Annotated in this window: 69 protein-coding genes (1 of these 69 cut by a window edge); 44 read left to right on the top strand and 25 right to left on the bottom strand. The window is 59.8% G+C overall.

The window, feature by feature from the left end:
- Positions 1–553 precede the first annotated feature (553 nt).
- The 6 genes from U1A53_RS18245 (at position 554) to nth (ending at position 5,036) form a co-directional block, all read left to right on the top strand.
- Entirely contained in the window at positions 554–1,894 is a 1,341-nt protein-coding gene (locus tag U1A53_RS18245; protein ID WP_322283190.1) for an MFS transporter, read from the top strand.
- Positions 1,895–1,938: 44 nt separating this feature from the next.
- Positions 1,939–2,412, top strand: coding sequence for a hypothetical protein (locus tag U1A53_RS18240; protein WP_322283189.1), 474 nt, complete (start codon positions 1,939–1,941; stop codon positions 2,410–2,412).
- A 15-nt stretch (positions 2,413–2,427) separates the two neighbouring features.
- Entirely contained in the window at positions 2,428–3,126 is a 699-nt protein-coding gene (locus U1A53_RS18235; protein WP_322283187.1) for a CDP-alcohol phosphatidyltransferase family protein, read from the top strand.
- 98 nt (positions 3,127–3,224) lie between these two features.
- Positions 3,225–3,671 carry a thioredoxin family protein gene (locus U1A53_RS18230; protein ID WP_322283185.1) on the top strand — a complete coding sequence of 149 codons (447 nt, stop codon included), beginning with the start codon at positions 3,225–3,227 and terminating at the stop codon, positions 3,669–3,671.
- A 190-nt stretch (positions 3,672–3,861) separates the two neighbouring features.
- Positions 3,862–4,362, top strand: coding sequence for a 3D domain-containing protein (locus tag U1A53_RS18225; protein WP_322283184.1), 501 nt, complete (start codon positions 3,862–3,864; stop codon positions 4,360–4,362).
- 20 nt (positions 4,363–4,382) lie between these two features.
- On the top strand, positions 4,383–5,036 hold the full coding sequence (gene nth, locus U1A53_RS18220; protein ID WP_322283183.1) for an endonuclease III: 654 nt from the start codon (positions 4,383–4,385) through the stop codon (positions 5,034–5,036).
- 57 nt (positions 5,037–5,093) lie between these two features.
- On the opposite strand, the gene U1A53_RS18215 is transcribed toward nth, so the two are convergent.
- The 3 genes from U1A53_RS18215 to U1A53_RS18205 form a co-directional block, all read right to left on the bottom strand.
- Entirely contained in the window at positions 5,094–5,636 is a 543-nt protein-coding gene (locus U1A53_RS18215) for a hypothetical protein (protein ID WP_322283181.1), read from the bottom strand.
- Between the two features lie 495 nt (positions 5,637–6,131).
- The gene (locus tag U1A53_RS18210) at positions 6,132–7,136 is read right to left on the bottom strand and encodes a hypothetical protein (RefSeq protein WP_322283179.1); all 1,005 of its coding nucleotides are present in this window, start codon (positions 7,134–7,136) and stop codon (positions 6,132–6,134) included.
- A gap of 2 nt (positions 7,137–7,138) precedes the next feature.
- Positions 7,139–11,119 carry a PQQ-binding-like beta-propeller repeat protein gene (locus U1A53_RS18205; RefSeq protein ID WP_322283178.1) on the bottom strand — a complete coding sequence of 1,327 codons (3,981 nt, stop codon included), beginning with the start codon at positions 11,117–11,119 and terminating at the stop codon, positions 7,139–7,141.
- 162 nt (positions 11,120–11,281) lie between these two features.
- On the opposite strand from U1A53_RS18205, the gene U1A53_RS18200 reads away from it, so the two are divergent.
- From U1A53_RS18200 to U1A53_RS18175, 6 genes are all read left to right on the top strand, one after another.
- Positions 11,282–12,007 (top strand): hypothetical protein, encoded by a 726-nt coding sequence (locus U1A53_RS18200; protein ID WP_322283177.1) that lies wholly within the window; start codon positions 11,282–11,284, stop codon positions 12,005–12,007.
- 25 nt (positions 12,008–12,032) lie between these two features.
- Complete coding sequence (locus U1A53_RS18195) at positions 12,033–13,139, top strand: hypothetical protein (protein WP_322283175.1); 1,107 nt, start codon at positions 12,033–12,035, stop codon at positions 13,137–13,139.
- Positions 13,140–13,187: 48 nt separating this feature from the next.
- Positions 13,188–14,471 (top strand): Gfo/Idh/MocA family oxidoreductase, encoded by a 1,284-nt coding sequence (locus U1A53_RS18190; RefSeq protein WP_322283173.1) that lies wholly within the window; start codon positions 13,188–13,190, stop codon positions 14,469–14,471.
- A gap of 167 nt (positions 14,472–14,638) precedes the next feature.
- Entirely contained in the window at positions 14,639–17,794 is a 3,156-nt protein-coding gene (locus tag U1A53_RS18185; protein WP_322283171.1) for a fused MFS/spermidine synthase, read from the top strand.
- 6 nt (positions 17,795–17,800) lie between these two features.
- A complete protein-coding gene (locus U1A53_RS18180) occupies positions 17,801–18,892 on the top strand; it encodes a cytochrome-c peroxidase (protein WP_322283170.1) in 1,092 nt (363 codons plus the stop codon).
- 46 nt (positions 18,893–18,938) lie between these two features.
- Entirely contained in the window at positions 18,939–19,367 is a 429-nt protein-coding gene (locus U1A53_RS18175) for a hypothetical protein (RefSeq protein WP_322283169.1), read from the top strand.
- Between the two features lie 281 nt (positions 19,368–19,648).
- On the opposite strand, the gene U1A53_RS18170 is transcribed toward U1A53_RS18175, so the two are convergent.
- From U1A53_RS18170 to U1A53_RS18160, 3 genes are read right to left on the bottom strand one after another with little or no spacing between them, the layout of a single operon-like run.
- Positions 19,649–21,220 (bottom strand): sialate O-acetylesterase, encoded by a 1,572-nt coding sequence (locus U1A53_RS18170; RefSeq protein WP_322283167.1) that lies wholly within the window; start codon positions 21,218–21,220, stop codon positions 19,649–19,651.
- A gap of 42 nt (positions 21,221–21,262) precedes the next feature.
- Positions 21,263–22,150, bottom strand: coding sequence for a 23S rRNA (adenine(1618)-N(6))-methyltransferase RlmF (rlmF, locus tag U1A53_RS18165; protein WP_322283165.1), 888 nt, complete (start codon positions 22,148–22,150; stop codon positions 21,263–21,265).
- Positions 22,147–22,419: a Precorrin-3B methylase gene (locus U1A53_RS18160; protein WP_322283164.1), complete on the bottom strand. Its 273-nt coding sequence runs from the start codon at positions 22,417–22,419 to the stop codon at positions 22,147–22,149. Before U1A53_RS18160 ends, rlmF begins: the two co-directional genes overlap by 4 nt.
- A 92-nt stretch (positions 22,420–22,511) precedes the next feature.
- Here U1A53_RS18160 and U1A53_RS18155 point away from each other — a divergent pair, with 92 nt between their 5' ends.
- The 4 genes from U1A53_RS18155 (at position 22,512) to U1A53_RS18140 (ending at position 29,628) form a co-directional block, all read left to right on the top strand.
- Entirely contained in the window at positions 22,512–24,977 is a 2,466-nt protein-coding gene (locus U1A53_RS18155) for a hypothetical protein (RefSeq protein ID WP_322283163.1), read from the top strand.
- Between the two features lie 1,009 nt (positions 24,978–25,986).
- Positions 25,987–26,712 (top strand): hypothetical protein, encoded by a 726-nt coding sequence (locus U1A53_RS18150; protein ID WP_322283162.1) that lies wholly within the window; start codon positions 25,987–25,989, stop codon positions 26,710–26,712.
- Between the two features lie 37 nt (positions 26,713–26,749).
- A complete protein-coding gene (locus U1A53_RS18145) occupies positions 26,750–27,979 on the top strand; it encodes a hypothetical protein (RefSeq protein ID WP_322283160.1) in 1,230 nt (409 codons plus the stop codon).
- Between the two features lie 2 nt (positions 27,980–27,981).
- A complete protein-coding gene (locus U1A53_RS18140; RefSeq protein WP_322283159.1) occupies positions 27,982–29,628 on the top strand; it encodes an exonuclease domain-containing protein in 1,647 nt (548 codons plus the stop codon).
- 1 nt (position 29,629) lies between these two features.
- Here the strand turns inward: U1A53_RS18140 and U1A53_RS18135 are convergent, their stop codons facing one another.
- A complete protein-coding gene (locus U1A53_RS18135) occupies positions 29,630–29,932 on the bottom strand; it encodes a DUF6804 family protein (RefSeq protein WP_322283157.1) in 303 nt (100 codons plus the stop codon).
- 482 nt (positions 29,933–30,414) lie between these two features.
- Here U1A53_RS18135 and U1A53_RS18130 point away from each other — a divergent pair, with 482 nt between their 5' ends.
- From U1A53_RS18130 to U1A53_RS18120, 3 genes are all read left to right on the top strand, one after another.
- Positions 30,415–33,408, top strand: a complete 2,994-nt coding sequence (locus U1A53_RS18130; protein ID WP_322283156.1) for a c-type cytochrome — start codon at positions 30,415–30,417, stop codon at positions 33,406–33,408.
- Positions 33,409–33,454: 46 nt separating this feature from the next.
- On the top strand, positions 33,455–34,285 hold the full coding sequence (locus tag U1A53_RS18125) for a hypothetical protein (protein WP_322283155.1): 831 nt from the start codon (positions 33,455–33,457) through the stop codon (positions 34,283–34,285).
- A gap of 135 nt (positions 34,286–34,420) precedes the next feature.
- Positions 34,421–35,089, top strand: a complete 669-nt coding sequence (locus tag U1A53_RS18120; RefSeq protein WP_322283154.1) for a segregation/condensation protein A — start codon at positions 34,421–34,423, stop codon at positions 35,087–35,089.
- A gap of 27 nt (positions 35,090–35,116) precedes the next feature.
- Here U1A53_RS18120 and U1A53_RS18115 read toward each other — a convergent pair whose 3' ends face one another.
- Positions 35,117–36,016, bottom strand: a complete 900-nt coding sequence (locus tag U1A53_RS18115) for a hypothetical protein (RefSeq protein WP_322283152.1) — start codon at positions 36,014–36,016, stop codon at positions 35,117–35,119.
- 63 nt (positions 36,017–36,079) lie between these two features.
- Positions 36,080–36,247 carry a hypothetical protein gene (locus tag U1A53_RS18110; RefSeq protein ID WP_322283151.1) on the bottom strand — a complete coding sequence of 56 codons (168 nt, stop codon included), beginning with the start codon at positions 36,245–36,247 and terminating at the stop codon, positions 36,080–36,082.
- A 52-nt stretch (positions 36,248–36,299) separates the two neighbouring features.
- Here U1A53_RS18110 and dusB point away from each other — a divergent pair, with 52 nt between their 5' ends.
- The 3 genes from dusB (at position 36,300) to U1A53_RS18095 (ending at position 41,566) form a co-directional block, all read left to right on the top strand.
- Positions 36,300–37,322, top strand: coding sequence for a tRNA dihydrouridine synthase DusB (gene dusB / locus U1A53_RS18105; RefSeq protein WP_322283149.1), 1,023 nt, complete (start codon positions 36,300–36,302; stop codon positions 37,320–37,322).
- A complete protein-coding gene (locus U1A53_RS18100; protein WP_322283147.1) occupies positions 37,319–38,551 on the top strand; it encodes a M48 family metallopeptidase in 1,233 nt (410 codons plus the stop codon). Before dusB ends, U1A53_RS18100 begins: the two co-directional genes overlap by 4 nt.
- A gap of 87 nt (positions 38,552–38,638) precedes the next feature.
- A complete protein-coding gene (locus U1A53_RS18095) occupies positions 38,639–41,566 on the top strand; it encodes a PSD1 and planctomycete cytochrome C domain-containing protein (protein ID WP_322283145.1) in 2,928 nt (975 codons plus the stop codon).
- A 109-nt stretch (positions 41,567–41,675) separates the two neighbouring features.
- Here the strand turns inward: U1A53_RS18095 and U1A53_RS18090 are convergent, their stop codons facing one another.
- The 4 genes from U1A53_RS18090 to U1A53_RS18075 all read right to left on the bottom strand — a co-directional run bounded on the left by U1A53_RS18090 (position 41,676) and on the right by U1A53_RS18075 (position 49,536).
- The gene (locus U1A53_RS18090; RefSeq protein WP_322283144.1) at positions 41,676–43,136 is read right to left on the bottom strand and encodes a peptide MFS transporter; all 1,461 of its coding nucleotides are present in this window, start codon (positions 43,134–43,136) and stop codon (positions 41,676–41,678) included.
- Positions 43,137–43,189: 53 nt separating this feature from the next.
- The gene (gene dnaX, locus U1A53_RS18085; RefSeq protein WP_322283142.1) at positions 43,190–45,001 is read right to left on the bottom strand and encodes a DNA polymerase III subunit gamma/tau; all 1,812 of its coding nucleotides are present in this window, start codon (positions 44,999–45,001) and stop codon (positions 43,190–43,192) included.
- Positions 45,002–45,100: 99 nt separating this feature from the next.
- Complete coding sequence (locus U1A53_RS18080; RefSeq protein ID WP_322283140.1) at positions 45,101–47,692, bottom strand: hypothetical protein; 2,592 nt, start codon at positions 47,690–47,692, stop codon at positions 45,101–45,103.
- The gene (locus U1A53_RS18075; RefSeq protein WP_322283139.1) at positions 47,689–49,536 is read right to left on the bottom strand and encodes a tetratricopeptide repeat protein; all 1,848 of its coding nucleotides are present in this window, start codon (positions 49,534–49,536) and stop codon (positions 47,689–47,691) included. Before U1A53_RS18075 ends, U1A53_RS18080 begins: the two co-directional genes overlap by 4 nt.
- A 137-nt stretch (positions 49,537–49,673) precedes the next feature.
- Here U1A53_RS18075 and U1A53_RS18070 point away from each other — a divergent pair, with 137 nt between their 5' ends.
- On the top strand, positions 49,674–50,882 hold the full coding sequence (locus tag U1A53_RS18070; RefSeq protein ID WP_322283138.1) for a radical SAM/SPASM domain-containing protein: 1,209 nt from the start codon (positions 49,674–49,676) through the stop codon (positions 50,880–50,882).
- A gap of 4 nt (positions 50,883–50,886) precedes the next feature.
- Here the strand turns inward: U1A53_RS18070 and U1A53_RS18065 are convergent, their stop codons facing one another.
- Together U1A53_RS18065 and asnS are read right to left on the bottom strand one after the other, a co-directional pair.
- Positions 50,887–51,774 (bottom strand): protein-disulfide reductase DsbD domain-containing protein, encoded by an 888-nt coding sequence (locus tag U1A53_RS18065; protein ID WP_322283137.1) that lies wholly within the window; start codon positions 51,772–51,774, stop codon positions 50,887–50,889.
- A 4-nt stretch (positions 51,775–51,778) separates the two neighbouring features.
- Positions 51,779–53,143, bottom strand: a complete 1,365-nt coding sequence (gene asnS, locus U1A53_RS18060) for an asparagine--tRNA ligase (protein ID WP_322283135.1) — start codon at positions 53,141–53,143, stop codon at positions 51,779–51,781.
- Between the two features lie 100 nt (positions 53,144–53,243).
- Between asnS and U1A53_RS18055 the strand changes: the two genes are divergently transcribed.
- Positions 53,244–53,879: a hypothetical protein gene (locus U1A53_RS18055; protein WP_322283133.1), complete on the top strand. Its 636-nt coding sequence runs from the start codon at positions 53,244–53,246 to the stop codon at positions 53,877–53,879.
- A 9-nt stretch (positions 53,880–53,888) separates the two neighbouring features.
- On the opposite strand, the gene U1A53_RS18050 is transcribed toward U1A53_RS18055, so the two are convergent.
- Both U1A53_RS18050 and mnmE read right to left on the bottom strand, forming a co-directional pair.
- The gene (locus U1A53_RS18050) at positions 53,889–54,773 is read right to left on the bottom strand and encodes a TIM barrel protein (protein ID WP_322283132.1); all 885 of its coding nucleotides are present in this window, start codon (positions 54,771–54,773) and stop codon (positions 53,889–53,891) included.
- A gap of 61 nt (positions 54,774–54,834) precedes the next feature.
- The gene (mnmE, locus tag U1A53_RS18045; RefSeq protein WP_322283130.1) at positions 54,835–56,208 is read right to left on the bottom strand and encodes a tRNA uridine-5-carboxymethylaminomethyl(34) synthesis GTPase MnmE; all 1,374 of its coding nucleotides are present in this window, start codon (positions 56,206–56,208) and stop codon (positions 54,835–54,837) included.
- Positions 56,209–56,351: 143 nt separating this feature from the next.
- On the opposite strand from mnmE, the gene U1A53_RS18040 reads away from it, so the two are divergent.
- From U1A53_RS18040 to U1A53_RS18010, 7 genes are all read left to right on the top strand, one after another.
- Entirely contained in the window at positions 56,352–57,821 is a 1,470-nt protein-coding gene (locus tag U1A53_RS18040; RefSeq protein WP_322283128.1) for an MraY family glycosyltransferase, read from the top strand.
- Positions 57,818–60,343 carry an O-antigen ligase family protein gene (locus U1A53_RS18035; protein WP_322283126.1) on the top strand — a complete coding sequence of 842 codons (2,526 nt, stop codon included), beginning with the start codon at positions 57,818–57,820 and terminating at the stop codon, positions 60,341–60,343. Before U1A53_RS18040 ends, U1A53_RS18035 begins: the two co-directional genes overlap by 4 nt.
- 123 nt (positions 60,344–60,466) lie before the next feature.
- Positions 60,467–61,822 carry a sigma-54 dependent transcriptional regulator gene (locus tag U1A53_RS18030; protein WP_322283124.1) on the top strand — a complete coding sequence of 452 codons (1,356 nt, stop codon included), beginning with the start codon at positions 60,467–60,469 and terminating at the stop codon, positions 61,820–61,822.
- A gap of 76 nt (positions 61,823–61,898) precedes the next feature.
- A complete protein-coding gene (locus U1A53_RS18025; RefSeq protein ID WP_322283122.1) occupies positions 61,899–62,255 on the top strand; it encodes a hypothetical protein in 357 nt (118 codons plus the stop codon).
- A gap of 64 nt (positions 62,256–62,319) precedes the next feature.
- Positions 62,320–63,165 (top strand): ferredoxin family protein, encoded by an 846-nt coding sequence (locus U1A53_RS18020; protein WP_322283120.1) that lies wholly within the window; start codon positions 62,320–62,322, stop codon positions 63,163–63,165.
- 160 nt (positions 63,166–63,325) lie between these two features.
- Positions 63,326–63,874, top strand: a complete 549-nt coding sequence (locus U1A53_RS18015; protein WP_322283118.1) for a transposase — start codon at positions 63,326–63,328, stop codon at positions 63,872–63,874.
- A gap of 109 nt (positions 63,875–63,983) precedes the next feature.
- Positions 63,984–64,412: a transposase gene (locus U1A53_RS18010; RefSeq protein WP_322283116.1), complete on the top strand. Its 429-nt coding sequence runs from the start codon at positions 63,984–63,986 to the stop codon at positions 64,410–64,412.
- A gap of 353 nt (positions 64,413–64,765) precedes the next feature.
- Here the strand turns inward: U1A53_RS18010 and U1A53_RS18005 are convergent, their stop codons facing one another.
- Together U1A53_RS18005 and U1A53_RS18000 are read right to left on the bottom strand one after the other, a co-directional pair.
- Complete coding sequence (locus U1A53_RS18005) at positions 64,766–64,948, bottom strand: hypothetical protein (RefSeq protein WP_322283114.1); 183 nt, start codon at positions 64,946–64,948, stop codon at positions 64,766–64,768.
- Positions 64,949–64,954: 6 nt separating this feature from the next.
- Positions 64,955–67,441, bottom strand: a complete 2,487-nt coding sequence (locus tag U1A53_RS18000; protein WP_322283112.1) for a DUF3516 domain-containing protein — start codon at positions 67,439–67,441, stop codon at positions 64,955–64,957.
- A 229-nt stretch (positions 67,442–67,670) separates the two neighbouring features.
- On the opposite strand from U1A53_RS18000, the gene U1A53_RS17995 reads away from it, so the two are divergent.
- Together U1A53_RS17995 and U1A53_RS17990 are read left to right on the top strand one after the other, a co-directional pair.
- Positions 67,671–68,921, top strand: coding sequence for a toll/interleukin-1 receptor domain-containing protein (locus U1A53_RS17995; RefSeq protein WP_322283109.1), 1,251 nt, complete (start codon positions 67,671–67,673; stop codon positions 68,919–68,921).
- 3 nt (positions 68,922–68,924) lie between these two features.
- Complete coding sequence (locus U1A53_RS17990; protein WP_322283108.1) at positions 68,925–69,233, top strand: toll/interleukin-1 receptor domain-containing protein; 309 nt, start codon at positions 68,925–68,927, stop codon at positions 69,231–69,233.
- A 160-nt stretch (positions 69,234–69,393) separates the two neighbouring features.
- Here the strand turns inward: U1A53_RS17990 and glgA are convergent, their stop codons facing one another.
- Together glgA and U1A53_RS17980 are read right to left on the bottom strand one after the other, a co-directional pair.
- Entirely contained in the window at positions 69,394–70,596 is a 1,203-nt protein-coding gene (gene glgA / locus U1A53_RS17985; RefSeq protein ID WP_322283106.1) for a glycogen synthase, read from the bottom strand.
- A 22-nt stretch (positions 70,597–70,618) separates the two neighbouring features.
- Positions 70,619–71,761, bottom strand: a complete 1,143-nt coding sequence (locus U1A53_RS17980; RefSeq protein WP_322283105.1) for a hypothetical protein — start codon at positions 71,759–71,761, stop codon at positions 70,619–70,621.
- 80 nt (positions 71,762–71,841) lie between these two features.
- On the opposite strand from U1A53_RS17980, the gene U1A53_RS17975 reads away from it, so the two are divergent.
- A complete protein-coding gene (locus tag U1A53_RS17975) occupies positions 71,842–73,626 on the top strand; it encodes an exosortase/archaeosortase family protein (protein ID WP_322283104.1) in 1,785 nt (594 codons plus the stop codon).
- On the opposite strand, the gene U1A53_RS17970 is transcribed toward U1A53_RS17975, so the two are convergent.
- Genes U1A53_RS17970 through mrdA form a run of 3 tightly spaced genes read right to left on the bottom strand, consistent with a single transcriptional unit; the run spans position 73,592 to position 76,578 of the window.
- On the bottom strand, positions 73,592–74,071 hold the full coding sequence (locus tag U1A53_RS17970) for a hypothetical protein (protein ID WP_322283102.1): 480 nt from the start codon (positions 74,069–74,071) through the stop codon (positions 73,592–73,594). The two genes, U1A53_RS17975 and U1A53_RS17970, sit on opposite strands and share 35 nt — an antisense overlap.
- 6 nt (positions 74,072–74,077) lie before the next feature.
- Positions 74,078–74,503, bottom strand: a complete 426-nt coding sequence (locus U1A53_RS17965; protein WP_322283101.1) for a hypothetical protein — start codon at positions 74,501–74,503, stop codon at positions 74,078–74,080.
- 14 nt (positions 74,504–74,517) lie between these two features.
- Positions 74,518–76,578 carry a penicillin-binding protein 2 gene (gene mrdA / locus U1A53_RS17960; RefSeq protein WP_322283099.1) on the bottom strand — a complete coding sequence of 687 codons (2,061 nt, stop codon included), beginning with the start codon at positions 76,576–76,578 and terminating at the stop codon, positions 74,518–74,520.
- A gap of 185 nt (positions 76,579–76,763) precedes the next feature.
- On the opposite strand from mrdA, the gene U1A53_RS17955 reads away from it, so the two are divergent.
- The 3 genes from U1A53_RS17955 (at position 76,764) to U1A53_RS17945 (ending at position 80,443) form a co-directional block, all read left to right on the top strand.
- Complete coding sequence (locus tag U1A53_RS17955; RefSeq protein WP_322283097.1) at positions 76,764–78,308, top strand: MFS transporter; 1,545 nt, start codon at positions 76,764–76,766, stop codon at positions 78,306–78,308.
- A 226-nt stretch (positions 78,309–78,534) separates the two neighbouring features.
- The gene (locus tag U1A53_RS17950; protein WP_322283096.1) at positions 78,535–80,094 is read left to right on the top strand and encodes an MFS transporter; all 1,560 of its coding nucleotides are present in this window, start codon (positions 78,535–78,537) and stop codon (positions 80,092–80,094) included.
- Between the two features lie 127 nt (positions 80,095–80,221).
- Complete coding sequence (locus tag U1A53_RS17945; RefSeq protein ID WP_322283094.1) at positions 80,222–80,443, top strand: zinc ribbon domain-containing protein; 222 nt, start codon at positions 80,222–80,224, stop codon at positions 80,441–80,443.
- A gap of 75 nt (positions 80,444–80,518) precedes the next feature.
- Here U1A53_RS17945 and U1A53_RS17940 read toward each other — a convergent pair whose 3' ends face one another.
- Positions 80,519–81,829, bottom strand: coding sequence for an RNA methyltransferase (locus U1A53_RS17940; RefSeq protein WP_322283093.1), 1,311 nt, complete (start codon positions 81,827–81,829; stop codon positions 80,519–80,521).
- Between the two features lie 925 nt (positions 81,830–82,754).
- Here U1A53_RS17940 and U1A53_RS17935 point away from each other — a divergent pair.
- The 7 genes from U1A53_RS17935 to U1A53_RS17905 form a co-directional block, all read left to right on the top strand.
- Positions 82,755–83,159: a hypothetical protein gene (locus tag U1A53_RS17935; RefSeq protein ID WP_322283092.1), complete on the top strand. Its 405-nt coding sequence runs from the start codon at positions 82,755–82,757 to the stop codon at positions 83,157–83,159.
- A 71-nt stretch (positions 83,160–83,230) separates the two neighbouring features.
- Entirely contained in the window at positions 83,231–84,148 is a 918-nt protein-coding gene (locus tag U1A53_RS17930; protein ID WP_322283090.1) for a hypothetical protein, read from the top strand.
- A 100-nt stretch (positions 84,149–84,248) separates the two neighbouring features.
- Complete coding sequence (locus U1A53_RS17925) at positions 84,249–84,791, top strand: hypothetical protein (RefSeq protein WP_322283089.1); 543 nt, start codon at positions 84,249–84,251, stop codon at positions 84,789–84,791.
- Between the two features lie 189 nt (positions 84,792–84,980).
- Positions 84,981–85,508, top strand: a complete 528-nt coding sequence (locus U1A53_RS17920) for a hypothetical protein (RefSeq protein ID WP_322283087.1) — start codon at positions 84,981–84,983, stop codon at positions 85,506–85,508.
- 23 nt (positions 85,509–85,531) lie between these two features.
- Positions 85,532–86,470, top strand: coding sequence for a LysM peptidoglycan-binding domain-containing protein (locus U1A53_RS17915; protein WP_322283086.1), 939 nt, complete (start codon positions 85,532–85,534; stop codon positions 86,468–86,470).
- Between the two features lie 28 nt (positions 86,471–86,498).
- Positions 86,499–87,458: an acetyl-CoA carboxylase carboxyltransferase subunit alpha gene (locus tag U1A53_RS17910; protein WP_322283084.1), complete on the top strand. Its 960-nt coding sequence runs from the start codon at positions 86,499–86,501 to the stop codon at positions 87,456–87,458.
- 147 nt (positions 87,459–87,605) lie between these two features.
- A protein-coding gene (locus U1A53_RS17905; protein WP_322283082.1) for a TonB-dependent receptor crosses the window boundary here: on the top strand, positions 87,606–87,746 show its beginning. 1,947 nt of this gene lie beyond the right edge of the window; 141 of the gene's 2,088 nt are visible here — the first part of the coding sequence; the start codon lies at positions 87,606–87,608; its stop codon lies off the right edge, out of view.

The following is an 87,746-nucleotide window of genomic DNA, read 5'->3' as shown; positions in this document are numbered from 1 at the left end:
CTTCTATAGCTCCGCCAGCACTCAGAAGCTCCGCACCGCACTCCACACGCCCTTTCGAGGACGAGTTCGAGCCGAGGCGACTGGTGGAGCCGAGACAACCGACCGGAGGGAGATAGCCTGCCAAAGGCAGCCCGAAGGGTGACAAACGCGGAAGGATTGGACGCGTTTGAGACAACCGGAACGGTTGGGCAAGGCCCAAAAAAGCGGGGAGCTTTTGAGTCAACCTGTGAGGCAAACAATGCGCAGCATTGGGCGCAGCCCGAGATAACCGGAACGAAGTGGAGATAGACTGCCTGAAAGCAGCCCGAAGGGTGAGCGAAGCGAGTCAACCGTGAGGCGCGAACGAGTCAATAGGAGCACGATTTCCAGACAGGCACGACTCTTGACCACACCTTGACCGTTGACCGCTTGACCATGCCATGCCTCCAATCATCGAGCAGTGGCGGCTGGGGACCAGCCGCCCTACCCCGAGAACGAGGACGACATTTGACTCTCTTGACAACGCTTGACGACTCCTTGACCCCGTCCCACCCCTCGTCACTAGAGAAAGAGCATGTCCGAGCACTCCAACGCGCGCCTGTTTGTCTGGTTCCGCATCCTGTTCAACTGCCGGTTCTACTATCCGGTGTTCACGATCCTGTTTCTCGATCTCGGATTGAGCATCGGGGAGTTTGCGGCGCTGAATGTGGTGTGGGCGCTGACGAGCGTGGTGCTGGAGGTGCCGTCGGGGGCGCTGGCGGACCGCTTTGGCCGGAGGCTGCTGGTGATTGCCGCAGGCGTGCTGATGGTGCTGGAGATGGCGGTGCTGTGTGCGATGCCGGTGGGCCGGCATGACATCGTGCTGTGGCTGTTTGTGCTGAACCGCGTGCTGAGCGGCGCGGCGGAGGCCTGCGCGAGCGGGGCGGACGAGGCGCTGGCGTATGATTCGCTGCCGGAGGCGGAACGCACGACGCTGTGGCCGCAGGTGATGGCGAAGCTGAGCCGGGGGATGGCGCTGGGCTTTGTGGTGTCATCGATCACGGGCTCGGTGCTGTATGATCATCACACGCTGACGGGCGCGCTGCATTTCCTCGGCTTCGAGGGGGAGGTGGCGAAGGAGGTCTCGATGAAGCTGCCGCTGCTGCTGGGCCTGGGGACGGCGCTGACCTGCCTGCTGGTGACGCTGCGGATGACGGAGCAGCGCGCCCCTGCCCCGAAGGCTTCGATTATGCAGAGTGTGCGTGAGACGTGGCTGTCGATTCTGAAAACGGGCGGCTGGATCTGGCGCACGCGGGCGGCGTTTGCGCTGATCGTGTTCGGGCTGGTGTTTGACAGCGTGATCCGGCTGTTCCTGACGGTGGCGAGTAATTTCTATCGTCTGGTGGGCATCGAGGAAGGCTGGTATGGCGTGATCGGCACGGGTGTGTCGCTGCTGGGGCTGGTGACGGCGGGCTGGATGGAGACGAGCACGAAAGTGATGAGCGCGCGGCAGAATTTTCTGTGGCTGGGCCTGGTGGTGTTCGGGGGCCTGATGGCGGCGGCGCATCCGCAGCCGGGCTGGACGGGGATCGTGCTGGTGGTGCCGCTGTTCCTGAGCATGCGCTTCCTGCAATTCTTCCTCTCGCATTACCTCAATGAGATCGTGGATTCGGCGCAGCGGGCGACGGCGCTGAGCTTTCGCGGGCTGACGATCAACCTGGCCTACGGAGCGCTGACGCTGCTGTTTGGCTGGCAGACGGGCTGGGTGGGATCGAACCTGGGACTGAAGGCGGATGATCCGCGGGTGTTTGCGGCAGCCCTGACGGTGTGGCCGTGGTGGTTTGTGGGAACCGTGGTGCTGGCGGGTGCGTGGCTGTGGCTGCGGCGCTTTTCCATGCCCAAGGATGAACGAAGCGGCTCCGGCGCACGTCATTAGCAGCGCTCGACATTTCAACGCTGCCGGGCGTATTCTTCATCACCATGAAACTCCACCTCTTCCTCCGCTCCTGCCTGGGCCTGACCGCCGCCCTGCTGCTGTCCCAGTGCGCCTCGACACCGCAAACGCGTATCGAAAGAAACCCGCAGCTCTTCGCGGCACTGAGCACCCGTGACCGTCAGCTCGTGATCAGCGGTGTGATCCGCGAGGGCATGACGCGCGATGCGGTTTTCCTCGCCTGGGGACGCCCGGATCGTGTGTCTGTGGGGACCAACCGAGGCAAGGAAGTGGAAGCCTGGACTTATCTGGGTGAGCGGCCGGTGCGGACGTTCAGCATCGGCATGGGCTTTGGTTACGGCGGCTTCGGTTACGGCGGATGGGGACCGTATGGCTATGGCGGCGGCTACGGCTTCCCCTACATGGGCGGCGGCCCCTCGGTGATGTATGTGCCGTACACCGCCGGTGTGGTGGAATTCAGCCGAGGTCGCGTCACCCGCTGGATGGCCACGCCGCGCTAACCTCAGGAATATTTCATGAGCGTGCCTGAAGAGCCTCTGGCCTCGCGCCGCGTGCTGAAATCCCGCGACACGCGCTGGGCGCATGCGCTGGCAGGAACGCTCGCGCGATCTGGACTGACGCCGAACGCGATCTCGGTGCTCAGCGTGGTGTTTGCAGGCGGAGCGATGGCCTGCTTTCTGGTGGCCGGGGATCAAACTGGCACGGCGGGCATCCTCGCCGCATGGCTTGGGGCCCTCGTGTGCATCCAACTGCGGCTCGTGTGCAATCTGATGGACGGCATGGTGGCGGTGGAAGGCGGCCAAGGATCTCCCATCGGGGCGGTTTACAACGATGCGCCGGATCGCGTGGCGGATGTGCTGATTCTCGTGGGGGCTGGGTACAGCGGTGCCGGTGAACCGGGGGTGGTGAAGCTGTTTGAGGTGATTCCGCTGGGCTGGTGCTGCGCGGTGGTGGCGGTGTGGACGGCCTACGTCCGCGTGCTGGGTGCGTCGCTGACCGGGAAACATGATTATCGCGGGCCGATGGCGAAGCAGCATCGCATGGCGGTGGTCTGCGGCGGGGTTTTGATCGAGATGATCCAGCATCTCATGGGCCGCGAACGTGTGGGCATCCTGATCGCGCTGACCTTGATCTTCTTCGGCGGCTTGTGGACCTGCTGGCGGCGGATGGCCGTGCTGGCCAAGGAACTTCGCGCCGGCCGGGGCAAGCCTTGAACGACAAATTTGGAGCGCCTTGGAATATCTTTTGGAATGGTGCGTCTTATGACCGCTCACGGAGCGTTTTTTTGCGTTCCTGATTCACCCACCACTCCATGAAAACAGCCCTCGCCTTCCTCGCCGCCGCATCCCTGGCGGTTTGTCTCCACGCCGCCGATTTTCCCGCAGGCAGTCCCAAGTTCACCACCCAAGCCGATGCGGTGCTGAAAGCCACCAAGGAGAACGGCAAGCCCACGATCCTCGTGTTCTCCGCCTCGTGGTGCGGTCCCTGTCAGGAGATGAAGAAGGACGTTTATCCGAGCGCAGCGGTGAAGCCGTTCCACAACCAGTTCAACTGGGCCTACCTCGACATTGATGTGGAGGCCAACAGCAAGTTGTTTGAGAGCCACAAGCTGGAGTCGGTACCGTACCTCCTGTTTCTGGACCCTGCGGGCAAGACCATCGACCAGCAGGAAGGCGGCTCATCGCCCGATGAGTTTGCCCAAAAGCTGGCCAAGGTGCTGAAGAAAACTGAGACAGCCAAGACGGCGAGCACGAATTGATCCGCGCAACCCAGCAACGTTCAGCCACTGACTTTTCGAACCCCGGTTTCCTGTAGGGACCGGGGTTTTTCTTGGTGTATTAGCATGCCTGGAAAAGGCGGCTTGAAATCTATGATTGCTTTCGGCGGGTGTTTACCCCAGAATAAGTGGTCTAAAAGGAAAGTTAATAATCAGCATATTGTTGATAACAATGCGCCATCTCACCCTCCTCCTTCTTCTCGGCTTTGCCGCCTGCCAGCTTGTTTCCTGCTCCTCCTCAGGGGTGTTCGGCGCGAGCAAGCTCAACAAGAATGCCTCGCGCATCACGTCCGTACGCACCACCGCCTACACCCATGGGGAGTCGGATCACATCATTTATGGTGCCAAGACAGCGGTCGGAACCCAGCTCAAGTATGGCAACGTACGCAGCGCCGCCGCCGACTGGTCGGTGTATCCGGTGGGAACGATTTTCCAGATCGAAGGACTGCCCTACGTCTATCAAGTCGATGACTACGGTTCTGCGCTGGTCGGCACCAACACGATCGATCTCTACAAACCGGACAAGGCCACGATGAGGGCTTGGGGAGTCCGCAATGTGAACATTCGCGTGCTGAAGTGGGGTTCGTTTTCCAAGAGCCTGTCCATCATGAAAGATCGCACCGGCTATTCGCACATCCGCCGCATGGTATCGCGCATCCAGGGCAGTTCCTAGTTCCGCAGAGACTTGCCACGGTGACCCGACAGGAGCGTGCTGACCATGTTTTACAACGGCTGGGGCAGCTGTATCCCCAACCAGCGATTCCCCTTGATCATGAGGACGCGTTTACCCTGCTGGTAGCGGTTCTGCTTTCGGCGCAATGCACCGATGTCCGGGTCAATCAGGTAACCCCTGCGCTATTCCAACTTGGACGCACACCGGCCGCTTTGGCAGCCGCTCCCTTGGACAAAATCGCGGCGATTATCCGTCCATGTGGCTTGGGACCCCAGAAAGCCAAAGCTATCAAAGAGCTGTCAGGCATCCTGCTGGCGGAACATCATGGTCAGGTTCCTGCCTCGCTGGAGGCATTGGAGCGGCTGCCTGGAGTCGGCCATAAAACGGCCCAAGTGGTGATGGCGCAGGCCTTTGGCGTGCCTTCGTTCCCAGTGGATACTCACATCCACCGGCTGGCTCAGCGCTGGGGCCTGACCACCGGCAAATCCGTGCTGCAAACCGAACGCGACCTGAAACGTCTGTTCCCAAAGGAATCCTGGAACCGGCTGCACCTCCAGATCATCTACTATGGTCGTGAACACTGCACCGCACGCGGCTGTGACGGTACTGCCTGCGAAATCTGCCGCACCTGCTTTCCGAAGCGCCACAAACCCACACGCACATGGAAGGCATAAAAAAGCACCCTGTCGGGAGACAGGGTGCTCGGGTCATTGAGCTTGGAAGAATCTGAACTACCAACGCAGACGCAGAGCGGTGCGGAAGGCTCGTGTGGTGTCGCCAAAATCAGCTCCGATGCCAATGTCGAACATGGGCAGGAGACGGAAGTAGGTGGAAATATCCAGCACCTTGCTGTCATACTTGTCGGCGCTGCTTACCGTCACCCCCCCTTGCACTTCCAACCAATCGAGCGGTGTGAAGCGCAAAGCCGGGCGGATGTAAATCGAACCATCGCTGAAACTCAGAGAGGAATCCGTCGCACGCAGGCTGGTATAGTTTATACCCGCCTCGGCCACAAAGGTGAGCTTGTTATGGATGAGCGGCGTGTGAAAACCCGCACCAGCCTGAATGCTGGCAAAATCATAGTTGGCATTTGCGGCTCCGCCCACGGTGCCCGTACCGCCTGAACCACTGCCCCAAGACGCTCCGATCTTCAGGTAAAGGGGATTGAACAACGCCACCGTGAGCGCACCGCCGATGGTGTGAGCACCATCCAGATTCTTGTCCTTCGGGTCCACGTAGCGGTAGAACACTTCCAGATTGTTAAAATTGACCATGTCAGGTCCAGGTTTGGCACCGTAGGTTGCAGCGCCCGGAGGCGCGCTGTAATTGCTAACACCCTGAGGAGCATAAGATGACATCTGTCCGGGCGGTGGGGCCGAGGCATACGGATCAGCATACGGGGGCGGTGCCGTCACTCCTGGAGTGATGGACGGCGGCGGCAGAGAATTGGGGTAGGCAGGGACAGACGGCGGCGGCGCACCGTATGCACCATAACCAGGAGGCGGAACCCCCATGACTCCATAACCAGCGGGAGGAGCTCCTTGTCCAAAGGCACTCTGGCAGCAGGCGACACTGACGATCAGGGCGCTAAATAAGATCCTTTTCATGGCAAGCAGGGGAACTATTGATTATTCAGATAAGTTAAATAATCTCTCAAATCAATAGATTCGGCAAATCATTTTTGCGATTTTGAGATTTTCAGTCCCCGCAGTCGCTACAGGTCCAAAGGCTCGCCCCTGTTTTCCGACTTAATTCGTCAATCGGGCCATTCAGGCCTTTCTGAGCCGATACAGGGTCACCACGATCAAGACGAGCCCGAAAAGGATGCCAGCCATCGGCACACCACCCCATTTCGACGTTCCTTCCTGTTTCACATCTTCCCCTGAAATGGTCATGACCTCGGGAGCTGCCTTTGGTTGGGCTACAGCCAAGGCCGGTGGCGAATGGGTGCCCCGTGATACCGAAGCAGCCTCTGGAAGCGCCGTTTCCCAGTCCAGATTGAGCAGGAGATCCCACCCTGGGTTTTCGTTTTTGATGCGACAACCGCAACGGCCCACGAGGAACAGGCTGGCCTCTTCCAGCGTGGCATCGTCAAGCAAGGCCAGCGGCCAGGCTCCGAGCACCCTGCCCTTCCCAAACACCGGGGCCGCAAAGCTCGTGCTCGCAGGATCGAGTTCGCCTTTGGGTCCGGCGAGCATCTTTAAGAGCACCTTTTCCGCAGGATCGTCACGACGCAGACGCAGCGTGGTGAATTTCAGTTTCAATGGCGGCCCGGGACCAAGCTGGCTGTCCGGGTCGTTCGGATCTTGGAGCGGCAGCGAGGCCACTTGCTCCAGAAACTTCAGCCGTTTTTCGATGCGCTCCACCTCCGCAGCATCCTGGGGCGATCCATTGTCCGCAATGACCCAGATGAAGGAATCCCCGGCCAAAATGCTCTCGACGATCTTTTTCCGCGCTGGCGAGTCCAGCAAGGCGGCAAGCGATGTTTTGTCCAGCTCACCCGACCAGACAATCTGGCTGCTCTCACGCGAATTGCGCAATTCCGCCTTCGTCACCGCAGCATCACGCGAAGTTGTGATGTCCATGTTCGCCTTCCCATTCGCACGAAGAGGCCGCAGCACATCCTGCAATGCGGTGTCTTGCGCCGCCGATGCAGGCAGCACGAGATGAAATTTGTCCGCCTCCCAACGGTCCAGGGCATAACGAAACACCGGGATCGTGCAGGCGCAGGCTCCACTGGCACAAACAAGGCTGAGGATGGCGGCAAAACGCATGATCATTTCCCGAAGCACTGCACCTTGCCGTCCATGGTGCTGACATACACGCGGCCTTGGGCGACGGTGATGCCGTCCCAGACGGGCGGGGAGGTGAGTTCGAGGCCGGTGCTTTGCTCGCCGGTTTCGGTGTTCACGGCCCACATTTTGGCTCCGCGACGGCCTTCGAGGGCTTCGTTTTGCTCTTCGAGTTCCTTGAGGATGGCGGGGTCTTTGGCGGCGAGGCGTTCGAAGGCGTATTCTTCGTCGATGGTATCAGGAGCACCGCTGACGAGGACGGTTTTGCCAGCCAAAGCCATGCTGCGGGCGACGATGGGGACGAAGCGGTCCCAGGTGTGCTTCACGAAGCTACCGGCTCCAGCAGCGCCGCCTTTGCCGCCAGCGGCTCCGGGTTTGAACCACAAGGCGGCTCCGACTTTACCTTTGCCGGTTTCGACTCCGGCACCGATGCCGTGGAGGTTGTTGCCGGAGTTGTCGCGTGAGTCGCCGTTGTCGAAGTTGATGAAGACGATGGCATCAGCGGGCTTGGAATCAGGGGCTTCAAAGCGATGCTGCACTTCGGCGGGCGTGAGTACCTTGTGATAGAGCGCGAATTGGTCGAGCAGGCCGCTGAAACCCCCGGCGCTACCTTCGGCTGCACCTTCGCCGTTGCCGAGATACATTGGGCGGGCGGGTTTGCCGGCGAGAAGTTCGCTCGTGCCTTCGGCGACGAGTTTGCCATCGAGATAAAGACTCATTTTTTTGTCAGCGGCCAGGGTGCCGACGAGATGATGCCAGCCTTCGGTCAAAGCCTCGGCGGAGACGATGGTGCTGAGTTTGCCGCCGCTGCGGATGTGGAACTGCGGCTTCTTTTCGCGAATGTCGAGCGCAAGGCCTTGCAGCGGCCCGCCGTGATGCAGGACGGTGCCATTCGCTTTGTCGGGCAAGACCCAGGCTTCGACGCTGATCGCGGTTTGCGCGGGATTCAACGCATCGGCATTGGGAAGGAGCACAGAGCCTGCAATCGGCGCGTTGGCGGCTGCGGGCGCTGCGGCTTTGCCTTTGCCCTTCTTTTTGCCATCGCCCTTTTTCGCGGCCTTGCCTTCTTTGACGAGCTTCGGCGGCTGAACGGCGAGCGGCTGGCCGTCGGGGCCGAGCGTGAGACTGTTGCCTTTGCGCTCGGTGGTGGCTCCCTCGGTGGTGAAGGCTTGCTCCGGTGGCGTTTTCGGCGTGGAGAAGAGCGTGTACTCCATCGTGGTGGTCCACTTGTAGTACTGCGCCTCGCGGCCATACGAGTAAACGTTCTTGTCATCGTGGACGAGGATGCGGCCCGCTGGCGCATACTTGCCAGCCTGGAAGTAACCGCTGTGACCTCCGGCGAAGCTCTTGCCATAGACCCAGTAGCTGCGGTGGAAGTTCGAGTCGTCGAGGAAGCCCATGGGGGCGAAAAGATGATCGCCTTCGCCTTTGTGAGCGCCGCCTTGTTTGTCGGCATCACCACTCACGGGGCCGACTTCGACGCGTTTGCCATCGGCGACGATTTTTTGCGTGCGGAGGTAGGTCCACTTGCCGTCACTGCTGAGGATGTCGTTGAGCGCGACGGGCATTTGCAGTGTCTTGTGGCGGTCATTGAGATCGCCCCCGGTGTCGGGGTCTTTGTCGTCGTAATTTTGCTTCACGCGCATCTCGCCCGTTTTCGCATCAAGCCGATAAAACCACAGGCCGCCATCGAGGAAGCAGGAATGACCAGCGATGCAGCTCACCAGGCCGTTTTCGACCAAGACACTGCCATGCACCGGCCAGACGCTTTCCATCATTTCCCAGGCACCATGGCTGAGCATGACCGGAGCCGCCTGAAACTTCCAAACAAGCGCGCCGTCCTTCGCACGCAGACAATAGACATGCCCGTCTTTGCCGCCAAAGAACACGCGGCCCTTCCAATACGTCGGCGGTGAATCAATGCGGCCACCGGCGATGAAACGCCACGCGGGCTTGCCTGTGGCGGAGTCAAAGGCGTGCAGCGTGTGCTTATCGACCTCGCTGACAAAGGTGAGGCCAGCGGCGGTGGTGGTGGTGCTTAGCGGAGGCGTGAGCTTCACTTCCCAGGCCATGCCGAGGTCTTTTTTGAGATCGCTCTTCGCCGCACCACTGCGGGCGTTGTCGCTGCGATAGGTCGGCCAGTCTTGGATGTCAGCTTCCTTTTCTTCGATGGCATCGGCATACGCGGGGCCTTTGACGAGGCGCTGATCGTCGGGCGTGTTTGGAGGCATCGGGTAACGCGGCTCGGAGGCCATGACGGCCATGCCATCAAGTTTCGCTTCAGGATAGCAGGCGCAGTTGTGCGGCCCGGCATAAGTGAGGCCATTTGCAGGCATCACGCCATAGAGACAGGCTCCACGCACCCAGTGATTCAGATCCCAGTGCTGCTTCTCCATATCCACATACTCTATGCCGGTGCGGCTGGGGATGATGTACTTCTCCGTCGCCTTGCCCATGTAGCAGCGATGATGGAACCAGTAAGTGCCCTCCGGCACGTCGGGGAAGAAGCTCTTCTTCTTCTCGCCGGTGATCGGATCAAAGCCGCGATACTCACCGCTCTGCGTGCCCTGAAGATTGCCCGAATTCCACACCAGCCCTTGCGCCACGACGACATCTTCCAGACTGCGATAGCCGCTCTTTTCATGCGGCGCGGTCCACATGTCTTTGCCCGTGTCCGCGTTCACACCCTTCATCGCGCCATCGCCACCGGCGTAGATGATCACGTCGTTATGCATGACGATGCGGGGCGCAAAGTTGAACTCATACAAAGCGCGACGCTTCGTGGGATCGGTGGTGAATTTCACTTTTCCTGTCTTCACATCACGCGCGGCGATGCCATCGCCGTTGTAATAGACCACCTGCTTGTCATCGAGCGCGAGCGTCACGGGGGCGATGCGGTCTTCCTGCTCCCACAAGGTCTTGCCGCTCTCCGCATCGACAGCGACGAGGTGCTTCGGCTTGCCATCCCAGTTGAACTCCGTGGTCACGCGCTGCTGATCGCTCTGCGCCTTCACGGCGAACTCCTGGTTCAGCCGCCACGCTTCCTTGTTCACCAGCGCGTAGATCGTGCCGTTGCGCATGATGATTTCTTCCGTGCCCTTCGTCTGCGGATACTCGCGGATGAGTGCGCCCGTGGCTCCGTCAAAGCAGGTAACAGGGGCCGTGATGCCCATCGTGGCATACACCTTGTCACCCATCGCCACGAGGCGACGTGTGAGCTGCGTGGGGCCTGATTTCAGCGGCCAAAGATGCGTGCTCCACTCCGGGATCGGCTTTTTCCACAGCACCGTGCCATTGAAGGCATCGCGAGCGATGAGCATCCACTTCGCAGGCATCAGGATGGAGATGCGGCTGCCTTCATCAATGATGTAAAACGTGCGTCCGCCTGCCGAAACCTGCGCGCTCACCGACGACATGCGATCATGATGCCGACTCCAGCGAGGATTCCCAATCCACTGCATCCGCGATGGCGGCCCGACGAGCATGTCCTTCGAGGTCGGGTTGCCTTTGCTATCGTAGGCGTAGTGCGTCCACTCATCCATGTCCTTCGGCCAAGCCTTGGTGATCTTTTCCCATGCGCCATTCTTCTTCACCATTGCCACGCCCAGCGGCGTGAGCACACGGTCGATCTCCTCTTTAGAAACAGTAGCATCCTCCACCACGAGCAGGTTCACATAATTCTCGATGTAAGGCAGGTGCTTGCCATTCCACTCGGAGACCGCCACCGCGCCACTCACTCCGGCTTTATAAATCGACTCCCGTATCGTCGGAATCTGCGCCGCATCCTGCGTGAGTCCTTGGACCTGATACGCTTCATTGACCCGCAATTTTTGCGTCGTGGAGGCATCCCCGCAGCCGACATGGACGACGATGCCGCCTTTGACGCCAGACTTGGCGAGGATGTCCGCCGCCTCATCGGCAAACAGAGGGGCACTGACGAGGAGGGAGAGTAGAAATCGTTTCATGGCTGGATGAAGGCGCGTAACGCAGCCCACACCTGCGATGTTTCCACGCAATTTCGTTTCCTGCGCCCGTTTCATTCCTCCCAGACTCGCTCACTGAATGAAATGGTGGATTTGCATGGCGGGATGTGAGATCAAATCACCGCTTCTTCCCCCAACCCTGCCATGCTGCGCTTCACCCTCTTCGGTTTCCCGGTTCTCATTCATTGGATGTTCTGGCTGAATGCCGCGCTCATGGGCGGCGCTTTAAGTGCAAGCTCGCCGGAGCAGTTGCGCGGATTGATCGGCTGGATGGTGGCCGTGTTCCTCTCCATCCTCATTCATGAACTCGGCCACGCGTTCACCATGCGAAACTGCGGCGACCGGCGCGTGGGCATCGTGCTGTATGCCTTTGGCGGCCTGGCGCAGGGCAGCAATCATCTGACACGCAAAGAAGACCTGCTCGTCAGTGCCGCCGGACCGGGCTTGCAGATTCTCTTTGGTCTCGCCGTGGGCTGGTCGATCACCTTGTGGCGCGTGCCATCACCGTGGCTGCTGGCCATGCTCGACAGCTTCACGATCATCAGTCTCTTCTGGGCGCTGCTGAATCTGGTGCCCGTCGTGCCGCTCGACGGCGGCAGGCTCTGCCAGGCCTGGCTCGGTGCTGGTAAACAGCGGCTGGCACTCACGATCAGCCTCGTGTGCTCGGTGGCCCTCGCCCTGCTGTCGTTTCAAAACCAGCTCTGGAAAGGACTCCAAAACAGCGTTCTGGATTTCCTCGATATTCGTGTCGATCCCAACATGCGTGTTGGCGGCGGTGTGTTCACCCTCATTCTCTTCGGCATGCTGGCATGGAATAGCTGGAAGCAATTACGGCACGAGCCGCAAATCCCCTGGATGAACGCACGTTGAGATTGAATCGAACCCTTTGACCCGCATGCGCCTCCCTCTGCCCCTTTTCATTCTTCTCGCCTCGACCAGTCTTGCTGCAGCGCAGACACCAAAGCCTGAGTTGATCTCGCCCCAAGTCAAAGCAGCCGTGGACAAGGCCGTCGGCTGGCTGATTCGACAGCAGAAGTCCGCCGGTCACATCGTGGATGAAAAATCCGATGCGAAGCCACGACGCGGCGATTTGCCATCGCACAGCGCCGCGATGACCTCGCTCGCGCTCATGGGCCTCGCCTCCGTCGGCCACATGCCGGATGATCCCACGCCCGAAGGCCAGGCCTGTGGCAAAGCCCTGCGCTACGTCGTAGAAGGCGTGGAGCCGGATGAAAACGGCTACCTGGGTCGCAGCGACCGCTCACGCATGTATGGCCATGGCATCATTTCACTGATGCTCGGCGAGATGGTCGGCCACTCACCAGATGAAGCGACTGACAAACGGCTGCGCAAGCAGTTGGAAGGCGCGATCCAGTTGATCATCCGCTCCCAGCAGGTGCCGAAGAGCGAGGCCAACCGCGGCGGCTGGCGCTATGAGCCTAGTTCCAGTGACAGCGACATCTCCGTGAGCGTTTGGCAGGTCATGGCGCTGCGCGCGGCCAAGAACGCCGGTTTTGAAGTTCCCAAGGGTGCCATCGACAACGCCGTGGCCTACATCAAGCGCAGCTACCGCGTAGAGCGTGATTCCAACGGCAATCCCAAGAGTGACGCCGCCGCGTTCAGCTACGAGCCTTATGGCGGACGCCAGACCTTCTCCACCACCGCGGCCGGATTGCTCTCTCTCCAAGTCTGCGGCCAGTATGAAGCGCCGGAAGTGCTCGGCTCCGCCAACTGGCTGCTCAAATCACCGCCTGAAATCAACGAGCCCTGGTTCTTCTACGGCTGCTACTACTACGCCCAAGGCATGTATCAACGCGGTGGCGACCACGCCGCCACCGCCCGTCAAAAAACCGAGCAAACGCTCATCGCCTCACAGTCACCCGACGGCAGTTGGTATCCGCGCAACGGCAATGAAAAAAGCGCCGGTGCCGTCTATGCCACCTCGCTCGCCCTGCTCAGCCTCTCCGTGCATCACCACTTCCTGCCGATCTACCAGAAGTAGCACGGGCTTTCGCATGGAGTGTCGGATTTGATCCGTATGAGCGTTACCATGAACACGCTCACCCGTCGCCAGTTCGCCCTCGCCACGCTTGCCGCGCCCGCTTTTCTCAAAGCCGCCGGAGCCGCAGATAAAATCAATCTCGCCTTCATCGGCCCCGGCGGGATGGGCACCAATCACGTCAAGACGATGTGCAAACGCGACGACGTGATCTTCTCGTGGGTTTGCGATGCGGACTCGAAGCGTGCCGAGACAGCCGCAAAGACGATTCAGGAACTCACTGGCCAGACACCGAAGATCGCCCGCGACATGCGGCAGGTGTTTGATGACAAAGCCGTACTGGCCGTCGTGATGGCCACGCCGGACCACTGGCATGCACCGGGCGCGATCCTCGCGGCGAACTCGGGCAAGCATGTGTATGTGGAGAAGCCTTGCTCGCACAATTTGCGCGAAGGTCGGCTCATGATCGAGGCGGGAGCTAAAAACAAGGTCGTGATGCAGGTCGGCACGCAGAGCCGCAGCACGGCGCACATCATGGGCATTGTCGAAAAACTGCGCAGCGGCGTGATTGGCGAGGTTTTGGTCGCCAAAGCCTGGAACAGCCAGCTCCGTGCGAATCATGGCCACAAACCGGCCACCGAACCACCCGCCGAGCTCGATTACGAACTCTGGCTCGGCCCCGTGCCGAAGGTGCCATTCAAGAGCACCTATCATCCGGCGCACTGGCGCTGGTTTCATCATTTCGGTGCTGGTGATTTCGGCAACGACGGCGTGCATGACATCGACATCGCCCGCTGGGGCCTTGGCGTCGAGCAGCACCCGGATCGCATCATCGGCCAGGGCAGCAAGCTGTTCTTCGACGACGATCAGGAGTGGCCTGACACGCTCTACTGCGGTTTTGAATACGACATCGCCGGTAAAACCAAACAGCTCATCTACGAGCAGCGCGATTGGTCGCCGTATGTGCAAGAGGGCCACGAAAACGGCTGCGCCTGGTATGGCACGGAAGGCATGATCATCGGTGGCAAGGCGAAGGGCTGGCAGATCTTTGGCAAACGAAACAAACTCATCGAAGACATCCGGCCGACGTCCGGCCCAGATCTCGCCGCACATCACGCCAACTTCCTCGATGCCATCCGCACAGGTGCGAAACTGAACGCCGACATCACCATCAATCACCTCTCCACCGCCCTCTGCCATCTCGGCAACATCGCCGCCCGCACACGGCGTGCGCTCGTGTTTGACCCGGCCAAAGAACAGTTCATCGGCGATGCCGACACCTCGAAGCTGCTCAAACGCGAGTATCGCGAGCATTGGGCCACGCCGGTCGGCTAAGTGCGCTTGAGGTTCGCTCTTTTTGCCGCAGAGGTGCGAAGGAGCAGAGCAGCAGAGATTTTATTTCAACCTTTGGCTCCTCTGCCTCTCTGCCCCTTTGCGGCAAATCCGATCTGCGAGTTTCGCGGCTGGACACTTCAATCTTCATGCGTCTTGATGAGACGACCATGACTCTCCCTTCAGCTTCACGCCTGCCCTTCCTCGCCACGCTGCTGGCTTTGTCAGGTGCATGCGCTCTTGTCTATCAAATGGCGTGGTTGCGAGAGTTTCGTCTGGTCTTCGGTGGTGCCACGCCTGCCACCGCTGCGGTGCTGGCAATCTTCATGGGAGCCATGGGTGCAGGCAGCGCCTTGTTTGGGCGCAAAGCCGAAGCGTCAGAAAATCCCCTGCGTCTCTATGCGTTCATTGAACTCGGCGTTGGCATCGCGGCCCTGCTGACACCGTTGCTGCTCTGGTTGGTGCGTTCGCTGTATCTCAGCACGGGAGGCATTGCCGCGCTGGGACAAGTCACCGCAACACTGCTGCAGCTCCTGCTCGCCACCCTCGTGCTGGCACCGCCGTGCCTGCTCATGGGCGGCAGTCTGCCAGCAGCCTTCAAATGGGTGGAGACGGATCAGGATCAGCAACGCGGCAGCCTTGGCGTGCTGTATGGCGTGAACACACTCGGCGCACTGGCAGGCGTGCTGCTGAGTACGTTCTGGCTGCTGGAGCACTGGGGCATTCGCATCACCGTCATGACTGCCGCTGGGGTGAATCTTCTCATCGGTGCCGCCGCGTGGTGGGTGGCACGTGATGCGACGCCGGTGGAGCCAGTGAAACCAACGCTATCGCAGTCAGCGGCATTGAGCAACGTGACAACGCGATTCATCTACCTCGCCGCCGGCATCACCGGCTTTACGTTTTTCCTCAGCGAACTCGTCTGGTTTCGCCTCCTCGCTCCGTTGCTCGGCAGTTCCGTGTATGGCTTCGGTTTGATCCTGGCACTCGCCCTCACAGGCATCGGACTCGGCGGATTGCTGTATCGCATGCTCTGGGCGTCACGCGCAGGTGCCGTCACACTCGCCGCGCTGGCGCGAGTCGCAGCATGGCAGGCGCTGTTCCTGGCAGTGCCATGGGCGCTGGGAGATCGCATTGCGGTCTTCGCCATTGATGTGAATCAACTGCGCTCCCTCGGTTTGTCCGGTCAAGTCGTTGGCTGGACGTTGATCTCCAGCCTGCTTGTGCTTGGGCCGTCCATTCTCGCAGGAGTGCAGTTCCCATTGCTCGTCGGCCTGCTGGGAAGTGGGAATCGTGATGCGGGTCGTCATGTCGGTTACGCGTATGCCGCGAACACCCTTGGAGCCATCACGGGATCATTGGCCGGAGGCTTTCTCCTGCTTCCCTGGCTCACCGCACCCGGCGCGTGGCGGTTGGTGATGTTGCTGACACTCCTGCTCAGTCTGGGCGCTGCGGTGCTTGGTGCAAAATCAAGCACACGTCGTGTCTGGCCTGTCATCATCCTGTTATGGCTCAGCGCTGGCTATCTAATCTTCATGCCAGCAGGCCCCACCGCCGCATGGCGGCACAAACCCATCGGCTATGGCCGTGTCGAAGCTCTGCCGACTTCCATCAATGGTCTGCGCGGCTGGCTGAATGCCAGCCGCTGGAAAATCGCGCATGAATTTGAAGGACGCGAAGCCAGCGTGGCCGCAGTCGCCAGCGATGACGGCTACTGCCTTTATGTGAACGGCAAATCCGACGGTTCAGCCTTTGGCGATGCCGACACGCAGGTGATGCAGGGCTTGGTGCCCGCGATGTTGCATCCAGCGCCGCACAACGCTTTCATCGTCGGCCTCGGCACCGGAACCACCGCCGGCTGGGTCGCGGATGTGCCAGGCATGGAGCGGGTGGATGTGGTGGAACTGGAGACCGGCATGTCCATCCTTGCCCGCGATCACTTCGCACCCGTGAACCGGAATGTGATGACCAAGGCGAACGTGCATCTCATCGCAGGCGATGCGCGTGAGGCCTTGCTCGCCGCCGGAAACAGCTATGACCTAATCATATCTGAGCCTTCCAATCCCTATCGTGCCGGTGTCTCCACCTTGTTCACGCAGGAGTTCTATGCCGCAGCCAAAGCGCGGCTCAAAGAGAGCGGTATGTTCGCTCAATGGGTGCAAGGCTACGAAGTCGATGCACATGCCATCCGGCAGGTCTATGCCACGCTCACCGCCGTGTTTCCCCATGTGGAAACCTGGATCTCCGGCCCCAATGATCTCCTATTCATCGGTCATCTGACACCACCCGCTTACACGCTGGAGCAACTACGCACGCGCATCACTCAACCGCCGTATGCCGAAGCGCTGAAGCGAGTCTGGCTCACAAGTTCCGTCGAAGGCGTGCTCGCGCATCATCTCGCCTCGCCTGCCTTTGCCCGCAGTCTGCTGCAAGCAACGCCTGCCCACATCAACACCGATGATCGCAACCTGCTGGAGTACGGCTTTGCCCGCGCCCTCTCCAAAGACAATCAATTTGAGACCACCCAGGTGCTCTCCATGGCAATCGCCGCAGAGGCCGATGTCCCTGCACATCTTGCTGCTCAGTTAGATCGAACTCGACTCACCTATGAGCGTCTGCGCATGCTGGCCGCTGATGGCTCCACCTTTTCGATTCCATCCGATCTCGAAGGCGATGACCAACGTCGTGCCGAAGCACTCGTGGCGTTTGCCAGAGGCAATCATGAAGGCGTCCTTGCTTCATGGGTTGGTGCTCCGTCCAGTCCGTTTGAGCAATTGATGCTGCTGGAATCGACGGCTCAGGCTGGCACAGCAGAAGCAATGCCGCCGCTGCTCGAAGCCGTCCGCGCCGACTGGCCCGCAGATGCCCAGTTCGCCGCCGCAATGTCCGCCTTCCGGCAGGAATCCTACGACGATGCCACAGCTCATCTGCTCGACGGCTTCAAAGCACTGCGTCAGCAGGTATGGGTGCGCCTGCCCTCGGTTCAAATGGCCCTGTCGCTCGTTCCGCCTCTTGTCGCTGCCAATCGTGACCTCGCTGCACCATTCATGGAACTCCTGCGCCAACCCTTTCCCGGAGGACTGGCCGATCCGACCCGCATGAACACGCTGGTCGAGATCATCCCACTGCTTTCGCCCGAGCATCAACTCGAAGTGCTGGCCATGTTTGAACCCAACCCACCATGGCAGCGCGAGTTCCTGGAGTTTCGTCTCAAAACTTACCGCGCATCCACTCATCCACGCACGCAGCAAGCCGAACGCGATCTGCATGAATTTCTGCGCCACGCTGACCGCCGCTTGGATGATCCCGCCGCCAACGTTCGTTGAAGTCGCATGCTCACCACCTTTGTCGTGATCCTGGCTGCTGCGGCGGCTGAACCGTTGCCGAACACGAAGATCGAAGCGCTGCCTCGTTCCGCCGCGCTTCCCAACGACACGCCCGCGAAGGTCGAACTCGGTCGCCTGCTGTTCTTCGATCCCATTCTCTCCGCCACACGCGATGTCGCCTGCGCCACCTGCCATCATCCCCTGCATGACTGGGGCGATGCACGGCCCACACCGCTCGGCGTGCATGCCAGTGGCATCGGCCCAGCACGCAAACTCGTCAAAGGTGCCGCATTCCTGCCACTGACACGCAACACTCCATCCATTCTCAACGCCGCCTTCAACGGCATCGAATCCGACAAGCCACACGATCCGTTGCAGGTGCCGATGTTCTGGGACAATCGCGTGCAAAGTCTCGAAGCGCAGGCGCTGGTGCCGATTCGTCATCGCGAGGAGATGCGCGGCGAGGGTTCCACCGAGTCAGAAGCGATCCCGGCGATGGTGAAACGTTTGCAAGCCATCCCGGAGTATCAGCAGCTCTTCCGTGCGGTGTTTGAGACCGAGATCACCCCCGAGCACGTCGCGCAGGCCATCGCAACGTATGAACGCACACTCATCACACCCGATTCACCGTTCGACCGCTTCATGCGCGGCGACAAGACCGCGATGACGCCGCTCCAGCAACGCGGCATGGAAGTGTTTCAAAAAGCCGGCTGCGCCCTCTGCCACAACGGCCCCATGCTCTCCGATTTCAAACTCCACGCCATCGGCCTCACCGACTCCGCCACACAACGCCACGAGTTCCGCACGCCCACGCTGCGCAATTTGAAGCACACCGCGCCCTACATGCACCATGGCGGCACGCTCACGCTCGATGAGGTGCTGCTCTTCTACGACCGCCTCATGGATCAAGCCGCCGAAACCTTCGAAGGCGGTGACACTTCCCTCCCGCCGCTCGATCCGCTGCTGCGGAAGATGAACATGCTTCCCGAAGACCATGAACCGCTCGCAGCTTTCCTCGAAACCCTGAACAGCGACGACTACGACAAGTCCGTGCCGAAACGTGTTCCCAGTGGCCTGCCAGTGGCTGGCAGGCCTTGAACAAAAGGTCTCGCATTCATCTGCGGCTTTCGATTTAATTCGCACCATGAATGCAGCCACTCCCACTCTCGGTCGTCCGCATCTTCAGTCCATGCTGCTCAAGGCCGCAGGAGCCATCTCCCTCGTGACGATCAGCGCGGTGTTCGCACCGGACTACGTGCTGGGGAAACTGAACTGGTTTCTCGGCATGGGCAAGCTGCCCGACTCCGTGCTGCTGCGCTATCTCGGCGCCGGGGGATCGTTCGTGTATGTCGTGACAGGCATTCTGATGTGGATGATGGCGGGCGATGTCGTGCGCTACCGGCCCATGATTGTTTTGTCCGCGTGGATCTGCGTGGCGGCAGGACCGATCTACTGGTACATCAACACGCATACCGGCATGCCCGGCTGGTGGATGGCAATGGATGCGATGTCGTGTCTCGCGTTTGGACTGGTGCTGCTCTGGGCCTGCCATGCCAGACCGCGAAGCGCTTGAGATCACCAGACGAAAACAGCACAGCCGGACAGGCTGTGCTGTTGAATCCAATGGCCGGATGGACCGGCCATCAAAGCGGGTGCGGCCTAGCGCTTGGCCTTCTTCTCCTGCTTCGCGAGCTTCTTTTCCTTCATGGTCTTCTGCGGCGTTTTCTTTTTCTCTTTCTTGGCGTCTTGGGCTTTCATAGTCAGATGGTGTTGTTGGTTCCGCCGTCGGCAGATGACGGCATGCGCTGGTTTTAGCGTCGGATTGAAAAATGGGCAATCGCAATGATGCGCCTCCTACCACGCATCCGTGCGGAAAGGCTGCGCAGGCAACCCATCTTGATTGAACAAATTCGCCCACTGGAAGGCACTGCTCCACGCATAGCGCACGGCGGCAGGCTGCGGCACGTCCTTGCTGGAAACCACGACGCTGTTGCCTTCGATGCTGGCATCGGCCCAGACGAATTTTTTGTCCGCCCCGGCGATCATGAAGCCCTGGAGCTTGTCGCCGTTCTTGAAGGCGAGGCCTTTGCCCGTGTGCTTGAACTTCAGCGTCACCTTGCCACCGGCGGTGCTGTGGGAGGCAAGCTGCGGGCCGAGGTATTCGTTGCCTTTGTCATACGCCACCGCCTGCGCCACCTGCACGGCACGCGCGCCGTAGCCGGACTTGTTCGGCGGATGGATGCCGTTGCCGAGGTCGCTGCTGATGACCATGTGCGTGTTCGGATACTTCATGATCTGCTCAAAGGCGACGTGCGAGTATTCGCGGTCGGGATTGTTCGGGATCGTCTTCGGCAATACCGCGAACTTCTCCGCCAGACGGTTCATCGGCTGCGAGTAATCAAAGGCGCAGCCGCCACCGCTGGGCTTCTGCACATAGAGAAAAGGGAAATCGCCCTGGGTCCAAGCCTTGCGCCAGCCACCGATCAGCGCGCCCATGAGCGTCACTTGATCCACACCCACGATGTTCGTGCGGCTCTCGCCCTGATCCCACAGCACGCCTTTGATGCCATAGCCGACGTAGGGGCGAACGTACAGCTCAAAGAGCTGCCCGACCTTGCCGCCGTTCGTCTCGCCGGGTTTCCCGGGAAGCTGCGGAGCACGCGGACCGCGGGGCGCGGGTTTGCCCTCCTTCTTCGCGGCTTCGGCCAGCGGTTTCCATGCGGCGAGATCAGCTTCGTACTTGGCCTTGTCGGTTTCATACTTCGCCAGCAGCGCGGCGTGGTCATAGGTCGGGGCGAACTTCTTCACCGCCTCGGCGCACGCGGCATCGCTGCGATACATCTCCTCGCTCAACCAGAAGCCAGAAGGCGTGCCACCGACCGCGCCGACCATCAAACCGACCGGCACGTCGATCTCCTTCTGCAACGCGAAACCAAACGAGAACAGCAGCGCGCTGAACTTCGGATTCGTCTCCGGTGTGGCCTGTTCCCACGTCGCGTTGGCGTCTTTGCGCAGCAGGCGGAGGTGCGGATAGGATTGCTTCGAGGCGGCGTCGAGCACGGGATCGTCCTTGGTGTAGCTCGCCACGACCATGTCCATGTTCGACTGCCCGGAGCCGACCCACACATCCCCCACGAGCACATCGTCGATCTTCTGACTGCCAATCGTCAACGTGCGCGGCTCGGTGCTGGCCTTGAGCGCATCCAGTTTCACACGCCATGCGCCCTTGTCATCAGCCGTGGCCGATTTCGTCTGTCCGGCGAAGGAAACCTCCACCTTCTCTCCTGGAGCCGCCGTTCCCCACACCGGCACGGCCATGCCACGTTGCAGCACCATGTGCGGCGTGAATACTTTGGACAATTTCACCTCGGCATGCAGCGCGGAGGTCAGCAGAAGGAGTGAGAGGAGAGTGAGAGACGATTTCATGAGGGAAGCCATTACGAGCGCCTTCACCCGATCTTCCCATCATCAAACACCCACGCCAAATCTCCACGCCAGGATGCGGCTCTTCTTCTGGCCCTGTGCCATGTCGATGATCTTCACCTCACTCGCTTTGACCTGCCGCAGCGTCTTTTCGAGGCGCGGCAGATGCTCGCTTTTGGAAACCAGCGTCGTGAACCACCCACAGCTCTGCGCAAAGACCACGCTCTCCTCGATCATGCGGCGGATAAAGGCCACTTCGCCGCCCTCGCACCACAACTCGCCTGCTTTGCCGCCAAAATTAAGCACCTCCTTCTTCCCGCCAAGGTTGCGCAGCTTGCGCTGGGTTCCTGCTGCCGCTTCCGCTGCCGAGGCATGAAACGGCGGATTGCACATCGTCAGGTCAAAGCGCTCTCCTTCTTGGAAGATGCCGTGAAAGCACTGCATCGCGGACTTTTGCAGCCGGCACTCGATCAAGTCCGCAACGCTGGGATTGCTGGCAACGATCTTCTTCGCCCAACGCAGTGCCACTGCATCCATCTCCGCACCGACAAAGCTCCAGCCATACTCACTGGCCCCGATCAGCGGGTAGATGCAGTTCGCGCCCGTGCCGATGTCGAGCACGCGCACTTCGGAGCCACGCTGCAGAAAAATCAGATCCGCCAGATAATGCAGGTAGTCGCTGCGACCCGGAATCGGCGGACAGAGATAACCGGGTGGGATGTCCCAATGCTGCAAACCATACGCATGCTTCAACAATGCCTGATTCAGCGCCTTCACCGCCTGCGAATCGGCGTAATCAATGCTGTCATCGCCATGCGCGTTCGGTTTCACAAAAGCGGCCAGTGCTGGACTGCACGCGATGAGCTGTGGGAAGTCGTAGCGCGTGCGGAATCGGTTTCGCGGGTGCAGTCCACTCTTCGTGTCTGCGCTCATCGTTTCCCACCTCCTGGCGGCGTGCGGTCATCGCCGAAGTATTTCTCGCTTCGGTAGCGCAGCCACACCCGCAGCTCCTGCGGCACCTTCTCGCGTTCCACCTCGCTCAATGACTCGTAGAGCGCCATCGCCTTCTCACGCTCGCCCCGGCAGGCGCGGTTGTTGTGCGCGTCCCAGTAGCTCCGCGCCACGCGGATACGACGGCACACCTCTTTGATGAGAGCGGCACCGGTGAGCGGCTTGGCGTTGGCTTTCTTCTTCGCGGGCATGGATGCGCTCAGATAAACGAAAAGGCTCGGAAAAGCGAGGGCGGTGGCGATTCACATTGCCGTGCGACCTGTGGCTCGGGTAAACAAGCAGCATGCACACGCGCTTGTTGGTTGGGATCATGTTCTTCGTCAGCGTCGGCTTTTGGCCGGGAGCCAGGGCGCAGGATGCCGCGAACAAGGTTGTCGTGACGATCACGACCGTGAAGGAAAGCGACTGGCAGCGCGAAATGACCAACGTCACGAGCAAGACGGCGCTGCGCGAGCGCTTGCAGGCACGGACGCTGGTGGAATTGACCGGTGAGTTGAAGAACAGCGGGGAAACCGTCCTGCGTGCCGGCCAGGAGCGCGGCATCGTCACGCAATGGGACTTTGCGGAGGACAGCAATGATGTTGTTGCCGAGAAAACAATCCAGGAACTCATCGGCACTGAAGTGCGCCTGAAGAAAGTGCCGCCCACGGCAGATGCCAACGAACCACGGCTGGGCATCGCCTTGACGCATGATCTCCAGCCGCCGCAGTTGCAGTCGATGACTTATGCCACCGCGGCCACGGGTGCGGAGCGTGACAAGCTCAGCGTGACGGCACCCCGTTTCGACCGCTTGCGCTGGCAGGGCGAGGTGCTGCCGTCGAAGGACGAGCGCCTGCTCACCAGCTTCCTGCCTGCTGGCGATGCGGATACGCGGATCGCCGTGTTTATTCAAGGCGGCGGCGACAGCAGTCGGTCGGCGGCGCTGGAAATTCAGCAGACGATTTATCGCGTGCCTGAGATGGACATGATCGAGTGGCTAATGGATGGCACGCCGAGCGATGCGGTGTTGGTGAAGCGAATGCAGGATGCCGTGACAACCGGACGCGCCAGCGTTGTCTCGCGCCTCACCAGTTCAGCAGTGCATGGCATTCGCACCCAGGCACAAGCCGGTTCCGAATGGTGGCTGCCGTCGGAGATGTGCCCGAACTATGACCTGCTATACCAACTGCCCGCCAGCTTTGAAACAGCCCTGTCTGGCACCCGGCTGGAGTTTCAGGTCGCCGCTGCCGAGATCATGTTTAAAAGCAGCTTTGCGCAGCGTGCTCCGCTGGCCGTGAAGTGGCCCACCTCGTGGCTGCATGTGTATGATCGCAAGACCTCCAAGCCCACCGGCAAGGCGATTCACGGCTGGATGGACTGGCATGACCGTTTTGAGCAGGAGATCATCGCGGAGGTCGCGTTCCGCGATGATTCACCGCATCTCGTCGCCATGCTGCCGCCGGCGGATCAGACCTGGGGCGCGGAGCGCACAGGACGCTGGCTGGACGTCACCGTGCTGCAGCAGATGCAGGGCGAGACCAAGCCTGCACCCCGGTCGCAGCCATCTCCAGATCTCTTGGCTCCTGCGGACCCCTTTGCCCCGCCGGGTCCCTTTTCCCCGTCGGCACGGTCGCCTCTCCAGCCGCCGCTGCTGGTGCTTGGCATCGCCTTGGACCATGACCAAGCGCAGGCCCTGCTGGCCACCCGCCAGCCGGAGAAAGATGAAACGCTGCTGCGTGAATTGGTGGCACGGGTGCGGCGTGGCGAAGCCCATGTGGTGACATGCGTGCTGTCGGCCCATGAAAAAGGCGGAGTCCGAAGGCGGCTGGTCAGCGCACGCCAGCATGTTTACCCCACGGAGATGCCCAGCATTCCCTCCGCGTGGGCGATGATGCCGGTCGGCACCCGTGTGGAGCTGGACGGCGCAGGCATGGATCTCAGGCAGGACTTGGCACCACCCGCCCGCACGGAGTGGAAACTCGCGCGGGATGTGCCGCAGGCCATCATGTGGGAGCCGCGCTTTCGGACGCTCTCCATCCGCAGCGCCGCTGCTGGTTACGCCTCCCCCGGCACCCATCTGTGCGCAGTCACCGACATTCCCGCCGTCATGTCCGGTGGCGATCTGCCGGAGCATGAAACCGTGTTCTTGTTCACGCATCGGCCTGCCGACGGCACCACGGCCGCGAAGAAAGCCATTCCATCCGATTTCGAGGTCGAAGCCCTGATCTTCGAGATCCCGGCGAGTGACGCCGAGGACTGGCAGGCGGTGACGACCGATGAATTCGCCGCCTTCACCCAGCAGCGCCTCAAGCAAGGCACCGCCAAACTTCAGTCGCACAGCCTGCTGCGCGTGCAGGCCGGAATCCGTGGCACCCTGCAAGTGGCGGAGGAGTACATGACCGCCACCGAGTTCGATCCGCCAGAACCCCAGGCCCCCTTCCGCATGCGGCCCACCGCGCTGGAGACACTCCACGTCGGACTGCAATTCGAGGTCGAGGTGGCCGAGGAATCCGGCCACAGCGCCAGTCTGAGCATCCACCTCAAGCACTCCACCGCCAAACCCATCGAGCCCGGCCTGGAGCAGACCCTCAAAATCGCCGCCAGCGGCCATGAACGCTATCCCGGCGCGAAACACGAGTTCGAAGAATGGCGCGGCGACGCCCTCCGCTCCCCTCCCGGCACCGTCCACTGCCTCGGCCTCTCCGTGCCACCCGGCGGCGGCGTGGTCAGCACGCGCATCGCCTTTGTCCGCGTGCGTCCGGCTCAGTAGGATGGTCTTTGGACAGAATGCGGCTGTTGCGTGGCATGAAATGCCCAGAGATTATTTGTCGATTATTTGCACCCTGACCGCGGCTTCCACTCACTCCGCATCTTCCTGCGGGGGTGAAGCGATGGCCTGCTCCGCCACTGCGCGCGTGACAATCGAATACCTCCAACTGTAATGGGAATACAAAAACGAAGTGCCGCCATCCCGATTCGTCAGTGTGGACAAAATTCGGAAAATGGTCCCGATCGGATGTTTCTCCCTCATCGTGGACGAGCACTCCACATTCATATCTGTCGAGAATCCCTGTCCTGCCAGCGGGCGCGCCCTGACGGAATGACATGAGCCGCTGCCAGAGAATGGGTATGTCTCAATGAATACCGTGCGGTAAGAAGTGGTGCTCATCTCAGGATTCAGTATGCTCCGCGAGTAAAATTAACGCTTCGATTTGGCGGCGAGGCTTCATTTCTGATCGAAGGACCGATCCCAAGGCGCGCCTGTCCAGACGCTGCTGTGTGGCAACTCCTGGTGCTGTGTCTTCGGGTGCCTGACTGTGACAGGACACTGGCCTAACTTTTTGATGCAGTAGTTCTCTGCATCCATGTGTGTCGCGAACGTCTTCAAGCATTCTCCGTTAACTATGACCACCCAGCGTATTTGCTTGCGGTCAAACCGAAGTGTCAGCCGGTGCAGGGGAGGATCTGGCTGCTGTGATTTATGTTTCATATGAAAGCGCAACACCGGATTTTCAGCATTCTTACCTGATATGGTTCTGAAACGGAAGGATTTTCTGACCACCAAGTTTCCTCCTCACTTTTCTTTATCCTTTGCACCGGCTCATCATCGCGCCTCAACGCCTGAATGTTGCGTTTGAACCGAAAATCGGTGAGTGGTGACTCAGCACAGCCACCTTCTGACAATGCGCAGCGGATATTCACTCATTAACCACAGGCCATCGGCAGTGCCCCTCTACCGAGACCTTGGTGACGCTTTGGACTCCGTTGGAACGGGGACGTTGATCCAATACCAAGATGAACATTTGATGATCTCTTGCGCTCACTGCTTTGATAAGGAGGGCGCGCACAATCTGTTTGTGGGTGGTAATCAGGTGTTTCACATCGACCGATCAGTTCTTACAACCCAACTTCCACCTGGAGTCGACCGCGTGAATGATCCGGTGGATTTTGCGGTCGTTTTGCTCCAGCCAAACGAGGTCGCAAACCTCTCTGCGCGGACATTATTTATTCCAGAAGGTGCCATCGAAGGTCCGATGGCAGAAGATTTGTCCGATGATTTTGGAGTGTTTGGGTTTCTAGGACATCATAATGAGGTGGACACGGTTAACGGAACCCTTGAAGCAAATGCGGTAGAATTTCCCGCAAAGAAGACCCACAAGTTTCAAACTCGGCAAACTCGGGCGCATCCGACCTGGTATTTGCCATTGATGTTTGAGCCGGGAGAAATCAAAAAGAGCCTGCCACCAAACTTTGATATTAGACGACTAGGGGGTATGAGTGGCGGCCCGATTTTTCGATACTCGAATGATGGTTTGCGTTCGCTGGCAGGGATTGCCATCGAACACCATCCCAGTCGGAAGCGACAAGTACTGCTTGGACTGAGGTCTTGTGTAATTCGCAATCTCTTGACTCGTTGGTGGCCGAAGATCGGCCAGTCAGCATCTTCAAACGCCTCAACTTTGCCGCAAGGGTCGAATATTCACTCAACCAGCAGTTCCGCTTGATGCATGCACCTGCCCACTTCTAAATCAGCTCCCATTCATGCCCGACGAAAAGCTGCCACTCATACTCCATCCTGGCAGCGGCCTTGCGCTTGCGCGGCCACAGGGCGGACGGATTGTGGCGGAGATGGTGAGCGGGGCGTTGGCTTTGTCACGAACCGCCGAGAATGCGAGCGCGGCACTGGTTGCCCGATTCAGGATCGGCGAACATGAATTATGCGAGCCCGATTATCGGCAGATTTTGCTTTGGGCGACAGCTCTTGAATTGGAGCCTGAGACGGTGATGGATCGGCTTATTCCAAAACCAAACACACAATTGGATCGGCTTATTCCGAAACCAATCACACAATTTGCGAACGGGCGTATCTTACGGCTTGGCTGGGATATGCTTTTGATGCCGCTGAAGTCCTTTGAATGGGTGAATGGGCTTGTGATTCAATCCATCAAATTCCATGTGGAGTGGGGATATATGCCGGTGGCACAACACTTGTTTCTTCCGCTGCCGGATCTTCAAGATCTGTCATGTGACACCATGGGCCTATTCAGCCTGGATCTCTCAACCGTTCCACAGCTAAACTACCTATCATGTACCAGCAACTATCTCACGAAACTGGATCTCTCATCCGTTCCGATGCTCAAGCAACTATACTGCTTTACAAACAGACTGACTTCGCTCGATCTTTCTGTGGTTCCTCAGCTCTTGGAGCTGGGGTGCGGTCACAATGAACTGCGTTCGCTTGAACTCGCCGCCGTTCCGTTGCTCACGGAGCTGTGGTGCGATTTCAATCAACTGCGTTCGCTTGACCTCTCTGTCGTTCCGTTGCTCACGAGGTTGTCGTGCAGCAGCAATCAACTGCGTTCGCTTGATCTCTCTGCTGTTCCTCAGCTCACATCGCTGTGTTACAGCAATAGTCCCCAACTCACCGAACTAGACTTCGCAGATGTTCCTCTACTCACAGAACTTGAATGCGATAGAAACCAACTCACTTTGCTTGATCTGTCCGCACTTCCATTGCTCACGGAGTTGTCGTGCGGCCACAATCAACTGCGCTCGCTTGATCTTTCTGTCGTTCCCTTGCTCACGAGGCTGTCGTGCAGCCACAATCACCTGCGTACTCTTGATCTCTCCCCTGTTCCGCTGCTCTCAAACCTATTCTGTGAAAACAACCAATTCACCGAATTGGACATCCGTCCGTTGGGTAAATTGGAAAATCTCTCTTACGACAAGGACAAAACCCGCCTGATCCAACGCCCCGACCAGCACTTCTGATCATGCAGCACACCGACTGGATCATCCTCGACACCGAAACGACCGGTTTTGCCGCACCGATTCACGTCGTGGAGCTGGCAGCGCAACGGATGCGGGGCTGGGAACCCATCGGTGAGCCGTTCCGCAAGCTGCTCAACCAAAACGTGGACATCCCGCCGGACGCCGCGCGCGTGCATGGCTACACCCGCGAAATCCTGGAACGCGACGGTGAGCCTGCGGCTGCGGTCCATGCCGCCTTTGCTGACTATGTGAACGGCCTCCCCCTCGTCGCCTACAACCTCGACTACGACCTGGAGCAGGTGCTCAAGCCGGAGTGGGCACGTTTGAAGATCGCGCCCATCGGCAGTGCTGGCTTTTGCGCGCTGCGTCTGGCTCATCGTCTGCTTGATCCGGTGCCTGCGGGCAACTGCAAGCTGGAAACCCTGCGGCAGTATTACCATCTGCCAGAGCGCGGCGCGCACAGTGCTTTGGGTGATGTACTAACGGTGGCAGATTTATTTACGCAGGTTCTCTGCCTCATCGCCAAACAGCGCGGATTGGATACCTGGGAGAAGCTGGCCGACTACGCACATGAGGAATGGTATCCCTCGCGTCTGACCTTCGGGAAGCACAAGGGCAAGTCCATCCACGATGCGCGCAAGAATCCCGAACTGCGCGAGTGGCTGGAATGGCTGGCGGGTTCCACCAATGCGAAAAGCGCGGGCATGGGCCGCTGGTATCTGCGCGAACTTGAAAAAGGGCCGCGCGATGCGGACGAGGCGCTATTTGTTGCCACCGAGGACGATGAAGCCAGCCCGGATGCCGAGACGCACGCCGAAGGGATCATCATCTACGTTCACCCCAGCTTGCAGCGGCTGCGTGGCCTGATCGCCACCTCTCGCGCCCGTCTTGCAGAGTTGGAAGCCGCCTACACGTCTGAGAAGAACCACGTCACCGCGCTGCACGCCAGGGTGTTCCAGCGCTTGCGGCGACATTTTGAAGAACGCGATCGACTGCGGCTGGTGGTGAGCTATCGCCGCACCTTTCTCAACACCCTGCTCAGTGAGGGCGAGGAAGAAGCGGAACGGGTGCGTGATGAATACAATGAGGCCGATGCCCGCACCCAGCAGGAATACAAGGACACAGAAGCCGAAATGGAATCCAAGCGGCGGCTGTCCGACGAGGAGGAATCCGAGGTGAAGATCCTGTGGCGCAAGCTGGTGAAGCTGTTTCACCCGGACCGCTTCGCGGATGATCCTGAGAAGCAGACGACCTACACTAAGCTGACGGAAGCCATCAACACGGCCAAAGACAGCGGCGATCTGGAGACGCTGCGACAGATTGCCGATGATCCCGCCGGCTACATCCTGCGCCAGGGCTGGACGGCGATTGATCTCGGTGACACGGACGAACTCGACCAACTGCAAAAGCTCCTCCACAGCCTGGAGGCCGAAATTATTGCCGTCATCGAAGCCACCGCTGCGCTCAAAGAAAGCACCAGCTACGAGTTGTATCAGATCATCGAACAGGAGCCGGAAGCGTTTGACCAGATCATTGCGAAGCAGGCTGAAGGCATCTCCCAGGAAGTAGAACAGCTCAAGGCGGAGGCGGAACGGCTGAAGGAGGAGATCATCGAACTAAGCGGTGATGAGGCATCAGTGCCTGGATGATCTATTCCCGCTGTTTCGTAGCGCCTCGATTCCAATACCATAGAAGCGCCGCACCTGTGGCAACGTCCATGCATGCCCAGACCGCTTTGGTGAAATGCATGGGGCGAATGGGATTAAACAGCAGAGCCATCCCAATCAAGAGCCACCGCATAACGCCCTTTTCCGTCTTCCACGATTCTACCAGCGCCCAGACAGCCCAGGAACAGACCACGACCCGCAAGAACTGATAGTAGCCGTAAGGCAACGATGCTGCACCGATGAAAGCAGCCACGGCTACCAAAGGGGCAAGGCGATGAGGTTGCATGGTGTTCGTTGGGTTACTCCAAACGGAAGTGCCCAGCAAGCGGCTGGCCCTGAAATCTCAACAACCCCGCCTCCAGTCGCAACAAGGGGTGGATTCAGCCTCCTTTTCTCAAAGATGAGCTCATGTTTGCCGAATATGACCTCATATCTTGGTCAGTATGACCCCATATCGCGGGCAATATGACCCCATATCGCGGGCAACATGACCCCATATCGCGGGCAACATGACCCCATATCGTGGGCAACATGACCCCATATCGTGGGCAACATGACCCCATATCGTGGGCAACATGACCCCATGTCGAGGGCAACATGACCCCATGTCGAGGGCAACATGACCCCATATCGTGGGCAACATGACCCCATGTCGTGGGCAATATGACCTCACATCATGGGCAACATAACCTCACATCGTGGCCAGAGTGTTCAGGAGAGACGATAGAGACCAGGGAAGGCCGCCACGACTGGGTGCGTAGTTTCGTCATGCCGCTCCGCTCGTTTCTGCTCGTTGTCCTGCTCACCCAACCAGTCCTCGCACAAACCGGCACGGTTCCCGCCGATCGTCCGCGATCACGTCCCCCATCGGCGCTGACCGGCTGGGCAGACTGGGAGAAGGGCGAGGCATTGCTGAAGCGCATCCAGGTGCCGCCTGCGCCGGTGCTTTCGGCAGAAGACGAAGCGAAGACGTTCAAGCTGGCACCGGGCTACCGCGCGGAGCTGGTGGCGTGTGAGCCGATGGTGCAGTGCCCGATCTTCTTTGAGTTTGATCCCGCGGGGCGCATCTGGGTGGTCGAATACCAAGGCTACATGCGCGATGTGCAGGGCAGCGGCGAGGGCGATCCGATCTGCCGCGTGGTGGTGCTGGAGGACACGGATGGTGATGGCAAGGCGGACAAGAGCACGGTGTTTCTCGACAAGCTGGTGATGCCGCGCAGTTTTGCCTTCGTGAAGGGCGGCATCCTGCTCCAGGAGCCACCGAAGCTGTGGTTCTGCGAGGACAAAGATGGCGATCTGCGCTGCGACCAGCGCACCGAAGTCGGCACGATGGGCGTGGGTGGGAATCCGCAGCACACGGCGAATGGCTTGCGCCGAGGCATCGACAACTGGCTGCACTGCGCGGACTGGCCGCATCGCTATCAATGGCAGGACGGCAAACTCATCGACGAGCCGACGCTGCATCGCGGACAATTCGGCGTGAGCTTTGATGAAACGGGTCGCTTCATCTCCTGCTACGAAAACAGCGCCATGCACATGGACCTGCTCCCGGCGGAGGTGATCCTGCGGCATCCGAATCTGGCGAAGCTGGCTCAGCGTGGCGGTCGTGGCAGCTTCGGCGTGAATGTGAACGTGGCAAAGGACGCGGCGGAGTGCTTTCCCATCCGCGTGACACCGGCGGTGACGCTCGGGGCCCTGGAGCTGCGCGATGATGGCCGCCTGCGCACCTACACCATCGTGTCCGGCACCTGCTACTACGATGGGGATCAGTTTCCACCAGAGATGCACGGCAACGTGTTCGTGCCGGACTCGGCGGGACATTTGGTCGGCACGTTGAAGCTCACGAAGGGCATCGCTCCACAAGCGACGCGCTTCTTTCCGCCTGAACAGGAGTTGATCGCCAGCACCGACGAGCGTTTCCGCCCGGTGAATGCCCGCGTCGGTCCCGATGGCGCGCTTTATCTTGCCGACATGTATCACGGCATCATCGAGCACGTTATTTTCATCGTGCCGTGGCTGACGAAGCAGATCGAGCAGCGCAAACTCTACGAAGGCAATGATCACGGGCGCATCTGGCGGATCGTGAGTGACACGCCGAGGGCGGAGGGCAAAGAGCGGAGAGTCGGAATGGAGAAATGGAGTGATGGAGAGTTGGTGGAAGCGCTCGGACATCCGAATGGGTGGCAGCGGAACACGGCGCAGCGGCTGCTGGTGGAGCGCGGAGATGCAGCGGCGGTGCCGCTGCTGGAGAAGGTGATTCAAAAGGTGAATCCACCGGCCATGCAGATGTTGCATGCGCTTTGGACACTGGATGGTCTGAAGGCCTTGAAAGAGGAGCACCTCGTCATGGCCGTCATTCATGAGGATGTGCGAGTGCGGGCTGCGGTAGCCCGCTTCAGCAGAGGACGGCTCTATTCCTTGTTGAACCCAGATGAAGATCCTCTCGTGAAGCTCCACGCCGCCTTGGCGATCAGCGCGAAGGGGGATCGCAAGACGCTGCCGCTCCTTGCTGAGCATCTGACGCATCATGAGGATGACTTGAACCGCATCGCGGTGATGACGGGGCTGCATGGCGCGGAGACGGCGATGCTGGATCTGCTGCTGAAACGTGAGGATTGGCAGAAGGAGTCGGCACATCGGCGCGAGACGCTGCGATTGCTCACCCAACTCATCTGCATGGACGATCAGCATGGTGCGGTAGTCACTCGCATCGAGCGAGTGGCGAACTGGCAGCGCGAGGCGCTGGTGGATGGCCTTCTGGCGACACAACCGAATGATCCACGCCAGATCAAGCCGGTGACGCTGACGGAGAAACCGAAGTTTCTCGATGAACTGGCCACGAATCGCGAGATTGCTGCGCGTGAACGGCTCCAGCGTCTGCGCATGTGCCTGACGTGGCCGGGTGCGGAGAACGTGGTGACTTTGAACCGCAAGCAACCGCTGAGCGCTGCCGCGCAGAAGCAGATCGAGCGTGGTGCGCTGGTGTATCAAAGCGTGTGCGGTCTTTGTCATCAACCGACCGGCTACGGCATCCCCAACGTGGCACCGCCGTTGGCGGAGAGCGAGTGGGCCACGGGCGAGCCGGAGCGGCTCATCCGCATCGCTTTGCATGGCTTGTATGGTGAGATCGAGGTGAACCGGCAGAAGTGGAACCTTGCCATGCCCGGCCAGGGCGCGAATCCGGCGCTGGATGACTCGAAGCTGGCCGATGTGCTCAGCTATGTGCGCAATGCCTGGGGCAATGAAGCGAGTGTCATTGAATTCGCTCAAGTGGCGGCGGTGCGTGAGCAGACCAAGACACGCAAGATGCCCTGGACGGCGGACACGCTCATGCAGGTGGATGTGAAAGACGGCAACGCGATCCAGGCCGATGCGGATGGCGTTTTGCTGCTTCCTGCCAGCGCGGCGAAGACCTACGGCCAGAAACTGGCCTATCGTCCCTCGCTGAATGTGCTCGCGCCCTGGCGCATCGACACGGACATGGCGGAGTGGTTGATCCGAGTGCCGACAGAGGGGGACTACGAGGTGCTGGTGACCTTGGCGGCAGATGAAGCCTCCGCTGGCGACGCGTATGTCGTCGAGGCCGAAAACGCGAGTGTGAAAGGTGTGGTGCAGGCCACGGGCGGCTATGAGAGCTTCAAAGAGCAGTCAGCGGGCACGATCAAGCTCAAGGCGGGTGTGCAATCCCTGCTGATGCGGCCGGAAGGAGCGTTGAAGCAGGAACTGGCGGATGTGCGGGCAGTGAGGCTGAGGCGGAAATGATGAACAGGCTTTACAGAGATGGGGTGGCCAGATCAAAATGGCTGACATGAAAAGAGTCCGATTGATGCTTTTGGCCGTCGCGTGGATTGCCAGCCCGGAGGCCGTTGATGCGCAAGTGGAGCAGCCTGCCGCCGCCACAGGAAACAAGCCGGCGATCCGCGTGCTGCTGGAGACGATGCACCATGAGGCCACCCTGAAGGACCTGCGCTTCAATTTCAGCCAGCTCATTCTGAAGACCGTGCTGGGCGAGGAGGGGGCGCTGGTGGAGGACTCCGCGACGGTGTTTGGCAGCCCCGAGAACCTGAGCAAGGAGGGACTGAAGCCCTATGATCTGATCATTCTGAATGGCAGGCTGAGCGGCAACATGACCCCGCAGGCCTTCTCACCCGAGATGCTCAAGCTGCTGGAGGACCATGTGTTTCGCGGTGGTTTCTTGTTGGTGATCGCCGGCAGTGCCGAACTTGGAAAAGGAGAAGCCCTGCCCTTTTACAATCCGCTGCTGACGCAGTTCGGCATGACCTTCAATGACCGGCCGGCGACGGTGCCAGGGACACAAATCCGCCCGTCCCAGTTGGAGCAGGATCGCGAGCATCCGCTGCTGCATGAGCTGGAAATGCTTTACCCATGTCATGGGACGACCTTGAAGCTGACGAATCGCAAAGCGCTCGCGCTGGCCTTCCTCGGCGACGAGCCCTGTCTGGCCGTGGTGCCGCATGGGTTTGGCTGGGTGATCGCGCTGGGTGGCGGCAGCGGCTGGATGAATCAGGGCATGGACCCCCAGAGACGGCCCAAAGCAAACTTCGCCGAGGCGAACCAGCAATTCGTTCGCAATCTGGTGCTGCTGGTGGGCGCGGTGCGGAAAGGTGTCAGGCGCTAAGGCCGGAAACACCCGCCGGGCAGAATACTCGTCCTCCCGGGTTGCCTTGGCCGGTTCTCCGGTCTATCTCGGCGCGTGGAAGATACCGACTACAAAGTCAGACTTGAGATTTTCGAAGGCCCTCTGGACCTCCTTTTGTACCTGATCAAAAAGGAGGAGATCGACATTTATAACGTGTCGCTGGAGCGCATCACGCGGCAGTACCTCGATTACATCGACACGTTCAAAGCGCTGAACATCGAGCTGGCGAGCGAGTTCATCGTGATGGCGGCCAATTTGATGTACATCAAGAGCCGCGAACTGCTGCCGCAGGACGTGCAGCCGCCGGAAGAAGACGCCGAGGAGGATGATCCGCGCTGGGAGCTGATCCGGCAGCTCATGGAGTACAAGAAATTCAAGGAGGCCGCCCAGTTCCTCGGCGTGCAGGAGGTGAAGGGCGATGAATTGTTCGTCACGACGCCAGAACTGCCCGATCTCGACGCCCCGGTGGAGACGCTGGGCCAGGTGGGCATCTTTGACCTGATCCGCGCCTTCCAGCGCATCCTGAAGCGCTTCGAGAACGCGAGCGACTTCCGCGAGATCGTCAATGACCGCTACACGGTGGCCGACAAGATCGAGTACCTGCTCAACATCATGCCGGTGGGCGGCAAGATGAAGTTTGAGGAGCTGTTCACCGATGCCGCCAGCCGTGGAGAGGTGATCGTGACTTTCCTGGCGATGCTGGAGCTGATCAAACTCAACCACCTGCAAGTGGAGCAGGAGCAGTTGCTGGGCGAGATCGTCGTGGTGCGGCCTGCGGTGTAGGATTCAGGGTTGGAATCAGTCTTGGACTCAATTATCGACCGGACGCCTCGGCATGTTGTCGAAAACAGTGCTGACATCATCCTGAATGATCCAGCGGATGCTGTCATCCACGTTGGAAACCGTGAAGTTCCAGCTCTCTCTCCTGTCCACCAACTTCCCGTCCTCAGCGGGAGGATTGAAAGTCCAGCTCTCCACAGCCTGGATTGCGGCCTTCACCGCATGCATTCTCCAGTCACTAGCTTCGTACTGACCTCCTTTCAATTCCCTGGTCCAGTGCTTCTCCACGGACGCTTTGCCTTCCGGGGATATGGTAAAATCCAGACGAAACTTAGCCTGTTTGCCTTGCCATTGAAAATCTTGGGGAAGTTGAGGACTGACGAACATTTTCACCTCGCCTCCAGACCAGACAGGCGTGACCTCCGGGGTTTTCCCGCCATCAACGAGCAGAAATGGCCAAAATCGTTTCATGCTGCCGCTCTCAAAAGCCCCGCCACGGTCGCCCATCACGAACCCGTCTCCGTCTTTATGCGCATACAGCCTCATTTTCCCGAGTTCGTTCGAAAACCTCATATCCGGCCACTTGGCAACATACCCCTTTAGAGCAATCGAAACACTTCCATCCTTGGCCACCTGATAAGTTCCCCGGTAGCCTGCAATGCCGACTCCATACTCTCCCAGCACGACCTTTCCATCCGGCTCGAAGCTGATGACTGAGTCCGAATCCATACCATACATTTTGCCGTCGCGTGAGACAAACACCACTGTCTTTCCAGCATCATGTCTTTGGGAAATGAAATTCACAACCTCGCTCCTTTGCAGAAATTTGGGAGGCGCAGAACGCTGCTGGGCAGCGCATGGCAGGGCAATGGCGAAGATCAAAAGGAGGTGTTTGTACATGGCATACTTTTGCTGGATGAGCTGCAGCATGCCTAGCATGCTTGCATCCTGAGCTTATTTCACCCCATACGGGTGTGGCGTGTAAAGTTAAACCTACTTCCCCTTCGCCACCGCAGGAGCAGGCGGAGCCACGCGGCTGAGCTTTGTGGCCGTGCCGAGCAGCCAGAACAGGCCGCCGATGCTGCCGATCAGGGCAAGCGCGGCCACCACGGTCCAAAGGCCGGGGAGAAGCGGTTTGCGGAAGCGGCGGCGTCTTGCCATCAGGAAATGTGACACGGCTTGCCGCACTGTGCCAGCGCGGCTATGATCGAAGATGCTTCCCTGGCTCAACAACGACCACTTTCCCCTCTATCTGGCCCCCATGGCCGGGGTGACGGACGTGATCTTCCGCCGTTTGTGCAAAGAACAGGGCGCGGATGTGATGGTGACCGAGTTCGTCAGCGCCGAGGGCATCCTGCAACGCGATGACCGCACGCGGCACTACACGGACTTCGATGACGAGCAGCGCCCGCTCGGTGTGCAGCTATTCGGCTCCGACGGCGTGCGCATGGGTGAAGCCGCGCGGAAAATCATCGACTGGAAGCAGCCGGACTTCATCGACATCAATTTCGGCTGCCCGGTAAACAAGGTGGTGGCAAAGAACGGCGGCTCCTCGCTGCTCAAAGACTGCCCACTGCTGGCCAGCGTGGCGCGTGAGGTGGCCAAGGCGGTGCCTATTCCCGTCACTGCGAAGATGCGCATCGGCTGGGACGCGGATCATGTGAATGCCGTCGAAGTGGCCCGCATCCTCGAAGACTGCGGCATGCAGGCCATCGCCGTGCATGGCCGCACACGGGCGCAAGGTTACACCGGCCTCGCCGACTGGGATGTCATCGGACAGGTGGCCGACGCAGTGAAGATTCCGGTTATCGGCAATGGTGACATCGCCAGCGGTCTTGACGTGGAGATTCGTCGCGCTCAAACGAACGTGAAGGGCATCATGATCGGCCGCGCCGCGATGGCGAACCCGTGGGTGTTCAAAGAAGCGAAGCATTACCTCGCCACCGGCACGCATTCGCCGCACGCCAGCGTCGAAGAGCGCTTCAACTTCATGCGCAGGCACTGCAAGCTGGCCATCGAGCGCAACGTGCGCATGGAAGAGCAACAAACGATGCGCTCCATGCGCAACCGCCTCATGAACTACACGAAGTCGATTCCCGGCGGCAAATGGCTGCGCCAGCACTTCTCACAGATCGGCAGCGTGATGCAGTTGGAGGATATTTTTGCCTCGTATCTCGATCATCAGGCCACGCACAGCCACGAACACGCTTCTCAAGACTCCCCTTCCCTCGCATGACGTTCTCCAATCCCTGGTTCATCGCCGCCCTCGTCGGCGTTCTCGGTCTGTTTCATCTCGAAATCATCGCCACGTTTCTGAACCTCGCGCAGTTCCGCCATGCGCTGCCGCAGCGGTTGAAGGAGATCTTTTCGGACGAAACGGTGCAGAAGGCCGGCGAGTATGCCAGCACGTCAGCGAAGCTCGATCTGCTGCGCAGCACGACCTCGCTGGCAGTGTTGATCGTGTTTTGGTGGAGTGGTGGTTTCGGCTGGCTGGAGCGCTGGAGCGCTGGCTGGGGCTGGAATGCGGTTCAGACCGGTGTCGGCGTGATCGGGTTGCTCATGCTTGGGCAGAATGTGCTGTCCTTGCCTTTCGATGCCTGGGACACGTTCAAGATCGAAGCCGAGTATGGCTTCAACCGCACCACCGTCGGCACTTTCATCAAGGATCGCCTCAAAGGGCTGGCGCTGACCGCATTGCTCGGCGGACCGCTGCTGGCGCTGATCCTGTGGTTTTTCCAGACGCAGGAGCACGCCGTGCTTTACACCTGGCTCACGGTCGCAGGATTCAGTATCGTGATGGCCTGGATTTCGCCACGCCTGCTGATGCCGCTGTTTTTGAAGTTCCAACCACTCAAAGACGGCCCGCTGCGTGAAGCATTGCTGGCGCTGGCCGCACGATTGAAGTTTCCGGTGGTCGATGTGTCGGTGGTGGATGGCTCACGCCGTTCCAGCAAGGCGAACGCCTTTCTCTCCGGCTTCGGCAAGAACAAGCGCATCGCGCTGTTCGACACCCTAATTGAAAAACACACGCAGGCGGAGCTGGAGGCGATCCTGGCGCATGAGATCGGCCATCACAAATGCCGCCATGTGCCGCAGCAGCTCGTGCTGGGTCTGCTGGAAAGTGGGTTGATGTTTTACCTGCTGCATGCCGCGTTGCAGTCGCCAGGCTTCTTCGCTGCGTTTGGCGTCGCCAGCATGCCCTTGGGGCTCGGGTTGGTGCTGTTCAGCATTCTTTACTCTCCCGCCAGCCTGCTTCTGGGCCTGCTCAGTAGCGCCTTGAGCCGAAGGCATGAGTTTCAGGCCGATGCCTTTGCCAAAGCGGCTTGCGGAGCCGAACCATTGATGACAGGTCTAAAAAAACTGTCCGTGGATCATCTGACGCACCCGAATCCGCATGCGCTGACCGTGTGGCTGCATTACTCCCATCCGCCCATCGGCCAAAGGCTGGCGGCGCTGGAGGGGTGAATTGCCATCATCACCGTAGTTTTTTCGCACGTTTGATAAATGTGCCGCCCCAAGGGCGTAGCCTCTCACAACACCCCAAACATACCCATGAAAAGCCCTCTGCGAGCTTCTCTCTTCACACTCGCTTTCACCTCCTACAGCGCCTTGGCACTGGCCAATCCCGCGCCTGCAACTCCAGCCGCACCTGCGTCTGCTCCCGTTGCCGTCGCAGCGCCAGCCGCCACAACTCCGCCAGCCCCGGTGGTGGCTGCGGCGCCTGCCCCCGCTGCTGCTCCTGGAGTCGATTTCATCCGCGATGTGCAGCCCATTTTCGAGAACAAGTGCCTCGAATGCCACAATCCAAACAAGATTAAAGGCAAGCTGCTGATGGACACGGCGGCTGCTCTGCTCAAAGGCGGTGACACTGGCCCAGGACTCGTCGCCGGACAGCCTGACAAGAGTGAAATCGTCAAGCGCATCGCCCTGCCGAAGGATCATGATGACATCATGCCTCCCAAGGGCGGACCGCTGGCCGCGAACGAAGTTGATGTGCTGAAGCGCTGGGTTGCGGAAGGTGCCAAGTGGCCGCAGGGCTTGGTGCTCAACTACAAGACCCCTGAGCAGCGCAAGGCGCTGGCCGAACTGCAAAAGAAGCTGCCCACGCTCAAGCGTCTCGAAATCCTGCCCGGCAGCTATTCTCTGGAAACCAAGCGTGACAGCCACCGCGTCGTCGTCCTCGCCACTTTCCAGGACGCCACCACCAAGGACGTCACCGGTGTCTGCGATCTCAAGATCGCCGACAGCAAGGTCGCCGCGCTCAACAATCTCACTTTGACGCCCGTGGCCGACGCAGGCAGCACGGAAATCATCGCCTCCATCGGCGGGCAGACCGCGAAAGCCGTTGTGACCGTCAAAGACGGCAACAAAGATCGCCTGATCTCCTTCCGCCTCGACTGCATGCCGGTGTTCATGCGCGGTGGTTGCAATCAGGGTGGCTGCCACGGTGCCGCACGCGGCAAGGACGGCTTCCGCACTTCGCTTTTCGGCATGGACCCTGCGGGCGACTTCATTCGCATCACACGCGAGATGCCCGGTCGTCGCATCAACCTCGCCATTCCGGAAGAAAGCAGCCTGATTGAAAAAGCCGTCGGTGCCGTGCCGCACTCCGGCAATCAGGCCTTTGAACCCGACTCCGTTTACAACAAGGCGCTCGTCGAATGGATCACCGCCGGTGCGCCGGATGACAAGCCTGACGTGGCCAAATGCACCGGCATCGAGGTTTATCCGAACCAGATCGTGATGGAAGGCAAGAGTGCCACGCAGCAGATCACCGTCCGCGCCACCTACTCCGACGGCACTGACCGCGACGTGACCAATCTCGCCCTGTTCATGTCGAACAACGACCCGACCGCCAGCATCGACAAGCAAGGCCTTGTCACCTCGGGTGATCGCGGCGCGGCCTTCATGCTCGCCCGTTTCGACGTTTATTCCGTCACCGCCCAGGTTCTCGTCATTCCTGCCCAGCTTCAGTATGAACGTCCGAAACTGGCCGAGACCAACTACATCGACACCTTGGTCAATGAGAACCTGCACAAGCTGCGCATCCTCCCCTCCGGCATCTGCACAGATGAAGAATTCGTGCGCCGTGCCTACATCGACATCGCCGGCATCTACCCGCAGGCCACCGAGATGCGCGCCTTCCTCGCGGATGCCAATCCGAACAAACGTGCCGCCTTGATCGACACACTGCTGGAGCGCAAGGAGTTCACCGAACTCTGGGTCATGAAGTGGGCCGAACTGCTACAGATCCGATCCTCCATCAACAACAACCAGCCGCCTTTCTACAAGAACGCGCTGCTCTATTACAACTGGCTCTCCGAGCGTATCGGCAAAAACATTCCCATCAATGAAATCGTGGTCGAGCTGCTCTCTGCCACTGGTGGCACTGTCTCCAGCCCTGCGGTGAATTTCTACCAGACCGAACTCGACCAGCTCAAGCTCACCGAAAACGTCGCGCAGGTCTTCATGGGCATGCGTATTCAATGCGCCCAGTGTCACAACCATCCCTTTGACCGCTGGACCATGGATGACTACTACGGCTTCAAAGCCTTCTTCGCCCAGATCGGCCGCAAGCAGACGGACGATCCTGCCGAGGTCATCGTGTACAACAGCAAGGGCGGCGAATCCCGTCATTTCCTGACGCAGGCAGTGATGAAGCCGAAGTTCCTCGGCGGCGACACGCCGGAACTCAAGCCTACCGACGACCGTCGCAAGGTGCTTGCCGACTGGATGGCCTCGCCGCGTAATCCCTATTTCGCGCGCAACATCTCCAACATCACTTGGGCGCACTTCAACGGCACCGGCATCGTGGAGCCCGTTGACGACGTGCGTGTCTCCAATCCGCCCTCCAACCCCGAGTTGATGGCCATGCTGGCAACAAAGCTCACCGAGTACAACTACGACATGCGCAAGTTTGTGCGCGACATCTGCAACTCGCAGACCTATCAGCGCAGCACGAAGGTCAACGAGACCAACGCTGGCGACAAACGCAACTTCTCCCACGCTCAAGTCCGCCGTGTGCGCGCCGAGGTGCTGCTGGACGCCATCTCTCAGATCACCGACACGCCGAACAAATTCCAGGGCCTGCCTCTCGGCGCCCGTGCCGTGCAGATCGCTGACGGTGCGGTGACGAACTACTTCCTCACAACCTTTGGCCGTGCCAAACGCGAGTCCGTCTGCTCCTGCGAGGTCAAAATGGAGCCCACACTCTCCCAGGCGCTGCATTTGATGAACGGTGACGCTGTCAACGACCGCATCAAGCAGGGCCGCGTCGTCGCCAAGATGATCCAGGACAAAAAGAGCGACCGCGAGATCGTCGAAGACCTCTTCCTCCGCGTCTTTGGCCGCATGCCGAAGGACAAGGAATGGGCCTCCGTCCAACAGGCCATTGGCAGCGACACCGGCGCACGCCAGTCTGTGCATGAAGACTTGTTCTGGGCGCTGCTGAACTCCAAGGAGTTCTACTTCAACCATTGATCCCCGAATCTCGAAAGCGGGTGCGTTGAGCAAGTCTCAACCACCCGCTTTTTCGTTTCAACGCACAGCGGCACTTGATCGAAAAGTGCGTTGAACACTCTCTGCTCCATCACTTGATCCCCGGCATCAACTTGGTGATCCAGCGTGCCAGCAGCAGCAGCACCAGTCCGGAGATTCCTGCTGTGACTGCCACCTCCATGAATCGCGCCGGCATTTGCGCCGTGGCATCACCAGTGACCTCGCCCGCAAGCAATCCGGCAAGAATGTCGCCCAAGGCGCTGCCGAGAAACCAGATGCCCATCATCTGACCGGTGAGCCGTGGCGGCGAAAGCTTTGTCACCGCGCTCAAACCGACCGGGCTGAGGAAAAGTTCGCCCAGCGTGTGAATCACAACGACGGACATCAGCCACGTGGGCCATACCGGTCCCGTGCTGAGGGCATGCCGCGCTGCCATGGCCGCCACCACAAAGCCCAGGGCCAGCATGAGCAGCGACCAGGACACTTTCGTCGTCAGAGAAGGCGATGTCCCGCGTCTCGCCAGCCACGACCACAGACCAGCCACCACGGGAGCGAGTCCAATGACACACAGGGGGTTGAGCGCCTGCACCCAGCTCGCCGGCACTTCCCACGAACCAAACTGACGGATGGTGAACCGCTCCGCGAAGATGCTGAACGAAGATCCCACTTGCTCAAAGCCCGCCCAGAACAAGGCGGAGGCGAGAAACAGCACGACGATGACCACCAGCCGCTTCTTTTCGATGGTGTCGAGTCCGGCAAACAGGAACGCCCACAGAAAATACAACACCGCCACACCACCGATGAACCACGCCGTGCTCTTGGCGAGCGCAAGCACGTCGATTTGAATCACCCCGGTCACACACAGAACGACCACCGTGATCACCGCCACGAGTGACAGCCATAGCAAAATCCATTCACGCTTCACGTTCTGCCCCGCATGCTCGACGCGCTCGCCGATCTGCATCACATGCCTGCTCGTGGCTTTGAACTGCACCAGCCCGAGAAACATTCCCACCGCCGCCGCTGAAAAACCCCAGCGCCAGCCGACTCCTTCGCCCAGCCAGCCGCAGAGCATCTGGCCGAGAAACGCGCCGAGATTGATGCCCATGTAGAACAACGTGAAGCCCGCATCACGACGTGCGCCGCCTTCAGGATAAAGCTGGCCCACCAGCGCGCTCATGTTCGATTTCAGAAGTCCTGAACCGAACGCCACCAGGATCAAACCGATGAAGAATGCCTCGGTGCGATGAATGCCCAGCACCAGATGGCCGCAGGCAATGATGACGCCTCCCCACCACACCGCCGATTTAGCCCCAAGAAGCCGGTCCCCCACCCAGCCACCCGGCAAGGCAGTCATGTACACCAGCGCCGTGTAAAGTCCGTAGATCGCGGCGGCCATCTCATCCGTCAACCCCATGCCGCCACGTTGCACTTCGGCCACCATGTAAAGCACCAGCAACGCCCGCATGCCGTAGTAACTGAAGCGTTCCCACATTTCCGTGAAGAACAGCGTGTAGATGCCGCGGGGATGGCCGGTGGGTTCAGAAGTCATGGCGTGAGGAGTCCGCCATCCAAGACGGCATTCCTCAAAACGCCAATGGTTCCTCAGCCTGCGGGCACCAGCTTCGCCTTGAACTTCACCATCGCGCTTTGAATCAGCGGATCGTTGTAAAAGTCATCGCTGGCCTTGGCGGGCGCAGGTTCTACCGCTGCGGCAGGTTTCTTTGCTTCCTCTTTCGGCGCGGGTTTGGCCTCCGCCTTCGGTGTGGACGCAGGTTTGGCAGCGGGCGGTGGATCATCCATCAATCCCAGGCCGATCTCGGAAAACGCAGGCGGCTTCAAGCTCGCATCCAGCACGAATTCGAACTTCATCGGCTTGCCGAGAAGTTCCTGGGCCATAGATTCGAGAAAACTCACCTGCGCAGGCCGCAGCAGGCTGTCGCGGGCAAAACTCTCCGTCGGCGGAAAGCCCACCTTGATCGTGTTACGCGTGATGCCGAGCATCGTGCCGGCCTGCAACCATGAAACCGCCAATGGGCGCCGTTCCTGCACCTGTGTGACCAATTGCGGCCAAAAATCCGTCTCGCTCACCGCTTCTTTTGCTTCCACTGGCTCAGGCATCACCGGTTCTGGCTCTTCCACCTTGGCGGCTACCGGCGCAGGCTGTTCCTCACGCACGACGGCGGCTTGCGGCTTGACCGGTTCGACGGCTTTCACAGGATCTGGCGCACGGCTCACCTGCACCGTCGGCTGCGTCCTCGGTGCCTGCTTCGGCAGACCTGCACCACTGCCGCCATCCAGCGCATCAATCACATCGCTGATCGAAACTTCATTGAGGCTCTGCACCGCCTGGATCACACCGAGTTCAAAATGCAGCCGCTTGTTGCTGGCCCAGCGCATGCGTGAGTCCACTTCCGCGAGACCATCAACGATGCGCAGCAGTTGCTCCGTGTTGGCCATGCCAGCCTGTGCGATGACTTCCTCAATCACCTCCGGGCTCAAATCTTCCGCCGCAGCCTCAGGATCGGCCTGCTGCACCAACAGCGTGCGGAAATGCTGGATCAGATCTCCCAGGAAACGCCCCAGCTCTTTGCCTGCCTCGTTCTGCTCATAGACAGCCCGCAACGCGCCCACGGTGTCGCTTTCGAGGATGTGCCGCGCCAGTTGCGCGACCGCTTCGCCGGAAGTGAAGCCAAACACGTCCAGCACGTCCTGCTCGGTGATGTGTTCGCCACAGAATGCCACCAACTGGTCCAGCATCGACTGCGCATCGCGCATCCCGCCTTCCGCTCCTTTGCCAATCGCATATGCGGCCTTCTCATCCAGATTCACCTTTTCCAGCTTCGCGATGTGCAGCAGATGCTTCGCGATCACTGCATTTGGAATGCGGCGCAGGTCAAAACGCTGACAGCGGCTGATGATCGTCGGCAGGATCTTGTTCGGCTCCGTTGTGGCAAAGATGAACTTCACGTGCGGCGGCGGCTCTTCCAGCGTCTTGAGCAGCGCGTTGAAGGCCCCGGTCGTCAGCATGTGTACCTCGTCGATGTAGTAGATTTTGTACCGGCAACGCGAGGGGGCATACTTCACGTTGTCCCGCAGTTCGCGCACCTGCTCCACACCATTGTTGCTCGCACCGTCGATCTCCAGCACGTCCATGCAGCGCCCTTCGGCGATTTCGACGCACAGCTCGTCATTCGGATCAAAATCAATGCTCGGCCCCTCCTTGCAGCACAGCGCCTTGGCGAAAATACGTGCCGTCGAGGTCTTTCCCGTACCACGCGGCCCGACAAACAGATAAGCATGCGCCAGCCGCTGCTGGGCGATGGCATTCCTCAATGTTCTCACGACATGGTCCTGTCCGAGCACATCTTCGAAAGTCTGGGGGCGGTATTTCCGGGCAAAAACTTGGTAACTCACGAGGTCAGGCTAGCGAACGTGCCCACCTGAGCAAGAGCTTCCACCGCATTCACAGCAACTTTGAACGAGCAGGGTGACGAAACTAATCCTCGCGCCATTTCAATGCGACACGCTCCACGGCATTTCTGTGGACCCCTTGTAGCCGTTGCCGTTGAAGCTGCCGCGGAAAGTCCACTCCCCTTCCATGCTGTGAGTCTGTGTCTTTTTGTCCGCCGTAGCAGTAGCTGTGATCCTGCCTTTAGCCTGCATTTCAATGGCACCCGAGGCAAGGTCCATCTTGCCAGTGACGGTGGCCGCAAAGTGGCGGGTGGTGCTTACAGTGCCCAAGTTCTGTGAAGTGCTCTGCGAGAAACTGCCGGTCACGCGCCCGCCTTTGATGGTGATTCTCAGCGAGGCGCCCGTCTTGTCCGGCATCGTGACACGACCGGCGAAGGTTCCTTCCATGGATGTAAACTCCTTGATGACCTCGGCGAGTGCTTTTTCGCCGCCATCCTTGAGCGCGGTGAGGCAGCGATTCACGAGATTGTCGTTCACCGGCAGGTTCGCGGCACGCAGGCGGGCGATGACGAGGTCGAGGAGCTTCTGCTCGTCCTCCGTTCCGGCTTTGGCGGTCTGGGCGGTTTGCTTGGTGGCATCCTTGCGCATCTCGGTCTTTTTGCGATCTCGCCAAGTGCGTGTTTTGGTCTCCTGCTCTGCTGCGGCCAGCTTCGCTGCCTTTTTGCCCTCCAGCACCTTGTTAAGCCGTTTTGCCTCGGCGAAGTCTCCCTTCAACACACCATCCGCCGCAATCTTCGCCCCGACCGGCGATGCGCCGTTCTTGATCAGCTTGTCATAGATCTCCTTCGACCGCGCTTCATTGATGGCCTTTTCGTTCCGGGCGCTTTTCAATTGGTCGAACAAGCCCTTCCCGGCGCCAAGCCCCTCGCCGAAGGCGTTGCCGAGGTTCGTGCCGGCCTGCTTCGCCGCGTCGTAGGTGATCGCCTTCGCGCCTCCAAACAGCGCCCCAGCAACCGCCTTCGTCTTCATCTCCAGGTACGGCTTCCAGTCTTTTTCCGAGATTTTGCCAGATTCGATGTCTTTTCTGTACTGATCGTAGGCCTCCTTGCCCGCCTTGGTTCCAATCTCATTCATGCTGCCGAAGCCAAGCCCGTGCCAGAGAGTACGGTGCACCAATTCAGCCTTCTCCTTGGTCCAGCCGGCCATGTCCTTGGGCTCCCCCTGCCTCTTCGCCTCCATCTCCTCCTTCGCCGTCTTGTAACCTTCGTAGATGCCGTACGCGCCCAAAGCCAGCCCCGCACCCTTCATCAGCTTGCCGCCAGAAGTCGTTTTCACCTCCGGCTCTCCCACCACGGTTTTCGTGCCGCCGGGCTTCGTCACCGGCTCGTTCGGGCCTCGCACGGCCTCGGTGGTTGCTTTGGCCTTGGCATTGTAGTCCGCCAGCTCGTTGCGCGCCTGCTGCGCCTGGGTCTTCAGGCCCTTGGCCTCCATGTCGGCGATTTGCGACTGCGTCTTCTGCACTTCCGCCGCAGCAGCCGTCTTGGTTTTGGCCTCAGCCGCATCGAGAATGTCCCGCGTGGTCTTTTGCAGCTTCGCGGCCTCATCGGCATTCGCAATCGTGGCGCGGCCGGTTTTGATGTCGCCCAGCGTGTCGAGGATTTGGTCGGGATTCTTGATGCCGTTTTTTTGGGCGATGGTTTTGACCATCTCCGGGTCGAGTCCGGCCTGATTCGCCGCTTTGACCGCGCCTTTGGCCATCATCTGTCCTTCCGGCGCTCCACCCACGAGCGTCTCCGGCGGCGCACTGGTACCGTGCATCGCCTTTTTTGCGTGATCCATCGTGGCCACATGGTCCTTCAGCGCCCCTTGCTTCAATGAGCCGCCTGTCTCTGAAACATACGTCTCGCCATGCTGTGCGCCCACCTTCACCTGTGTCTGATGTCCCGCACTGCCGACGCGGTCCGTGCCCGGCGCGGCATTCACCGTCATGCCAAAGTCTGGCGCTGTTTCCAAAACACCTCCCGTGACCTTCACCGGGCCGCCGTTCGGTCCCTTCACGCCGATCTCGTTGAGAATCTTGCCCGCCTTCTCCGTCGTGCGGTAGCCGCCGCCTGCGTCAAAGTCGCCGTTCATGCCGCGATGGTTCGGATCGGTGATCGTCGTGCCAGCGGTTTGCTTCGCGCTGTTGCTGGCGTTGCTCGTTCCACCCATCACATCGCGGTTCGCCTGATTGATCACGCCCTCATGCACCACGTTTCGTTGTGCGGCGATCTGCTTGCTGGTGGAACGGTGCGCCGCGTTCTCCGCCTCGATCTGGGCGGTTTTCGCCGGACCGTCCGGCAATTTTTCGAGCTGCTTCTTCGCCGCATCATGCCTTGTGGTCTCGTTTTTCCAGTCCGACTCCACCTTGGTCCACTTCTGCTTCAAATCGGAAATCACCTCTTTGCGCGCTGCTTGCTGCTGGACCGAAAGCCTCTTCGACTCCGCCTGATGCCGCTGAATTTCCTCCCGCAACTGCGCATCTCGCTGCGGACTGGCCGGTTGCTGTTGGAGCGCCTGCTTCCGCTCCTGAAACGCCTGCCGCTCGGCCAATTGCGCCGCTTCGATGGATTCAAAGTTCACCATCACCTCCCCTGTCTGCGCGAAAACCGCCGCACAGCCAAGCATCAGCCAGAACATCACGATCCGTTTCATGGCGTCTCTCCTTCCCATTCAGCCACCAGTTTGGCGGCGTAATCATGCTCAAGCGTGCCTGCCGCCTCAATGAGCATGATGTCCTTCGCCTGCGACAGCGCCGCCTCGCGATCTCCAAGATAGTTCAGCATGATCGCACGGCCGACACCGAGCGCCGACACCTCTGGATTCGCCGCATACTGTGCCTCAAAGAAGTCCACGCCGCGAAAACCCTCGTCATTCGCAGCATACACCGCGCACAATGGCCCCACTGCATGCGCCGCCGAGGCCGCAGGATCGCTCTCCAGCGCATTCTCCAGCGCGGAGATTGCCTCCATGTCGCGATCCTGCTCCGCCATCATCAAACCTAGCTCCAGCCACGCCGCCGCATGCTCGGCATGCACATCCACGGCTTGGTTGAACATCTTTTCCGCCATCACCAGCGCACGCTCATCAAACTGGGCGAGTTCTTGATACAACAGCCCTGTCAGAAACAAGTGCGATGCATTCTCCGGCTCCAACACGCTCGCCGACCGCGCATAAGCCACCGCCTCCTCCAGCGCGGCTTGATCTGGCTCACGCTGCGGATGATCGAGGATCGCAAACGCTCGATCATGTCGCACCACGGCCATCCGCTGGCGATTTTCCGGCGAGGCATCCTCCAACAGCGCCTTCATCGCCTGCTCTTCGCGACTCTTGATGTCCACTGGCACCCAAGCCGCGACACCCAGTGGTGGTTGCGGCCCCAAAATCGTCGCACGCTCCATGTCCTCCTTCGCTCCGGCACTGTCATCCATTGCTTCGCGTGCCTCAGCACGAATGAGCAACGCCCGCGACTCGGTCGGCAGCAGTTCAAGGCACTTCGTGGCATCCGCGATGGCTTTTTGAAACTCACCCATCGCCAGCCAGCCGCCTGCACGATTGCGATACGCCTTCGCATGCTCGGGATTGAGCTGAATCGCCTTGTCGAGATCCGCCATCGCCTTCTCCTGCTCCCCCAAGTTCAGCCACGCCTGCCCGCGATTGTTCAGATAGATCGTACCGGTCGGGATCAGTTCAAGCGCCTTGTCAAAACTCTCGATCGCCGCCTCGTTGTCGCCACGATTCAGCAGGAAAAAGCCGCGGTTGTTGTGAAATTTCGCCACCTTCGGGCCGAACTCCACCGCCTTGTCGTAATCCTCCAGCACCCGTTCATCCTCACCCATCTGATCGTGAGCCATGGCACGATAAAAATAGGCCGCAGCGTCCTTCTCGTTCAATTCGATGGCCTTGTCACAATCCTCCACAGCCTTCTCATACTCACCGCGAATCGTCAGCAATTCCGCGCGGTTCACGAAAAAGCTGCCGTTTTTGGAATCCAGTTCGATGGCCATCGTATAATCTGCCAGCGCCTTGTCAGGCTCTTTGACCGCGTTCCATGTGAGCGCACGGTTAAAGTAGAGCAGCGCGTTCTTCGGATTCAGGTCAATCGCCCTGGCATAATCCGCCAAGGCCAGATCACGCTGTCCCTTGTTGTCATAGGCCAAGGCGCGATTGTTGTAGGCAGTCGCATCCTTCGGCGTCAGTTCGGTCACTTTGGTGAAATCGGCAATGGCACCGTCCAATTCACCCAGCCGCCACCGTGCCCGCCCACGCCCCATGTAGGCCCGCGCATCACCCGGCTTCTGCCGGATCAGTTTTTCATAAGCAACGGCCGCCTCCCTGGCCTTCCCGCCCATGAGCAGGCTGTCCGCCGTCTGCCATGCATCCGCAGCACCGGCCATGCGGCGTGCCAGCAGGACGAGCAGAATGATCAAAACCACCCACAGCACCCTGCGCCAGTGGTTGTGAGTGCCTAGATCGGGTTGGTGGGCAGGATGACTCATCAAATAACCTCCTGTGTCAGAATACACCTGCGCATGAAACCTGCCGTGCCTGCCTTGCGATACTCCGGCTGCTTTTTGTGGCCTCCCACCTTGACCTTTGAGCACAACATGACCTCTTGAACGTATCCTAGTTGCCCATGCTCCTTTCCCTCACCTCCCGCATCCTCCGCACTGTCGATCCGCTCTGTCTGGCGAAGATCGGCTGGAATTTTGGCTACAAGGGGGCGCGCTCGGTCATGCTGCACAAGCAGCGCATGAAGCAGGGACAGTATTTCCCGCCGTTCTTCTACATCTCCATCCTCAACTCCTGCAACCTCCGCTGCCAGGGCTGCTGGGTGGATGTGGACAAGCCTCGTGAGTCATTGAACCTCGATGAACTCAACAAGATCGTGAACGACGCCAAACGGCGCGGGAATTCGTTCTTCGGCATCCTCGGCGGCGAGCCCTTCATGCATCCCGAGCTGTTCGACTTTCTCTCGATGCACCCGGACGCCTACTTCCAGGTCTTCACCAACGGCCAGATGATCACCGAGAAGGCCGCCACGAACATGCGCAAGCTCGGCAACATCACGCCGCTCGTCAGCATCGAAGGCACCGAGATCGTCAGCAACGAGCGTCGTGGCAACAAGGACGTGCTCACCCGCACCCTGCGCGGCCTGCAAAACTGCATCGACGCCCGCGTGCTCACCGGCGTGGCCACCAGCCTCTGCAAAACCAACATCGACGACCTCCTCACCGAGTCCTGGCTGCGCAAACTCATCGACATGGGCGTCCATTACGCCTGGTATCACACCTACCGCCCCGTCGGCCCGAAGATCAGCGCCGACCTCGCCCTCACGCCTGATCAAATCACGCAGGTGCGCCAATTCGTCGTCAACATGCGCGCGAAGATGCCCATCGCCATCGTCGATGCCTACTACGACCACAACGGTCAGGCCCTCTGCCCCATGGCCAACGGCATCAGCCACCACATCAGTCCCACCGGTGCCATCGAGCCCTGCCCCATCATCCAGTTCGCCAAAGAAAGCGTCCGCACCAACGACGATCTTTTCGACGTCTTCACCAAGTCCGAGTTCCTCCGCGACTTCCGCAACATCGCCTCATCCAATACGCGCGGCTGCATTGTCCTGGAACGTCCTGATCTCGTCAAAGCCGTCGTCACTAAGCACACTGCCAAGGATTCAACGATTCGTCAGACCGCCATGGCCGAAATCGAAAGCATGACGCCGAGAACGAGTCAGTGGCGCGAAGGCGAAGAAATTCCCGAGAAGCATTGGATGTACTGGCTCGCGAAGAAGTTTTTCTTCAACGACTTCGGGGTGTACAAGAATCTGAAGGCCAAGTAATCGATCAACGCACAATTTTCGGCGCGATCTGGAGGCAGCGCAGTTTGCCATCCTGCAACCAGCCGCTGTCATTGCGCACGATGACTCGCAAGGTCTTCGGCGGCTTGTTGCCGAGATAGGCATCAGCCTTCGTCAGCGTGATCGTAAGACTGCCGTCATCTTGACGCTGGATGATCTGCGGCTTGTCGGTGTCGAACCAGCCGTCTTCGGTGAAGACGATGATCTTGTCGGCTTCGCGCTGGTTTTTGCTAAGGCGTGCCTCGGCGGTGACGGGTTTGAGCATCAGCGTGATGGTTTGACCTGTTTCGCTCGCACTGCCGGTCCAGACGTCGCTAGACTGTTCGACACGCGCACGTTCTTCGTCGAGCAGCTTGTGCCACTTGCTGTTCAACTCAGCAGTTTCAGCGACGGGCAGTGTGAGGCTGAGTTCCATCGATCCAGGATGGCAGGAGTTCCCGCAGCACATCCAGGAAGCGATAGCGCTGAGCGTGATCTGATCGCCGATCTTCACATTTGGAGGCGGGGTGATCTCAGTGCGCAGCATGACATCGCGATCAAAGCCCTGGGCCTTGATCTTGAACATGAGCGTGCGCTCCGGCTCGGGATAAACGAGTTCGCCCGCCTTCCAGCCTTTCGGCAGATTCCATTTCAACTGCGTGGGAACACCGACGATGCCCGGAAACCGCCAGTAAGTGTGCCAGCCGCGATCGTGATCGAGCCAGAGGCCGACGGTGAAGGGTTTGCCGGGGACGATGGCGGCTTGCTCGGAGACGAGCTGGATTTGAAGCCCCGTTTGCGCCCTCAAGGCAAAGGGCAAAGAGCAGAGGGCAAAGAGAACGAGCCAGAGCGCTCCCCTCAAACCGCGAAACGAGAACTGCGAACGGTGAACCATGAGATCAGTATGCAGCATTCCCCGGCGTGCGGGCAAAGGGAATGACATCGCGGATGTTGGGAACTCCTGTGACAAACATGAGCAGGCGCTCGAAGCCGAGGCCGTAACCGGCGTGCGGGACGGTGCCGTACCGGCGGAGGTCGGCATACCAGGAGTAGTTGGCGGGATCGAGGTTCTGTTTGGCCATCAGTCCTTCGAGGACATCAAGCCGCTCCTCGCGCTGGCTGCCGCCGACGATTTCGCCGATGCCGGGGACGAGCAGGTCCATGGCAGCGGCAGTCTTGCCGTCGTCGTTTTGGCGCATGTAGAAGGGTTTGATGTCCTTCGGGTAGTTGAAGATCGTCACCGGGCCTTTGACGTGCTCTTCGGCGAGGAAGCGCTCGTGCTCGGTTTGCAGGCCTTCGCCCCAAACGACGGGATTTTCGAAGGTGCGGCCGGATTTGAGCAGGATCTCGACGGCGTCGGTGTAGCTGATGCGCTCGAAGGGTTTGTCGAGCGTCTGCTTGAGGCGCTCAATGAGGCCCTTGTCGATGAACTTGTTGAAGAACTCCAGTTCGTCTGGGCACTCATCAAACATGGCCTGCACGAGGTAGCGCACCTGTTCTTCGGCGAGCGTCATGTCGTCAAAGAGATCGTAGAAGGCCATCTCGGGCTCGATCATCCAGAACTCGGCGGCGTGGCGTGTGGTGTTGCTGTTTTCGGCGCGGAAGGTGGGGCCGAAGGTGTACACATTGCCGAGGGCGCAGGCAAATGCCTCCGCCTGGAGTTGACCGCTCACGGTGAGAAACGTCGGACGGCCAAAGAAGTCCTGCTCGGGCTTCGTGGGTGTGTTGGGCTTCAAGGTCGTGACCTGAAACATCTCCCCAGCCCCTTCGCAGTCGCTGCTGGTGATGATCGGTGTCTGCACATAGAAAAAGCCGCGTTCCTGGAAGAAGCGATGCACCGCAAAGGCCATTTTGCTGCGCACACGGAACACGCTGCCGAACAGGTTCGTGCGCGGCCGCAGATGGGCGATGGTGCGCAAGAACTCCGGTGTGTGACCCTTCTTTTGCAGCGGATACGTTGCATCCGCTTCGCCGACGATGCGCAGTTCCTTCGCCTGCATCTCCCACTTCTGTCCGGCGGCCGGTGATGCGATCAAATCGCCCGTCACTTCGACGGAAGCACCGGTCAAAATGCGCGGCAGCAGCTCGGCGGAAGACAAAGCGGCATCGACGACGACTTGCAGGCCCTTGAAGCAGGAACCGTCGGTGATTTCGAGGAACGAACAGGCCTTCGAGTCACGCTTCGTGCGCACCCAGCCGCGTGCGGTGATGTCGGAACGCGGGGATTCGGAGCGAAGGAGGGTTTGAATTGTGTCGAGGGACATTGGAGCGGACGCTAACGAGCATCCATTGTGAAGCAAGAGAGTGCCCGCCCAAGAATAAGCTTGAAGGCAAAGTCTGCGAACTGGTATGATGCCAGCAAGTATGAACATCGCCCATTTCATCTTCACGCTGCTTTCCACAGGCATCGTTTCCCTGGCAGGAACCGAGCAACCTTCCGTCAGTGTTTATCAACTGATCAAACCCGATCCAGACAACCTGCATTTCGCCGGGCCAGAACTTGCCCTCAAGATATCAAATCCCACCGATCGGACCTTCTTCGTGCTTGGCAGCTCCATCACTGACATTCCTCACGTCATTGAAACTAAGAAGAATGGAAAATGGGTGCTGTCCCCGCCGACGAGATGCGGAACAGGAATGGAACTCCGAAGGTTCCTTGCTGACTCGTACATCATCTTTGATGTGTGGGATGCTCCAGTGCATGAAGAAGACGTAACGTTTCGTGTGCGGGTATATCTCTACACAGAATCCAACATCTGGAATGTGTACACGGATCCCGCCAAGAAACCCTATATAGAGATTCTTTCCCAGGAGTTCTCATCCAATGACTTCCAGTGGAAGCCAACGAAAACCAGCCCCGAGGAAGAAGCCGCACGTGCAGCCATCAAAAAGGAGGCCGCTCGCACAAAAGCCAACCCATACACACAACCATCTCTTCCGATGCCACCCGCAGCAGCGCAAATGTCTGCTGATCCATTTGGCAAGCAAGAAGCCAAATAGAAATCCTGGTCACACATCACACACCATCGCGGCATGCCGTAACGCGAGGACGGGATCGTCCCAGGTGGGGATGAATTCGTGGGCGACGAAGTCGTGGTAGCCGATTTCGAGGAGGGCCTGCATGACGGCGGGGTAGTTGATCTCCTGGTGCTCGTCGAGCTCGCAGCGGCCGGGATTGCCGGCGGTGTGGATGTGACCGATGTAGTCCTTGTGAATGCGCAGGCGGCGGACGATGTCGCCGTTCATGATGCTGACGTGGTAGATGTCGAACAGGAGCTTGAAGTTGGGGCTGCCGATCTGCTTGATGAGATCGACGCAGAAGTCCACGTCGTCGCCGAAGTAGCCGGGGTGGCCTTTCATCGGGTGGGAGCTGTCGCGTGAGTTCAGGTGTTCGAGGACGAGCGTGATGCCTTTTTTCTCCGCCAAGGGCAGCACCTGCTTCCAGACATCGAGGCAGTCTTTGATGGCCTTGTCACGATCCATGCCGTCGAATTTCATGCCGGTGAAGGTGATGACCTTCTTGCAGCCGACATCGGCGGCGACGTTGATGGACTCTGTGAGGGATTTGGTGACCTCCTCGCGGAATTGCGGGTTGCAGGGGCCTTTGGCGAAGCCGTGGGAGCTTACCAGGGAGATGTCGAGACCCATGGCTTTCACCTCGGGGTAATATTTGCGGTCGATGCCTTCCATCCCGGCGAGACCGATGTCTTTCGAATGTTTGGCGAGGACGAGCATGTCCATCGGCTTGAAGCACCAGCCCATGAGGGTGTGCCTGATGCCTTTGTTTTTGATGACGTAGGCAGGATCAGCGGCGGCTTTGGCGATGGTTTGGGCGCTGAGGCGGGAAGCTGCCGTGGCGGCGAGCGCGGTGGTGAGGAAGTGGCGGCGGTTCATGGGAAGAAAGGTTAGAGGTTATGAGTTAGAGGGCAGAGATGGGAGTCAAACGGTGCCGATGTCACTTTCCTATGCAGAAGGTGGAGAAGATGACATCAAGGATGCGTTCGACATCGATTTGGCCAATGACATCGCCGATGGCCTGGAGGGCTTCGCGGATTTCGAGGGCGATGAATTCGGGGGCTTCGCCGCGTTCGAGGGCGGTCTTGGCGGCAAGGAGGCGCTCGGCGGCACGCTCAAAGGCGGCTTTGTGACGGGCGTTGATGGCGATGGGGTGATCGGCGGCGAGCGGTCCGGCATGGGCGATGACTTCGCGAATGGTATCGCGCAGTTGTTCGATGCCAGTGCCGGTGAGGCAGGAGAGCGGGATGGCTTTGACACCTCCAGAACCGCCTAAAGGCGGGACTACAGTGCTCCAATCCGCATGGATGCCGAGATCGGCTTTGTTGAGGATGAGGATGCGGCGGTTGGCGATGGAATCGGGCAGTGTGAGGCGCTGAACGGTGGCCGCAGGCTGGCTGGCATCGACGACTTCGATGACGAGATCGGCGCGGTCGAGTTCGCGCTCGGTGCGCTGGATGCCGTGGCGTTCGATGTCGTCGCCGGCCTCGCGCAGACCGGCGGTATCAACGAGACGCAGCGGGATGCCATGCACCTGGATGATTTCCTCAATGGTGTCGCGCGTGGTACCGGCGGTGGGGCTGACAATGGCACGCTCGAAGCCGAGGAGGACATTGAGCAGGCTGCTTTTGCCGACATTCGGCGCACCAGAGATGACGGTGCGGGCACCGTGGCGTAGGATGCGGCCCTGCTCGGAGGTGGCGATGAGTTTTTGCGCGCGTTCGAGCACGGCGTCGATGCGCTGCATCAAGGCGCTGCCGGTTTCGGGCGAGATGTCCTCATCCGGGAAGTCGATGAAGGCTTCGATGTGGGCGAGCACGGGGATGATCTCCTGCTGCATGGCAGCAGCTTCGCGACCGATGGCACCGCCGAGCTGTTCGTTCGCGGCACGGAGCGCGAGGGTGCTTTGCGCATGGATCAGATCCATGACGGCCTCGGCCTGCGTGAGGTCCATTTTGCCGTTGAGGAAGGCCCGCTGGGTGAATTCGCCGGGCTCGGCGGCACGCGCGCCACAGGCGAGGAGGCGATCCAACACACGCTGCGTGACGAGAACGCCGCCGTGGCCGTGGAATTCGATGACGTCCTCGCCGGTATAGCTGGCGGGTGATTTGAAATGGAGCAGCAGGCCGTGATCGAGTGAGTTTCCGGCAGCATCGACGACCTGAACGAGGTGCGCCTGCCGTGGCGTGAGTTTGGACGGAAGTTTGAAGGTCTGGGCGGCGATTGTGAGTGCTTGAGGGCCAGAAACGCGCACGACGCTGATAGCAGCCTCGCCCATGGCGGTGGAGATGGCGGCGATAGTGTCGTGAAGCATCGGCGATGGTGAAAGCGGCGGAATGAAAGTTCAAGAAGCGATCTGGAAAGATGCAACCGACGAGTTCTTCCGCGCTGAAGTGTTGAACGTTGATTTTGCAACGTCTATGCTCCGCAGCTATCCAACCTGACCAACCGCCGCGCATGATTGATCCAGCACCCGAAGACATCTACATGGGGCCTTGGGCTCCACGCAATGTCCCGTGGGTGGAAATGGCCTGTTATTTCGGTGGTGCCATGCTGGTGGCCGCGCTGGGTACTTGGTGGATTTTGAAGCGCGGTGGCCGCATCGGTCTGGATGAGCCTGACACACGACGCAAACTGCACGAGAAGGCGATTCCAAGACTCGGCGGAGCGCCGATCTTCCTGGCAGTGGGTCTGGCGTCGCTGGTGGCAGGTTACATTGGCGGCTTGGGCTGGACCCGCTGGCTTCCAGTGGCCATCTGTAATGCGCTGATGTTCAGCGTGGGTTTTGTGGATGATTTGAAACCCTTGGGGGCCAAGGTGAAGCTGGTGGGTCAGATCGGCACGGCCTTGATCTTGTACGCGCTGGGCATTTCGATCGACATGCTGAGCAATCCGTTTGGCGAGGGCTCGGTGGCTCTGGGCTGGTGGAGTCTGCCGCTGACCTTGATCTGGCTGGTGAGCATTCCGAACATCGTCAATCTGATTGACGGCATGGACGGGCTGGCGGGAGGCTTCGGCTTGTTTTTGTGCCTGACGCTGGCCTTTCTCGGCTATTACGGCAGCCAGCCTGATGTGATGGTGGTGTCGCTGGCCATGGCAGGGGCACTGGCGGGCTTTTTGATCTTCAACCTTCCTCCCGCCAAGATTTTCCTGGGAGATGGCGGCGCGTATTTCATTGGCTTTTTCATCGCCTCTGTCTCGTTGTTCACCGCGAACAAAGGATCGGTCATCGGAGCTCTGCTGGTGATCATCATCGCCTTGGGAGTGCCGATTCTGGACACCCTGTTCGCGATCATCCGCCGAGGCATTCGAGGTGTTTCGATTTTCAATGCGGATGCCGAGCACATCCACCACCGGCTGATCTTGCTGGGCTACAGCAAGGGCCGGGCGCTCGCCGCGATGTATTCGGTCTGCCTGGCGCTGAGTCTTGTCGGATTGAGCATCTTGGTGACCAAAGGCATCGCTCTGCCGGTGGCGGGCTCGTTTCTGTTTCTGCTGGCCCTCGCGGCCGCACGCTACCTCGGTTATGTGCGAAGCTGGTCCAATTTTCGCACGCAAATCAGCGAGACGATGGAGCGCCGCAGACAGCGGGAGTTTTTCCGGGCTTACGGCCGCGTGCTGGATTTCGAGGTGGAGCGCTGCGAGAATCTGGAGAGCTTTGCCACATTGTTCCACCATGGGTTGGAACGCATGGGATTGAGCATGCGTGCCAGGGCGCGGAGCAGCCCCGAGATTTTAACGCTGGGTGAAGGACAGCAGTGCACCATCTACCACCCTCAAGATGACGCCGATCCCAGCGAGTGGCATCTCCGGCTTGATGTGCTGGTGCCTGCACTTGATCGGTGCCTGGACAAATGGCGGGCTCTGCCGCCCTGCATCGAACAGGAATCCCCTTCACCTTCCATTCCGCCCTCAGCCACGGCATGAAAAACGAGACCGATCAGCTTAACGACACACCGGAAAAACATCCGCTGCTCGCCGGTGATGAAGCCGGGGAGGAACAGCCGCAGCTTCTGGTGACTGACGCACCGGAAGAATCCACGGATGAAGATTCCGAAGATGAGGGCACAAGCAAACTGGAGCGCAGTTACGACCTGCCAGGCCCCGCATGGATGGGCTACATTTTTGCCGCACTTCCCATTTTTGCCTGTCTGTTCGGTACTGGTCGTGAAACCTGGTCCAAAGGCATCATCACGATCCTTCTGGCCGTATTGCTGATCTTTTTTGCCTCAAGGCGCAAACTTCCGCTGGTGGCCATGATTGGTCTGGCGGGTGCCATGCTCGCACCGCTGCTGTCGTTTTTACCAGTTGCGTGGCTGTTTGAGACGCCCGCCTGGCGCAAATTGCTGGAACTGGACTGGGAAATCGGACTCTCCAAAAACCTGACGCCCCAAGCCTCCGTCACATTGGAAGCATGGCTCTTCTTTTCTATCTGCTGTGTTTGGCTGGGATGGTGCCTGACACGCGGTTTTTCCGACCATCAACGGCGGGCGATGATCCATACGCTTACTTTCGGCGGCATCCTGCTGTGCGTGCTTTCCATCATGGAAGGAAGCAAGTTGATCAGCATTCCCTGGTGGCCGCGCAACCAAGTCGAATGGGGTCATGGATTCGGCCCGTTTGCCAACCGCAATCATATCAGCAGTCTCGCCGCGATGACCTCCGTGCTGTGCGCTGCGGCCGGCTATGATACCCACCGCCGTAAATCGCGTTTGTGGATTCTTTTCGTCCTCGGCATCCTTGCACCCATCACCTGCATCTTCATGAACAGTTCGCGCGCGGGACTGGTGCTGCTTTTCCTCGGCATGACAACCTGGTTTGGCACGATTGCCATGCGACGTGGCTTCTTTCAAAAACTGGCGGTCTCTTCTTCTCTGATCTTCATCATCGCCACGTTGCTGGTCATGTCCGGCGGCAATATTTCCAAACGACTTACGGAAGAGGGGCTTGCCAACTTTGCCTCAGGCCAAGGCCGTGGCGGCATTTTTGGCGAGTGTTTAAAAATGATTCTCGATTCTCCGTGGACCGGAAGCGGGATGGGCAATTTCGATTCCATCTTCCCCCAATTCGCCGAACTGCATGATCCGGTAAACCGGTACATCCATCCTGAGAGCGATCTGCTCTGGCTGCTGGCCGAAGGGGGGCTGCTGACCCTGCTTCCCGGCCTGCTGCTGCTGCTCTGGATTTTCTTGTCCACCGGCCCTTGGTTCGGCAAGAAAAAGAAACGCAAGTCCGGCATGCAGGACCGTCGCCTGCGCAACGCCGCCGCCATCGTGTTTGGTCTCGGCGTCATCCACGGTCTGGGCGACGTACCCAATCATGGCCTGGCCTACGCCCTGTTCATGGCCTTGCTGGCAGGGATCGCGATTCGGCCACGGAGACTGCCGCAGGCCGCTGAACCGTCCCAACGCATCGCCTTTCGTCTCTGCGGACTGGCCGCACTCGCCCTCGGTGCTGCATGGACGGCCGTTTCCCTGGGACATCCCGCTCTCCCCGGTGCGAGTGCTGCAGAAGCACTCCGCGCCCGGGCCGTCACACTTGTCGGTTCTGGCTCTCCTTCGGACGCTCTGCCTCTCATGAATCAGGCGATTCACATGAAGCCGATGGATTTCCGCTTCTATTTTGAGCGTGCGCGCATTCGCTTGATGCTTGGCCAGCCAGCCAATGACGCTTTGACCGATTTCTCCCGCTCACGCATGTTGGAGCCCCATTACGCCCGCTACTGCTACTTCGAGGGGGTCATCTGGCTCGATTACAATCCATCCTTCGCCTTGATCGCCTGGCGGGATGTGTTGCGCCGATGGCCAGGCTACAACTACTGGGCCATGCTTCAGCATGCCAGACAGCATCCCGAATTGCTCGAACCACTCTGGAGTCTGGCCACCACGGCCAATCTCAAAATGGAATACCTGTATCAGGTTACCTCGCGTGAGGAATTTGACACGTGCCTCCGCAGCCTGCTGACCCAGCAGCCAGAACTCGAGGGGCTGGAACCTGCTCAACGTGAAAGGCTTTTTGGCATCTGGTACCAACATGGCGACCAGAACGCACTGGTTTCCGCGCTCGAAACCAATCGCAAGTGGCGGGACGATGGCTGGCGATTGCTGGCCGAGCACTACGCGCGTAATTCCGACTTCCAGCGAGCATGCCAGACCGTGGTCCCTTATCTGCCCTCTGTCATTCGCACCGCCCCGGGAACCAGTTCCGACATCCCTGCGCTGGAGCGTGCCCTGCTTTACAACCCGACCGATGCCAGGCGTGGCATCGACCTGTTCCAAGCGCAGAAAAACCAGGGCGACATTGAGGGTGCCCTGCGCACGCTGGAAAAGGTGGCCACCATCCCAAACGCCCCGCCGTATGTCCGCCAGGAAATCGCCTCGCTCTATGTCATGAAGCAGGATTTCCGACGTGCTTGGGAGCACTTGCGGGAAGCGATGCAGAAGCGCTGAGCACTCAGAAAAGCTGCGGATCGGCAGGGTATTCTCTTTTTTGAGAATCTTGGATTGACGCAATCCTGAGAGACGTTTAGCTTATTTAACAATCAACCGTGCCTCTCATTTAACGAAATCAATATGGCTAAACTAGTAATCATAGACGACGAAGCTGCCATCCTCGAACTCATGACCAAGCTCTGCAAAGCGGCTGGTCATCAGGTGTTTGGCTGCACCACCGGCATCGACGGTATCGCTGCCATCCGTTCCCACCAGCCTGATCTGGTCATCGTGGATCTGCGCATCGGCGATGTGAATGGTCTCGACCTTGTCAGCATGTGCCGGGATCAGTTCCCCAACACCGCCGTCATCATGGTCACCGGACACGGCAGCGTTGAAACCGCTGTTGAAGCCATGCGGCTCGGAGCTTTCGATTACCTCACCAAGCCCTTCGATCTCGGCGATCTCATCAAAACCGTGAATCAGGCGCTTCAGCGCAATGGCAACGCCGCCACTGCCCCCACTGCCGCTCCCAGCGCGATTTTGCGATCCGCCTCAGCCTCAAAACTCATCGGCCACAGCGACGCTCTGCAACGCATCTTTGACATCGTCCGTCGCGTCGCCAACAACGACAGCCCCGTGCTCCTCGAAGGCGAGTTCGGCGTGGGCAAGCACATGGTCGCCCGCGCCTTGCACGAGGCCAGCCGCCGCAGCAATGCCCCCTTCAAGGAACTGCAATGCAGCGCCATGCCGGAAGACGCCCTCGAAACCGAACTTTTCGGCCAGACCGCCATCTTCAACCGTGTCGCCGGCGGCACCATCCACCTCGCCGAGGTGAATCAGCTCCCCGCACGCATCCAGGCCCAGTTGAACACCTTCCTCGACGAAGCGCAGTCCCGCAAAGGCTGGGGCAATGGCACCGGCGGCTCCGACTTCCGCCTCGTCGTCTCCAGCACCGTGTCTCTTGAAGACTCCGTGAAGGCGGGCAAATTCCGCGAAGACCTCTACTACAAGCTCTCCGTCGTCCCGCTGAAGATCCCCCCGCTGCGCGAACGCCGCGAGGATGTGAAGCCCTTGGTCGAGCATTTCCTCAAAGAACTGGCTGACCGCACCGACTCCAAGCCCAAGATCATCGATGCCAACGCCATCGAGTTCCTCGAGAAGTACAACTGGCCCGGCAACGTCTCCGAGTTACGCAATGCCATCGAGCGCGCCTGCGCCTTTGCCGAACACGATCGCGTGCGCCCCTCCGACCTGCCCACCAAGGTCACCCAGCAGATCGAGGTGCCCACCCCTTCGGTCCACGAAGGCATCACCAAGCTCCCCATCGGCTCCACGCTCGACGACTTCATCAAGGGCCAGGAACGCGTCTTCATCCAGGAAACGCTCAAGTACAACAGCGGTTCCCGCGAGAAGACCGCCAGCATGCTCGGCGTCTCCATCGCCACGCTCTACCGCAAGATGGGCCTCAACGTGGAGCGCAAGACCACGACGTAGTCCTTCTTCATTCGGGAATTCGTGATTCGTCATTTTCACGGCAGTTGCGCGGCTCCCCACCCGCGCCCAAACTGTCGTGAACCTCCCTTCACGCGCTTTGCCATCTCCCCCAGCCACCATCCTCTACTGCCGCTGCGCCTACGCCCAAGTCGTGCCCACCGGCGTCAAAAACGACGTCCTCCAGCAGCTCTGCGCCTCCGAGGCCAGCTTTGAAACCGTCTCCGACCTCTGCGAGATGGCCGCCCATCGCGATCCGCGCCTCCAGGCCATCGCCTCCTGCGGCAAACTCCGCATCGCCGCCTGTTACCCTCGCGCCGTGAAAGGTCTCTTCCAGCAAGCCGGATCCCCCCTCCCCGACGACACCGAGATCCTCAACATGCGCACCCAAACCGCGCAAGAAATCACCGCCGCGCTGCTCAAAGCAGAAAGTTGAAAGCAGAAATCCGAAATCTGCCCGTTTCACCTTTTCAGCTTTCTACTTTCAGCTTTCCCCCCTCATGATCACCCACACCCACCGCCCCCTCCGCGTCGTCCTCTACGAAGGCAACGGCAGCATCGCGCTCCCTGCGGAATCCCGTGCCAAGGTCATGATGGCCCTGCTCGACCAGGGTTACACCGTTACCCGCAGCGGCCAAGGAGCCAGCGCCATGCCGCACGACGACCGCAGCCTGCTCGTGCTCGGTTCCTTTGAAGGCAAAGCCCCCGCGCTCGAAGACGCCACCGGCCTCGTCAGCATCGACACCCGCGACATCACCGGCCTTGATCCCGATGCCATCGTCTCCCTCGTCGAAAAGACCCGCGGCGACAAGCCCATGAACGAACCCGGCAAATGGAAGCCCTGGTTCCCCGTCATCGACTACTCCCGCTGCACCAACTGCATGCAGTGCCTCAGCTTCTGCCTCTTCGATGTCTATGGCGTCAGCGAGGACAACAAGATCCAGGTGCAGAACAACGACAACTGCAAGACCAACTGCCCCGCCTGCTCCCGCGTCTGTCCCGAGGTCGCCATCATGTTCCCCAAGTATCAGGCGGGACCGATCAACGGCGATGAGATCAACGAATCCGAAGCCGGTCGCGAAAAGATCAAGGTGGACATCAGCAGCCTCCTCGGCGGCGACATCTACTCCGCCCTCAAAGACCGCAGCGCCGCCGCCAAATCCCGCTTCAGCAAAGAACGCAGCCCCGACAAGGCCCTCGACGAGCGCAAAAAATGCCTCACCAAGCTCGTCGGCGACGGTTTCATCCCCGCCGACGTCCTCGCCAGCCTCCCCAGCACCGAGGAGATTCTGAAGAAGGCCGTGATCGCCAAAGCCAAAGCCGCTGCGGCGCTCGCCGCGCAGTGATGGAACTCAAATAGGCTAAAGTCATGAGCTGGCGCGCAGGTAATCAACTCTTCTGGGACTTCTGGCCCAAGATTTAACCCGGATCATGCAATAGAAGAGAGGCAAAGAGGCGGAGCGCTTGTCAGACCAGGGGATTGACGTGTGTGGAAGAGTCACCGTGATGGTGAACCTGCCCATTGAATACTCTGACAAGCCGGTGACGCCCTTTGGCGGCATGGCGCTGATGAAACGCTTCGTGGATCAGACCGGCATCCGCGAGCAGCTGGCCACCCTGGATCTGCCTCAAGGCGGGTCGAATCGCGCGTATGATCCGGTGCATATCATCGAAAGCTTCTGGCTCGGCATCTGGACGGGAGCCAGCCGCTACATTCACTGCGACTGGTTGCGCCAGGATCAAACGCTTGCAGCGATTTTTGGCTACGAGAGTCTGCCGAGCCAGAGCACCTACAGCCGGTTTTTTGGCAAGTTCTCCCAGGCGCGCAACACCGCGGTGTTCCCGCCCTTGCAGAGGTGGTTCTTCGCGCAGATCAACGTGGGCGCGGTGACAGTGGATTTCGACAGCACGGTCATCACGCGCGAAGGCAGCCAGGAGGGCTCTGCCAAGGGCTACAACCCCAACCGCAAAGGGCGCAACTCGCACCACCCGCTCATGGCCTTCATCAGCCAGACACGGATGGTGGCCAACGCCTGGCTGCGCCCGGGCAATTGACTCACCCGCCGCCTCACGGCGGGTTCGCCCTTCGGGCAGCCTGCGGCTGTCTGTCTCAGCCCCGCCCCGGGGCTTCGGCTCGGCTGCGGGTTCCAACTGCGTGGAGTTCATGCGCGAGACCTTCGATGAGGCGATGGCAGGCATGAAGGTGGGCCTGGTGCGTGGCGACAGCGGCTTTTACACCGACGAAATCCTGAGCACACTGGAAGAGCGCAGCCTCAACTACATCATCGCCGCACGGGCCTACGCCAACCTCAAGCACGAGATCCACGGCATGAAGGACTGGGTGGAAGTCTGTCCCGGCATCGCAGTCAAAGAGTGGCGGCATCAGCCCGCCGATCCGAAGGCCAAAGCGCGTCGGCACATCGTGGTGCGCAAGCAGATCAGCCGCCGTCCGCAGGCCGGAGGTAAGCTGCTCTTTGATGACCTGCCCGACTACCGCTTCAGCCTGTATGTGACCAATCTCGACCTGCCGCTCGATCAGGTCTGGAACATCTACAACAGCCGCGCCGACTGCGAACCGAGCGCAGCGAGATAGACAGCCTGAAAGGCTGCCCGAAGGGCGAGGCGAAGCCGCAGTCAAAATCGGATCAAGGAGCTGAAGCAAGACTTCGGACTCGACGCCTTCTGCCTGCAAGACTTTTGGGCCACGGAAGCCTCCTTCCGCTTCATCATGGTGGCCTACAACCTGATGAGCCTGTTCCGACACTTTGGGCTCAACAGTCACAACCAAGCCACCTTGGCGACGCTGCGATCCTATTGCTTTGCAATAGGCGGCTGGGTCAACCAGCACGCCCGCAAACGGGTGCTCAAGCTCTCACTGCCCCGCAAAAGGCGTCCCTGGATGGACTCCATCTTCCGCCAAATCGAAGCCCGTCCACCTCCGTTCGCTTACTCTATTGCATAATCCGGGTTCAACAGGCCATCCCCGATCCCGATCATCGCGCCGAGTTCACCCGCGGACTGCTGACCTTGTTCCTGGAGAACGATGCCGATCCCGGCGATTTCCTCCACCGAGATGCCGAAATCGACCGCTTGATGAACGAAGTCGATCCTGAGCGCTGAGCTGCTCAAGAGAGATCACCCGATCCCCCCCAAGCTCACAAACACCAGCGTCGGCTTGCCGTCTTCTCTGGCCTGCGCCAAATCCACGCGGAATTCGAGCTGCCAGTCGTTGAGTTCCTCGGGATCGATCAGCACCTGGCACACACGCCATGTCTGGCCGTCCTCACTCGGTTCCACATAAGTGTGGCGACCGTTGCGGGCTTCGTTGTCGAGGCGGATGCGGTCGTGGTTGGCGTAGTAGTCGTCCAGCTCGGGGAGTTCGATCTTGCCATTCACGAGCTGCTGCATGTGGCGGAAGATCTCCGTTCGGATGAGTGCGGTGAACTCGCGCTTGTTGCGCGTGATGTCAGGCGCTTCGGCGGGCTTCTCCTCGACCTCATCGGGCTTGTAGTTCGGATCACGCAGCTTCTCCCATTCATCGAGCAGGCTCGAGTCCGTGCCTCTCAACACTCCCGCAATCCAAGACTCCATCTCCTGCACGGCCTCCGTCTTGAAGCTGTCCGGCACGGTCTGCGCCAGCACCTTGTGGACGCTGGAAAGATGCCGCAGCAGCACGCCTTCGGCGCGGTGCAGCTCGTAGTCGTTGATGTAGTCGGCGAAGGTGCGGAAGTTCTCGAACATCTCCCGCGCGATGCTTTTCGGGCGGATGTTTTCCTGACCGACCCACGGATGCGCCTCGCTGAAGGCGTTGAAGGTGTTGTAGATGAAGTCGCGGCACGGTTTCGGGTATTCCAGCTCCTCGAGCTTCGCGATGCGCTCCTCGAAGGGCACGCCTTCGTTCTTCATGGCCGCCATGGCCTCGTCCTTCACTTTGCTGAGCTGCCGACGCAGAATGACGTCAGGATTTTCGAGAATGGACTCACAAAGCGTCATCACATCCGCCGCATACGTCGCGGAGGTAGGATCGATTAGCACCAGCGTGTCGATGAGATACAGCGAGAGCGTGTAGTTCAGCGAAAAGTCATCCTGCAGCTCCACATTGAGCCGCAGTTTCGTGCCATCGGCTCCGCGTTGCGCGGTGGGGATGATCTCGACGATCTTTCGCTGCACCAGCGCGCGAAACAACTGCCACGCACGCTTTTCATGCTGCGTCTTCGCGTTCGCCGTTTCGTGCGAGTCAGCGATGAGCTGTCGCATCGCCGCGCAACTGTCTCCGGCACGACTGAGCACCTGGAGCAGCATGCCGTGCGTCACTTGGAAACGCGACACCAGCGGTTCCGGCGACGCGGCTTGCAGCTTTTTGAAGGTGTCCTCATTCCAGCCGACAAAACCCTCCGGCGGCTTCTTTTTGACCATCTTGCGCAGCTTCTTCACGTCGCCAGCGGCCTTGGTCTCCATCTTCGCGTTCTCGATGACGTGCTCCGGTGCCTGGCACACGACATAGCCCACGTCGTCGTAGCCGCGACGGCCTGCACGACCGGTGATCTGGTGAAAATCACGCGCCGTGAGCGTCGCCACCTTTTCGCCGCTGTATTTGCTCAATCGCGTGAGCAGCACCGTGCGGATCGGGACGTTCACGCCCACGCCGAGTGTGTCCGTGCCGCAGATGACCTTCAGCAGGCCGCGCTGTGCCAGCTTCTCCACCAGAACGCGATACTTCGGCAGCAAACCGGCATGATGAATGCCCACACCATGGCTGAGATACTTTTTCACTTCCTTGCCATACGGGCTGGTGAACTTCGCGCCGGCCATCAGCTCCTTGATCGAGGCCTTTTCAGCCGCCGAACAGAAATTCAGGCTCATCAAATCCTGCGCCGCCTGCGCGGCCTCGTTCTGCGTGAAGTGGACGAGATAGACCGGAGCCTTGTTTGCCTCCACCAGCTCCTTCAGCGTCACATCGACGCTCGTTTGCACATAACTGAACTCCAGCGGCACCGGACGCTCATACGACGCCACGATAGTCGTCTCTGCTTTCGTCAACTGAGTGAGTCCGTCTTTGAAGAAAGCCGATCCACCCATCGTGGCCGACATCAGCAGGAAGCGTGACTGGCTCATCGTCAGCAGCGGCACCTGCCAGGCCACGCCGCGTTCTTTGTCCGAGTAGTAGTGGAACTCGTCCATGATCACCTCGCGGAACGGAGCCTCCGCGCCATCCCGCAGGGCGTAGTTCGCCAAAATCTCCGCCGTGCAGCAAAGGATCGGTGCCTTGCGGTTCACCGTCGCATCGCCCGTGGCCATGCCGACGTTGTCGGGGCCGAAGTCGCGGCAGAGCACCAGGAACTTCTCATTCACCAGCGCCTTGATCGGGCAGGTGTACACGGATCGCCGACCCTTCGCCAGCGAGCGAAAATGCATCGCCGTCGCCACCAGCGACTTTCCCGATCCCGTGGGCGTGTTCAGGATCACGTTGCGATCATCGAACAGCTCCAAGATCGCCTCCTCCTGCGCCGGATACAGCTCCAGCTTCTTCTCCGCCACATAATCGAGAAACGCCGCCAGCAGCTCGTCATTGGAGCAGTCTTTGGAAGCGGGAAGTCGGCGCAGCAGCGGGTGGTCGGACATGGAGCGGTCATTCATCGCACAGCAATCCAGACGATCACATCGAGATTGTTTCTGTCTTCGGGCTTGGTCAAGGGGTCAAGCGGTCAAGGATCGAGCCTCATGTCACCTGTCTCCGCATTCTACTTTCAGTTTCCAGCTTTTCTCCCCCGTCTCCTCTTCTCTCTGCGCAATCCCTTGCCATCCCCTCCCCGCTCCGCTTTCATGGCCCGCGTTCACTCCGCTCCCACCCATGCCCGACGACTTCCGCTACGACGTCTTCCTCAGCCACAGCGCCAAGGACAAACCCATCGTCCGCGACATCGCCGAGCGGCTTAAGAAGGACGGTCTCAAGGTCTGGTTCGATGAATGGGAGATCAAACCCGGCGACAGCATCCCATCGAAGATTGATGCAGGATTGGAGTATTCTCGTGTGCTGGCCCTGTTCATGTCGGCCAACGCGTTTGGCTCGGACTGGGCAGCGTTGGAGAGTTACTCTCTCAGGTTCAGGGACCCTCTAAACAAAGACGGGCGATTCATTCCTGTGAAGCTCGACGATGCACCGATCAAAACCAGTCTGGCGCAGTTTCTTTACATCGATTGGTCCGGAAGAGACAACGATCATGCCTATTCACAGTTGCTCACTGCTTGCCGAGCCATCGGGAATACGGTGCGTGATGAGAAGGGGGCGGGAACGAGCACCACTGACAAGGGAAGTCGAATCCTCATCGATGAGGGCCACCAGCAAATTAAATGGGTTGGGTACCCCACCGCCGGGAAAGGCTACTCATCCGTCTTCAATAGCTTGAACGATGTCGTAGTTAAATCGACCACTGCCGGGACGTCTTTTTCAAGCAGTCTGCTGAACCAGAGTGATGTCCTGCTGATGCCAATGCCATTTGGAACCATCGTCAATCCCGATGAATATGAAGCCATCGCCCAGTGGGTTTATGCAGGTCATGGTTTGATGATCCTTGGCAATTATCTCATGGAGGGTCATCACCACACCAATTTCAATCACCTGGCCCGTATTTTCAGCCTCGAATTCTCCCAAGATTTAGTCATGCCGTGTGATCGAGAAGATTTTCGAAGCTGTGTCGGACAGGCCTTCGGCACTCGTCCTGAGTTGCAGACCTCATTCGAGGTCATCGCCAAGCCCGTTGACCATCCGCTTGTGACGGGAGTAAAGCGCCTTGCGCTCCAGTCTTCGTGTACGGTTCTTTCCAGGAGTGATGTGGACATAACAGCATTCAGCCAACAGTCCCTGAGCGTAATGAAAGCGGTTGGTCCAAAGGACGGAAGTGGCAAGATTCAACAAATTCAGGATTATGTGTTGGATAAGCGTGCTCCGGTTTGCTTTGCGGCAGGCACTTCACACGGAAGGGGCAGGGTTCTCGCAGTAGGTTCATGGAAAACCTTTTTGAACGAGTTCACCGAAAACCCAGCACTGGATAATGGCAGACTGTTCCAAAATGCCATCGCTTGGCTAACCCCCACCAAATAAGTCATGGCAGAAGAATTTACCCACGACGTCTTCCTCAGCCACAGCGCCAAGGACAAGTCCATCGTCCGCGACATCGCCGAGCGGCTCAAAAAAGACGGCGGCAAGGTCTGGTTCGATGAGTGGGTGCTCAAGCCCGGCGACAGCATCCCGGCGAAGATCGAGGAAGGGCTGGAGCGCTCCCGCGTGCTCGTGCTCTGCATGTCGGCGAATGCGTTCGGCTCGGACTGGGCGCAGTTGGAGTCCGGCACGTTCCGCTTTCGCGACCCGCTGAACAAGGAGCGCCGCTTCGAGCCTGTCAGAAAGTTTGTGTGAGGGTCAAACCTGAGAACGGGAAGACATGAGAAAGATCCAAAACAAAGGAGCAAGGTCGGGTGACGATCGTTGATAGCAGATGCTGGCTCTTTTCGCGGTGTCTCCACAGCAACGCCTCACGACCATCTTGACGCTCTTGACCTGCTTGAGGCCGTTCTTCCTACACCGCCAGCGTCTTATAGAGCGCCAGCGTCTTGCGTGCGATGGAACTCCAACTGAAGTGATCCACGGCACGCTTGCGACCGGCTTTGGCCATGCGCCCACGCAAAGAGGGGTCGGCCATGAGCTTGTTGATGCCTGCAGCGAGATCGCGGGCGAATTTTTCGGGATGCACGGCCTCGAAGGGGCTTTCGGTCTGCTGCTCGATGGGAACAAGGAAGCCGGTTTCGCCCTCGACGACGACCTCCTTGATGCCGCCGACGGCGGTGGCGACGACGGCGGTCTCGCAGGCCATGGCTTCGAGATTGATGATGCCGAAGGGTTCGTAAATGGACGGGCAGCAGAAGACATCGGCATGCGAGTACATGGCGATCTTTTCCGGCACAGGCAGCATGGACTGAATCCACACGATGCCGGGACGTTTCGCACTGGCGGCAGCCACAGCGGCCTCCATCTCCTCCCTGATCTCGATGGTGTCGGGCGCACCGGCGCATAGAACGACCTGAAAGCCGGGATCGAGGTGCTGGATGGCCCGCACGAGATGGACGATGCCTTTTTGACGCGTGATGCGGCCGACGAAGAGCACGTAGGGCTTGTCAGGATCGACCCCGTGCTTCTTCAAAACGTCCGGGGCTTCGATGCGACGGTATTCATCGAGGTCGATGCCGTTGTGGATGACGTGGATCTTGTGCGGATCGAGATCGAAGTGCTTGAGCAGGTCAATGCGTGTTTCTTCGGAGACGGCGATGATCGCATCGGCCATTTTGAGCGCGGTGTTCTCCAGCCAGACGGTGAAATCGTAGCCGTGGCCGAGCTGCTCACGCTTCCAGGGACGCAGTGGCTCCAGCGAGTGAACGGTGAGCACCATGGGCACGCCGTAGTTGAGTTTGGCGAGGACGCCACCGAAGTGCGCATACCAGGTGTGCAGGTGGACGAGGCTGGCATCGATGCCAGCGGTGTTGAAATCGAGGCAGCGCTGCAACGCGCCGAAGACGGATTTCAAATTGAGCGGGCAGTCCCAATTTTTCGTGTCGAGCCCGAAGCCCTTCACCTGGAGGTTTTCCGTGCTGCTGTTTTGATCACCAAAGCAGCGCACATCGACTTCAATCAGCTTCGCCAGCTCGCGGGAGAGGTATTCGACATGCACACCGGCACCGCCGTAGATGTGCGGCGGGTATTCGTTGGTCAGGAAAAGGGTTTTCATGGTTTGGGACGGCGTTCGCAGTTCATTTCTTCTGCGATTTCGACCATTCCTCAATAGCGGGGATGTCGAAGATGCGGAAGCGCTTTTTGATGCGCTGTTCGAGGGCAAGCTGGGCGTGCTTGGCGACATCAAGCGAGGGATCCTCTTTGATGGCCTTGGTGAGCTGCCCGTTGGTCTCCGGCAAGTTGCTGCCGAGAAGGAGGAAGCAGACACGCAAACGCACTTCCCATGTCTGCTTGTAGTCACCGAGCAGTTTGAGCAGGGCCTCGGGTTTCACATCGGCCTCGTCGCGAATGTTTTGATCCTTGAACAATTCAGTCACGGGCAGGCGGTAGCCGGGATCTTCACGCTGGAGAAGCTGGATGGAGCGCACGGCGCGCAGATACTCGGCCTGTGCGGCCTCGTGAAGATGCTTCGAGTCTGGATCGCGCAGGTATTCGACGATCACCTCGAGCGGCTTGCGCATGCCGGTGGCAATGGCTTCGTCGGCGTAGGCGGTGAGGCGGTTGCGCTCCTTGAGCTGGATGAATTCCTGCTGCGTCGGCGAGATGTCGGGCCTCATCTCGGCCATGCGCGCAACGCCCTGTTGATCCGAGGCGGCCGCTGCTGGCGCGGGCGCAAGCTTTGGGTTGTTCAGCACGGTGGAGATGCTTTCCAACGATTCACGCGTGTTCTGCTGCAAGAGAAGCTGCTCGCGCCGCATGACATCGACCTGCTTTTGTAGCGCGGCGATTTGCTCGTCGGCCTTGGCGAGGGCTTCTTTGACGGCGCTCGCTGTTTGATCAGGAGCGGAGGAGGCTGTTGTTTGGAGCTTGGGAGCAATCTCATGCTCGTAGAACCACCGGCCTGCATACAGCACCAGCAAACCGATGACGAGCGAGGTGCTGAGCGAAATCACCAGATGCCGGTAAGTAAGGTGCGAGCGCCGCAGATTCGGCACATGTGCCGCCGCATCCCGGAGCAAAGGCAGCTCATCTTTAAGGGTGCCGGTCGTTTCGGATTTCGTCCTTTCTGCCGCCTCCTTTTTCCCAACCAGCCCGGCTGGAGGATGTTCCCCGCCCTCGGACTGGGGGTGGCTGCAGCGCGCGAACAACAATGCCTCCTCCTCCTCGTCGTTGTCTTCGTCGGGAGCAGTGGGTGTGGAATGGGAAAAAAGATCGGACATGAATGCGAGGCGATGACGTTACTCGATGAAGGTTGCCAGAATCAACAAACAAGGCCAGCCTTTGTCAGTCAACCCACCTCATGGCAACAGAATCCACCAACCCATCCGCATTGACCGCCCGCTCACCTGCTGCGCCAGGCACTTCATGGCGGCCCGGAACACTGCGTCAGGTGGCGCTCTGGGGGCTGCCCGCTGTGCTGGTGCTGCTGTTTCTGGTCTGGCCGTATCAGCAGTGGGATCTCGGCAAACGGCAGAGCATTCTGACCGGCTGGGCCAGATGGGTGAGCAAAAACGCGGACTGGCAGTTCTGCCTGCTGGTGCCCGCCTTGGTCGGCTGGCTGATCTGGATGCGGCGTGATGAACTGCGCAAACTGCCATGGCAGGGCACCTGGCTGGGCCTGCTGCCGCTCGGCCTGGGATTGTTTTTCTTCTGGCTCGGTTACAAGGCGGACACGGGCTACCCAGGGTTCCTGGCGGTGCAGTTCATCCTGGCCGGCATGATCCTGCTGGTGGCGGGGCGCGTCTGGATGCGCACGCTTTTCTTTGCGTGGCTGTTTCTCTTTTTCACCTGGCCGTTGCAGCCGTTGGAAGACTCCCTGGCATCACCCCTGCGCCCCAGAACCGCCGCCATGGCTGCCTCCTTGCTCAACATGGCCGGCGTTCCGGCGGTGAGCGAGGGTTCCGCGTTGCAGTCCGCGCCAGACACCGCACGCAGCATTGAAATCGGCAGCGCCTTCAGCCTCGACGTGGATGCGAAATGCAGCGGCATCAACTCGCTCTTTGCCCTGATGATGATCTCGGCGCTGCTGGGTTATCTGGCGCTCAAGCAGCCGCGCTCACGGCTCATTTTGTTCGCGTGCGCGATCCCGCTGGCCGTAGCGGGCAATGTCGTGCGCCTGCTGCTGCTGGTGGTGGGCACGCTGATGTTTGGCTCCGAATTCGCGGTGGGCAGACACATGGGTGATCATCAGGAAATGTCGCTGTATCATATGTTTGCAGGCTTTGCGGTGTTTGGCGTCGCCCTGGCGGGCATGTTTGCGTTGTGCTGGCTGTTTGAAGGACGCGAGATGAAGACCAACCTGAAACGTCATGGCAGGCTTCCTGCCTCCAGTGCCGCCTTCTCCATCCCGCTGCCACGCCGCACGCTGTCACAACTGGCCGCCGCCCTCCTGCTGCCACTGGCGGTGCTGGGCATCTGCGCCGGCACGGACATCAGTTTCCAGGTGTCCGAACCCGGCGTGCGGCTCGCACTGCCGCTGACCGTGGCAGATTACCAAGGACGTGAGTTCGACATGACGGCGCGGGAGAAAGACCTGCTCGATGAAGGCGTCAAACTGGCGCGCAGCGTCTATGCGTCAGCCTCCGGCAGGCAGATCATGGCCACGGTGATTCTCAGCGGCTATGTGAAACGCAGCCTGCACCGCCCGGAGGTCTGCCTGCCGAACCAGGGCTGGACCGTGACGGACCGCTCGCCGATTACGCTGCGTCTGGCAGACGGGCGTGAGATCACTGTCATGATGATGCGCATCTTCCGCGATGCGGAACCGCAGCCAGGCGTACGGATCAGAGCGAGGGCGTTGAATTTTTACTGGTACATCGGCTCCAACGGCACCACCTGCCCGGATCACTACGAGCATGTCTTCCTCTCCTACTTCGACTCCACGTTCCGCAACATCCAGCACCGCTGGGCGATGGCCTCCATCTACGTCCCGCTGCCGGAGCAGCGTGTGGGGCAGGAAGATCCCTTCACTGAACTCGGCGCGGTGGAGGATGCGCGCGATTTCATCGCCAAACTGGCGCCGCAGTTCATGCTCAAGGAGTCCGGCCGGCTTATCGGCTCAAATCTTCCTGCATCAGCACCTTGAACCCGGCGCTGGAGAGCACCTCGGCACCGATATCCGGGGAATCGAGGTGCAACACGAACACCGGATGCTGCGCAGGACGCACGAACAGCGAGTAGCTGAAGTCGATGTTGATCTCGGCGGAGAGCAGGGCGGAAAGCGCGTGTGCGAGCGAGTGGTCGGTCTCACGCAGCTCGACGGCGGTGACGGGGCACACGACATGCGGGATGCCTTTTTCAATGAACAGCATCTCAGTCGTTTCAGGATCACTGGGAACGAGGCGCACCAACGCCAGCTCGGTGGTGTCCTGCAACGAGAGGCCCAGCACCTCGATGTGATGCTCGGTGAGCAGCTTGACCAGCGCCATCAGCGCGCCCACGCGGTTATGCAAAAACACAGACAACTGCCGCACCGGCGAACCTTTGGGCGTGCTGGTTTCGGAATGAGTTTTGGGCTTGGAGGTGATCATGATCTGCTAGCCTGCGGGTCCGGTGGCGGAACGGCGGTCATCAAAGAGCGTCACACGCAGCGGGATGCTGGCCAGGGTGTCGTTCTGGTGCTGCACCAGCCAGCGGTACAGGCCCTGACGCTCGAACTTCACCCGCTGTAGCGTGTACACGATGTTGCGCGAGACGAACGGGATGAAAGACGAGGGAAACGTCACCTCCAGCATCGCCGGCATCGGCGGCAGGCACTCCTTGCCATCGGGATCTACGCAGCGGATCACAAACTCATGCCGTCCCGCGTCGTCTGCTTGAAAGACCGCCCGCACGGCGATGGAGCACTGGGGATGCACCACCGGAAAAGTCTGCGCGCACAGCGTGTCAAACGCGCCCTGGATGCACAGCTTGCCCTGGTAGTCAGCGGCAAAATCACAGACGGTGGCGAGCTGGATGTTCATGGGGATCGGATCGACTAGCGGCCAAACAGCCTGCGGAAGAAACCACCAATGCCTTTCTTTTCAGGCGGTGGAGGCGGGGCCGGACGCGCAACCTGGATATCCGTCGGTTTTTCGAGCACCTCCTCCTCGATGATCGTCGCCTTTGGCACATCCTTCATGGCCAGCAGCATCGGGTCATCCGCCGGGGCTTTCTCGAAGATGTTCGTGAACACCTCACGCACGATGGGCGCGGCCTTTCTGCCACCGCTGACATCCTCACCCGGCTCGCCCTCATAAACGACGGCGAAGGCGAACATCGGCTTCCCCGCAGGCAGAAAGCCGGTGAACCAGGCGAGGTTCTGATCTTTAGCGATCTTCCACTGGGCGGTACCGGTCTTGCCAGCGATCTCAGCCTGCTTGATGGCGGCGGAATGGCCCGTGCCGCCGCTGCCATTCACTACAGCCACCATGCCGTTGATCACCGCCTGGCGATGATCGGGATTGAGGTCAATGCGTTTGCGATCTTTCGGCTCGTAAGCCATCACCACCCGGTCCGCCAGATCCTGAATCTGCAAGACCAGACGCGGCTGCGGGATGCGCGCGCCATCACCGAGGCCGGCCATGCACTGGCAGACCTGCAAGGGAGTGGCCAGCACCATGCCCTGACCGATGGCCATGTTCGCAATGTCCCCCGGCAGCATCTTGTGACCTCGCTGCTGCATCGTCCAGGCGTTCGACTGGACAAAGCCTTCTCCCTCCGCCTTGAGAGGAATGCCCGTGCGCTCGCCAAAACCGAGCCGCAGCGCCATGCTCGAAAGATAATCTGCCCCGGATTCGAGGGCGGCACGGTAGAACCATGTGTTGCACGAGCGCTTGATGGCGGTGACTACCGTCATGGAGCCCTCGCCTTCCTTGTTCCAGTTCTTGAACACGCGGTTGCCGATCTCCATCGCGTTGTCGCAGTCAAAATAGGTCTTCGTATTCACCTTGCCGCTGTCGAGAGCGCCGAGCGCCGTGACGATCTTGAAGGTCGAGGCAGGCGGGTATTCGCCGCGAAACGCACGCGGATAGAGCGGCAGACGCGGGTCTTTGGTCAGTTCCTCATAACGTTTGGCGCGGATGCCGGGAACGAACTCATTGAGGTCAAAGCCAGGATTCGAGGCCATGGCCAGGATGTCGCCATTCGTCACGTCCATGATCACCATCGCACCGCTGGTGGTGTGCTTCCTGAGGGCGTTCTCGGCGTACTTTTGGAAGTTGTAGTCGATTGAGAGCACCACATTGCGGCCCGGGCTGGGCGGACGACGCACGTCTTCGGAAAGACGCTTGCCGTCAGGGCTGAACAGCACATTCACGATGCCCGGCTGGCCTTTGAGATCGCTGTCGAACGCGGTTTCGATGCCCTCACGGCCTTCCATCTCCTCAAACACCGGATCGCCGTCCACAATCGGCCCCGTGGGCAACGGACGTGTCTTGCCGGTGTAACCGATGATGTGGCAGGCGGTGGTTCCCTGCGGGTAATGACGCAGGTAGGCCGGCTGGATGACCAGACTTCCCCCCATCAGCGACTTGAGTTTCTCCTCCATGTCCGGCGTGATCTCCACGTTCAGCCCCTCCTCCACCGAAAACACCAGCGGCAGCCAGCGGCGGTGCTTATAGTGCAGCAGCACCCGTTCATCGCTCAGCGACCACGTCTTCCCCAGCACCTGGTTCACCTTGTCGATGGTCGATCTCGCAAACGCGGTGACCTGCGCGTCGCTGGAACCCTCCATGTAAGGCATCACCAGCGCGAGGTAGTTCGCCGCACGGTTTTGCGCGAACGGGATGCCGTGACGGTCCACGATCTGCCCGCGCGGAGCCGGTACGCTCAGGGTCAACGCCCGTGCCTCGCGCTGCGTCTGCCAGGAGGCCTTCAAGTCTTCCTTCGGAGGAGGCGGTGGTTTGGCAGCGGCCTCCTTCTCAGGCTCCACCACCGGTTGGGCCTTGAGCACCACCTGGGCGGATGCCGGGTCAGAAAGCACGGTCAGCGCGCAAAGGCCCGCCGCCAGAAACCGGCAAAGCGTGCGCGACATCGTCAGATCACACAAAGGGAGCATGGGGTTAAAAAACAACCGCCGGGAATCAAACGACCACCCGGCAGACGCCCCGAACATGCGGCCCCGCACGCATGGCGTCAAGCCGGAGGTCTTTGCGTCCGAATTTCGCGATGTGGGAAAAAGGCATTGCGCTGCCAGCCCGCATTTGCTGGAATCGCGCCTCCTATTAAATCCAACCACACTCCATGAGCCAGTCCTCCTCCGGCAAAGCCGACATGAAACTCTTCTGGGCCTGCTTCATCGCCCTCGTCGCCACCTCCTTTGTCTTCGGCGTCCGCGCCAACACCATCGGCATGCTGCAGGACAGCTTCAATCTCTCCGAGGCGGAGAAGGGCAACATCAACGGCGCGGGCATGTGGCCCTTCGCCCTGAGCATCATTTTCTTCAGCCTCGTCATCGACCGCATCGGCTACAAGACGGTCGCATTCATCGCCGCCACCTGCCACATCGTCTCTCTCGTGCTCACGCTCAAGGCCAGCGGCTACGAGAGCTTCTACTGGAGCACCCTGCTCGTCGCCGTGGCCAATGGCACCGTCGAATCCTTCATCAATCCCGTCATCGCCACTGTCTTCAGCAAAGAGAAGGCCAAGTGGCTGAACATCCTCCACGCCGGCTGGCCCGCCGGCCTCGCCCTCGGCGCGCTCTTCTGCGCCCTGCTGCCCGACACCAAGCTCTTCTTCGAGGCCGTCTGGCAGTTCCGCTTCGCGCTCTGCTTCATCCCCGTGGTGCTCTACGCCCTGCTCATCCTGCCGCGCACCTTCCCCGTCAACGAACGCGTCGCCGCCGGTGTCAGCTACCGCGACATGCTCAAGGAAGTCGGCGCGGTCGGCTTCTTCATCATCGGCTCTCTCGCCTACTTCGCCGTCATGCAGATGATCGGTCATGAGGCCTCGCTCAAGGCCTCGCTCCTCGCCGGACTCGTCGTCGGCGTTGCCGCCGGAGCCTACACCTATTCGCTCGGCAACTGGCTCTTCATCATCGTTCTCATCACCATCGGTCCCCTCGCCACCACCGAACTCGGCACCGACGGCTGGATGCCCGAGTTGCTCAAGCTCAGCGGCCCCGACTTCCCGAACTTCGCCACCTGGATCTTTGTGTATGTCTCCGTCATCATGACCGTCCTGCGCTTCTACGCCGGGCCCATTGTTCACAAGTTCTCGCCCATCGGCCTGCTCGTGGTGAGCGCCTTCATCGCCGTCCTCGGCCTCAACTTCCTCTCCAATGCCACGGGCTGGACCATCCTCGTCGCCTCCACCGTCTATGCCTTCGGCAAAACCTTCCTCTGGAGCACCACCCTCGGCCTCACCTCCGAGCAGTTCCCCAAGGGCGGTGCCCTCACACTGAATGGCGTGTCCGCCGTTGGCGTGCTGTTCCTCGGCGTGCTCGGCAGCCCCTACATCGGCTACAAGCAGGATCTCGACATGGACAAACGCCTGTCCACCCCCCAGCACAGCGCTCTTCATGAGCAGATCAAAGGCGAGCCCAAGCCCGGCATCTTCGGCAGCGCCCCCACCCTCGACCAGGAAAAGATCAAGGCCCTCCCCGCCGCCCAGCTTCAGCAGCTCGAAACCGTCCAGGCCGCCAGCAAGCGCAACGTCTTCACCACCATCGCCTTGCTGCCCACTTTTATGGCATTCTGCTACGTCGGCCTGTTCCTCTACTTCAAGAGCAGGGGCGGCTACAAGCCTGTTGCCCTCGGCCACGGCGAGGAAGGCGAGCCCGGCTTCTGACCGGTCGCAGCTTCGCCGTCAAGAGTCATGCACACGAATGTTTGAGGACACGACTTTGAGCCCTTCCTCGATCTCTTGACCACTCCATAGCGCCCCCCTATCTCACGAATAAGAACACTTTTTTCTTGTCGCTTGGGAGTGTGGCACCTAAAACACGCCCTTTCCCGACAACGACACCAACCAACATCCAACACACTCCTCTCCCTCTATGAGCGAAAACAATCGAATGAGACTTCTCTGGGCCGGCTTCATGGCCATCCTTGCCGCTGGCGTCGGCTTTGCCGTCCGTGGCGGCATCTTTGACAACTGGGCCAAGGAATTCGGCTTCACCGGAGCGCAACTCGGTGCCATCGGCGGCATGGGCTTCAACGGCTTCTGCTTCGGCATCATCCTCGGCGGCGTGGTGGTGGACAAGATCGGCTACGGCAAGCTCATCGTGCTGGCATTCCTGCTGCACGTCGCCTCGGCTCTCATCACCTTCACCGCCAGCGGTGGCAATGCCTTCATGGTGCTCTCGCTCGGCATGTTCATCTTCGCCTTCGCCAACGGGGCGCTGGAAGCCGTGGCCAATCCGCTCGTCGCCACGCTGTTCCCGGAAAACCGCACGCATTACCTCAACATCCTGCACGCCTCCTGGCCTGCCGGGATGGTGATCGGCGTGATCATCGGCTGGTTCCTCGACGACAAGATGAACATCAACTGGCGCATCCAGCTCGCGCTCTACCTCATCCCCACCGTGATCTACGGCCTCATGTTCATGGGTCAGAAGTTCCCGCAGTCTGCGGCTGCCGCCAAGGGCGTCAGCTTTGGCAACATGCTCAAGGATGTGGGCATCCTGGGTGGCGCAGTCGCCTGCTTCCTGCTCTCCTTCTTCGCGGAAGGCTTTTTCAAGGATGTGATCGGTCTCGCTCCCGATCTGTCCAAGAACCTCGGCTATGGTGTCGGTGGCGCGTTGCTCATCGGCGTGGGTGTGATCACCAAGTTCTCCCTCGGCTCGATTGTCCTGTTCATTCTTTTCATTGCCCACGCCCTCGTCGGTGCGGTGGAACTCGGCACGGACGGCTGGATTCAGAACATCACGGGTAACCTGTTCACCCCTGAGCAGGGCAAGGCGCTCTTCCTCTGGACCTCCGCCATCATGTTCGGCCTGCGCTTCTGCGCTCACTGGATCGAGAAGACCCTCAAGCTGTCCCCCGTGGGCCTGCTCTTCGTCTGCTCAGCGCTCGCCGCTGGTGGCCTGACGTTGGCCGCGACGATGAACTCCTTCACCACCGCGCTCATCGCCCTTGGCATCTATGCCTTTGGCAAGACCTTCTTCTGGCCCACCATGCTCGCTGTGGCCTCCGACCGCTTCCCGCGCACAGGCGCTGTCGCCATCTCCATCATGGGTGGCATCGGCATGCTCTCCGCCGGCATCATCGGCGGCCCGGGTCTGGGCTACATGAAGGACCGCTTCGCGGGTGAGGATCTCAAAGCCAAGAACCCGGCCTTGTTTGAAACCTACAAGGCCGCCGCTCCGAGCAAGTTCCTGAACATCGACGCCACCGCCGCCACCGGCTTGGATGGCAAGAAGCTCTCCGAGGCCAAGGAGGCCAAGGAAAAGACCCCGGATCAGCAGGTCGTCGTGGCCGCCGACCAGCAGGGCGACCGCAAGACCCTGAAGTTTGATGCCTACATCCCGGCCACCATGGCCGCGATCTACCTCCTCCTGCTGCTCTACTTCAAGGCCATCGGTGGCTACAAGCCGATCACCATCGACGATGAGATAGCTGCTGAGAAAGCATAACCAGCCCTCCATCTCCCCATGCGGCGTCCCCTCACCGGGACGCCGTTTTTATTTTCACACTTGCCGCCGCCGCGAATCAGGCAAACCTCAACGGCGAACAGCAAACCGAGAACAGCGAACCGATCCCATGCCCACCTACGTTTACGAAACCATCCCCCAGTTTGAAGGCGAGCCCACCAAGCGCTTCGAGCTCCGCCAGAGCATGAAGGACGCCGCGCTCACGCAGCATCCTGACAGCGGCCAACCGATCCGACGCGTCCCCATCGGCGGCACCGGCCTCATGGGAGCCAGCAGCAGTTCCCAATCATCCGGCAGCGGTTCCTGCGGCAGCGGCTGCGGGTGCCATTGAAGCTGGAGTGCGCACGAAAAAGAGACTGAGCAGCCTGACTAATCCTGGGTGAGTTTGTATGGGCCAAGAGCGGCTTTACGAAGACTCCGGCGCACTCACGACCTCTGTCTGTTCAGTTCCGGCTCCAGTTTCGTGTGTTTCGTGGGCTACCTCTACGGTCTTGCCCTTCCGCAGCAGCCTTGCTGCGTAGAAACCATCAAACGCACCCGTCTCCGGTGTGCGGTGCAATTCTTCTTCCAGCGTCCATTCGTCGCCGTGCTTGGCCAGGAACGCCTGTACTTGGCGTTCGTTCTCGCTCGGCAGGATGCTGCACGTGGCATAAACGAGCTTGCCGCCGGGAGCGACCATGCGGCAGTAGCTTTCGAGAATCTCCGCCTGCAAGGCGATGAGCCGGTCGATCTCCGCATCGCTGAGTTTCCACTTCGCATCCGGGTTGCGGCGCAGTACGCCCAAACCTGAGCACGGCACATCCAGCAGCACGCGTTCCGCCTTCTGCGCGAGACGTTTTACGGTCTTCGAACCTTCGATTTCACGTGCCTCGATGATGTCCGCGCCCGCGCGTGAGGCACGCTTGCGCAGCTCGGCCAGTTTCCACGCGTGAACGTCCAGCGCGAGGATGCGGCCCTTGTTGCGCATCAGCGCCGCGAGGTGCAACGCCTTCCCACCGCCGCCAGCGCAGGCATCAATGACCCGCATGCCCGGTTCCGGCTGCAAAAACGGCGCGATGAGCTGCGATGCCGCATCCTGCACCTCAAACAAACCCGCTTTGTAGGAGTCGGTGCCAAACAGGTTCGCCCGCTGCTTCAAGCGCAGCGCGCTCGGCACATTATCCACCGCCTCCGTCTCGAATCCCTCCTGCCCCAGCCGCTCACGCAGCGCACGGCGGTCATTTTTGAGTGTGTTCACGCGCATGAACACATCCGCCGGCAGATTCAGCGATTCACGCAACGACGGCCATGCAGCGCCGAGTTCGCGGCTGCCGCGTTCCTCCAGCCAGTCGGGAATCGCGGCACGAATCGCCGGTGATGCGCCCTGCTTCGCCCGTTGCAGCACATCGCCCGGTTTCACCTCCGGTGCCGTTTCATCCTTCGGCAGATCGCGCCCGTTCGTGATCCAATAAGCCGCCCACACGCGCCACAGCCGCTCCGGGGTGATTTCTTCCGGCTGGGTGTGCTCCGTGTCGGGCAAACCGGCCAGATACCAGTACCAGCGCCACCAGCGCACGCACTCATAGATCGACTCCGCAAAGATGCGGCGGTCGCGGCTGCCCCATTTGCGATGCCGTTTGAATGTAAACTCGATCACCTTGTCCGCATATCTCCGCCCCACAAACACCTCCCCGAGGGAAAGGACGATTTCATCAAGCAGATGGGGGGGGAGCTTCATCCGCTGCCGATAGTCCGCCCGTGTTCGCAGTGCAAGCCGCCTTTGCCCAAGGCTCTGGGGGTACATTCGCAGCCCTTGAGCCGTAGCCGTCAAACGTGTCTTTCACCTTGGCAGCCCAAAAACACAGGTCCAGCATCTGTTGCGACCACTTGCGCGAGGACAATCCAAGAGCACGCTTCGGCAGGCCGTGAGTAGCCTGATGGTTCCGCCATGCGCAATGATAAGAGCTAACCCTCGTATTCCTATGACAAAGTTTGTCGATCTCTCGCTCTTTGCTTCCCCCGACAGTCGCCGGAGATTTTCTTTGGTGACAACGAAACAGCGGCCCGCCTGTGGCAGGTTGGCGAAGCCACTCATCGCTTGCCGGCTTTGGCTGCTCTCCGCACTCGCCCTCATGGGTTCGGTCGCCATGGCTGACAGTTGCCCCTACTGTGGCCAATATTACGGTGCGCCGATGCCCGGAGATGAGTCACGGGTCTATGCGCTTCGTCAAGCACATGAGGCTAGTTGCCCGAGCAGACCCCAAGGAGGAGGTGGCGGCAGGACCTATGGCGGCAGTGGCAACATTTTTGATGAGTTTTTCCGAAAGCTCAGACAGCCTCCAGTCCAACCGCGCGCAGTCCCACCCCCCATGCCACAACGGCCCAGTCCATCCGGAGGCAATGATTTCCGCGAGGCTGCGAGCAGATTTGAACAGATGGGCAGATCGGCTCCCCCACAGAGCAGCGTGAAGCGAGAAACCACTGCTGCGCCTTCAAAAGGGGGCCTTTTCAACCGCTTGTTCAGTCACAAGTCCAATCCGGACGATCCCGGCCTGCAAGCTCGGGATCGCATTCCGGCAGGTTCGGATACCAGTGCCCGCCGTCAGGGAGCATCTGCCATGGTGCATGGAGAACAGGCGGTCAGAGCGGCAAGCGATGAAGATATGAAGGCCAAGGCCGGTCTCGGGTTTGACACCTCCGGCCTCACGCCAGCGGGTGCAGACTCCGGCACGTTTCTGCGTACGGCCATGACAGGACCGTCCCGCAACATTCTTTACCGCAAGGAGTTGCCGAAGGGAGTGAAGCTTCCGCCAGACGTGGAGCAGCGGCGACGTGCGTTGGTGGATGAGCGGGTGAAGCAGATGGAGAACTACCGCAATACCTACCTAAATTACGACAAAGCCAAGAATGATCCGATCCAACGTGACAAATTGGAGAAGGACCTCACCCGCATCAACCGCTCCGTGCATGAGACGGAGACTAAGATCGAGAAGGAATTGAGCAACGCGGCGCAGAAAGACCCCCAATTGAAAGACTCCCTCATCAAGGTGCTGCTGGTGGAAGAGTGACCCCGTTGCCTGAATGACCCCAACGACGGATGACCTTCAGCCCTCGAACATCATCAATCACCTTCATTACCATGAAACAGTTCCCATGCCTGATCCTGGTCCTGCTGATGAGCTTGAGTACAACCGCACAGCTTGCAGCCGAGGAGCAGCAAGTGTCCATCAAGCTTGCAAAAATCGTCCCGGTGCCACAGAGCCTGCCAGCAACGTTGCTCAACGATCTGAACAAACGACATGAGCGTTTGGACACATGGCGTTCGGGCATCAAGGAGAAGGTGGAGAAATTCAACGCTCTTGGGTCATTCAAGCCGGGCTCGACAGAGGATGCCCTGCGTCGCCGGGATCTTGAAAAACTGGCGGAAGAAGCCAAGTCCTGCAGCATTGCAGTCAAGAAGTTCAATGCTGAAGTGGAAGCGCTTACGGCTTCGCCCTCCACCCGGGATCAAGCGGCTGCATCATGGTCCCGCCAATGGAATGCCGCCGAGAACAAAAAAGTACTGACTGCACTCGAAGCATTCAAGGATGCCAAACTGAGAGAATGGATCGAGAACAAAGCGCCCAAAGACCGAGTTCCAGGAACTCCGAGCAGCCTCCCTCCCGCTGCGAGCGACATGATCTCAGCAAACGGCACAATGCTCACCTTCAAAGATGGGTTCTTCGATCAGCGTGCAAGCGATACGAAACGCGAGAACCTGCTCGCTTTTGAAGCGGGCAAGGTTCTCTGGTCGGCCAACATGACGGGCAAAGTGGATCAGAGCCAGTCGTTGGAAGATTGGTTCAAAGGCTTTCTTCGTACGAACCCTGGTCTGGTTGAGGAACTGAAGGCAGCAAGGCACCAAGGCGAGGGGCTTTCTGACCTCGGCGATTTGGCAGACGCACAGTCTCAATTTGCACACGTCTTTCGCGCCAGGGCGCTCGGCCTCGGCAGCAAGGAGCGACAATCTGAATTGAACTTGTTTAAAAATAAAATATCCCCGCTTTTAGAAAAATGAATCCCCGCCGGTTTGAACGCAGGGCATCCCAGTCCAAGCGACGGCATGCACAACAGGTGCTTAGATAACGGTTCCAAATTCACGTAACAGACCATACACCATGAAAACTACCCCCCATCGGCCTCAGCCAGCCGTTCTCCGTTTTGTCTGGCTCGGCCTGCTTCTGCTCAGCGTCAGTCTTCTGGATGGTTGCGCGCCGTCCACATGGGACCGGCTTGACCCAGAATATACCGCGCTGCTTCCCACCGCGCGGACGGACTCGCGGGAGAATGCCCTCGTTGGAATCTGGCATACTCAGACCCAACCACGCTTTTTCCACCCCTCCTCGCGATACACACTGCAATTCTCGTCCGACAATACTGCGCGCTGGCGGGGAGATGGCATGGAAGGGGCATACGGCCAATGGAACTACCGTGGCCATGGGGTATGGACCGTTACCTGGACGAGAAACGCCTTTGTCAACGCCGCAGCGGGCCAATACTGGCTGCCGATCACGGTGCGCCACACAGGGCGATATCTGCTGGTGGACGCTCCTTTCAATGGGGGAGCCTTCAGCAGAGGTGGTGTGATCCAAAATCACTTGGTTTACGTATCCTCGAATGACGAAACGGCGATGCGGCATGCGTTGAACAAGCGTTTCTAATCCGCACCTCCTCGCCTGCTGAAACAGCCTCGCCTGCCCTCCGGGGTACGTCGGGAAGATCGCCTTCTGGCTCGCCAGCAACGCTGACAGCGGTGGCTTGGGCATGGGTGACGATGACAGGCGGCACGGCACCAAGAAATCACTAGCCCCACCGTCCAAGCAGTCTAATCTCCGCGACCCCAAAAACACATGCCCACCGAGTTCGACATTCAATACGCCCTGGAGAACACCCAGGTTTTGCACGAACCGGACCGCCGCATCGACACCTTCGGCAGCACGCAGTTTGAGTTTCAGATTGTCACCGAACTGATGGACACCGTCGGAGCCGTGCGCGTGCGTGAGGGCCGTATCGAGGCCGAGAAGCCGCTCATCCTGCGCCCCGAAATACCCGGCCACTTCGATTTCGAGGGCTTCGGCCCTGAGGTGGCCGCGTTTGGCGACTTCCTCCGGGACAACCTGCACAAGCTGGCGATCCTCAAGTACGGCTTCAAGTTCCGCAAAGGCGAGATCACCGAGCAGATCGTGCATGAGTCGATGGAACACGTCTGCGGCAAGCTGCTGGGCGACATCCGCACCTCCGGCAACCCGATGCGCGCCGTGATCCAGGGCGTGGACGACACCTGGGAAATCTGCCTGCTCAAGTTCACCGTCGAGATGATCGAGAAGTCCCAGAACATCAACCTCTTCGATTTCAAACGCCGCGGCCTCCTTGGCTGAGCGCCCGTTTGTTGATTCCCGCGATGGCACGCACCCAGATCAAACTGCTGATTTTCCTCATCACCACAGGCCTGGTGGCCGGCACGCTGGCGATGGGATACTGGGTTTACATGAACATCCTGCTCAAAGAGAGCCAGGTGGAGAACGACATCGCCGCTATGAAGGGACTGGACCGCCCGCGCATCGACCCCGGCGCACGTCGTTTCGAGGCCGCCGTCGAACTCATCCGCAGCGGCAAGATCGAGGAAGGCCGCGAGGCGCTCTACAAGCTGCGCCAGCAGTTCCCCGACTCCGCCACCTGCGCCGACGCCATGCGCATCATTGGCGAGATCAACATGGACCAGCTCTATTCCCCGAACAACACGGCGGGCAAGAAGGACTACATCGTGCAGCCGGGTGATTCGCTGAACCTCATCGCCACCAAGCAGGGCACCACCGTGGATTCCATCATCCGCTCCAGCGGATTGATGAGCTTCAATCTCCAACCGGGCGATCATCTCACGATCATCCCGATGGACTTCCATCTCGGCGTCAGCGTGTCTAAAAAACAGGTCATGTTGCTGCGCAAAGTCGGCGACAAAGAATATCTCTTCAAAGTCTATGACGCGAAGGACATCCGCCTGCCGCCCGGCACGCGCCTGCCCGTGGAAATGGAAATCGCCGGAAAAAATGCCATCTTCGACGGCAAGCCCGTCATCTCCACCGACCCCAACTACATGGAGGCGGACAAATGGATTCCCGGCAGCAAAGCCGGCGTCAGCCTCCGCACACCGCCCGTCGCACGTGCCCTGCCCGTGGAGGAGCCGAAGGCTCCCTCCAGGAAAAAAGAACTCACCCCTGCTGCCACTCCGGCCCCGGTGCCCACCGAAGCCGCTGAAACCGGCATTTTTCTCGCCCGCGAAGACATCGAAGAACTCTTTGCACTGGTGCGCAAAGGGTCAAAGTTGAGCCTCGTGAGATAACCACCTCACCCCCTTTCCCCTGACCGCCATGAAACAAGTTTTGGAATTCGAAAAACCCGTCGCCAAACTCCGCGAGGAAATCGAGGAGGCCAAAAAGAAGCTCGCTGCCAAGCCCAGCGACAAGCTTGCTAATCAGATCGCCGATCTCGAGACCAAGGCCGACACCTTGCAACGAGACATCCACGCCAACCTCTCCCCCTGGCAGCGAGTGCAAATATCCCGCCACATCGCCCGGCCCTTCATGCTCGATTACATCAAGCACTGCTGCGAGGAGTTCGTGGAATTGCACGGCGACCGCCACATCGGCGATGACAACGCCATGCCCGCCGGATTCGCTACCATCGGCGGCCAGCGTGTCGCCATCCTCGGCCATCAGAAGGGCCGTGACACGAAGGAAAACCTCCTCCGCAACTTCGGCAGCGCCCATCCCGAAGGTTATCGCAAGGCGCTTCGTCTCATGCGCATGGCCGAAAAGTTCAGCCTGCCCATCGTCACCCTCATCGACACGCCCGGAGCTTTCCCCGGCATCGGCGCTGAAGAACGCAACATCGCCGAAGCCATCGCCTTCAACCTGCGCGAGATGATGACCCTGCGCACGCCCGTCATCGCCATCGTCATCGGCGAAGGCGGCAGCGGCGGCGCTCTCGGCATCGGCATCGCCGACCGCGTCCTCATGATGGAAAACGCCTACTACTCCGTCATCAGCCCCGAAGGCTGCGCCGCGATTCTCTGGAAACACCGTGAGCATGCTCCCGAGGCCGCCTCCGCGCTCAAACTCAGCGCCCAGGATCTGTCGAAGCTCGGCGTCATCGACGGCATCATCCCCGAACCTCTCGGCGGTGCTCACAACGACCACGTCACCGCCGCCGCCGCCCTCAAAGGCGCCGTGCTCGCCACGCTGGCCGAACTCGGCAAAATCCCGACCGCGAAACTGCTGGAACAGCGCTATCAAAAATTCCGCGCCCTCGGGCAGTTCACGGAAGGCTGAGCAAACTCGTCATCGACAAGTGTGGTCATTTCCTGACCACGCACTCCTCGTGTGGACACATTCCTGTCCATCCCATGTCTTCGACCAACACCACGCGTGACGACGGACAACCCGGCTGCTTGAGTTCGCTTCGATTTGAACCGACTCATGCGCCAACTCCCGATCACGCTTCTCCTTGCCCTGACCACGGCGTCTTTCGCCGCAGATCCGTCTGCGCCGAAAAAAACGGCACCTTCGAAGACGAAGAAAATCCCTGAAATCGTCATCACCGCCACGCGAACCGCAAGT

This window comes from Prosthecobacter sp., assembly GCF_034366625.1.
Classification (GTDB): Bacteria; Verrucomicrobiota; Verrucomicrobiia; order Verrucomicrobiales; family Verrucomicrobiaceae; genus Prosthecobacter.
This window is presented reverse-complemented; position numbering and strand designations above follow the sequence as displayed.

Coding starts and splice junctions, on each gene's coding strand:
- U1A53_RS18125 (WP_322283155.1), top strand. CDS start 33,455: ATGAAAAGAGTCCGATTGATGCTTTTGGCCGTCGCGTGGATTGCCAGC.
- U1A53_RS18035 (WP_322283126.1), top strand. CDS start 57,818: ATGAAAAACGAGACCGATCAGCTTAACGACACACCGGAAAAACATCCG.
- U1A53_RS18160 (WP_322283164.1), bottom strand. CDS start 22,419: ATGCCCGCGAAGAAGAAAGCCAACGCCAAGCCGCTCACCGGTGCCGCT.
- U1A53_RS17995 (WP_322283109.1), top strand. CDS start 67,671: ATGCCCGACGACTTCCGCTACGACGTCTTCCTCAGCCACAGCGCCAAG.
- U1A53_RS17930 (WP_322283090.1), top strand. CDS start 83,231: ATGAAACAGTTCCCATGCCTGATCCTGGTCCTGCTGATGAGCTTGAGT.
- U1A53_RS18145 (WP_322283160.1), top strand. CDS start 26,750: ATGCCCGACGAAAAGCTGCCACTCATACTCCATCCTGGCAGCGGCCTT.
- U1A53_RS18205 (WP_322283178.1), bottom strand. CDS start 11,119: ATGAAACGATTTCTACTCTCCCTCCTCGTCAGTGCCCCTCTGTTTGCC.
- U1A53_RS17980 (WP_322283105.1), bottom strand. CDS start 71,761: ATGTCCGATCTTTTTTCCCATTCCACACCCACTGCTCCCGACGAAGAC.
- U1A53_RS17955 (WP_322283097.1), top strand. CDS start 76,764: ATGAGCCAGTCCTCCTCCGGCAAAGCCGACATGAAACTCTTCTGGGCC.
- U1A53_RS18200 (WP_322283177.1), top strand. CDS start 11,282: ATGCTGCGCTTCACCCTCTTCGGTTTCCCGGTTCTCATTCATTGGATG.
- U1A53_RS17910 (WP_322283084.1), top strand. CDS start 86,499: ATGAAACAAGTTTTGGAATTCGAAAAACCCGTCGCCAAACTCCGCGAG.
- U1A53_RS18055 (WP_322283133.1), top strand. CDS start 53,244: ATGAACATCGCCCATTTCATCTTCACGCTGCTTTCCACAGGCATCGTT.
- U1A53_RS18100 (WP_322283147.1), top strand. CDS start 37,319: ATGACGTTCTCCAATCCCTGGTTCATCGCCGCCCTCGTCGGCGTTCTC.
- U1A53_RS18115 (WP_322283152.1), bottom strand. CDS start 36,016: ATGCTGCAGCTCATCCAGCAAAAGTATGCCATGTACAAACACCTCCTT.
- mnmE (WP_322283130.1), bottom strand. CDS start 56,208: ATGCTTCACGACACTATCGCCGCCATCTCCACCGCCATGGGCGAGGCT.
- U1A53_RS17945 (WP_322283094.1), top strand. CDS start 80,222: ATGCCCACCTACGTTTACGAAACCATCCCCCAGTTTGAAGGCGAGCCC.
- U1A53_RS18235 (WP_322283187.1), top strand. CDS start 2,428: ATGAGCGTGCCTGAAGAGCCTCTGGCCTCGCGCCGCGTGCTGAAATCC.
- U1A53_RS18065 (WP_322283137.1), bottom strand. CDS start 51,774: ATGGTTCACCGTTCGCAGTTCTCGTTTCGCGGTTTGAGGGGAGCGCTC.
- U1A53_RS17925 (WP_322283089.1), top strand. CDS start 84,249: ATGAAAACTACCCCCCATCGGCCTCAGCCAGCCGTTCTCCGTTTTGTC.
- dusB (WP_322283149.1), top strand. CDS start 36,300: ATGCTTCCCTGGCTCAACAACGACCACTTTCCCCTCTATCTGGCCCCC.
- U1A53_RS18010 (WP_322283116.1), top strand. CDS start 63,984: ATGCGCGAGACCTTCGATGAGGCGATGGCAGGCATGAAGGTGGGCCTG.
- U1A53_RS17935 (WP_322283092.1), top strand. CDS start 82,755: ATGAAGGCCAAGGCCGGTCTCGGGTTTGACACCTCCGGCCTCACGCCA.
- U1A53_RS18070 (WP_322283138.1), top strand. CDS start 49,674: ATGCTCCTTTCCCTCACCTCCCGCATCCTCCGCACTGTCGATCCGCTC.
- U1A53_RS18240 (WP_322283189.1), top strand. CDS start 1,939: ATGAAACTCCACCTCTTCCTCCGCTCCTGCCTGGGCCTGACCGCCGCC.
- U1A53_RS17990 (WP_322283108.1), top strand. CDS start 68,925: ATGGCAGAAGAATTTACCCACGACGTCTTCCTCAGCCACAGCGCCAAG.
- U1A53_RS17965 (WP_322283101.1), bottom strand. CDS start 74,503: ATGAACATCCAGCTCGCCACCGTCTGTGATTTTGCCGCTGACTACCAG.
- asnS (WP_322283135.1), bottom strand. CDS start 53,143: ATGTCCCTCGACACAATTCAAACCCTCCTTCGCTCCGAATCCCCGCGT.
- U1A53_RS18155 (WP_322283163.1), top strand. CDS start 22,512: ATGCACACGCGCTTGTTGGTTGGGATCATGTTCTTCGTCAGCGTCGGC.
- U1A53_RS17970 (WP_322283102.1), bottom strand. CDS start 74,071: ATGATCACCTCCAAGCCCAAAACTCATTCCGAAACCAGCACGCCCAAA.
- U1A53_RS18180 (WP_322283170.1), top strand. CDS start 17,801: ATGCTCACCACCTTTGTCGTGATCCTGGCTGCTGCGGCGGCTGAACCG.
- U1A53_RS17915 (WP_322283086.1), top strand. CDS start 85,532: ATGGCACGCACCCAGATCAAACTGCTGATTTTCCTCATCACCACAGGC.
- U1A53_RS17940 (WP_322283093.1), bottom strand. CDS start 81,829: ATGAAGCTCCCCCCCCATCTGCTTGATGAAATCGTCCTTTCCCTCGGG.
- U1A53_RS18110 (WP_322283151.1), bottom strand. CDS start 36,247: ATGGCAAGACGCCGCCGCTTCCGCAAACCGCTTCTCCCCGGCCTTTGG.
- U1A53_RS18090 (WP_322283144.1), bottom strand. CDS start 43,136: ATGACTTCTGAACCCACCGGCCATCCCCGCGGCATCTACACGCTGTTC.
- U1A53_RS18195 (WP_322283175.1), top strand. CDS start 12,033: ATGCGCCTCCCTCTGCCCCTTTTCATTCTTCTCGCCTCGACCAGTCTT.
- U1A53_RS18215 (WP_322283181.1), bottom strand. CDS start 5,636: ATGGTCAATTTTAACAATCTGGAAGTGTTCTACCGCTACGTGGACCCG.
- U1A53_RS18075 (WP_322283139.1), bottom strand. CDS start 49,536: ATGAGTCATCCTGCCCACCAACCCGATCTAGGCACTCACAACCACTGG.
- U1A53_RS17975 (WP_322283104.1), top strand. CDS start 71,842: ATGGCAACAGAATCCACCAACCCATCCGCATTGACCGCCCGCTCACCT.
- U1A53_RS18140 (WP_322283159.1), top strand. CDS start 27,982: ATGCAGCACACCGACTGGATCATCCTCGACACCGAAACGACCGGTTTT.
- U1A53_RS18170 (WP_322283167.1), bottom strand. CDS start 21,220: ATGAAATCGTCTCTCACTCTCCTCTCACTCCTTCTGCTGACCTCCGCG.
- U1A53_RS18000 (WP_322283112.1), bottom strand. CDS start 67,441: ATGTCCGACCACCCGCTGCTGCGCCGACTTCCCGCTTCCAAAGACTGC.
- U1A53_RS18225 (WP_322283184.1), top strand. CDS start 3,862: ATGCGCCATCTCACCCTCCTCCTTCTTCTCGGCTTTGCCGCCTGCCAG.
- glgA (WP_322283106.1), bottom strand. CDS start 70,596: ATGAAAACCCTTTTCCTGACCAACGAATACCCGCCGCACATCTACGGC.
- U1A53_RS18130 (WP_322283156.1), top strand. CDS start 30,415: ATGCCGCTCCGCTCGTTTCTGCTCGTTGTCCTGCTCACCCAACCAGTC.
- U1A53_RS18190 (WP_322283173.1), top strand. CDS start 13,188: ATGAACACGCTCACCCGTCGCCAGTTCGCCCTCGCCACGCTTGCCGCG.
- rlmF (WP_322283165.1), bottom strand. CDS start 22,150: ATGAGCGCAGACACGAAGAGTGGACTGCACCCGCGAAACCGATTCCGC.
- U1A53_RS18135 (WP_322283157.1), bottom strand. CDS start 29,932: ATGCAACCTCATCGCCTTGCCCCTTTGGTAGCCGTGGCTGCTTTCATC.
- U1A53_RS18175 (WP_322283169.1), top strand. CDS start 18,939: ATGAATGCAGCCACTCCCACTCTCGGTCGTCCGCATCTTCAGTCCATG.
- U1A53_RS18210 (WP_322283179.1), bottom strand. CDS start 7,136: ATGCGTTTTGCCGCCATCCTCAGCCTTGTTTGTGCCAGTGGAGCCTGC.
- U1A53_RS18185 (WP_322283171.1), top strand. CDS start 14,639: ATGACTCTCCCTTCAGCTTCACGCCTGCCCTTCCTCGCCACGCTGCTG.
- U1A53_RS18230 (WP_322283185.1), top strand. CDS start 3,225: ATGAAAACAGCCCTCGCCTTCCTCGCCGCCGCATCCCTGGCGGTTTGT.
- U1A53_RS18030 (WP_322283124.1), top strand. CDS start 60,467: ATGGCTAAACTAGTAATCATAGACGACGAAGCTGCCATCCTCGAACTC.
- U1A53_RS18245 (WP_322283190.1), top strand. CDS start 554: ATGTCCGAGCACTCCAACGCGCGCCTGTTTGTCTGGTTCCGCATCCTG.
- U1A53_RS18095 (WP_322283145.1), top strand. CDS start 38,639: ATGAAAAGCCCTCTGCGAGCTTCTCTCTTCACACTCGCTTTCACCTCC.
- U1A53_RS18080 (WP_322283140.1), bottom strand. CDS start 47,692: ATGAAACGGATCGTGATGTTCTGGCTGATGCTTGGCTGTGCGGCGGTT.
- mrdA (WP_322283099.1), bottom strand. CDS start 76,578: ATGCTCCCTTTGTGTGATCTGACGATGTCGCGCACGCTTTGCCGGTTT.
- U1A53_RS17920 (WP_322283087.1), top strand. CDS start 84,981: ATGCCCACCGAGTTCGACATTCAATACGCCCTGGAGAACACCCAGGTT.
- U1A53_RS17950 (WP_322283096.1), top strand. CDS start 78,535: ATGAGACTTCTCTGGGCCGGCTTCATGGCCATCCTTGCCGCTGGCGTC.
- U1A53_RS18015 (WP_322283118.1), top strand. CDS start 63,326: ATGGTGAACCTGCCCATTGAATACTCTGACAAGCCGGTGACGCCCTTT.
- U1A53_RS18020 (WP_322283120.1), top strand. CDS start 62,320: ATGATCACCCACACCCACCGCCCCCTCCGCGTCGTCCTCTACGAAGGC.
- U1A53_RS18040 (WP_322283128.1), top strand. CDS start 56,352: ATGATTGATCCAGCACCCGAAGACATCTACATGGGGCCTTGGGCTCCA.
- U1A53_RS18050 (WP_322283132.1), bottom strand. CDS start 54,773: ATGAACCGCCGCCACTTCCTCACCACCGCGCTCGCCGCCACGGCAGCT.